The organism is Polaribacter sp. L3A8 (genome assembly GCF_009796785.1).
GTDB lineage: Bacteria > Bacteroidota > Bacteroidia > Flavobacteriales > Flavobacteriaceae > Polaribacter.
The window spans coordinates 1,315,343-1,430,685 of record NZ_CP047026.1; the positions used below are offsets into that span (position 1 = coordinate 1,315,343).

Sequence of the window (115,343 nt, forward strand, 5' to 3'; positions counted from 1 at the left end):
TATTAAGGAAGGTGAAAATTATAAAATCAGTAATAAAAAATACTTAACTCTTTTTAATCTTTCTGATGATTGCACTGTAAAAGAGGTTTGGAAATATCTTTTTGAATTGGTAAAAGAAGATATTTCTGAAAACTACCAAGAAGCTTTAACGATAATTTTTAAACACGGAACACTTGCAACAAGAATTGAAAATGCACTTGGTACTGATACTTCGGATAAAAATATTATAAACGTTTATACGCAATTAGCAAATTGCCTAGAAACCAACACGTCATTTACCCCAAGTAAATAGACATGAAACTGGTAATAACCTGCGAACATGGAGGGAATGAAATTCCGGATAAGTTTAATTTTCTATTTAATGATAAAGAAATTTTAAATACACATAGAGGTTATGACTTAGGTGCTTTAGATGTTTTTAATACGCTAAAGCACTTAGCCATTTATACTAATTACAGCACAACAAGTAGATTGTTCATAGAGTTAAACAGATCGCTTTGGCATAAAAACTTGTTTTCAGATTTCACAAAAAAACTATCGGATTTAGAGAAAAAAGACATCATTAAAACACACTATAACGTCTATAGAAATGCCGTAGAAAATCAGATTGAAATACTTATTACCAACCAGAATACTGTTGTACATCTTTCTATACATTCGTTTACACCCATTTTAAATGGCAGCGTTAGAAATTGTGATATTGGTCTTTTATACGATTCATCTCATCAACAAGAAAAAAAAGTTGCTGTACAACTTAAAAAAGCATTGCATGCCATAAACCCATTATGGAATGTTCGTTTTAACTATCCGTATTTAGGAAAAGCAGATGGATTTACAACGTATTTAAGAAAGCATTTTAATGAAAAATATATCGGAATTGAGATTGAACTCAATCAGAAATTTTCTAAAAACAACATTATGAATCTTCAATTAAAAGAAGATTTACAAAAAGCGATTGCTTTGTTATAAAACTAAAATATGTTAAAAAAACGCCAAATACTTAAAAAGCATTTGGCGTTTTTATTTCATATATAAAATTCTATCCACATTTAGAAGAACCACAATCTTTACAAGTTAAACAACCTTCTTGATAAATTAAATTAGTAGAATTACAATTATCACACGTATGTCCTTTTACCGCTGTACCATCTTCTACATAACGTTTTAAAGCACGTTGCACGCCGTTTTTCCAGGTACTAATCGACTCAGAATCTAACTGTAAACTTTGTATTAATTCTACAATTTTATCAATTGGCATTCCATGACGCATGGTACCAGAAATTAGTTTTGCATAGTTCCAAAATTCTGGATTAAACTTGTGAGACAAGCCTTCTATCGTTGTTTTGTATCCTCTTTTATTTTGATATTGAAAATCGTATCTTGTAAGTCCTTCTTCGTTTTTATTTTTAATGATCAATCCTTTGTCTACCCAACGCGGAATTAAAATTCCGTCTTCATCATCTGTTAATCCTGTAAAAATTTCATAAGGTCTGTTATCTACCAAACCAACAAAAGCAATCCATTTTTCTTTTTGATTTTGAAAACGAACCACATCTGCTTCTAAAGTTTGAGGACGTTTCTTAGAAAAAGTAGTCGCTATTATTTTGCTTTCTTTTTTATCATCCGCAGCAATTAATACACCAGAACGAGATCCATCTCTATAAACGGTTACCCCTTTACAACCAACTTCCCAAGCTTTTAAATACAATTCCCCTACTAATTCTTCGGTGGCATCATTTGGTAAATTAACCGTAACACTAATAGAATGATCTACCCATTTTTGAATTGCACCTTGCATTTCTACTTTACTATTCCAGTCAATATCATTCGAAGTCGCTTTATAATACGGCGATTGCTTTACCAACTCGTCTATTTCTTCTTGCGTAAAATTCTTAGAAGAGTCAATATTGTTTACATCCATCCATTGTTTAAAACGATGATGAAAAACTACATATTCTTCCCAAGAATCTCCCACCTCATCTACAAAATCTATACGTGCCTCTTTATCATTCGGATTCACCTTTTTTCTACGCTTATACACAGGCATAAACACAGGCTCTATTCCAGACGAAGTTTGCGTCATTAAACTTGTAGTACCTGTTGGTGCAATGGTTAACAAGGCAATATTTCTACGCCCATGTTCTAACATTTCATAATACAGTTTACTATCTGCTTCTTTTAATCTTAAAATAAACGGGTTTTCTTTTTCTCTATCGGCATCAAAAATAGAAAAAGCACCTCTTTCTTTTGCTAAATTTACAGAAGCTCTGTAGGTTTCAACTCCCAATACTTTGTGCACTTCGGTAGAAAACGTATTTCCTTCTTTACTTCCGTAACGAATACCTAAAGCAGCCAACATATCTCCTTCTGCAGTAATACCAATACCGGTTCTTCTACCTTCAAAAGCTTTTTGTTTAATGTTTAACCATAAATTTCTTTCGGTAGCTTTTACTGTATCTTCTTCCGGATCTGCTTCTATTTTTGCTAAAATTCCGTCTATTTTTTCTAACTCTAAATCAATGATGTCATCCATCATTCTTTGCGCAATCACAATATGTTTTTTGAACAATTCAAAATTGAATTCTGCCTTTTTTGTAAACGGGTTTTCTACGTAAGAAAACAAGTTCATCGCTAATAAACGACAAGAATCATACGGACATAAAGGAATCTCGCCACAAGGATTTGTAGAAACCGTTTTATACCCTAAATCTGCATAACAATCTGGCACAGACTCATTGATAATCGTGTCCCAGAATAAAATTCCTGGTTCTGCAGATTTCCAAGCATTGTGTACAATTTTATTCCAAATATTGGTTGCTTTTATTTCTTTGGTATACAAAGGATTTTCACTAAACGTAGGATATTTTTGCAAATACTTTCCGTCCGCTTTTACAGCCTTCATAAATATATCGTCAATTCTTACAGAAACATTGGCACCTGTAACTTTTCCCTGTTCTAATTTTGCATCAATAAAATCTTCTGCATCTGGATGATTGATAGAAACAGACAACATTAACGCGCCTCTTCTACCATCTTGCGCTACTTCTCTTGTTGAGTTAGAGTAACGCTCCATAAACGGAACAATACCTGTTGATGTTAATGCTGAATTTTTTACAGGAGATCCTTTAGGGCGAATGTGAGATAAATCGTGCCCAACACCACCTCTACGTTTCATTAATTGTACTTGCTCTTGGTCTATTTTCATGATGCCACCATAAGAATCAGACTCTCCTTTGTTACCAATTACAAAACAATTAGACAAAGATGCAATTTGAAAAGGATTCCCAATTCCTGCCATTGGGCTTCCTTGCGGCACAATGTATTTAAAGTTTTTTATAGCCTCAAAAACTTCTGATTCCGTTAATGGATTGGTATATTTTTGTTCTACTCTAGCTATTTCTGAAGCAATTCTTTGATGCATTTCATCAGGAGTACTTTCATAAATATTATCGGCAGAATCTTTTAAAGCATATTTATTTAGCCACACAGATGCAGCTAATTCATCTCCCTTAAAATAGTTAAGTGCAGCTTTTAAAGCTTCGTCTCTAGAATATATTTTTCGAGGAGTGATTACGGTTTCAGGTTTCATAGTAATTAAGGAGTTTTTAAGGAATAAATATCCCGCAAATATACAACCTAAAAGATGACAATTATCATAAAGTTTCAAGAAAAAACAACCAAAACACTAATAATCAACAATATAAAAAGTTATAAACACCAAAAAGTTAACAAATAATTTAATTTTTATTAAATTAATAGTGTATAAAATAAAGCTTCTAAATATCAGCATTTTAAAGTTGATTTTAGATTATTTATGTAAAAACGTAGTGTTTCTAAAATGAAGGAAATACCTTTAAATTAGACAGTTTTTTGACTCTTATTCAAAACAAATTTTTCTAACTACGGAAACCCGTAAAATAAATCTTTTTTTTTATTGCAATTTTATACGAGCTATGAATTGGGATGATTTTTTTTCTAGTATATAAAGTTGATAATCATTACAAAAAATAAAAAACATAATAATTATATAAAAAAATAAACTATGGAAATACAAAATAAACTAAAATCATTAGCCGACAAAATTGTCCAAATGAAAGAAAAAATTGGAACTGAAGAAGCTACAAAAAATGCTTTCATAATGCCATTTATAAATATTTTAGGATATGATATTTTTGACCCAACAGAAGTTATTCCTGAATTTACAGCAGACCTAGGTCTTAAAAAAGGGGAAAAAGTTGATTATGCGATTTTTCAAAATAGCGAACCCATTTTAATAATAGAATGCAAAAACTGGAAAGAAGATTTAAACATTCATAATTCACAATTATTTAGATATTTTCATGTAACTAAAACAAGATTTGCACTTCTAACAAATGGAATTGAATATAAATTTTATTCAGATTTAGAAGAATCAAATAAAATGGATGAAAAACCATTTCTTGAATTCAACGTTTGCAAAATTAAAGAATCAACAATTAATGAAATTGCAAAATTCCATAAATCAAATTTTGACATAAACAAAATTGTTGACAACGCTAGTTCGTTAAAATATACTAAAGAAATCAAAAAAATTCTTGACAAAGAATTACAAGACCCATCATTTGAATTTGTGAGACATTTTGCAAACCCTGTTTATTCTGGTAGATTAACAGAAAAAGTTATGGAGCAATTTAAGGAATTAGTTCTAAAAGCAACAAATCAATACATCAGTGAAAAAGTAAATGACAGGTTAACTTCTGCCCTAAATAAAGAAACAGAAAAACAACAAGAACAAGTTATAGAAGAAGACCCTAAAAGCAACATAATAACAACAGAAGAAGAATTAGAAGCTTTTCAAATTGTTGTTGCTATTTTAAGACGTAATCTTTTAAAAGAAAGAATTGTTCATCGAGATACACAATCATATTTCGGAATATTATTAGATAATAACAATAGAAAACCAATTTGCAGACTTCATTTAAATGGAGGTAAAAAATATATAAGTTTATTTGACGAAAATAAAAAAGAAATTAAAGAATCAATTGAGTCAATAGATGAAATATACAAATTTGAAAAAGCGCTTTTAAAAACAATTGAAAATTATGAGTCTGAATAAAAAAAGGTTGACAACTTCTTGTATAAAAAATTACTACATTTAGCTAAATTTAAAATCAGTTACATTTTTGTAAACTTCTATTTTCCTACAGAAAATTGTCGTTCACTTTAAACGCAACTTTCAACATACAACAACGTTACCTGCAAGCTGAAAAAAAAAAACCAACTGCACCAAAAACATGAATAGCTCAATTGAAAATAATCTTCTTGAATATATTAGAAAAATAGACAACGAAGGTGTTTTTAATAAGCACGATGAAAAATTAATCGCAGAAGATTTTTTTATGCGACTTTTTGAATTAATCTACGGTTGGAAAAGTTTAGTTAACTTAAACTACACGGAAAAGAATGCAGAAGGAATTGACTTGTATGATTTCAAAAAAGGTATTGCTATCCAAGTCACAGCAATTCAGAGTAACGAGAAAAAAAAGATTGAAAAAGATACTGTTGAAAAAATACTTAAATATCACAGTTCAAAAAAAATAAATCAAATAATCTGCTTCTTTATTAGAGATAACAAAGCACTAGAAAAGATAAGTGAGACTGAACTTTCTAAAAAATATGGTAGAAGAATTTCAATAAAAACAACAAGACAAATAATTGGCGATTTTCAAAAAATAATATCTCCTGAAAAGAGAAAAAGAATTGAAGAAATTGTCAAACAAGAATTATCTTCTGAATTTAATGGATTAAGTAATCTTTGTTCGTTTATACCATTTGACAAACTCATAACATCAACGGATTATATTACTCCAGAAAATGCCATTTACTTTTCCGAATTTGAAAAGAGGAAAATCAAGGAAATTGCCTCTCTTTTTAATAAAAACAAAGCCAAAGAGTACGCTATTCTAGGAAACCCTTGTAGCGGAAAATCAACTTTTACAAAAGCAATTGTTAGAAATTTAATTCCTTACTACAAAACATATATTTTAGACCTTTCAAATCCCGATTTAAATCACTCGAAAAGAGATTTAATGATGGAGATAAATCAACTTTCATTTTACCATTCAATTATAATTCTTGAAAATGTCCACGATAACGTAAACATATTTAAAGAACTACGTCAAAAAATTGCCAGTTTTGAATGGATAAAAGGAATCTATATTTCGAGATATTATAACTCATTTAGAGAAGAAGACAAAAACTCAATTCTAAATGTCTTCAAAGACATATATCAATTTAGATATAATCCGGATTTTGAATTTGAAGAAAAAGTTTCAGGAATTATCGACAATAGAGTATATCATTTAAAAAAAGAATTTCCTGATTTTTCTTGGTACAAAGGAGATTTTAAAACCGTCTTAAAAAACACAAATAGTAATCTATTAAAACTAAATATTGCAATTGAAACTTGGATTTCATCAAACAAAAAAGGTAAGAATCTTAAACTTGACCAAGTTAACAATGACAATATTTATTCCTACTTTTTTGATGCTCATAAGTTAAATGAATTCAATACGGAACTTCTATTTCTGTATTCTTATTTGTTTAGCCACGATATTTCTTTTTTAAGAGTTAAAGGAAAAAATGAAGAGTTTGCAAAACTTAAAGAAAAGGGAATTATAATAAACTACACTACTAGTGATTATTACTATTTTCCACATAAAGATTATGCAAGTTTAATTCATCTAACCTTAATTAAAGAAAAAGATTTAGAAACAAAAGATTTAATAGGATTACTCATTAATTATCTTGAGAATTATAAAACTGAATCAGAGTTAAATATTACTGAAGTAGTAATAAAATTGTTTGTGTCAAGACAATTCGAAATTGTGAAACCACTATTAAATGAAGCTAAAGTTCTTGAGTTAATTTCAATTAAATTCGATAGTAACATTCGAAATTATGAAGTATTCGAATTGCAAAAAATATTTTTCCATTCATTTCATATGCTGAATAACAAAAATCAATCAGCTTATTACTCTCTTTTTATAAAGTATTACTCAAAATACAAACTTGAACTTTATATATCAAAAGATTATTCTGTTTATAGCAATTTGCTTCAAATTGCTAATCAATTAAATATAGAGTTAGGAAATATTATTAAAACACTCCGAACAAACGAGCAGGCAAATACAAATGCCATTTCGGAATTAACAATGCGAATTAGCAAAAAGAAAGCAACTCCAGAAACTGTAAATAGAATTCTTAATTCTTTTCACTTTCCTGAATGGCTATCTATGATAGAAAAATTGCCTACTCTTTCAAGAATCACAAATTCATTATCTGAATTAAATACTTCGCCTTTATCAAAAAAATTATTGCTCGGAATTATTAGACATTTAAATATTGAAGAACTTGTCAAAAAAGGAAATAAATTAAAAACTGTTCAAATTGGTAAGTCAATCAGAGAGTTAGAAAAAATTGATATTGCTCTTGGTACAAGCATTGCGAAAAAACTTCTTGACCAATTATCATTGAATCTTAATACATCTAATACAAATCTATCAGATTTTGCAAAAAGTTTATCAGATTTATCATCAATTGCACCAGATTTAGTGAATTTAGAATTGAAAAAGGGTTTTGACAATGGAATATTTTACAATTTACTTGAAAATGAACAAAGCTTAAGTAATATTTCAGCTAGATTACTAGAATTAAACACTACCATTGTTTCTGATAAAGAAAGTTTTTACGAAATAATAAATCGATTTTTAATATCTTCAAGTTTCAACAAGTTACTACAAAGTGAGCGAAATATAAACAGTTTACTAATATTCTATGAATTACTAAAAAAGAATGAAATCGAGATTAAAGGAATTACACAAAATGAACTTTTAGCTGTAACAAAAAAACAAATATTAAATATTGATTTTGACGTTTCAATATTATCAAATCCTAAAGTATTAAACATTCAAGAATTAAAGGAGAAAGTAAAAAATGAAATATCAGCTGAATTACTAAACAAGGTTTTAGATGGTTCAAAGTTTACTGTTATGGAATCTTTATTCCTTGTTTTAACAAGGGGTGACAAAGAAAAAACTATAAACGCATTGAATATGGCAGATTTAAATATCCTTTGTAATTCAATGTGTCACAAAGAACTTAATATAAGTCAATCAACGGAAGTTCTAAATAAAACAAAGAATAAAACATTTGTAAATGATAACTTGAATGCAAATTTATTTTGCAGTAATCTTTTAGATAAATACTTAACAATACAACGAGCAGACGAATATCAATATGGAAGATTGAATTTTGGAGATTATTTAAAGGCTTTTGACTATTCTCTAAAAATTGATTTTAAAATAGCAATAAAGCATTTTGAAAATGATTTTCTTAAAAAATTAAAAATATCGAATAACAAAAATCTTACTATTTCATCTTTGTTCCAATCTTTGAGAAGAATAGAAGAATTGACAGATAGTAAGTATAATAAAGAAATCAGAGCGTTTCTAAAACTTTACAAACCAAAATTCTTAAATGGAATTAAAAACGAGAATTTAGCAAAAACAACATCAGGACTTGTTGAATTAAGTAAATGTGATTTAAAGGATTTCGCAGACGAATTACTTTATGACTCAAAGAATGTTATTTTATTAAAGATTAAACAATTGAATGGAGACAAAATTTTAAATGCAAAAATATTTCCTGACATTGAAAAGATAGCAATTGGAAAAGCAAAAATTCTATTGACGGAAATAAAAGCCAGCAGGTAACACCGTGTATAATTAATGGCTAATTCTAGCTTACTTACGAAAATCCTCGCGGATTTTCTGTTCGGTTTATATTCTCTAAATTAGTTGCTTGAAACACGCCAACAATCATACACAAAACAAGGTTAGCCACAAGCAAAAAAAACACGTAAATGAACGAAATCAGAAAGTTTATTGATAATATCTCTCCAATGACAAATTCTGATTGGGAATTTTTCTCTTCAAAACTACAAGAAGTAAAATTGAAAAAAAATACTCCGATATTAAAAATTGGTAAAACTGAAAATTATTTGTCATTTATTACCAAAGGAATAATCCGACTTTATATTCCTAGAGAAGAGTCTGATTTAACTTTCGGTTTTTTATTTGACAATGAATTTGTTACTGCTTATGATTCTTTTTTAACACAAAATCCCTCGGAATATCAAATAGAAACGTTAACAGAAACAACCTTGTGGAAAATTTCGAACAAAGATTTACAAGAAGTCTATGAAAAAACAAATAATGGAAATATTATTGGACGGAAAATGGCTGAAAATATGTTTTTACTAAAATCAAAAAGAGAGCTTGCCTTATTAAGTAAAACTGCTGAAGAACGTTATTTAGACTTATTCTCTGAAAGACCAAAATTATTACAACAAATTCCTTTAAAATATATTGCCTCATATATTGGAGTTACTCCACAAGCCTTGAGTAGAATAAGAAAACGCATTAATTAACTTGGGTTCATTCTTTTTTTCTATACTTTTCTAACCTTTGTATTTCAATAATTTAGAAAAATATGAAACCATTAATTGTACTTTTATTAACTTTTACAATTTCTCTTTTTGCGATTAAGCTCATAAAGAAAGAATATCACTTTGCCTTATCTGCTAGGGTTGCAATGTCTACTATGCTCGTGTTCACAGCGATTGGACATTTTATATTTACAAAAGGAATGTCAATGATGATACCTGAGTATATTCCTTTTAGAGAAAATTTTGTTTACTTAACAGGAATCTTTGAGATTTTACTTGCAATAGGTCTTTTAATTCCTGGTTTAAAAGTTATATCTAGATGGACACTTATTATTTTCTTTTTACTAATGTTACCTGCAAATATTTATGCTTCTATAAATAATGTGAACTACCAAAAAGGAACATTTGATGGGAATGGTCTTGCCTATTTATGGTTTCGAATCCCATTACAAACCCTGTTTATTATTTGGGTCTATATTAGCACAATCCGAATTTAATGAAGAATGCCAGTGGCTAACACCATACAAAATTAATTGCTTGCTCCTAGCTTACTTACGAAAATCCTCGCGAATTTTCTTTGTCAGTAATTATTCACTAAATTAGTTGCTTTATTCACGCAACAAACCTAGTCCAAACCCATTAACTAGAAATCAATGAAAAACACGCTTATTGACATAAACGACTCGACAATAAAAAAGTATATAGAATCTTTAAGACCTGAAGATCTAGAGATCCGTGAAAAAGTTGATATTGGATATTCTTATGAAAAAAACATAGTAATCCTATTTGAAATTCGCCCTAAATGGGATACCCCCAAAAAAAAGGAGCACATTGAATTTGCTAAAATTCGATATTACAAATCGAGAAAAGAATGGAATTTATATTGGATGAGAGCAAATTTAAAATGGGAACTTTATGAGCCTTTTCCTTTGTCTACACACTTATCTAAAATAATAGAAATCATAAAAGAAGACAAACATGGGTGTTTTTATGGATAATTTAAAACAAAATTTAATTAAAGAAATTGCTCAAGAATTAGATTGCGGAAATGATTGTTATTACAATGAAAAAAACAATGAAATTATTACAATACCAAGTTTTCTTGAAACATTAGATGAAGCTGAATTTAAAGAAATATTTCAATTAGAATTAACTAAAATAGAAAAAAAAACTTAACAAAATTCCAACCTTTAGATAGTTTTCAATCATTTAAAATTATGAAGGAATTTGTAAAGCAATTGCCTAACAAAAAGCTTCAATCGGAATTAGAAAATATTTTAACAAATAAAAAGCCATTCCAGAATTTTAAGTTTGTAATCGAAAAAGCCGAAAATAGCGGATTTACGAATTTAAGTAAAGAACAAATATTAGCGGAATCTAAGGAGTTAATTTAATGGACGGTTATAAACTAAGCAATTTAGCCAAAGAAGATTTTAAAAATATTTTCTGATTTGAAAAACAACTGTAGTTAACAAAAATAATTCTTGGAATTTTAACAGTATCACTTTCAAGCTAAAAAGACATACTTAGATCTTAGAAAACAAAAAAACTCCAAACACTTTTAAAAGTATTTGGAGTTTTTTTATATCCTTATGGTTTGATCTTTTTTAATATTCAAAGACACCAAACTCACTTGTAATCGTCAGTTTTTTAGTTGGTGAAGCTTCTACTCTACCCACAATTTTAGCATCTACATTAAACGATTTTGAAATGGCAATAATATCTGCTGCTATTTCTGGAGAAACATAAATTTCCATTCTATGCCCGCAATTAAAAACTTGATACATTTCTTTCCAATCTGTTTTAGATTGCTCTTGTATCAACCTAAATAATGGTGGAATTGGAAACATATTATCTTTTACAATATGTAAATTATCTATAAAGTGTAATATTTTTGTTTGCGCACCTCCAGAACAATGAATCATTCCGTGTACTGTATTCGAAGAAAAATTAGATAGTATTTTTTTAATTATTGGCGCGTAGGTTCTTGTTGGCGATAATACCAATTTACCTGCATCAATAGGAGAGTTTTCTACTGTATCCGTCAATTTTGTATTACCAGAATACACTAAATCTTCAGGTACAGCAGCATCAAAACTTTCTGGGTATTTTTCTGCTAAATATTTATGAAAAACATCGTGTCTTGCAGATGTTAATCCGTTAGACCCCATTCCTCCATTGTATTCCGTTTCGTAACTTGCTTGTCCAAAAGATTCTAAACCAACAATTACATCCCCTGCTTTTATGTTTGCATTATCTACAACATCGGTACGTTTCATACGTGCAGTTACGGTAGAATCTACAATAATTGTGCGTACTAAATCGCCAACATCTGCCGTTTCTCCTCCGGTTGAGTGAATCGTTACTCCAAAACCTTTTAAATCTTCGATTAACTCTTCTGTTCCGTTTATAATTGCAGATAAAACTTCTCCAGGAATTTTACTTTTATTTCTACCAATAGTAGAAGACAACATAATGTTATCTGTTGCACCAACACATAAAAGATCATCAATATTCATGATTAAAGCATCTTGCGCAATGCCTTTCCAAACAGAAATATCGCCAGTTTCTTTCCAATACATATATGCTAAAGAAGATTTTGTACCCGCTCCATCTGCATGCATTATTAGACAATAATCATCATCATTGGTTAAATAATCTGGTACAATTTTACAAAATGCTTTCGGAAACAAACCTTTGTCTATATTCTTAATTGCATTGTGTACATCTTCTTTTGATGCAGATACCCCTCTTTGCGCGTATCTTTTAGAAACTTCTTGACTCATTTTGTTGTGTTGTAGTTGCTGCAAATTTAGTTTTTCTAAACTTTATATCCATAAAAAAAGCGAACGTTTTTTACCGTTCGCTTTTAAATTTAAAACTAAGTATTATTCCCAATCTGGCATTGTTGCGTTTGCAAACAAAACCACTCTTTCAATATTTCCTGACAAATTAGTTTTAGAAATATTTTTTTGAGAAATACCGTCATTAGATGTATTTACAAAAATAACATCTGCTTCGCTTGGTGAAAAACGAGCATCTAAATCATTAGTGCCACTATTTTTTTCACCTTCAGAAACATCTTTAAAAGACCCATCTGTAAAGTTATATAAAAATATTCTTGTATCTAATTGCCTATAACTTGTTGCTTGATGGTTAGAAACGTCTCTTGTAAATAATAACAAATTACCAGATGCAGAAAAATTTAAACCACCTAATGCGCCTTTAACATTAGAAATTACAGTATTTAAAACGACTCCATTTATATCTAAAATTAAAATAGCACCATTATAACCGTTTGCATTATTGGTTTTTATGGCAATTTTACTACCATCGCTACTCCAATCACATTCGGTTATTAAGCTGCCATCTGTGGTTTCATATATTTTTTGCAAACCAGTACCATCTTTATTTATAGCATACAAACTACCAAAAGAGGGATATAATAATTTATTACCATCTGCTGACCAAGCAAAATCCATTTCATTTAAATTAAAACCTGCAACAGGAATTGTAGATGTTACTTTTTTAACCGCATCTCCATTGGTTTTCATTGTGTAAATATGAGCTTTATTATTATCTATCCTTAAAAACGCTATTAAATTAGATACATTATTTTTTCTAGGTCTCCAAGAGTTTAAACCAGCATTGGTTAATTGCACCGTATTAAAAACCTCTAAATTAGCGGGGTTAAAAGAAGAAGAATAGATTACATTATTACCACCTTCATTTTTAACATAAAAATACCGGTTTGCAGGATCTTCTTGTATTGTAAAAGATCTAATACTACTTATAACTTCTGTATGTATAGCATCAGTTACAGCTACAGTCCAAAAATATTTTGCACCATATTTAAAACCAGAAACGGTGTACGATTTTTCTTTTATATCTGTAATACTGATTATATCATTATTAAAATCGTTTCTAATTTCAATAGTATATGTTAGCTCGTCTTCATCTACATCAATAGATTCCCAAGAAAACTCAACTTCATTTAACAAACCCTCTAGCCTATCTTCTGGCGCAATAAGATTTGGTTTTGATGGAGGTTTGTTTAAAGCTGTTGAAATTTCCATTTCTAACACAACATTTACCTCAACATCTTTACTTACCGTTACGCCCTCATACTGGTCTAAATAACCTTCTTTGGCGGCTTGTACAGAATATTCTTTAGCTTCTACTCCCTGAAAGATAAAGTTACCTTCTGCATCTGTAAACACCGTATTATTTGTAGGCGATAATATTACTTTTACATTTTCTAAAGGCACAAAGCCATCTTTTGCCACAACTTTACCTTTTAAATCACCATACGCTACCAACCCAATAGTTCCGTCTTCTCCACAACTTATAAAAAAGAGTGTAATTAGTAGTATTTTTATTACTTTTTTCATTTGAATTCTGCTTAAAAATATACATTAATACCTGCTCCGAAACGCCAAACTAAATCGTTTTTATTACCTACTACCTGCCTATCTAAATTATCTGTTATCGTCATATTGTATTCTCCGTTTACAAAAAGCCCAATTTTATTTGAAAGTAAATACTCTAGCCCTAAACCTCCTTGAAACTTAAAGAAGCTATCTTCTAAATTCTTTCTAGAAATAGTACCAATACCAGCATACATATATGGCGTCAATTTCTCGTAGGGTAAAAAAGTGTATTCAAAATTAATTGCAGATGTTAAAAAAGATTCATGAAAAGTACTTTTATTATCTAACTCATACTTACCTAAAGTTACCCAAAAATTAAACTTAGGATCGTCTAATCTATATTTAAACTTAAAATCATAACCAAACTGAAAGGTTGGATTTATATAATCGCCAACAATTTTAGACATTCCCATACTTGTGCCTACCCCAAACTTACCTCTTCTTTCTTCTTGTTTTCTACTATAAAGCTTAATTTTACTAGACTCTAATTGCTCTTTGTAATATGCTTTTTTAACATAGTATTTTGCTGTATCACCTCCTTTAGGTTCCCAAATACCATCTACAATACCTTCTACAATTAAAACATCAACAGCTTTATCTATTGCTTCTTTTACTGCTAATTGTGCTGGTTCATTTTTAGTTACTCCAGTTTCTACCTCTAACAATCTTCTTAAAGATACATAACGAAATAAATTAGCAGAAATACCCTGAGATAAAATAGTTTTTGAAACATATACATTCTTTAAAATTTCTCCTGTAGAGGTAGATACTACCCGCAAGTAAACTGTAATTCTATCTTCTCTGTATTGATTAGAAACACCTGCACCAAAATACCGTAAGCCAGAACCTCCTGTTATAATGTTAGAATCGTAAGAAACAACCCCTCCCTCTATAATTGTACCTGCAAAAAGCAAAGGTGGCATTGTTATCTTTTTACCATTTGCATATTCTTGACGTGTATTTCTGATAATTTGCCTTTCATTTAAAAGATTACCAATATTTTCTCTTTCTACTGGTCTAAACCAACCAGACTCTTCGAGTGATTTTAATAATATTGTGGTACCGCCTTGGGTAACAGCAGTGCTAAATGTAGATCCATTTAACACAGGTTTGTATTGCCCTGTTTGATCTCTAAACTTATAAACACCAACAATAATTTTCTCTGCAGGAAGAAATTTTTTCGCTAAAAACTCTGGCGATGTATTTTCTCCTATTCTTGCTTTTTTTTGAGTAAATGGTTGATTAAAATAAGCCCCACAACTGGTAAATACACTAATTGTTACCAAATAAATTATACCAACAGCTTTTCTCATAATAATTTTAGTTGCCGTTAGGAATTGTTATTTGGGTTTGCTCGCCTGTTGTTACATTAAGTATGCTAACATTTAAACCATTGGTACCTGGCGTTATTTCTACTACCAGATCTCCAAAATTATAAGTTCCAACGGTTAAATTGGTATCACCTAACTGTTGCTGAAACAAACTTTGAGACAACGAACTCAATAATCTATTATTTAAACTATTGGTAAAGTTTTCTAAATCTGTTGTAACACTCCTTACCTCTTCTTCTTCTGTAAAATCATTTTGAGCGGCTGCAGAAGCCATAATTTGCTGATAATTAAATGTGGTACCACCAAAAAACGGACTTATAGGCGTATATACCAAATCTTGTGAGTAAACAAAACCCGATATTAAAATAAAAATAAATAATAATCTTTGTTTCATAACCAATAGCTTTTAGGTTTTTATATTTTATTAGAAAAAGTAGTTTTTCTTTGTTGGCTATAAACTCTTAGTTTTCTCATAGCCATTAAAACATTATTTTTTAAATATTCTTCTTCTGGTCTTGCAAAAAATTCATGAATTTTTTTTCTATCAACTTCTACAGATAATATACTACTTCTGCCCATTGCTGGTTTTTCTACCACCTTTATTATAAAAGGATAATTTTTACCTGTTACTAGGTATTCTTTATAAAAAAAATCATGAAAATCTCTACCAATTTTAGTCATAGCTTCATCTATCACTATTCCTTTAATTAAATACTGCTCTTCATTTACTTCTTTTGCAATTGTTTTTTTTTCATTAGAGAACAGAAATAATGTATCTCTGTCTATTAATTTGTCTTTGTATTTTACAAATAGATAAACTTTTAATTCTTCCTCTTTTTTTAAGTTGATTTGAAATACAGATAATTGTTTCTCCTCATTTGGTTTTAATGAAAAATCGTTAGATTGATTATTTTTAGACAAATTGCCTAAACTTCCTTTTTTTAGCAAAACAAAATTATAGTTAAGATCATCTATAAAAAAAGATTCTTCGTTTAACACTTGAGCTCTTAATGTTAAAAATTCATCTCCTCTAGTTAAATTAATACTTCCCTTAACTTTATAATCACCAAATTCTTGAGCAGAAAGAAAAGACATAAAAAAAACATTTAAAATACAGAAATTTAAAAGTTTACTTTTCATATCAATAGCTTTAACTAGTAGTTAATTACACTCATTTTAGCCCCTCCAAATTGTACTATTTTTAGATTTTGAAACACAGAATTTATTCCTTGTATTTCTAATGAATTATCATTTCCAGACTGCAAAACACCTAAATTAATTGGCTGATTACTATTGTAATTTAAAAATTGATAATTATTTCCATTTCCTATTTGATATACCCTGTGATCTCCATTAGAAAACCGATCATCAATATTTGTAACATTTGCATTACCAATTTGTTTTAATGAAATAGTGCTAACCATTTCTTTAGAATTTATTTGAAAATTATTGATAGTACTTATTGGTAATTGGTAATTATCAAATTGCAATTGATCTGAAAAATAACTAGGTAATTTTTCGTCTTGTGCACTTGCTAAAAAAGATAATAAGAAAAGACAAACAATTGATATTTTTTTTATTGATTCCATCTTTTTATTTTTTAAAATTAAAAAAAGGTGTGAGGGGTTTCCTCACACCTTTTAAAGATGTTAATTTGGCCCAAATTGAGTTACTTGAGCTGTATTCATATTACCTAATTGTAATACGTTAGCATTATTGTTACCTCCTACTGCTGCAGTTTGGTTTACTAAAGCAGAGTTTTGGTCACCAATTTGGTTTACTAAACTACAGTTAATAGCCATGTCTGCATCTTGTGTAACACATGATGTATTGCTATCTCCTACCTGATTTACAGTAGATAAATTAAAGTTTGCAGCATCATCTCCAACCATTGTTTGAGTTTCTACAGAAACATTATTATCTCCTGTTTGATAAGCAGATGCAAAATTATTAGAACCAACTTGATTTTGTTGCGCACCATTACCGTCTCCTATTTGATTTGCAAAAGCTACACTTCCGCTAGAATGATTTGGCCCACTAGATTGGTCTTGAACTACAGAGTTTCCATTACCCCAAGATAATACTGTTGCTTCATTACTATCAAAACGTTGTTTTTGAGAAGATTTATTGCCATTACCTTGTTGGTTAGCATAAGCCATATTATCTTCTGATTGCATAGCTGTAGTGCTTCCTACATCTTGTTTAGCATAATTGTCATCTCCTATTTGGTAAACACGACCTTTGTTATTGTCTCCAAATTGTTTAATGTCCGATCCATTTGCATCACCAGATTGAAAAGAAGAAGCTAAATTACCTGCTTGTCCTGGTATAAAATTAGAATTGTTTTGTCTTATTAAAGACATATTACTGTTTCCATTTTGCGTACCATTAGCTTGATTGCTGTTACCTACTTGTTGAATATCAACCTGATTGACTCCTGTAGTTATAAAACCAGCTGGAACATTTATTTGATCTACCACACAATTAGCTGTTGCAGGTGCTCCGTTAGTCACATTATTGATTGCCTCAAGAGGTGTTCCGGAGGTTTTTGCAATTACTCCTGTTTGACCACCTGGAATTGCAAATTCATTTGGATTTTGAGCAAATGTTACTCCTGTAGCTATACACATAGCCATAATTAATAATTTTTTCATGATAAATAATTTAAATACGTTAGTTAAAAATTTAGCACAACAAATTCTATTCGATATAAATTGAATAAGAAGTACTATTAAAATTTTTAGGGGTAATTAAAATTATTAGGGATAAAATGTTTTGTTATTAGTATAACTTTACATTTTCAACCAACTCAAAAGAAAGAGTTGTAGTAAACTATATAGTTTGATCAATTTGTGTTTAAACATGTCAAATATAGTTTTTTTTTTACAAAATCCTATCTTATTATATTTTTTAAATAAGTAAAAGTCATACAGAAAAAACACAACTAACTGAAATATAGTTATTTAAATAAAAATTAAATACATCTATAAAGTAAAAAAAGGTGTTTTACCTATAAAAAATAAGATAAAAACACCTGAGTAATTCTTAATTTAACGACCATTATTTTAGTAATTAAATAATTTTTTAGCTATTTATTTAGTAAACAACAACTCTCTATACTTTGTAAGTGGCCATAAATTATCATCTACCATGGTTTCTAACGCATCGCAATGAAATCTAATTTCTTTAAGAAATGGTTTTACCTTAAGGCTGTAACATTCTGCACTTTTTAACCCAGAATACTTATTCGCTTTCGATTTTTCTACTTCCATTTTAATAACCAAAGCATTTATTTGAGTAATATGTTTAGAGATAAGCATAATTAACTCTATTTGTTCTTTGGCGATGTTTTTATACTCCTCTCCAAAAATTTCTTTTAAATTTCTGGTATTTTCTAATAAAGTATTTTGATAAATTATAGCTGTAGGTACTACTTGATTTCTAGCAATATCTGCTAATACACGCCCTTCTATTTGCACCTTTTTAGTATAGGATTCTAGATCAATTTCATAACGAGCTTCTAGCTCTACTTTACTCATTACCTCCATTTCTTCAAATAAAGAAATTGCTTTGTCAGAAACCTTTACTTTTAAGGCTTCTGGTGTTGTTTTATAATTACTTAAACCCCGTTTTTTTGCTTCTTTTTCCCAAGCTTTACCATAACTATCTCCATCGAAACGAATCGCCTTTGAGTCTTTGATATATTCTCTTAAAATATTAAAAACTGCTTCGTCTTTTTTTAGACCTTTTTCTTCTATGATTGCATCTACTTCAATCTTAAACTCTTTTAATTGTTTTGCTACAATGGTGTTTAAAACAGTCATTGGTATGGCACAATTTGCCAAAGAACCCACCGCTCTAAATTCGAATTTATTTCCTGTAAACGCAAAAGGAGATGTTCTATTTCTGTCTGTATTATCTAATAAAATTTCTGGAATTTTACCGATAATATTTAGCTTTAAATCCGTTTTTTCTTGTGGAGATAACTTCCCTTTTGTTACGTTTTCTAACTCATCTAAAACCGCAGATAATTGGCTACCGATAAAGACAGATATAATTGCCGGAGGCGCTTCATCAGCACCTAAACGATACTCATTACTTGCAGAAGCTATGGAAGCTCTTAACAACTCCTCGTAATTAAAAACCGCTTTAATGGTGTTTATAAAAAAGGTTAGAAATTGTAAATTTTTCATGGGTGTTTTACCAGGACTCAGTAAATTAGTTCCGGTACCTGTAGCTAAAGACCAATTGTTATGTTTACCAGAACCATTGATGCCTGCAAATGGTTTTTCATGAAACAACACTTTAAATTTATGTCTTCTAGAAATTTTTTGCATTACATCCATTAACAACGAGTTGTGATCTACCGCTAAATTTGCCTCCTCAAAAATAGGTGCAATCTCAAACTGATTCGGCGCAACCTCATTATGTCTTGTTTTTACAGGGATACCCAACAACATACATTCTTGCTCTAAATCTTGCATAAAACTCATAGCTCTTGCAGGAATGGTACCAAAATAATGATCGTCTAATTGCTGCCCTTTTGCTGGAGAATGCCCCAATAGGGTTCTACCAGTTAATTGTAAATCTGGTCTAGCCATTACCAAAGCATCATCAATTAAAAAAAATTCTTGCTCCCAACCAAGTGTTGCTTTTACACTACTTGCATTTTTATCAAAATATTTACAAACTGCCGTAGCATGTGTATCTATGGCTTGTAATGCTCTTAATAAAGGTGTTTTATTATCTAAAGCTTCGCCTGTATAGGCTACAAAAATAGTAGGAATACAAAGTGTGGTTTCGTAAATAAAGGCAGGCGATGTAGGGTCCCAAGCGGTATACCCTCTTGCTTCGAACATATTTCTAATACCTCCATTAGGAAAACTTGATGCATCTGGCTCTTGTTGCACAAGTTGCTCTCCATCAAACTTTTCCATCGCCAAACTACCATTAATAGATTCAAAAAAAGCATCGTGCTTTTCTGCAGTTGCACCTGTAAGTGGCTGAAACCAATGTGTATAATGAGTCGCTCCTTTAGACATTGCCCAATCTTTCATGCTTACCGCAACCTGATCTGCAATCTTTCTATCAATCTTGGTTCCATGGTCTATTGCATTCATTACACTTTCATAAGCAGCTCGTGTAAGATACTGTTGCATAGCATGTTTATTAAAGACATTTTGACCAAAAAGTGTTGACCTTTTTTCATTCTGAATCACTTTTACAGGACTTCTCTGTAGTGTTTCTTGCAAAGCTCTAAATCTAATCCTTGACATATTACTAATATTTTCTACTTATTTTTAACTTTAAACAAATATACCCTTTAGAAATTAGGGATAAAATTATTTTTTAAGCTTTTTAAATATTTACCCCCTCTTTTTTTTGATATCTAGCTAAATTATTTGATTTTTGTAGAACGAACATCACATAAACAATTATAAATTATGGCAAAAATTAAATTAGAATACATTTGGTTAGATGGATATTTTCCAACTCAGAATATGAGAAGTAAAACCAAAGTTGAAGAGCACGAAAACTTTCAAGGAACAGTTGAAGAATTAGGCCTTTGGTCTTTTGACGGTTCTTCTACGAAACAAGCTTCTGGAGGAGCGTCTGATTGTATTTTGAAACCAGTTGCTATTTATCCAGATCCTAGTCGTATCAATGGATGGTTAGTAATGAATGAAGTTATGAATGCTGATGGAACACCGCATGAATCTAATGCACGTGCAACTATTGAAGATGATGATAACGATTTTTGGTTCGGTTTTGAACAAGAATACTTTATAATGAATACTAATACAGGATTACCTTTAGGTTTTCCAAGAGGTGGTTACCCAGCTCCACAAGGACAATACTACTGTTCTGTAGGAGGTTTATATACTCATGGTCGTGATATAGTTGAAGAGCATGCAGATTTATGTATTGATGCAGGTTTAAACTTTGAAGGAATTAACCAAGAGGTTGCTTCTGGACAATGGGAATACCAATTATTTGCAAAAGGTGCAAAGAAAGCAGGAGATGAAATTTGGATATCTAGATATTTATTAGATCGTTTAACTGAAGGAAAAGGAATGTACATTGAGTACCACCCAAAACCATTAGGAGATACTGATTGGAATGGATCTGGAATGCACGCTAACTTCTCTAACTCTATTTTAAGAGAATGTGGTTCTAAAGATAAATATATTGAAATCTGTGAAGCTTTCCGTCCATTGGTTAAAGAACACATTGAAATTTATGGTGAATTTAACGACCAACGTTTAACTGGTAAGCATGAAACTGCTTCAATCAACGATTTCTCTTGGGGAATTTCAGATAGAGGCGCGTCAATTCGTATTCCAATTATCGTTGTAGAAAAAGGATACAAAGGATGGTTAGAAGACCGTCGTCCTTCTTCAAACGCAGATCCATATAAAGTTGCTTCAAGAATTATTAAAACTGTAAAACCAGTTAAATAATTTTACATCTATACTATATAAAAACGCTAACATTAATTTGTTAGCGTTTTTTTATGCGCTTTTCTACGTAAAAAAAAAGAAATACTTTTGTTAGAAAAAACAGCTAAACTTACAGAATTCTCCTTAATAGAATTGACTATTTTTATTTATAATATATTTGCCCAATAAGCCTACATTAATTATTTTGTTGTTCGTATGAAAGTAAAAAAATGGATTTTATTAATAATGAACACGCTGGTAATTTTTGTGGTTACAGCTGTGTCATTAAGCTTTTATTTTGAGTTTTCTAAAGTTTTAGATCAGCGTATTTTGCTTCATCTAAATTCGATTAAAACCTTAAAAAAAATACAACTAGAACGTTTAATTGATAAAGAATGGAACACCTTTAATTACATTGACAACAAAGACAGAACCTCACAAATAAAATTACCTAAAAATACGTTTTTAACTCCTGGAATTTACGATTTAACACATTTACACCCAACAAAAAAAACGTCAATTGGATTAATTAAGGTTAAAGACAGTGTTAGATATTTAAAGATTATTTCTTATCAAAAAATAAAACAAATATTACTAGAACGAACAGGAATGGGGGCTAGTGGAGAGTCTTACTTAGTAGGAGCTGATTATAGGTTGCGCTCTCAATCACGTTTTTCTCCGAAGAAAACCCCTTACAAAATAGAAGCAAAAACTAAAAATGTTATCAATGCATTTGAAAAAGGAAATGGAGACGGCATTTTTTTAGACTACAGAAACACCAAAGTATACAGCGTTTACAATCCTTTAAAATTAGGCAATTTAAACTGGGTAATTCTCTCTGAAATTGATGTAGCAGAAGTGAATATTCCGTTGCAAAAGATGCGATTAAAACTGGCAATCTTAACTTTAATTATTATTACAATCTCCATAATACTTTCGCTGTTTTTAACAAAAATAATTACAGAACCTATCAAAAAAATACAGAATAGCATCCTTTTAATGGTTAAAGGAGACTACAAGAACAATTTATCTCTAAAAAAGAGTCCTACAGAAATTATAGAAATAGCCAATGCGTTAAACAATCTAAAAGCGATGTTATCTGGAGCCGTAGCTTTTTCTATGGATATAGGAGAAATGAATTTAACATCGGAATACCAACCTAAAAGTAATTCTGATCTATTAGGACATAGTTTATTAAAAATGCGAGAAAAACTAACTTCTTATAGAAACATAGAAAAAGAGATAAACTTATCTACAAAACGCTATTTGGTTGAAGGTCTAGAAAACGAACGAGCAAGACTAGCAAGAGAATTACATGATGGTATTGGCCCCTTGTTAATAACACTTAAACTTTATATTCAGAATAATATTTATGATAAAACTCATAAAGAAACCATGAAGAATATGATTGATACCACAATTACAGAAGTTAGGCAAATGACAAATGTGTTAATGCCCACAAGCTTAGACAATTTTGGCATTGGTGTTACCTTAATTAACTATGTAGATACAATTAGAAATTCTATAAAAGCATCAATTTTCTTTGAAGATTTTACAAAAAAAGGAAAATCTAACATTAATAAAAACCAAGAAATAAATCTTTTTAGAATAACACAAGAATTAATAAACAATTCCATTAAACACGCTCAGGCAACGGAAATAAGAATAACATTAACGGAGTTTAATGATTTTTTATCTTTATATTATTTTGATAACGGTATTGGTTTCGATATCAAAAAGGTAACCATGGGCGCTGGTATCTCTAACATTAAAGAACGTGTAGAAATTTCTGAAGGTACTTTTCTAATAGAATCGACAACCAATAGCACTGTTTTTGAAATTGAAATGCCTATAAAAAACACAAAACATGATTAAAATTGTAATTACCGACGACCATAATTTGTTTAGAATGGGACTAGCAGAACTCCTAAAAAAACAAAAAGACATTGATGTGGTTGCAGAATTATCTAATGGAGCTGAATTTTTAGATTTTTTATCAGAAAAAAATGATATTGATATTGTTTTGCTTGACATTAATATGCCAGAACTAGATGGTTTTGAAGTTTTACGAAAATTAAATAAACAAAAAAGTTTCGTAAAACCCATCATCTTATCCATGCACGATGACGGGAACTATATTGCAAAATGTGCCAAAAATGGAGCTTTTAGTTATTTATTAAAAAACACCGATGAAGATGAACTCCTTAAAGCAATAAGAATCGTTGCTAAAGGCAAAAAATACTTTGGTCATTTGATCTCAGAAAAGATGATTAATTTTATGTCTGAACAACATACAAGTCAAAAAAAATTATCAAATAAAGAGTCTGAAGTTTTAACCTTAATAAGCGAAGGGTTAACGACTAAAGAAATTGCATCAAAATTATTTGTTAGCTCAAGAACTATAGAAACCCATCGTGCTAATATTCTTAAAAAATTAGAAGTTAAAAATACTGCTTCACTCATAAAAAAGGCTACAGAAAACAAGCTTTTATAAATTTCTTATCCGTATAAATACGGATATAAAATACCAATATTCTTATAACAGTAAAACACCTCTTTCTAAAGTATTTTTACCAAAGCTAAATAATAGTATTTAGTATAATATAAAAACTTTTATTATGAAGAGCACTCGTTTAATTGTAGTCCTTTTATTTGTTTCTGCATCTGTATTTGCACAAAAAAGAAATGAATTAATAGGACCAGAACACAAAAATTATAAACCTTGGATGCACAAAACTGAAAACACAGTTGTATTTAAAAATACAAGTAAAAAAGCATTAAAAGGATCAGAAATAAAAAACCATAAAGTTTGGGACACTAGTAATAAAGATTTAAAATTAATCTCTTTTACCAAATCTAATAAAACCAAACTAACAGGTCCTGCGTATAAAAACTATAAACCCTGGAAAAAGGATTAAACTTACTTTAATTTCATCTTTAAAAAAACTCTTGTACATTTAATATACAAGAGTTTTTTTTTGCAACGTAACTTAAAAACAGTTACACTGTTACATATAAAAAGGCCAAATATGCTATTAATAAAAGCACACCATCTTTCCAATTTAAACGATATCCTTTCGGTATAAAAACCAAAGGCAATACGATAAAAGAAATTCCTAACATCCAAAAAATATCGTTTGTTAATAATCCTAGATCCTTTACGGCTACAGGTGTAATTATTGATGTGATTCCTAAAACGGCTAAAATATTAAATATGTTAGAACCAATAAGGTTACCTAAAGAAATTGCTTTTTCCTTCTTTAAAACCGCTATAATAGATGCTGCAAGCTCAGGAATACTGGTTCCTATAGATACTACTGTAACAGCAATTACCCTTTCACTTACCCCAAACTCTAACGCTAAAGAAGTAGCCCCTTTTATTAACAACTCAGAACCACCCCAAAGACCTAATCCTCCAAGAGCTAAAAAAAGCACAATTTTATACACTGGCAAAGGCACATCATCTTCTGGTATCTCATCTATAACTGCTGTTTTTTGATAACGTAATAAATAAATTAAAAAAATTATAAGAAGTGAAAACATAATAATTCCTTCATTTCTAGTAATCACATTATCTCCACTTAAAAAAAAGTACAATAAAACAGACGCAATCATCATAACAGGCCAATCCGTTTTGTAAAAACTTTTTTGAACATCCATAGTTCCAAACAACAAGGTAATCCCTAAAACCAACCCTAAATTGGCAATATTAGAACCAATAACATTCCCCAACGCTAAGTCTGAAGCTCCACTTAGAGCTGCATTAATACTTACAATAAGCTCTGGAGCAGAAGTTGCAAAAGAAACAACCGTCATACCAATAACAATTTTAGGAATATCTAACTTTAAAGATAAAGCAACCGCCGATTTTAACAACCAGTTACCCCCTAAAATCAACAATACCAAACCACCTATTATTAATAAAAAATTCATGCGTTATAATTTTGAGCGAAGATACATTTTTATCACTTTAAGAAGAAAATAAAAAAGGAAAAGCCCTAAAATAAGCATCTAAAACATCCTTTTTCCTTTACATTAAAAAAACACAGACCCCCTACCCTTTATTTACTAACATATTTTTACAATAACTAACATTTATAATTACACTATAAAACAAATAACAAGTAAATAATATTACATATTAAAACAAATAAAACCATATTAGTTATAAATTACAAATCAATTTAATTAATAAGTAATAGTTCTGTTGGTTACAAGGGTTTAATGGTTATATATTGATAAAACAATTTCGAAATTAACCCAAATTACTAACTTAAAAACCCAAATTACTATGTTTATTATCTTAATTAAATTTACCGAAACTATCTCTGACATTATATTTCAAATTTTATTTTAACAAAAAAAATAAGGAAACAAAAGTGAAAAAGTAGAAAAAGTAACTTATCTTTAAACAGCTCAATATTTAAAGCCTGAGCTGTTTATTTTAGTAAATTTGATAACAAATTTACAACCTATGAAAAAACAAGTTTTTAAAACACTTTCAAAAATTAATAAATTGATCTTACCATCCTTTACAAAAAAAAGGATTGGATATTTCTAAAGCGTCTAAAATTCAACTCGCTATTGTTGGATGTAGAGCTTATATCACTAAAAACTCATTAAACTAAAAAACAATATTATGGCAACAGAACACATAAAAATTTTTACCGGTACCTCTATTATTGTTAGAGGCTTACAAAACAGACTAGACAACAGCAATATTAACTCATTAATTAAAGACCCTGTAAACTCAGGACAACTTGCTGGTTTTGGTGCATTAGGTAATTCTATCGAATTATTTATCTTAGAATCTGACGTTAAAAAAGCACAATTAATAGTAGATACATACAAAGAAGAAATAAATTTATAAAAAAACAACAATTATCTTTCCATAATCAAAAAATGATACTATATTTGCACCCGCTTAACGGCCATGTGGCGCAACTGAATAGCGCACTTGATTACGGCTCAAGAGGTTGCTGGTTTGAATCCAGCCATGGTCACCAATAAAACCAGTACTTTCCAACGATTTGGAAATTACTGGTTTTTTCATTTTCACACTATTTTTATACTACTCCACAACTTTTTGTGTTGATCTAAAAAAACCTTAATAAAAAGATAAGTATATCGTCTTTCTAAAAAGGTTTATTAAAATATATTTTACTTTTTAAGACCTACTTAAATAGTTAAAGTATTAAACCAATTTTGCACCAAATTACCTTCCATAGGTTTTATGGTATTATGTATGTAATCATTTTTAATTATATCATAATGATAATCTTTAGACCATTCTTTAATATGAGTAGATAGTTCTAATAAAGATTCGCAAATAAAACCCACTTCTTGGTTTGTCATTGTTGGGTGTATAGACAAACGAACCCAACCCGGTTTTTCTGTATTACAACCTTCGTGAATTTGAAGTCCTATATTTCTTGAGGTTTGCTGATCTACATTTAGCAAAAAGTGCCCATAAGTACCCGCACAAGAACATCCGCCGCGTGTTTGAATACCAAAATGATCATTTAGCAATTTAACCACCAAATTGAAATGGTAATTTTCAAAATAAAATGAGAAAATTCCTAATCTGTCTTTTTGATCTGGAGCTAAAATATTAACACTGGGTAAAGCTTCTAATGTTTCAAAAATACGAGCATTGATTTCATCTTCTCTAAGCTTTATCATCGCTACACTCATCTCTTCTTTTAACTGAATGGCAAGTGCTATTTTGATGGTTTGTAAAAATGCAGGTGTACCTCCATCTTCCCTCGTTTCTACATCGTCAAAATAATCGTGCTGCCCCCAAGGATTTGTGTAACTGACCGTTCCTCCACCAGGATTATCTGGCACGGTGTTTTTATATAATTTTTTATTAAAAATTAAAACTCCAGAACTACCAGGGCCTCCAAGAAATTTATGTGGTGAAAAGAAAATAGCATCTAGATATTCTTCTTCATTTTCTGGGTGCATATCAATATCTACGTAAGGTGCAGAACAAGCAAAATCTACAAAACAAAGTCCAGTGTATTTATGTGTAATTGCTGCAATTTTATGATAGGGTAATTTAATACCCGTTACATTAGAACATGCGGTTACAGAAACCATCTTTATAGGATGCGCTTTATAGGTTATTAAAAGCTTTTCTAGACTCTCTAAACAAATAAGTCCCTCATTATTACTAGGAATTACTTGAACATTTGCAATGGTTTCTAACCAAGAGGTTTGATTTGAGTGATGCTCCATATGCGATACAAAAACAATAGGTCTTAACGCTTCTGGAATTGCAGTATAATCTTTTAAGTTTTCTAAAACTTTTAACCCAAGAATTCTTTGAAACTTATTTACAACACCAGTCATACCAGAACCTTCTGTAATTAGCACATCATTTTTAGATGCATTTACATGTTGTTTTATTCTGGTTCTTGCTTCATGATAAGCAAGCGTCATTGCTGCACCACAAGTAGATGTTTCTGTATGTGTATTGGCCACAAAAGGGCCAAAACTATGTAACAGTCTCTCTTCAATAGGACGGTAAAGCCTACCACTAGCCGTCCAATCTGTGTAAATAAGTTTTTTTTCTCCGGATAGAAACATAAAAGTTTGATCTACACCAACTATATTTTTTCTAAATTTATTAAAATACAGCTCTAATTCTGTTTCTTTTTTATGAAGTAATATTTTCATTTTTTTTAGTTTTTAAAAGAATCGATTTAAAATAAAAAATTACTTTTTAAAGTTTGAAACACCATTTTTTAACCAGTTTTTATAGGTTTCTACATCTGGTGTATAAGCAACAGGATCTATTAAATTATTTTCATTATGATCCATCAATACATACATTGGCTGTGTATTGGTTTTGTATTTAATTGTTTGCAATTCGCTCCATTTTTGTCCGATGTATTTTAACTTCTTACCTGGTTTTAGTTTTGAGTCTACAACCTCATTATCTGGTAAAGGTCTTTTATCATCTACATACAATGAAATTAAAATTACATCATTCTTAAGCATCCTTAAAACATTTGGTTTTACCCAAACATTCTGCTCCATCTTTCTACAATTTACACACGCCTTTCCTGTAAAATCTATCAATACGGGTTTTCCTACTTTTTTTGCATAGGCTAAGCCTTTATCATAATCATTAAAAGCTAAAATATCATGTGGCGCCATTAAATGAGCTCCCTCTGGAATATCAGACTGTATAGCTTCTCCACCTCCTAACTTAGAAAACCCAACTCCGTAAGGCGATTCACTGTAATGTTGTGGTGGTGGAAATGCACTAATTAAATTTAAAGGTGCTCCCCACAATCCCGGAATCATATAAATAGTAAACGACATAACTATTAACCCTAAACTTAATCGACCTACAGAAATGTGTGCAAGCGGACTATCATGTGGCAATTGTATTTTTCCGAATAAGTAAAATGCAAGAGCTCCAAAAATGGCTATCCAAATGGCTAAGAACATTTCTCTTTCTAACAAATGTAAATCTAAAACCAAATCTGCATTAGACAAGAATTTAAAAGCCAAGGCTAATTCTAAAAATCCTAAAACAACCTTTACGGTATTTAACCATCCTCCAGATTTTGGCAAAGAATTTAACCATCCAGGAAAAGCTGCAAATAATGCAAATGGCAATGCAATTGCTAAAGAAAAACCTAACATCCCTACAATTGGACCTAGCTGGCTACCACCAGATGCGGCTTCTACTAATAAAGTACCTACAATTGGACCTGTACATGAAAAAGAGACAATTGCTAATGCTAAGGCCATAAAAAAGATACCGATTAGTCCTCCTTTATCTGCTTGGGCATCTACTTTATTTGCCCAAGAATTAGGTAGCATTATTTCAAAAGCACCTAAAAACGAAGCTGCAAAAACTAATAATAATAAAAAGAAAATTAAGTTAAACCAAACGTTGGTAGACAATGCATTTAAGGCATCAGCTCCAAAAACTAAACTTACAAATACCCCTAGTAATACATAGATTACAATAATAGAAATTCCGTAAATAAGTGCATTCTTAATTCCGGCTGCTTTTGTTTTACTTTGCTTTGTAAAAAAACTTACCGTCATAGGAATCATCGGAAACACACATGGGGTTAGTAAAGCTGTAAAACCAGATAAAAAAGCTATAAAGAAAATAGCTATTAAATCTTTGTTTTCAGACTTTTTTTGTTCTTTTTTTATTTCCGAAACTATTTTGTAATCACTTTTTGTATTCTCTACCGTTTCGGTTGTTTTTATTTGAGCTTCTTTTACATTAAATTCTAAATCGATATATGAAGGTGGTAAACATTTTGTATCATCACAGATCATAAACTCAACCTCTCCTTTTATCAACAATAATTCTTTGTTTAATACTTTTATGCGCTGTCTAAACTCTGCTTCATTTTTAAAAAACTTAATTTTTAATCCAAAAACAGGATCATCAATCGTATAACCAATATCTTCAGATACTGTATCTACCAATTCGAAATCTGAATTGGTTTCAAACGTAAAACTAGTGGCTATCGGACCATCTTCTGGCACATTTTGAGAATAAAGATGCCAACCTTCATCAATCGCTGCATTAACAATTAGGATAAACTCTGTTTCTGATTTTTTTTCAACTGAAGTTGTCCAACTCACAGGTTCAAAAATTTGCGCATGGGCACTTAGTACAAAAAAAAATATGAACACAAAGTTCTTAAATTTATTTTTCATTTCTGTATTTTTTAGGATTGTTGATGATTATCAATCTCTTACACCACCTTATCTTCTATTTTTTTTTAAAAGCTATTTAATAAACTAAAAACTAAGATGATGTATTTTGATTTAAATATTTAAAGAATCGAAAAGTGTTTTTAACTCTTCTTCTGAAGGTCTTGGTGCATTTGTATTTACAATTTTACCTTCGGGATCTAAAAGAATGAATTTAGGAATGCCTTTAATAACATAATCTTTGATAAATTCTGAATCAAAATTTTTATCTGCCAATAACTGAACACCACCAAGCTCTTTATCCTTAATCATAAGCTTCCATTTTTTATAATCTTTTGGCTTATCAACAGAAATACTTACAAATTGAATGTTTTTACCATGGTAGGCTTTTTCCATTTCCTTTAGGGCAGGAATTTGAGCTAAACACGGGCCGCACCAGGTTGCCCAAACATCAATATAAATATATTTGCCTTTAAGATCATCTAAAGAGGTTGTTCCGCCTGCAAAATTCTCGTATCCCTCAAACTTTGGAGAAGGCTCTCCAACTTGTATCAATTTCAATTTACTATAATAATCTTCTACCTTTTTTAGTTGGTCTTGGTCTGTAGCACCTGTTTTAAATGCATTATAGTAATCATTTAAATCTTTTGTAATAGTGATTCCAAAAATAGCACTGTTTAATAAATCTGTTTTCATGGTATTACTAGCTACAGCAGCGTAGGTTTGTACACGTGCCACGTCTTCTGGAATATTTTCTGCATCGCTTAATTGTTTTGCTTTTTCTCTGTAATACTTTGCAACCAATACTTTATACGCTTTAAAAGATGAATAATCTTCTTCGTGGTTATAATTAACATTTTTAAGAGGATCTAAAAATTCTTTAGAGACATTGAAATCTGGTTCTTTTGCATAATAGCGATGATAATTTTCATAATTGGCCAACGCTGATAAATGATTATATTCAATATCGCGTTGTTGCGCAGATTTAAAATTAGCAGAAATGGTTTTGTTACTTGCAAGAAGTTTATTCTGTATTTCTTTTTCTTCGTTAAGCTTTTGCGTAAAGTTTATTTCATCGAGCATATAGAAGTTTTCACTACCATTAAATGCTTTTACTTTATTTTTTCTTTCTTTTAGAAAATGATTTTCGGCAGATCCATTACCAGTAATTGTTAATGTACTGTCTAAAAACTTGGCATTGGCAGTTATATTTAGGTTGTACCCTGTTTCTAAATACATTGGTACTTTACCTCTACCATACTTTAAGTTATAATACCCCTTTTTTAATTTAATTGTATCATTAAAAGTACCATCAACATTTACAGATATGGTATCTAAAACTTTTCTAGACAAACTGTTAGACACAATAATTTGTTTAGAACTTCCTTCTTCAATTTTTCCAGAAATAATTGCGTAATCTATAACGTGTACTTCATTTTTACAAGAGAGCACTACTATCGTTATAAGTAAAATATAAATTGCTTTTTTCATTTTATTTATTTTTAATGTTTTTATTTAGAAAGTTTTCTACCTCATGTTCTGAGATATTTTTCATTATTATTTTACCAGATTTATCCAAAAGAAAGTTACTTGGAAAGGCTTGAATACCAAATTCATTACAAACAGCATTGTCTACATCTAATACTTGCGTCCATGTGGTATTAAATTTATCTAAAACACGTAACCATTTATTTCTATGGCGTTCACCATCATGAGAAACACCTACAATTTCAAAAACTTCTTTATTGGCCTGATGCAATTCTTTAAGTTTAGGAAACTGAGCAATACATGGCGGACAGCCACTATACCAAAAATCGACTAATACATATTTACCTTTAAAATCTTCTAAAGAAACCTTGTTTCCGTTTCTGTCTGGCAATGTAAAGTTTGGTAGATTTCTACCTACAGTTACTTTTTTAGTTAATTCTTTATAATTATATAGTTCTTTTCCTAACCACTTAGATTTCATACTGCTGCCCAATAAACCATATACATATTCTAAATCTTCTACTTTAGGGTCGTAAGTGTAAAGTGATCTTGCAAATGCTAACGATAAATAAGAGTCTGGATGTTTCATGATATAATCTAGTTTCTTAATTTCATCTATTTCACCAATCTGAGCATATAAATTTTGTCTTTTTGTTTCTTGTTCTTGGGCCTTATCTTTAAGCATAGTTAATGGTTTTGCCATTGCATATAAAGAATCTGATGCCTGTTTTAAATCTGTCCTTGATTTTCTGAAACGTATATACTCGTCATGAACTGTAGAGCCTTTTACCGCTTTTAAGAATGGATAATTTGAATTTAATTTTACACTAATTTCTCCTGGTTCTAAAAAGAATGATCCATTTGCTTTAGATTTTTTACCATAGAAACGCGCCCAACTAGGATGTAGAATCTCTCCTTTAAAAACAACCTGTCCTTTATTAGCTTGTTGTTCTATCTTTTTCTTTTTGCCATCCATATCTAAATATGTTATTGATAACAACTCGTCATCAGCGCCTTCTATATGAACTAATACTTTAAAATCATGTGATTTGTTTTGTGCTTTTTCTTTGCAATTAAGCAAAATCAATGAAAATATTATAAAAATTAAGTTTATTACCTTAGGGTGTATTTGGACTTGTATTATTTTTTTTTTCATGTTTTCTATTTCTTAATTATAACTTAAGCACAAGCTTCACTATATCGAACTTAAACTGATAAATTGACTTTCTAAATCTTTAAAGAGAGGCCTTGCTTCTTATTAAATTTGATAACTTAAGCCTACCTCTTTTTTTGAAGTCACATGATTTTTCAGCATTTATTTATACATACTTCTTCGTATCATTGTAAAAAAAACATCAGAATTCTTTACAAAATTGCTTATACTTATCTAGTTTTTTGTAATGTTTATACAGGTTGTATCCTTTGTAGCTAATTACTACAAACTGCTGTATTTATTTTAAACATCCACCTTAAAACCTTCTCTAAATTAATCTTTAACGTTGCTATAATTTTCTTTAGTCATTGGGTCTTTAGGAAATGGCAAGCCTGATTCTTCTAAAAGTTTATCAATTTTTTCTGCCTCAAGATATGGCGCATGATAAGGACGTAACATGTTATAACGTACAACTCCCTTAGGGTCTATGATTGCAACATGTGGAATTCCGGTAACACCAAAATCAGGATTAAACTCTTCTTGCTCAGTAAATGCTACTTTCCAAGTCATGCCTAAAAACTTCATAAAAGAAGGCATTCCTTCATATTCTATTTCAGGTTGATCTTTAGCAGGAATTCTTTTTTTATTTTCTTTATCTAAATGATACCCTTGTAAACTTGTTACCCCAATAATTTCTACAGGATAATTTTTGTAGCGTTCTTCTAATTTTCTGATATTTGGAAAACTTGCAATACAAGGACTGCACCAAGTAGCCCAAAAATCTAGAATAACAACTTTTCCTTTAAAATCTGATAATTCGGTTTCATTTCCTTTGCTAATCCAGTTTATGTTAAGTTCTGGAGCAGGGTTGTTTAACAATATATGTTTTGCATAAGCTCCACTTAAGAATTTTTTTCTAGAAACAATATTCGTATTCTTTTTAATATCTTCTTCTGTAATAGCATTTGTAGTTACTTTAAGACATTTTTTTCTAATATACTGTATGTCATTTTCGGAAAGCTTTACCTCGGTTTCATTTGCTGTTTTAAATAGTATAAATGCGGTATGTGCTGCTCTTTTAGACATAGGCATATCGAGTAATTTTACAATTTCTTGTAAAAGGTTAGAATCGCCAATGGCTTTAGGGTTTAAAAATTGTAAACGCCCAAATGGTGAGGTTGACATGTTATCTTCTAGCAATAATAATTGCCCAATAGCAGGGTGGTTAACAAAGTTTTTATAGGTTTCTGCCCATTTTATATTTTGATCATAATCTTTTTGATCTCCATTTTCTGCAATAGGAAAATTAACTGTTGCTATAGATGCTGCTTTAGCTCCTTCTATATCGGGAGATTTAGCTAGTTCTGCCAATCGTGTTTGCAGAGCTTTTCTAAGCGCATTACTTTTATATAATATTCCATCATCATTAAAAGTTTTAATCTGAGACAAACTAAGTTTGTTAAATGAAAAAACTTCAGAAAAGCTATCGATTACTTTTTTTGAAGCAGCTGTTTTAGTGCTATCGGCGGTCTTGCTTTTTATAATATCTAATAAGTTATTATGTAACGCTGTTAACTGCTCTACTGTTGCTGTAGATTTATCTTTAGAAGTACAAAAACTAAACATTAATAATGTGAAGAAACATACTACTATAATATTTAAATAATTACTTGTTATTTTCATAATTAAAATTATAAATTATCTTTATTTAAGTTACGTAAGTTCAAAAAAAGCTCTCACGTAACTTAATAAAGATTTTGAAACTTTTTTTTAAAATTAAAACCTTAAGTTTTGTGTTATTTTCTATGGAATTGTTATCTCACCAAACGAATACCATCCAAACAAAAATAAGGAGGAGTTAATAACTCACCCGTTACAGAATCTACATCAGATCCTTCTAAATTAAACACGAGTTTATCAACTTCACCTAATTCGGTTAAATCCCATCTCATCCACTCTCTAACTACAAATGTTCTCGTAGGAAAAAGTGGGTCTACTCTAGAAGAGGCCAAGTAAAATTCTAGTTCACCAGTAAAAGTATCTCCATTGTAACCTTTTACAATAGCTTTTAAATAATCACCTTCCTCATTAAGTCTTTTTGCTCCACCTGTATTTAATTCCCAAACACCTATTGCACTAGCTTTAATGTTTGGATTTTGTCTAGGAGAATCTTCTGTTCCGTAAGGATCTCCATACTGCATAGATAAGTAGTTATAACTTGTATTTGCAATTAAAACATGTTCAACTACAGAAGGGTTTTCAAACGTAATAAAGGCATCGTCATCTTTAACATGAGCTACAGCAAAGGTTTTTGTTTTATTTAAATAAGTATGTGTATAAACACTATAAATAACAGAGTCTAAAGCCGTTTGTGTTGTAGTCCAAGTATATGAAGCGTAGTTTCTATTAGAATATGCAAACCCACTATAAGAACCGTCTGAATTATTAACGGTGTTAAAAGTAGCCACATCGGATGTAAAGCTACTAGTAGGAATAACATGATTAAAGACACCTACACTTTCATCTAATTCATTTAATGTAATATCATTTGGAATAGGAAGTGGATCATTGAACTTTGTTTCACATCCTAAAAGCGTAATTATTGATAAAACAAGTATATATATAAAATTATTTTTCATTTGTTATTTTTTAATTTAATAATATTCAGTTTTAAAATTTATTCCCAACCAAAATTTTGCTTACATTCTAGGTTGGCTGTAATTTCTACTTCTGGAATAGGCCAACAGCGCATAAACTCACTAATATTAGGGTTTAATTCTTCAATCCAATCACGTCCATCTTCCATTTGAAAACGCAATGTTGCAAAATATTCGCTACCGTTTTCAAACCCAAGTTCTAGAAAATATTCTTTAAATAAAATATCCATAGCTTGTTGAGAAGTTAAACCATTAGTATCCACATCTGGTAAAAATCGAGTTTCAACTCCATCAACCATTATTGTACCTCTGTTTTGGCGCATTAGGTTAAGCGGAGCCATACTATTAACAACGTCAGCTGGATTTAATCTCATACGTAATTCTGATTGCATTAAATACAATTCAGGAACACGTAAGTAGTAGGTTGCCCATTTCTGATTAGGAAATTCATACCTGTCTTTTCTACATAATTTTTCTACACACCAATAAGCACCTCTTGTTCCATAATCACTCCACCCCATAAATACTTCTTTACGGTATTTATTAAAATCTTCATCCATCATATTTAAGGCTAAGGTTTTAAGCCCTCCAGTTAGTGTTGTAGAAGTATACCTTGTACCATCTCCTAGTAAATAATAGGTAAAACCAGAAACAGGGCTATATCTTTTTCCATCATCTTCTAAATAACTAACAAATATATTTTCTGATGAATCCCAAGAGTTTTCATACAATGCACCCATTAAGCTTTTATTGTCTTCAAAACTAGTAATGTTATATGTATCTCCTGTAGAAGATTCTAATACTTCAGGAAAAACCCCAGCACTGGTCTCCATATGCACATTTGCCGGTAAGTTTAATAAAACATCATCAACCAAAGTTAGAGCAGATTGGTAATCTCCATCTCTACCACGATATAGAAAAAGTTTTGCTTTTAAAGATTTTGCTAAAATTTGAGACATATGAAATTGATCTGTAAAAGCAGGAAGATGTTCAATTGCAAAATCAATATCTTCAAAAAGTTTTGCATAGCTTTCTCCAACAGTTAACCTTGCTTGTTGTTCATTATCAATAGAAGACACTTCTCCTTTATACAATAAACCATAGATACTATCATCATCATCCCAATACCTGTTATATGACCAAAATATTTGAGTATGCATCCAAGCCCTTAACAAACGTGCTTCTGCAATTAAAGCATTTTTAGCCTCTATAGAAGGGTATTTTTCATCTTCTAATTGGTTTAACGCAAAAATGGCAATATTGGTACTATTTAAAACCTTATAAAGATTAATCCAAATATTTTTTTGACTATATCCGTCTGGATCAAAAGTACCAGCTGCATTAGCAGCATAATATTGATGAAAACCACCATTAGAGGTTAATGAGGGATACAGCTCACTAGCCACCCATCTATGTTGCATCGTTTTATAAATACCACTAACAATGGCTTGTGCATTTGTATAATTGGTAACGGCTGCATCATAAGTATAATCATATTTAGGTTCTACATCTAAATATTTTTCACAAGATTGAAAAGAGACTATACATAAAAAAGTAAGTAAAGAATATAATATTTTTTTCATCTTTTTTTTATTTAAAAGTTAATTTCATATTAAAATTGTATGCTCTTGCAGGAGGATAAATACCTCTGTCTATTCCCATCCCAAAAAATGAGCCATTCCACTCAGAATCCCAATTTCCTTGAGGATCCATACCTGGGTATTTAGTTATCGTAAACACATTTGTAGCTTGTAAAGAAAATACCAATTTAGAAATCATACCTTTTTTAAGAAAATCTTTAGGTACATTATAATTTACAGATAAATTATTTAGTTTTATATAAGAAGCATCAAATATGTAGTTTTCATTAAATTGATAGTTATAGTTTACTGGATTACTTGGAAATTGAGAATACGGATCTCCTGTATAAGAATACCCATTTTCTATAATAGCAAATTTGTTATCCCAATGATTAGAATTAATTAAACTTTGCATAGCATACCAATATTTCTTATTTCCATAAGAATAGGTAAATTGGCTATTTAAACTAAATGCCTTATATCTAAATTGCATACTAAACCCACCAAAAGCAACAGGATTAAAAGTGCTATTAAGTTTTACACGGTCTTCTATATCAATTTTACCATCTCCATTTTGATCTATCGGATACAAACCTCCAGGTACATCTCCGGTATGAAGATATTTATTATTAGAGTATCCTGTGGTTGCTCTTTCCCTTAAAGCAATTATTTCTTCTGCTGTAGCAAACCAACGACCAGCTGTTTGAAAACCATACCAATTACCTAAAGACTCTCCTGGTGTAGCTGTAATTGCCTGACTTGTAGCACCCCAACCAGTAGGGAAATTTAAAGATTCTAGTACACCATCTAGTTTATTAAGTTTACCCCAATTTCTTGCAATGTTTGCACTAACTTTTAAAGAGATATCATCTTTACGAATAATATTGTATGTTAAATCAAATTCTAACCCATTATTAGTAATGGAAGCAACATTATATGGCGTAGTAGCGTAGCCAGAAGAAGGCGCTAACCTTTTGGTGAAAATCATATTATCAATGGTTCTTTCATAATAACCTAGTGTACCGCTTAGCTTATTATTTAATAATGCAAAATCTAACCCAATATCTAATTGTTTGGTTTCTTCCCATTGCAGGTTAGAGTTACCAATATTACTACCAGGAACTAAGGCTCCTTCTTCAAAAGAGTTCGTTGCTTGTAGTAATTTTCTCCATCCGTAGGCACTTACGTTTTGCGAACCAGATTTACCTAAAGAGGTTCTTAATTTTAAGTATGGAATGGTTTTTTGAAGAGATTTCATAAAAGGCTCTTCACTTATTAACCAAGCAATTCCTCCAGAAGGAAAATACCCCCAACTATTTCCGTCTCCAAATCTAGAAGAACCATCGGCACGTAAAGTAAAAGTTGCTAAATAACGTTTTTTAAAATCATACCTTATACGACCTAAAGCAGATACTATGTGTGTTTCTGAAAAAGATTCTGTAGGACGGTTAAAATTAGTCCCATAATTTAAACTAATTAATTTTTCTTCATCAAAATAATCATAAGCAGAGCCAGTTAATCTATCGCTTTTTGATTGTTCCATTGAATATACACCTGTAAAATCAATTTTATGATCATTAATTTCTTCAAAATAAGTAACCATGTTTTCCCACACCATAGTATTACCATTACCTTTAGAAAGGGATCTATAAGCACCTCTATTAGATGCATATGAAGTACCTGAATGATTAAACGTATTATAAGTACTATTACTAAGACTAATATTAGCACTTGTTTTAAGCGTTAAATTTGATAGTGGTTTATAGATAAAAGAATTATTTATTCTCATATTATTTGACACGCCTTTGTTAGTATTATTTATACTAACTAATGGATTTTCTTTAAAATAACTATCCGGATTATAAAAAGTACCATCTTCATTATATGCTGGTAAATCTGGTCTAAATGATGTAATCTTTTCTAGCACCCCATTTTTTCCTTGACTTTCTCGAGATGTTGCACTCATATTTAAACGGTAAGTAAACTTATCAGAAACATCGGTATCTAAATTAAGGGTTAGTCCATAATTTTTAGAATAAGAATTAACTACAACACCATCATTTTTTCCATAAGTTAATGATGCTCGGTACCTAGTAGCCTCTGAACCCCCACTTACTGCCAAATTATATCTTTGACTTGTTGATTGTTGAACTATTTCATCCCACCAGTTTGTATCTCCATCACCAAAAGCATCTGGTAATACAGTTAACATATCTCTATTATACTGGGTTGAAGTATTTAAGGCTAAAAATGCATCATAATCAAAAATCATTTTAGCATTAGTACTCCAGCTACTAGAGTTTAAAATTTCATCAGCTGTTTTACTTATTATATGATCTTTGTACTCCTCGCTATTAAACAAGCGATATTTTCCACTATTAGGTGTTATAATAGAAGTTGTTATAGAAAGATCTATTTGAGGCTTAGAACCTTTTTTACCTCTTTTAGTTGTAACAAGCACAACCCCATTTGCTGCACGCGAACCATAAATTGCTGCAGATGCAGCATCTTTTAAAATGTTTATACTTTCTACATCATCTAAGTTTAGATTATATAGTGTATTACTAATATCACCACTTGTTCCTGCTCCATATTCTGGAACTCCGTCAATTACCCATAATGGTTGGCTATCACCAGATAATGATGAAGACCCTCTAATAATTACACTTATAGGAGAATCTGGAGCAGAGGATTGTACCATTACATTTACACCAGCAGCACGACCTTGAATAACACTCTGAACCGTATTTTGTACAGGAGCAGAACTAAGTTCTTTAGCGCTTATATAGTTAATGGCTCCTGTAGCTTCCTTTATTTTTGTTGTTCCATATCCAATTACCACAACCTCATCTAAAGATGATACGTCCTCAATTAAACGAACTTTTAATTTCGTTTTATCTATGACAACTTCTTTTGTTTCATAACCAACATAAGAGAATTTTAAAACATCTCCAATATTAGCTTTTATTTCAAAATTACCATTAAAATCTGTAGCAACTCCTATGTTTGTTTTTTTAAGAAGAACCGTTACACCTGGTAGAGGTGTTTTATATGAATCGGAAACATTTCCTGTGATAATTTGTTGTGTTTTAACTGAAATCGGTTTTTCTTCAATAACAATAGTAGATTTATTAATCAGCTTAAAATTTAAACCTGCAAATAATAAGCTTTTATCTAATAAATCATTGGCTTTAATATTTCCTTTATTTAAGGTTACATCTGGAAAATCTTTAAACAGATCTACTTTATAAATAAAAGTATAATCAGTTTGCTCCATGATGATATCAAAAACTTCATCAACAGTAACAGTTTGATTCTTATCTATTTTAATTTTGGCGTTTTGAGACAAAACGTTATTTGGCGTGAAACTGAAAACCGTAGCACAAAATAATAGAATGAAGGTTTTCATAATAATTAGCAATAGTTTTCTTCTTAATAAAAAAAGAATATTAGTTAATTTAATTTCCATAAATTTGTACGTTTTTAGTTAGTTAATCTTTTTGGTTTAATTAATTAATAATTACAAAAGGGGATAAAGTTTTTTCTTTGAACGGTCTAATACTTTGTTCCCTTTACTTTTTTAAAATCGGTGTATTTTTTTTATTTCATAGGCATTTATATATTTTGGTTTTTTTAATTAATAAAAGTATATTCTTAAGGTTTTGACTTTTACTTATCACTCCTTAAAATTTATTTTTTTTTGAGTTATCATCTTCAAAAAACAACATCATAGCATCTAGAAAAGATGTTTATTATTTCTTTTAGAGTTCTGTTTTTAAAACCAAACAAACTACGTTTCTAAACTACTTTAAATAATTATCTATTTATAAAGCAGTCAATTGGTTAAAAGAAAAAAATAGAAACCTTACTTAAAACAGCTATTGTTTCTTTTTACTTATCCCATTAGTTATGTATAAAACATTAACTAAAATTACACACACCATTTGTACATGCCTTTGTTTTAGGATACAATTTTTAAGTTTTAAGTTAAACAGGTATTTTTGCGTACCTATTTAACTTAAAAACTATTTTGAATAAACTTTAATATCCTGGGTTCTGCTCTACAACGTTATTACTAGTAGTAACCGAATTAAAAGGGATAGGCAGTATATATTGGTTTTTACTAGTTACTAGAGGTTTTATGGTAGAAATATCAAAACCATCAAGATCTGCATACCTTACAAGATCAAACCAAGGTTCTTGCTCTTCTGCTACTAATTCTAAAAATTTCTCAACACGTATCGCTTCAATCAATTCCTCTCTTGTGCTTGCTGTAGTATTAAGCAAACCTGCTCTATTTCTTACAGTATTAACAGCAGCAGCCACATCTATTAGACTTCCGTTAGATCTTGCCAAAGCTTCTGCATAGATAAGATATACTTCTGGCAGTCTTAAATAATAATTAGTGGCACCATCAAAGAAAAAAGGCGCTTTACCATTTAAATACCCTCTAGTTGGGTGCTCGAAATTAACAATATCTAATCTGGTATCTCCTTGAGAAGTAGCAAAATTTACATAATATTCTGATAAACTTAGGTACAACCACCAACCTACGCTGGTACCATTATATTCCGTATCGCTATGAATGTTTGAAAATAAAACTTCACTAGAATTAAATTCGTTCTCAAAAACCTCTGCAAAGGTATTTTCTAATGTAAAACCACTATTCAGTATAACATCGTTAGCCAAAGTAGCAGCCTCAGAAAATTTCCCCATATATAATAACACTCTAGATTTTAGTCCTTTTGCTGCAAATTTATTAGCATGATAACTAACGTTAGAAGCTGGTAAATTTTCTATAGCATAATCTAAATCACTTAAAATAAAATCATAAGATGCCTGCACGCTACTTCTTGGTAAAACCTCTAATGTAGACGCTTGTTTTTCTCTTAAAACAATACCATAAGGAGACTCTAAATCCCAAAATTGCCCAAACCTTCTTAAAAGATAAAGACTCATTACACTTCTTAAAAATCTAGCCTCTGCAACAATATGATTTTTTTTACCTGGTTCAAATAAGTTATCCTCTAGTTCTGGCACTATATTAATAACGTAATTTGCTCTGTTAATTAGATTATAGTAAGATGAATATACCAGTGCAATTGTTCCATTCTCTGAATCAACATTATTGGTTGAATACCCATTAGAAGATCCTTTAGGATCTGTATCTATATAAAAGGGATATATATTAATACCTGTTACGGCTAAATTACCATCATTTAAGGTACTGTAAGTACCTGCTAACGCTAACTCAGCTCCTATTTGGTCTGTAATTGCTGTTTCTTCTGTTAATACATCTTGCGCCTCAATATCTGTAACATTAACTAGCTCACAAGAATAAATAGAAAAAGTTAATATAAATACTATGATGATATTCTGATAATTTTTCATGTGATTTTTTTTTAAAGTTGTACGTTAATTCCAAAAACAAAACTTTTAGACAAAGGATATTCATCAGCATCAGTATAATTAAAGAAACTTTGTCTACCATCATCTCTACTTGTTTCTGGATCTAACCCTGGGTATTTAGTAAATGTTAATAAATTACTTAATGACATGTATATGTTAATATTATTAGCGTTTATCTTTTTAATTATGCCCTTTGGCAAGGTGTAACCTAATCTAACATTTTTTAAACGGACAAAGGATGCATCATGTACAAATGCGTCTGACCTTCTATCGTTATTATTTGGATCATTTAATACTAATCTTGGTCTTGTACCATCTGTATTTGTTGGAGACCAAGCATCTTGAACATTATCTTTAATAACATTTCTAATATCTTTTAAAACACCTGCAGCCTCCCAAACTTTTGAGTTTCCGTAAGAGTATTGCCATAGTGTGGATAGACTAAAACTTTTATATTGAAAAGTTGTTGTAAGCCCTCCAAAAAAATCTGGTTGAATAGATCCTAATACTTCTGTATCTGTACTAGTTATAACGCCATCTTCATTAAGATCTTTAAATATGTAATCTCCAGGAGCGGTTCCGGAGGATTGATACCTGCCAGTAGGTGAAGCGTTATTAAGAGTAGTTATTTCTTCTTGAGTTTGAAAAATACCTTCTACTCTATAACCTCTAATTGTTCCTAAGGGTTGACCTTCTTCAACTAAAGAAGTTCCTCCTGTAGAAAAAGGAAAACCACCTTCTAAATCGATAATTTTGTTCTGTATAGATGTAAAATTAAAACTGGTGTTAAAAGTAAAATCTTGTGTTCTAATAATATCTGCATCTATCTGAAACTCAATACCCTTATTATCCATAATACCTACATTGGCACTTTGGCTATTATAACCTAATTCTAACTGAACGGGTCTATTCATTAATAAATCCTCTACTCTTTTAGTAAAATACCCAACTGTTCCATTTAAGCGAGCATCAAAAAAACTAAAATCAATTGCTACATCTAATTGTTTTGTTTTTTGCCATCTAATATCAGGATTAGGCAAACCAAGAGGAGCAATACCATTTAAGCCATCATAACTATATCCTGCTCCAAAAAAAGTATCATACAAAAAATCAGAAACATTTGCTAAACCTGTTAACCCATAACTAGTTCTTAATTTTAAATTATCAACCCAGGTTATGCTTTTCATAAAAGATTCATTACTAATATTCCACGCTAAAGCTCCTGAAGGGAATTTTCCCCATCTATTATTAGGCCCAAATTTAGAAGACTCGTCTGCTCTAAATGTAAAAGTTGCATAATAGCGACTATCAAAATTATAATTGAGTCGTGTAAAATATGACACCAAACCACTAGAAGCATTTCCTCCACCGGCACTAGTAATATCATTTGCTGAACCTATGTTATTAATTTGTTCATAATTAGCAAATCCCTCAACACCAATATTAGAGTAGTGATCCTCTGTTTTGTAAAAAGAAGCACCTACAAGTGCATTAATAGCATGTTTATCATTAAAAAGTTTCTTATAAGTCAGTGTATTATCAAACGTAGTGTTAAATGTACGTCCATTTCGTTCAGATCGAGTTGCCTCATCATTGCCCGATGCCGTTGGTGGGTTAAAGAAATTGCTTTCTGTTAAATATAAACTCGCATTAAGCTGTGTTCTAAAAGTTAGTTCTGGTATAAAGTCTACTTCGGCAAATATATTACCCAACAAGCTATTAGAATGTCTTTTGCTATCTTTACCAGAAGTAGCTACTGGATTAGGATCTCCATTATAATTATTAAAACTGCCATTGTCTTGGTAGATGCTATAATCTGGTCTATACCTAATAGCATCTTGTATAGCAAACAATCCAGAACTGCCGTAATTAAGTGAATTAGTAAAATTTAAATTGGTACCTACTTTAAAATTTTTAGTAAAGTTAGTTTCAATATTGGTTCGAATATTATAGCGTTTAAATCCGGTTTTATCAATAATTCCTTCCTGATCAGATAAATTAATATTAAAAGAATAGATACTTTTTTCACTTCCTCCAGAAATACCTAAACCAAAATTTTTAGTCATCGCAGAACGGGTTATTTGCTTTTGCCAATTAGTGTTTCCGTTTTGAAAAAAATTAGGATCATTTAAAATACTTGTTTTTAAAGAGTTATTCCCAGAAAAATTTTGAGCTGCAATTGTTAAATTAGATTTGTATTCATCTGCACTTAATACATCATACAACTCCAAAGGTTTATCTATTGTTAGTGAAGAATTTATAGAAATAGTTGGTTTTTGATTTTTACGACCTCTTTTAGTAGTTACAATAACTACTCCATTGGCAGCTCTAGAACCATAAATTGCTGCAGAAGATGCATCTTTTAAAATATCGATACTTTGGATGTCATCTGGATCAATAGATGCTAATGGATTTCCTCTACTTCCAATCCCAGCATCAAACGAATAACCACTTACATAGTTAGGATGCGTATCAATAGGGATACCATCGATTACGTATAATGGTTGATTATATCCTAAAACAGAAGAAACACCACGTATGTTTATAACAATGCCCTCTCCTGGACGACCTGTTGTTTGCTTAACAAATACACCTGGTGCTTTGGCTGCAATAGCTTGCTCAAAAGTAGTTGGTGTTATATTTGCAATTTCTGAACTAGAGATTGATGATACCGAACCTGTAACATCCTTTTTACGAACCGATCCATAACCAACAACCACAACTTCTTCTAATGATTCATCATCTGGTTTTAATACAATGTTAATAGGTGCATCTTTAGATGTTACTTCTACTTCTTTATTTTTTTTTCCTAAATATTGAAATACTAAAACATCGCCAATATTTGCTGCAATTTTATAATTTCCATCAATATCAGTAGTTGTTCCTCTTTTGTTTCTCTTTATTAAAATAGTAACTCCTGGTAAAGGACCTCCGTTTTCTTCAGTAACCTGACCTTTAATAGGTTCTTGAACTATAGATTTACTAGGTTTGTTTGTAATAACTATAGTGTTTTTATTTGTTAATTCGAAATTGAACTTATCTCTTGCTAAGGACTTTAATAACAAGTCATTAGCCCTAATTTTTCCTTTATTTAAGGTTACGCTTGGAAAACCCTTAAACATATCTACTTGATATATAAAAGTATAATCAGTTTGTTTCATGATGATATCAAAAACCTCATCAACAGTAATGGTTTGATTCTTATCAATTTTAATTTTGGCGTTTTGCGACAAAACGTTATTTGGTGTAAAACCAAAAACCGTAGCACAAAATAATAAAATGAAGGTTTTCATGATGATTAGTAATAGTTTTCTTCCTTGTGAAAAAAGAATATTAGTTAATTTAATTTCCATAAATTTATACGTTTTTAGTTATTTAATCATTTTGGTTTAATTAATTAATAATTACAAAAGGAGATAAAGTTTCTTCTTTGAACGGTCTAATACTTTGCTCCCTTTACTTTTTTAAAATTAGTGTGTTTTCTTTTATTTCATAATTCTTTATATATTTAGTTTTTTTAATTAGTAATAGTATATCTGCAAGGTTTTGATTTTTACTTATAACCCCTTTAAATTTAACATCTTCTAAGCTTTTATCTTCAAAAACAACATCAACATCATACCATCTAGAAAGAACTTTCATTATTTCTTTTAGAGTTTTGTCTTTAAAACTAAACAAACCACGTTTCCAAACTACTTCAGAGTAAGCATCAACTTGTGTAGAAATAATTAAACTATTTTTTTTAGTATCAAGTACTGCCTGCTCGCTAGGTTTTAGAATATTTTTTTTATTAAAATTATACAACGCAATACTTCCTTTAAGAAGGGTGGTATAAATTAAATCTTCATCAGAATATGCTTTAATATTAAACTCTGTACCTAAAACTTCTATTTCTTGTAAATTAGATAATACCTTAAATTTAGATCCATTGTGGTTTATGCTTGATGACACCTCAAAATAAGCTTCTCCATACACCAATTCTACAATTCGAGTTTCCCCTTCAATAAAATTAACTGGATATTTTAATTTTGATGCTGAATTTAGCCAAACTTTTGTTCCGTCGGACAAACTAACAAAAAACTGACCTCCTCTTGGTATTGTTAAATAATTGTAAACTATCTCTTTTGTTTTTTGTTCTTTATACTTGTAAATAATTTTTTCTCCGTTGCTTTTTACGTTATCCTTTGTGTATTTAGTTCCTTTTTCTAAGGCTACACTTGTGCCATCTTCTAAAGTTAAAACAGCTTTATCAGTCCCCGTTTTTATTTTATTGATAACCCCCACATTTTTATTTAAGATGTTATAAACAATAGTGTCCTTAAAAAAATAAGTCCCTATAAAAAGCCCTATAACTAATACAGCAGCTACAATTCTTCTAATGCGATAATAAGATTTCATTCTAAAAACCTTTTTATCTTTATTAATTTTTTCTAATAACTGTTTTTTTGTATTATGTTTACTAAACTCTTTTGTACTATAGTCAATTGCAAAATTTACTTTAACATAACTTTTAAACACCTCTTCATTATTACCTTCTTTAATCCAAAGCTCTAATTTTTCTAATTCTGCTATAGATATTTGATTGGTAAGATATTTTATAATTAAGTTTTCGTCTTCCGAAATAATCATTTTATTTTTATTATTTTTATATATAACGCACAAAATTAACAATACCCTAACTTTTTTTTAATTTATTTTTATACTTTGCGCAAATAACAACAATAATCCTCAATCTATTTAACAATAAATGCACTCTTATACGAACAATAATCTATTTATTGAAGCTCTTAAAAAAGGCGCCCCCAAAGCTTATACATTTTTGGTAGATACTTATCATCAGAAATTATGTGTTTATGCATATGGACTAATCCACGACCATGATACGGCAGAAGACATTGTACAAAATGTCTTTTTAAAAACATGGACAAATCGTGAAAAACTAAAAACAGATTTATCCATCAACAGCTATCTATACAAATCTGTTTACAATGAATTTATAGATCAATATCGCAAACAAAAAAAGATATTCCCTTTGGATAAAAAATATATTGACACCATTTTAACATTCGTTGAAGACGACGATACTTCATTTGATAAATTAATAGCCGATGTTAAACAAGAGATTCAGAACCTCCCAAAGAAATGTAAAGAAACATTTCTCTTAAGCAAAGAAGAAGGTTTAACAAATATTGAAATTGCAGAATATAAAAATGTCTCCCTTAAAACAGTAGAAGCTCACATGACAAAGGCTTTTTCTATTTTAAGATTAAAAGTAGGACTTAAAATGAATAGTATTTTATTTTTATTATACGGTGGTAATAATGGAGCCTTACGCAAATCTTAGTAATTCTTTACAGTACTAAATAATTAGGGTAATTACTGTAAAAAACTTCTTTCTAAATTAATAATTACCAATACGGCAAACTTTTATTGCCCTGTAATCTTTTTATTGATATTCCTTCATACAAAGTGATAACAGAAACACCAATTCTTTATCTTATTTTTTTATTTAGTTTGATATAAATTTTATAAGCTCATAAAAAAAAATTACAATACAAGGCAAACAGTCCATTATTTATTAAACGTAAAATTGGGGTATTTTTTTAAGAACCTTTTCCAGTTAATATGTGCTATCAGCTATATTATATAGTTCGAATGCACTTAAAAAATGAGCGATAATTTCACCTTTTATAGCTCAAAAAAATTAAAATATCAGAACAATATTAAAGAACGCTTCTAACAGCCAAAATTCAACTTAACAACTAACTTTATAAATATTATGCTAATCCTATTAATAACATCAGAAAACGCCCTAGGATCATCAAATTTTAATCCCCACAACATTCTGCTTCTATTTAAATCTATAAGTTTCTTTACATCCTAACATCTTGAGCTCTAAAACTAGTACTTTTGAGTGATTTGGAAATTACTTTTTTTTATTTACCTTCTTTTTTTAATGTAAGACTATTAGGCAATCAAGCCAATAATCGTGACACTTCTAATTTTACAAATAAAAAAGACCTTGAATAAAATTCAAGGCCTTTTCGTCTAACCAAACTTAGTATAAAAACTAACTACTACTATCTTTAAAGATCTTTACAAATCCATATATTAATCCTATTAAAAACAACACTCCTGTTATACCATCTATAGGTAAACCTGGAGGCGATGGAGGTCCTATAGAAGGAGGTCCGCCTGCTTGTGCAAATCCTATTGTTGGGAGAACAAAAAATAATACTACAAATAATACTACAATTTTTTTAACCATCTTTATAACATCTCTTATCTATATGACCCCTATTAGTTTTAAAAGTCACTGCAAATAAAAAATAAAATAGCTTTTTTTACAAATCTATTCGATGAATGGTACTTTAGTGAAGGTATTGCTTGATCATTAGGCGATGAGCAGGAATGCTCTTATCGTAGTTTTCTACTAATAATTCTAGTATTTCTGGAGATTTTGTACCAACATCTTTTTTATGCTGATATCTTGATACGTATAAATTATAAGAAACACCATCTTTTTCAAAGATTAAAAAATGAGTTGCATTTAATTCTGTAAAACAAATTTCATTACCAGAAAAGGTATCTGAAGTATCTAAAAAGAAAGGTGAAAACTCGTAATATTTAAAAACATTTTCCATACTTATACCAATTCTGCAGATAAACCAAGTTGTAATAACTTAGAGCATCTTGGTTCTAAATCTTTATATTCACCAGATTTAACGGTGCATTTTCCTTTATAATGTACCAAAGTAGCACATTGCTCTGCTTGTACTAACGTATGATCGCAGACATCAATTAAAGAATCAATTACATGATCAAACGTGTTTACATCATCATTATGCAACACTATTTCGTGCTGATGCGTTTCTTGCTCTAAAACATCAACATCTTCTTGTATTTTTTCTTTAGTACTCATATTTACAAAATTACAATTTATTGTATTTTAATGCAACCCAATTATTTCTTTCAATAAAAGTTTCTAATATTAAATCATATTTAGAAACTTCTGCGTCTATAACAGGGATGTCTTCTTGATAAAATCCACTTAATAAAAGAACACCTTTATCATTTAAACAGTTCGCATACACTTTCATATCCATCAATAAAATATTTCTATTGATGTTCGCGATAATAACATCATATTTCTTATTGATTAAAAGAGATGCATCACCTTCATAAACTGAAATATTGTTACAATTATTTCTTTCTACGTTTTCTATTGAATTCTCATAACACCAATTATCAATATCGATAGCATCTAAAGGATTTGCCCCTTTCATTTCAGCAAAAATTGCTAAAATTCCGGTTCCACATCCCATATCTAATACTTTTTTATTTTCTAAATCTAATTGTAATAAGTGTTGCACCATCATGTGTGTAGTTTCATGATGACCTGTACCAAAACTCATTTTTGGTTCTATTACAATATCATATTTTAAATTTGGATTCTCATGAAATGGAGCACGAATACTTACCACATCTTCTACCTGAATAGGAGAAAAATTCTTTTCCCACTCTGCATTCCAGTTTGTTTGCTCAATCTCTTTTTGATAGTATTCTATAGAAAACTCATCAGAATTTAAAACAAAAATATCCTCTAAAACGGTAGCGCTCCAATCATCTTTCTGAATGTAGGCTGTTACTCCGTTTTCGTTTTCAACAAAACTCTCAAAACCAACCTCTCCTAATTCTGCAATTAAAATTTCTGTTCCAGGTTCTTTTGGCGTTACTGTAAAATTGTATTCTATATAAATATTGTCCATAAATTTTCTTGTAAAAAAAATGCATCAAGATTTTTAAAATCCTGATGCAAATTTATTGTAAATATCTTTAAATACGATGCTTAAATAGCTTTAATAATTCCTGTAAAATCATCTACGTTTAAAGCAGCTCCACCAATTAATCCTCCATCTACATCTGGTTTAGAAAAAATTTCTTCTGCGTTAGCTGGTTTTACACTTCCTCCGTATAAGATAGACACTTCATCAGCAACTTCTTTATTGTATTTTTTGGCTACAATACTTCTAATAAAAGCATGCATTTCTTGTGCTTGTTCTGCACTTGCAGTTTCTCCTGTACCAATTGCCCAAACTGGTTCATACGCTAAAATAATACTTTTCCAAGCATCTGCTTCTAAGTGAAACAATGCGTTAGATATTTGGCTTTCTACTACTGCAAAATGGTTATCAGATTTTCTATCTTCTAACAATTCTCCAAAACAGAAAATAGTTTCTAAATCATTTGCTAAAATAGCATCTACTTTTGCTGCTAAAGACGCATCTGTTTCATTAAAATAAGTTCTTCTTTCAGAATGCCCTAAAATAACCGTTTTAATTCCGATTGCTTTTAACATATCTGCAGAAATTTCTCCTGTATACGCTCCGTTTTTAGCTTGGTGCATATTTTGCGCAACCACTTCTATTTTAGAATCTTTAGCCGCTTTTAAAGAAGCAGATAAATTTACAAAAGTAGGAGCAACAATTACACGAGTATTTTTTAACTTCTCTTTTTTAATTGCTTTTTTTAAATCTTTGATAAGTTTTTTACTTTCCGACTTATCATTATTCATTTTCCAGTTACCTGCTACTATTTTTGTTCTCATAATTGTTATTTTATCACCTAAAAGGTTCTTATTAATGTTTTTTTTAATTTGGATGTAAATTTAAGAAATGGAAAGACAAAAAACACTTAGAAAAGTAAATAGTTACGATAACGTTTTATATAGATTTTTTTAATGCCTCAATAACGTCTTTATCCGCAGCATCTGTGGCATTAAATAAAGAAATCCCTCCGTTTTCATCTACAACAACATATCTCGGAATCCAACTAACATTTAAAAAATCGACTAAATCTCCTTTTTTCATTCCTTTTGGCAAATTATAATGCTCTCCAATAACATTGTAACGCTCCACTCCTCTCTTCCAAGATCCTTTTTTTTCATCAACAGATAAAAATAAATAAACCACCTCCGGAAATTCTTTTTGCAATGCTTTTACTTTTGGCATTCCTGCAATACAATCTCTACACCAAGAAGCCCAAACATCAATTAAAATCTTTTTTCCTTTATGTTGTACTATTACTTCTTTAAAGGTTGCAACCTCATCATTTAAATTATATACTTTTTCATTTAAAGCTTTTTCTGAAAACTCCGTAGGTTTTTCTGAATTACAACTCACAAAAATGGTTAGTAAAACTAAAATGTATATTTTTTTAAACATAAATTTATTTTTAATTTTGGACTTGTAATATATCTATTACTTACAACTTAGCCTTTATTTAAAAACAAAAATAACTACTTTTGCGTAACTATTAAAAAACCAATGACTACACAAGAACTTATTGCCCAAATTAAAAAGAAAAATTCATTTTTATGCATCGGATTAGATGTGGATTTAAACAAAATTCCATCGCATCTTTTAAAAGAAGAAGATCCTATTTTTGCATTTAACAAAGCAATTATTGATGCTACACATCATTTATGTGTTGCCTACAAACCAAATACTGCTTTTTATGAAGCGTATGGAATTAAAGGTTGGCAATCTCTAGAAAAAACCATTCAGTATTTAAATAGTAATTACCCAGAAATCTACACCATTGCAGATGCAAAACGTGGCGATATTGGCAACACATCTACCATGTATGCAAAAGCTTTCTTTGAAGATTTAGCATTCGATTCGGTTACTGTTGCGCCTTATATGGGTAAGGATTCTGTAGAACCTTTTTTAGCTTTTAAAAACAAACACACTATTATGTTAGCCTTAACTTCTAATGAAGGTGCTTTCGATTTTCAAACAAAAGAAGTAAATGGTAGAGAGTTATATAAAGAGGTTTTAGAAACTTCTAAAGGATGGGAAAACTCAGAGAACTTAATGTATGTTGTTGGTGCTACAAAAGCAGAATACTTTAAAGAAATTAGAAAAATTGTACCAAATTCTTTTTTATTAGTTCCAGGTGTTGGTGCGCAAGGTGGTAATTTACAAGATGTTTGTAAATATGGTTTATCAGAAAATATAGGTTTACTAATTAACTCTTCTAGAGGAATTATTTACGCTTCTAAAAATGAAGATTTTGCAACTAAAGCGGCTACAAAAGCAGCAGAATTACAACAAGAAATGTCAGCTATTTTAAATCAATAATTAAATGCAGGTTCAAGATCAGATAGGCAGAATATTGGAGTTAGAAAAAACACCAAAACGGATTATTTCTCTTGTACCTAGTTTAACGGAATTATTGGTAGATTTAGGTTTAGAAGATGCAATTGTTGGTATTACCAAGTTTTGTATACATCCTGCACATTTAAAACAGACCAAAACAATTGTTGGTGGTACAAAAAATATTCATATTGATAAAATAAAGGCTTTACAGCCTGATATCATTCTTTGCAACAAGGAAGAAAACAGCAAAGAAATTGTAGCAATTTGCGAAAAAATTGCACCTACTCATGTTTCTGATATTTTTACTATTAATGATAATCTATCACTTATAAAACAATACGGAAATCTATTTTCTGTAGAAAGTAACGCTTTAGAAATGATTACCGAAATCAGTCTTAAACTAACTGATTTTAAGCAATTCATCAAAAACAAAGCAATAAAAAAAGTAGTTTATTTTATTTGGAAAGATCCTTGGATGGCTGTTGGTAATACAACTTTTATCAATCATTTACTAGAATTAAACAAGTTTGATAATATCTATCAGCATAAAGAACGCTATCCTGAAGTGGATTTGGAAGAAATGAAATTAAATACGCAGCTTGATTTAGTTTTATTGTCTTCAGAACCTTTTCCTTTTAAGGAAGAACATCTCTTAGAAGCAGAAAAAAACACCTCTAAAGCAAAAGCGATACTTGTAGATGGAGAAATGTTTTCTTGGACCGGAAGTAGATTGCTAAAAGCCTTCGATTACTTTAAAACCCTACATTAAAAAAATACTCGTTTATAAAACCTTGCTAAATAAAAAAATCTCTTTGTTTTAAAATAAAGAGATTTTTTTATACCTATTATTCAGTAAAAGTTAGTCTTGCAACGCAAATACTTGTTTCAATAAAGCAGAAGTTCTTAAACCTGCTTTTTCTCTAATTCCTTTTTCTTCAACTTCAATCATTGTAAAAACACCTTTTAAAGCTTGGTTTGTTACATATTGAGTTAAATCTGGATCTACCTTATTTACAAAAGGAATAGAATTGTATTTACTTATTAAGTTACTCCAAACCTTATCTGCACCTACTTTAGAGAAAGAGTTGTTAATAACAGGACTAAAACTAGCTGTTAAGCTCTCTGTAGTTTTACCTTGCAAATACGTTGTTGCTGCATTTTGATCTCCTAAAAGAATGTTTTTAGCATCTGCAAAAGACATATCTTTTACTGCATTTACAAAAATAGGAGTCGCTGTTTTTACCGCATCTTCTGCCGCTCTGTTTAAAACTTTAATTCCTTCATCAGCTAAATTACCCAAACCAATTTTACGCAAACCATTATCTACTGCTTGTAATTCTTCTGGTAACATAATTTTTACCAAATCATTACCATAAAACCCATTGGTTGCTGTTAACTTAGAAACTTGGTTTTTTATTCCATTATCTAAAGCTTCACGTAAACCATTCCCTATTTGTTCTTGACTTAAACCAGTACTTTGTGTAACTTGATTTGCTACTTTTTGTAATTCAGCACATCCCACAAGCTGAACTGCCATTACTAAAATTAAAATTCTTTTTATCATCTTATTATTATTTATCTACTCTTTGGAAACTATTTCCCTTTAAAAGTCACTTTCTTATTTAAAAGAATCTGTTTTTTTATCGTACCCATAAGGACAATGTTTACATCCACTTTTACAGCAATATCCTCTTTTTAGGTGAAACTTTTCTGTAAACACTTTATAACCTTGTTCGTTTACATAAAAATCACCTTCCTCTAACTCTACTCTTTTATTATACACGTTGCAAAAATATCATTTTAATCCATAAAAAAAGCGTTCCTAAGAACGCTTTTTTAACTTTTATTTTTCTTGTCCTGGAGGAAACCTAGAAACAATCTCTTTTACAAATTCATTAATTCTTGCTTCCTTTTTTTCTCTATTCTGAAGTTTTAAAGCTCCAGTTCCTATTCCTTGCCAAACTAATTCTTTTTTCTGTTTATCAATAAAATCTATAAACAACGTACCTTCTGTATATTGAGAAACGTTTATATTATTATTTCTATTTCCCATCATCCAAGGATTCCAACCCCAACCATAACCGTAGCCAAAATTATTATTTTGTTGTACGTTTACTTTTTCTCTAGACTTGGTAAAAATACTTACCAACATATCTGGGTTCTCCGATTTAGAAAAACCTTGTGCTAACAATTGTGATTCTATAGCACGTAAAATTCGTTTTTTATCAATATCAGAAATTTCTGCTTTATCGATTCCTGGTTTGTAAAAAGCAAATGTTTTGTATTGATTAAAATCAACTTTATTATCATAATCTGTTGTAACTTTTATAGCATTACAAGAGGTTAATAGCACTGTACTAAACAGAAATAGGAATATTTTTTTCATGATATCTATTTTAAATTATTGAATCAGTTAACAAATCTACAATAAAACGTAAGCTAAAACAGTATTCTATCTTTCTAAAAAAGAGTAGTTAATAAGGTTTTAACACTTAAAACAAAGAGCAATAATTATGCCATTTAAAAACTAAATTTGTGATACTAAACAAATCTATTTATTTTAGACTAAACTTTTAGCCTACTATTATCTATGATTTTAATTTCTAAACACATTGTTCCGAATGGTTTTGTAGGCATCACCTTATTCCCTTTTATTTTCTTGAAAAACAAAAAATTAAAAGAAGATAAAACACTTATCAATCATGAAAGAATTCATTTAAAACAGCAAGCAGAATTATTAATAATCTTCTTCTACCTTTTTTACGGACTAGAATGGATCTTTAAATTTTTTAAGCACAAAAATGGATATATTGCCTACAAAAATATAAGTTTCGAACGGGAGGCTTATCAACATGAAAAAGATTTTAATTACATAAAAAATAGAAAGTTTTGGGCGTTTATAAATTATTTTTAAAATTAAGTATGCTTCTTTTTTTCTTCGGATGCATTACTAGCTGTAAAAAAGAGCAAAAAAAAGTTGCTGTAAAAACAAGTATTGTTGCCAAGAAAAAGGATTCTCTTGCGATGCTTCCTAAATATCTAACCAAAAATTATGTGTTAGGAAAGTTTGATTACACCAAAAACCCCGATTTTGTAATCGTTCCCAAAGAAAATTCATCAAAAAAAATATATCTAAGAAAAGAAGTATTGACTGCTTTTCTTAAAATGAAAAATGCTGCACAAAAAGAAGGGGTTACTTTAAAAGTGATTTCTGGAACGAGAAATTTTGAACATCAAAAAAATATATGGAATTACAAATGGAATGTAAAATTCAAAAATTTACCACCTTTAAAAAGAGCTCAAAAAATTCTTGAATACAGTTCAATGCCCTCTACATCTAGACATCATTGGGGAACCGATTTAGATCTTAATAGTTTATCTAATACTCATTTTTTACATGGCCAAGGAAAAAAAACATACGATTGGTTATTAAAAAATGCTGCTACGTTTGGGTTTCATCAAGTCTATACATCTAAAGAAAACGGAAGAACGGGGTATCATGAAGAAAAATGGCATTGGTCTTACACACCACTTTCTACCGTTTATTTAAAATTTTATAACGACAACGTTATCCTAAAAGATATAAACGGGTTTAAAGGACACACTTTTGCCAAAGATTTAAACGTTATTCAGGCTTATGTAAATGGAATCAATCCAACAATTTTTAAATTAAATATTTAAGATTACGTTAAAATTAGTTGATACTTTTATTAAATCCGTAAATTACACCCATAAAAACAAACATCTATTACGAATGAAACAAATAAAAACATACAAACCGACATATAAAGTACGAATTGTAACTGCTGCTGCACTTTTTGACGGTCATGATGCTTCCATTAATATTATGCGTAGAATTATTCAATCTACCGGAGTGGAAGTTATTCACTTAGGTCACGATAGATCTGTGGAAGAAGTAGTTAATTGTGCCATTCAAGAAGATGTAAATGCCATAGCAATTACCTCTTATCAAGGTGGTCATAATGAGTATTTTAAATATATGTACGATTTATTGCAAGAAAAAGGTGCAGGACACATTAAGATTTTTGGTGGTGGAGGCGGCGTAATTCTTCCAAAAGAAATTAAGGAGTTAATGGAGTATGGAATTACCCGAATTTATTCTCCAGATGATGGAAGAGAATTTGGATTGCAAGGAATGATTAATGACCTGGTACAAACTTCTGATTTTGCTATTGGAGACAAATTAAATGTAGATTTAAAAGAATTAGCAAATAAAGAAATTGGTAAGATTGCAAGAGTAATTTCTTCTGCAGAAAATTTCCCTGAAATTGCAAAAGCAACTTTAGATAAAATTCACACTAAAAATAAAACTTCTAAAACACCCGTTTTAGGAATTACAGGAACCGGTGGTGCTGGTAAATCTTCTTTGGTTGATGAATTGGTTCGTCGTTTTTTAATTGATTTTCCAGAAAAAACAGTCGGTATTATTTCTGTTGATCCATCAAAAAGAAAAACAGGTGGCGCACTTTTAGGCGATAGAATTAGAATGAATGCCATTAATAATGATCGTGTTTATATGCGCTCATTAGCTACGCGTCAATCTAATTTAGCATTGTCTAAATATGTTAACGAAGCTGTTCAGGTTTTAAAAGCGGCTGAGTTTGATTTAATCATTTTAGAAACTTCGGGTATCGGACAATCAGACACCGAAATTATAGAACACTCTGATACTTCTTTATACGTGATGACCCCAGAATTTGGTGCTGCAACTCAGTTAGAAAAGATTGACATGCTAGATTATGCAGATTTAGTTGCTATTAATAAGTTTGATAAACGTGGTGCTTTAGATGCCGTTAGAGATGTAAAAAAACAATATATACGTAACAATAATTTGTGGCATATTCATCAAGATGATTTACCTGTTTATGGTACCATTGCATCTCAATTTAATGATCCAGGAATGAATACTTTGTACAAAAGTATTATGGACAAGTTGGTAGAGAAAACCGGAGTAGATTTAAAATCTAAAATGGAAATTACCAAAGAAATGTCTGAAAAAATCTTTGTAATTCCGCCTGCAAGAGTTCGTTATTTATCTGAAATTGCAGAAAGCAACAGAGCGTATGATAGTAAAGTAGATGACCAAGTTGTGGTTGCTCAAAAACTATATGGAATTTATCAAACGATTCTTTCTATTACAGAAATCGATACGTCATTGCGAGGAACAAAGCAATCTCTAATTATTAAATCTGGATTAAATTCTGATGAGATTCTGTCTCTCGACTGTGCTCGAGATGACAAAGAGTTTTTAAAATTACTTCTTGCTCAATTCGAAAAAGTAAAATTAAATCTAAACCCTTATAATTGGGAAGTCATTTTAAATTGGCAAGAAAAAGTACAGAAATATAAAGACCCAATTTACACGTTTAAAGTGCGTGATAAAGAAATAAAGATAGCAACACACAGTGAATCGTTATCTCATTCTCAAATACCTAAAGTTGCTTTACCAAAATATAAAGCTTGGGGAGATTTATTACGTTGGAATTTACAAGAAAATGTTCCGGGAGAATTCCCTTATACAGCAGGATTGTATCCTTTTAAAAGAACCGGAGAAGACCCAACAAGAATGTTTGCCGGTGAAGGCGGACCAGAAAGAACAAATAGAAGGTTTCATTATGTAAGTTTAGGAATGGACGCAAAACGCCTTTCTACAGCGTTCGATTCTGTTACTTTATATGGAAATGACCCTGAAAGAAGACCTGATATTTACGGAAAAATAGGAAACGCAGGGGTTTCAATTTGTTGTTTAGATGATGCCAAGAAATTATATTCTGGTTTCGATTTAAGTCACGCAATGACTTCTGTTTCTATGACTATAAATGGACCCGCACCTATGTTGTTAGGTTTTTTTATGAATGCAGCTATTGATCAGAATTGTGAGAAATACATCATCCAAAACAAATTAGAAAAACAAGTTGAAGCTAAGTTTTATGAAATTTATGAATCTAAAGCTTTAGAAAGACCTGTTTATCAAGGTACTTTACCCGAAGGAAATAATGGTTTAGGATTACTTTTATTAGGTTTAACGGGAGATTTAGTTTTACCTTCTGATGTTTATCAACAAATAAAAAAAGACACTTTAGCGCAAGTTAGAGGAACCGTACAAGCAGATATTTTAAAAGAAGATCAGGCACAAAATACCTGTATATTTTCTACGGAATTTGCGTTGCGTTTAATGGGTGATGTACAAGAGTATTTTATCGAAAAACAAGTTAGAAACTTTTATTCGGTTTCTATTTCTGGATATCATATTGCAGAAGCTGGTGCAAACCCAATTACGCAATTGGCGTTAACATTGTCTAACGGATTTACGTATGTAGAATATTATTTGAGTCGTGGAATGGACATCAATAAATTCGGACCAAATTTATCTTTCTTTTTCTCTAACGGAATTGATCCTGAATATTCTGTAATTGGTAGAGTTGCTCGTAAAATTTGGGCAAAAGCCATGAAAAATAAATACGGTGCAAACCCAAGAGCACAAATGTTAAAGTATCATATTCAGACTTCTGGACGCTCTTTACACGCGCAAGAAATCGACTTTAATGATATAAGAACTACACTGCAAGCCTTGTACGCAATTAACGATAATTGTAATTCTTTACATACCAATGCGTATGATGAAGCTATTACAACGCCAACGGAAGAATCTGTAAGAAGAGCTATGGCGATTCAGTTAATTATCAATAAAGAATTAGGTTTAACTAAAAATGAAAACCCAATTCAAGGTGCATTTATTATTGAAGAATTAACCGACTTGGTAGAAGCTGCCGTTTTAGAAGAATTTGACAGAATTACAGAACGTGGTGGTGTTTTAGGAGCGATGGAAACCATGTATCAACGTTCTAAAATACAAGAAGAGAGTTTATATTATGAAACATTAAAACACAATGGAGAATTCCCAATTATTGGGGTAAATACTTTTTTAAGTTCTAAAGGTTCTCCAACGGTACAACCTGCAGAAATTATCCGTGCAACGGAAGAAGAAAAACAATATCAAATTCAGACTAAAGAATTGCTAAACAAAGCGAATCCGAAGAAAGTAGAAGCCCAAATTGCAATTTTACAAGAAGCAGCAATTCAGAATGAAAATTTATTTGAGAAGTTAATGGAAGCAACCAAAGTTTGTTCTTTAGGGCAAATTACAGAAGCATTGTTTAAAGTTGGCGGACAGTATAGAAGGAATATGTAAGCAGAGAACCACTTTTCATTTTTATAAAAAGTGTGTGAATCGCTTATCCCGCTTTTGGGCGGGATCTTATAGTAGTATAATAATTTTAAAATTAGCTTATTCCTGTGAAAACAGGAATCTATATGCTTTCTAATAATATTTCATAAAAATAAAAATCCGCACTAATTGTGCGGATTTTTATTTTACTAAAGTTTAAAAGCGTCAAAATTATCAGTTGAAAATACAAATCCTTTTTCTAAAAGTTTCTCTGGAAACACTTTTCTACTTTTTAAAATTAATTCTGACTCTGTTCCTATGAGTATTCCTCCTAATTTTAATAAAAATTTTGGAGTTGGTAATCCTATAAAACAGTTTAATTTTTCTCTTAATTTCTTTTGAAAATCTTTATTTCTAATTGGGTTTGGAACACACAAGTTATAAATACCTGCTTCTTTATCAATTAAAAATTCAATAGCTCTTACAAAATCTTCTTCCGTTATAAAACTTACAAACTGCTTTCCAGAACCTTGTTTACCTCCAAACCCAAACTTTGTTAACCTCTTCATAATAGGGAAAGCACCACCATTATTACCTATAACAATAGAAGTTCTAGTAATTATTTTCTTAGTTTTTGGTAGATTGAATGAATTAAAAACAGTTTCCCATTTCTTACATACATCCATAGAAAAATCTGCACCAATCTCACCTTTTTTTTCTGTCATTAATACATCTTCTGAATACCTATAAATAGTTGCTGATGAAGATTGAATGAATACTTTAGGTGGAAATTTTAATTTCTGAACCACACTACAAAGCAAATTTGTACTCTCTAATCTACTACTATAAATTACAGATTTATTAGCCTCTGTGTATCTACAATTAACAGATTTACCCGTTAAATTGATTAAAACATCTGTTCCTTCTAAGAAATTAACCCAATAATTAGTTGTTTTACCATTCCATTTTAAATAAAAAACACGTTCAGTATTTATTAATTGTTTTCTACTTAAAATATAAATTGAGTTCTTTTTGTCTTTTAAAAAATGGCTTGTTAAAAGTTCTCCTAAATACCCCGTTCCTCCAGCAATTACTATTTTCATAATTTCTATTAATTATTTTTTAATCTATTCTCTTTACTTGCTTTTCTACCTTTTAAAAAAAACAGAATAAAAGCAATCATAACAATTCCTAAATAGATAGAAAAACCACCAATTTTACTACTTAAAGTTTCTACCAAATCTGTATAATCTACCAAACCATAAATTTTGATAATTCTTAAGGCAAAGCCAATATTTAGCAAGTAAAATCCTATTTTAAAAAGTTTGTTAGTTGCCATGGCTATTTCTACTTTCTGATGAAAAATATCTAACATAAAAATTTTACTGTTTTTAAATAAATGTTGAGATACTAATGTTGTTAACCCAATACTTATTGGTAAATAAATGATGTACGCGATTAATTCTAATGAAGTGTTCATAATTATTGATTTTTAGTATTTATTTTAATTTTCTTTGGTCATTGTTCCTAAATTGATTTTCTCCCCTTTTGTAAACTTAATTTCTCTTACCATATTCATATCTTCCCATAAGTATTTGCTTCCTTTCAATCTTTTTGTCTTTCGAACTCTTCGTTGAAAAGCTCGATATTCTTTCTCTGTCGCTTGTCTTTTAGCACCTAATTCTCCATATAATTTTACCGCAGGATACTCAGAAAAACTCATTTTAAACAAAGATTTTAACCAAAACCATTTGCTGCTATTCACCGCTAAAACACAAATATTTTTATTCGTTTTTGAGTTGACCTTTAATTTTGATGCAAATTTTTCAAAATAGAATCCCGTCTGATCTTTATTTAGAAACAAAGAACCAATTGGTGTAATTGTTGGTTGATTCTCTTCATTTACAGATGCAATAGAAACATGCATATTTGCCCTAAAACATTTACTAAAATGTATTCTTATTTTTTGCCAATTTTCTATTAAGTTGACATTCATTTTTCTTCCTTTTTAAAATGTTTATGAATTAAATACACAGTGTAAATATTGATAAAATGAAGCCCAGCAATAATCAATAAAATAAAACTCATTCGGCTACTGATTTCAAGAAGAACCTCAACAGCATTATCAATTTCTTTCATGGAATGTAAACTCCAAATTGCCAAACCAAGGTTTAATAAATAATAGGCAATTCTTAGTAATTTATTAATACTGTTTCCAAAATTCAGATCATCGGGAAAGTAACTTAGTATGTAGACTTTTCCGTTTTTGTAACACCAATTACCAACTAGAATCACAATAGTACTTGATAATAAAATATATAATATGTATGTGAGTTGGTTCATGTTTTTTTGTGTATTGATTCTAAAATATAAGTCCAGAAAACTGAAAGCAGAATTGGAACCGCAACTACTAAAAATAGAAAAAGAGATTTTAAGTTACTATCACTATAATTTTCTGCTATGAGATAGCTTGTCAGAAAATAAAATAGTACAATTAATAAATACATAACTATTTCTTTTACTTTTTGACTTCCTACTTTTTTAATAAAAAACAACGTTACTAAAAAGGAAATTATTTGATAAATGCCTAACACAAAAGCTATATACATTGAATATATAAACATCTCATTTTCAAATACTGATACTAGCAAGGTTAACAAAAAAGGAAACATTAAAATTCTGTTAATCCAAGTCATTATTGAGTTTGTTATTTTCATAATATTTATTTTAGAACTTTCAGAAATATTTGAAAGTTTATTTGCAAATTTTTTTACTTTTTTATCATTTTTGTAAAATTAGACAACAACCAGTGTTCATCAGCTTTTATTGCTGTTTCTAACATACCATTTACTTTTGTGGTTACAGAAGATAAATCGCTTAATACTTTTTTAAATTGCATTCCATCTTCTGTAGCATCATCTACTTTTTGTAAATCTTCTAACACCTTTAAAACAGGTTCAATTTCTCTTTTCTTACGTTCTTTTGTAATTTGTTTAAACAATTCCCAAATATCTTTATCTGCCACAAAAAACTCCTTGCGCTCCCCTACTACAAACTCTTTGGTTACAATTCCCCAATCTATTAAAGCACGAACATTCATATTTACGTTTCCACGAGAAATTTGTAAAGTATCCATAATTTCTTCAGCAGAAAGTGGTTTTGTAGAAATTAATAACAAAGCATGTACTTGTGCCATTGTTTTATTAATTCCCCAAGAAGTTGCTAAACTTCCCCAAGTCTGAATGTATTTATTTTTTGCTTCTTCTAATTCCATACATCAAATGTACAACTATTTTCTAAACTTTCAATAATATTTGAAAATTAAATAACTTTATAATTTAGAGATTAATTATTATCTTTCATTTAAAATAGAATTACATGAAATTATTAGGAGTTGGCTCTAGAATAGAGCATTCAGAATTTGGTTTAGGTGTTGTAACAAACGTAACGAGTAAGCATTATTGGGTAACTTTTATAAAAGACGGATTAGAAACCATAGCTATAGACAGCGATTTTGAAGTAATTGAAGCTGTTGAAGATGAAGTTGATACCGTAAGTTTTTATGAAGTAGAAAAATCTTTAAAAGCAATTTTACAAAAATGGTCTGATGTTACAGAGATTTCACCTATTGCAGACAAATGGAAAAAAGGAACTTTAATTTTTCAGCCAGAAGACACAAGCCAATCAAGTAAAGAAATACCTATTGATACCTTTTTTCATAAAATTGTAATGGTTAGAGATCGAATTAGAGTCATGGAGCAAAAGATAAATGCCAGTAAAACTTTAGACGACCAAGATAAAATAGATTTACAACAATACATTACTAGAATTTATGGCAGTTTAACTACATTTAATGTACTTTTTAAAGTAAAATCTGATCATTTTGTGGGAGAAAGATCTAAATAATGCATCTTTTTAAGTTAAAAATTGTCCATTATAAAAACAAAAATGGACAATCATCTTTTAAAAATAGCTTTTTATCATCAATTAAAATCAGGAAGAAAAGCTTTAAAGAAGAACTCTTTCAAAATTGCTTTTTATCATTTTGAAAACGCACACATTCTTGGGCAAAATCATATAATTAGATACACTGTTTGTCATTATTGGATGTTTCTTTTTGGAATAAAAAATAGAAATCTAAAAGAAATAATTGGACAAGCTCTAAGAATAATTGCTTCTCTTCTGTTTACTTATATTTGGATTCCTAAGGGAAATACAGGAGGATCAAACATTTCTGCTATCAAAAAAATGCCTATTAGAAAAGAATTAAAAAAATACTTTTATTTTAATGCATCTTTTTAAATATTTTAAGGTCTATTAAGTGAATATTAAAAAGAATATCATGAAAAATAATAATTGTAGTTGTAATTGTGAAGGTTGTAAAACCGGAGATTGTAAAAATTGTACTTGCCAAAATTGTTCTTGTAACAATTGTAATTGCTAACATATAATGTCATTTCGAATGAGGTACAATTGAAAAATATTTTTTTATGATTCTTCCAAATTCTTCGTTCGAAATGACATTTTGAAACCAAAAATTATAATGATAACAACAAATAAAGTTTGGCAAACATATTCTGAAGATTTAAAAAATTTTATCATTAGCAAGGTAAAAAATACAACAATTGCCGATGATATTTTACAGGATACTTTTATCAAAATCCACACTAAACTGCATACCTTAAAAGACATTACTAAATTAAAACCATGGTGCTTTACAATTGCTAGAAATTCTATCTTAGATTATTGGAAATCTACAAATCAGACTTTTGAAATTGCAAATTTTGAAGCAGCAACAGAATTAATAGAACACCAGCACACAGAAAAAGATTGCCTTAAAGGTATCTTAAAAACTTTGCCTAAAAAATATAGAGACCCATTATTTTTATCAGATATTAAAGGATTAAAACAGCAAGAAGTTGCTACTCAATTACATCAAACATTATCAACAACAAAATCTCAAATACAACGTGCAAGAAAATTAATTGCACAAGGTTTTATGGATTGTTGTGGATTTGTAATTAACAAAAACGGAAACTTGGTTGGCGAAATTAAAGCAAAAGAAGACTGTAAAGTTTGTAATTAAAATTAACAAATACTTCCTTTTTTTATTAACTTAGCTGAAACAACAAAATTAACAGAATGTCTGCACTTAAAAAAGAAGATATTAGTCAAGAAGTATTTGATTTATACGATGACTACGCACATAACAAAATAGATAGAAAAGTTTTTTTACAAAAACTTTCTTTATTTGCGGTAGGTGCTATTACACTACCTGCTTTATTAAGTTTTATTTCTCCTAATTATCTAGACTCTATTGTTGTAAAACCTACAGACCCCAGATTAATCACAGAAACCATACATTACGCTTCGCCAAAAGGAGGTTTAAAAATGACAGGATTACTCGCAACGCCAAAAGAAGCTACAAGTAAATTACCGGGTATTATTGTGGTTCATGAAAACAGAGGATTGAATCCATATATTAAAGATGTTACGAGAAGAGTCGCTTTAGAAGGTTTTATTGCTTTGGCGCCTGATGCACTTTCTCCTATGGGAGGATATCCCGGAGATGATGATAAAGGGAGAGCATTGCAAAATAAAAGAGACCAAAATGAAATGTTAGAAGACTTTATTGCAGGTTACAATTATCTAAAAGATCATAAAGATTGCAACGGTAAAGTAGCTGTTGTTGGTTTTTGCTTTGGCGGATGGATTTCTAATATGATGGCGGTTAGATTACCCCAATTAGCTGCTGCCGTTCCTTATTACGGTAGACAACCAGAAAAGGAGAATGCTGCAAAAATTAAAGCACCTTTATTATTACAATATGCTGGTTTAGACAAAAGAGTAAATGAAGGTTGGCCTGCATTTGATAAAGTTTTAACAGAAAATAATATTGAACACGAAGCTCATTTTTATCCGGATGTTAACCACGGGTTTCATAACAACACAACACCTAGATATGATGAAGCTGCTGCAGATTTGTCTTGGGAAAGAACCATTGCTTTTTTTAATAAACATTTAAAAGAATAGTTTATAATTTTATCATTACTACAAAAGCAGGAAACTATTTCACTATATTTTAATTACTTTTATCCTTTAAATATTAAAGGTGAAGAAGAAAACTCTTATTAGTAAAGAATTAGACGACTTTTACAACAAAGCTTCAGAAGAAACCAGACTAGAAAAAGGTATGGGTATTTTTGAATTTGAACGTATTAAAGAACTGATACAACAACACATATCTAAACCAAACAACACCATTATAGATGTTGGTGGCGGAACAGGAAAATATGCTGAATGGTTAGCAAAAAACAACCATACAGTTCACTTAGTAGAACCTGTTTTAAAGCATATTAAACTTGCCGAAAAGAGAGCTAAAAAGTTAAAGAAACCTTTTACAGTTACTATTGGTGAAGCTAAAAAACTACCTTTTAAAGATAATTCTGCCGATTTGGTAATTTTACACGGACCTTTGTACCATTTGCAACAAAGAGAAGATAGAGTTGCTGCAATTATAGAAGCTAAAAGAGTGTTGAAAAAAGGTGGAATTATTTTAGGTTTTGCCATTAATGCCACTGCTTCTACAGTTGTTGGCTTAATGAATGGAATGATACACGCCAACTCGTTTTTTGATATGTGTAAAGCAGAATTAACAACAGGCGTACATGATGCACCAAAAGATTTTCCTTTTTTATTGGCAGACGCATTTTATCATAAACCTGCAGGTTTAAAAGCAGAGTTTTTAGAACAAAACCTCAACTTTATAAACCTTTTTGCTGTAGAAGGAATGATTTGGCTAGACAATGAATATTTTGCAAACATGTTAGATAAGAAAAAATCGAAAACCTTAAAAGCATTACAAACCCTTACTCAAAACGATGAGTATTTGTTACCTTTTAGTCCGCATATGATGATTGCTGTTAAAAAATAATTTGCTTTCCTTTGATAAAAAAAAAGTCCTTTTATGAATAAATTACAAATAATCGGAATCGTAATTATAATCATTGGAATTATTTCGGGATGTATTTTTGTAGAAAACAACATTATTAGTACAGTATCAGGAGTTTTATCAGCTATAGGTTTAACCTTAATATTAAAATGGTTTCCTTTAAAAAAAAGATTAAACTAAATTAAGTGTCAGAGAAAGAGGTGCATTGGGGAGTTTGTATAAACTGTAAAGGAAGAGGAAAGAAAAGAAAAAGTCTTCCTAAAAAAATACGCTTCAATTATAAAATAGCCTTAGAACAATTTAACAATTCTAAAGAAAAAGAGCCTGCTCCTATTCGCCCGGAGGGACAATTACAAACCTGCTCTAATTGTAAAGGAACTGGATTATCACGTTCTAATACAAAACCTTTTGTAAACAAAAAAGACTATCCGCACGTTGCTATAATTGGTGCCGGAATCGGTGGCGTTGCACTTGCTGTTGCTTGTTTGCATCGTGGAATTCCTTTTACGCTTTACGAACGAGATAATAGTTTTAATACACGCTCTCAAGGCTATGGACTTACTTTACAACAAGCTAGTAAAGCAATGGCATCTTTAGGTATACTATCTTTAGAGAAAGGTATAACATCAACCAAGCACATCGTACACACTGCCGAAGGTAAAATCGTAGGCGAATGGGGAATTAGAAAATGGGGACGATCAGACACAAAAGCATCTCCAAAACGAACAAACATTCACATTGCAAGACAGTCTTTGCGTTTAGCGTTACTTGAGCAACTAAATGGAAGTGAGCATGTAAAATGGGGACATCAATTATTAAATTTTAATGAAACCGAAGAAGGTATAACGCTAAATTTTCAAGTAAACAACCAAATAAAAAGCGCCAAGGCGGATCTTGTTGTTGGTGCAGACGGAATTCGAAGTACCGTTAGAAAACTACTTATTGGTGATGACATAACTCCTTTACACTATTTAGGTTGTATTGTTATTTTAGGTATTTGTCCGCTAGAAAACTTAGAAAACATTGATAGCTCTCTATTAGATGCTGCAACCGTTTTTCAAACCGCAAATGGTAACGAAAGAATTTACATGATGCCTTATGATTCAGAAACCATTATGTGGCAACTTAGTTTTCCCATATCAGAAAAAGAAGCTAAAAAACTGAATTTACAAGGCGCAAAAGCACTTAAAGAAGAAGCTTGTAAAAGAACGCTGTGGCACAGTCCTATTCCTCAAATTGTAGCAGCAACCAACGAGAATTTAATTTCTGGCTATCCGGTATATGATCGAGAATTACTAAAACCTGAATTCTTAAAAAATGCAAACGCAGTTACTATAATAGGAGATGCAGCGCACCCAATGAGTCCTTTTAAAGGCCAAGGAGCTAACCAAGCTTTACTTGACGCATTGTCACTTGCTAGAGAAATATCAAAAGGCTGTACCCCTTTATCAGAATGGAAAGAAAAAGGAATTAGAAAAATGGTACTAACAACATTTGAAGCAGAAATGATAGAACGGAGTGCTACCAAAGTAAAGAGTTCTGCTAAAGCTGCTGAATTATTGCACTCTGAAATTGTTTTGTATAAAGGTGATGGTCCTAGAGGGAAACACCGAAAAACAGAAAACTAATAATCATCACCATTTTAGAATCAAAATTAAGACACCTCTCCCTTTGTTTAAAGTCTAAAAAAAGACAAATATCTATTTCAACCACTTTTCTATTCCTCTCAATCAACTAATTTTCAGCAGGGTTCTAAACATTAGAAAAAAATAATACATTTATTTGTATTTTTCATGTCACTTTTTATCAAATTATGTGTCTAATAGATTAGAACAATAAACATATAATGATGAAAAAAACACAATTCCTATTCACTTTAATATTCATTTTTTTAGTTACTATTTCTTACGCACAAAACGTGGTGTATAAAGACACAACTTATACTGTTAAAAGGAAATCAATTTATTTAGCCAAAGTAGATGTAACAAAAACTTTAAAGCCAGAAAAGGTCAATGAAATTTTTGCTATTCATAAAATAAATGAAGAAAGAATAGAAGCTGCAAAAAAAGCTAAAAAAGAAAAAAAAGCTTCTGAAAAGAAAGTAAAAAAAGCCGAAAAAGCTTTAAAAAAGAAAGTGAAAGCTCAGAAAAATTTAAGCAAAGCAAACGACAAATTAAAAAGTGGGATTAAAAAATATAATAACCTTAAAGAAAATGGTGATTTATCTCCTAACGACAACAAAAAATGGTTAGGTAAAATAGAAAAGCTAAAAAAGAATGTAACAAAAGCTGAAAAGAATTTTAAAAAATCATAAACTTTTATAGTTACACAACAATTATCATAAGACAAGGTCTGGTTTAAATAAAACCAGACCTTGTCTTATATCTATCAATTTGTAAAAGTTAAAGAATTACCTTCTCCTTTTAGGTGCTCTACTTGCTTTTTTCTTTTAAAAGTAACAACATAGAATATACATAAATCTTAGTAAAGAATATCAAATTATTGAAATAGATAAACGTGTAATAAAAAATGGTATTTTAAACTCAGACAATTCGATGAACACCAATTTATTAAAAGAGTCATTTATATATTAAAAATAAAGCAATACAATAATACTAACTGCACCTCTAAATTTATGGTTATATAAGAATTATCAGAGAAATATTATTCATCTAATTTTATTAAAAAACTGATAAAAGAATTTAAAATGGTGCTTTTTTTACTGAGAGCTCAAATAACATTATATTATTTATCATTTGTAAAATTTTTCTTCAATCTAATTTATGACCTTTGCAAAAAATAAAAATTATGAATTGGATTATTTTAGTAATCGCAGGTTTATTTGAAGTAGCATTTGCATTCTGTTTAGGAAAAGCAAAAGAAGCCACAGGTAATGAAATGTATTTTTGGTATTTAGGTTTCCTTATCACTTGTGGTATTAGCATGGTCCTTTTAATCAAAGCAACTCAGACATTGCCTATCGGAACTGCATATGCAGTATGGACAGGGATTGGTGCTGTTGGAACTGTTTTAGTAGGAATCATTGTTTTTAAAGAACCTGCAACATTTTTAAGATTATTTTTCATAACCACATTAGTAATCTCTATTGTTGGGTTAAAAGTCGTTTCGCAATAAAAAAGTAAACTTATAAAAAGCTTACATAAAGGATTCCTTTATAATAATTTTAGAGGAACTGAACAGAAACCAATTTATAAATTATTCCTTTTAGTCTTAAAATAACAACAAAAAAAAGGTCTGGTTTAAATAAAACCAGACCTTTTTTTATATCTATCAATTTGTAAAAGTTAAAGAATTATCTTCTTCTTTTAGGTGCTCTACTTGCTTTTTTCTTTCTCTTATTAAAAGGAACAGGCACTGCATCATCAAAAGTATTCTTTACTTCTTTTGCATTTTTATTCTTTTTCCAAGAATTATTTTCAGGTAATAATTTCTGTAATAAATCTTGTCTTCCAACTTTGTTCAACGTGTTTTTAATCCAATCTTTATTTTCTTTCTTATACCAAAAGAAAAATTTATGTTGGTCTTCACGCTCCTTTTTAGTCTTCGGTGTTTTAGTCGGTTTTAAAGTATACGGGTGATATCCTGAATAATAAATAACCGTTGCAACCGTCATAGGTGTTGGTGTAAAACCTTGCACTTGTTCTAACTGAAAGCCCATATCTTTGGTTTCTGCAGCTAAATTTGCCATGTCTTCCACTTCACTTGCTGGATGACTAGAAATAAAATACGGAATCAATTGTAAGTTCAATTTCTTCTTAATATTTATTTTATCGAAACGCTCTTTAAACATGTGAAAATATTTAAAAGAAGGTTTACGCATCAGCTTTAAAACAGGATCAGACGTATGCTCTGGCGCTACTTTTAAACGACCAGAAACATGTTTTGTCATTACCTCTTCTGTATACGCATCTAATTCTTTTGGATCTGCATTTTTATTGAATTCCGGCACCAACATATCATGTCTAATTCCACTTCCTATAAAAGATTTTTTAATCTTCGGATGTTTATCAACTGCTTGGTATAATTCCGTTAAAGGTTTATGAGACGTATCTAAATTAGAACAAATTACAGGCGATATACAACTAGGTGCCACACATTTGTCGCAAATAGATTGTACTTTCCCTTTCATCTGATACATATTAGCAGAAGGTCCACCAATATCAGATAAATACCCTTTAAAATCTGGCATATTTGCCACTTTATCTATTTCTCTTAAAACAGATTCCTGACTTCTACTTGCTATAAACTTTCCTTGATGCGCAGAAATTGTACAAAAACTACAACCACCAAAACACCCTCTGTGAATGTTAATAGAAAATTTTATCATTTCAAACGCAGGTATTGGTCCACGTTTGTTATATTTTGGATGCGGTAAACGCGTAAAAGGCAAATCGAAAGAACCATCAATTTCCTTTTCTGTCATGGTAGGAAACGGCGGATTAATCACCAACGTATTCTCTCCTACTCGTTGTAAAACTCTACGTGCTTTTAACTTATTAGACTCTTGTTCTATCACTTTAAAGTTAGAAGCAAACGTTTTCTTATCCTTTAAACAAGCCTCATGAGAATTAATGGTAACATCTTCCCAATCATTTACAACAGGTAATTTCTCTTTCTTTTCATTAACGTAAATAGCCGTTTGTTTAATGTTTTTTAAACTAGAAAACGGAACCCCTTTTTGCATCAATTCTACAATTTCTCGCAAAGGCTGTTCCCCCATTCCGTAAACTAACATATCTGCTTTAGACGTCTCTAAAATACCAGGTAACAACTTATCAGACCAATAATCATAATGCGTTACACGTCTTAATGAAGCTTCAATTCCTCCAATTAAGACAGGAATATCCGGAAACTTATCTTTTAAAATCTTAGAATACACAGAAGTTGCATAATCTGGTCTAAACCCTTTATCACCATTTGGTGTATACGCATCTTTATCTCTACTACGCTTACTTGCCGTGTAATTAGAAACCATCGGATCCATACAACCACCAGTAACCCCAAAAAACAAACGAGGCTTTCCTAGTTTTTCAAAATCTTGTAAATTATCGTTTACACTTGGTTGCGGCACAATGGCCACACGCAAGCCGTAACTTTCTAAAATACGACCGATTACTGCAGGTCCAAATGATGGATGATCTACATACGCGTCTCCGCTAAATAAAATAACGTCTAATTCTTCCCAACCACGAATTTTCACTTCCTTGTTTGTGGTTGGTAACCAGTCGGTTAATTGATGTCTTTTAGGTTCTTGCATAGTTTGCAAAAATACAAGAATTTTAATAGAAAAAACACTTATTTTTAGAATGTCTTTTTTTTGCTCTATTAGAAGCTATTTCCTGCTTTCACTACTCGCTTTTTTTATTCAGAAAAGAATAAAAAAGAGCTCAAACAGACCGTTCAATCAGGGCTAGACTTGTTTACTAGCTTTTTGAAAACTGAAAACGTATCTATTAAATAAATATTTTGGCTAAAGCCCTTTTCTTTATCCTTTCTAATACCCTATGGATAAATCCATAGGCAATTGATGTATTGCCAGAGATTAATCTAGAATTTTTTATTTTAAAACGAATCAATAGCAATAGGCTTCAGCCTATTGTTACATTAAAAAGTAAATTATTGGCTTTAGCCAAAACCCTAAAAAATATTAATCCTCCTCATTAAAAATATTGTTAAAAGGCAAATTATCATCTATATCGTAATCATCATAATTTACACCTGCGGATTAAAAAGTTTCTATCTGTTAATACTATAATTTCTTTCATTAAAAGATTTTTACCCATTCTGCAAATAAAACTCAAACTTGTCATTTCCAAATTTGGAGAAATCCCATAACAGTGATACCGCATCGCTAACCAAACTTTATGTAATTTCTCTCTTTTGTAAAAATGACAATTGTCTAAAAAAAATACACTTTTTTCTAGCAGACAAATTAATTACTCTACAATTAAATGCGGCACCTCATCTACATTCCAATCAATTACCAAACCACCAGCTAAAGATTTTGCTACTTCTTTTCCGTATAAAAACTCACATAAATACAACGCAGCTTCAAAAGATTTTGCACCACCGGCAGAAGTAATATATTTTCCATCGTGTACAAACAACACTTCTTTTCTAATATCTAAACCCGGAAACGTTGCTCTCATTTTATCAATATCACTCGGAAAAGTGGTAGAAACTCTATCATTTAACAAGCCTGCTTTTGCCAATACAAAAGCACCATCGCAATGAGATGTAATATAAGTAGCCTCTTTATCAACTCTTTTTACAAAACTAATCATTTCAACATCCTCTAAATCTGTATCTAAATGATGTTCTGCAGAAGGAACCACTAAAATATCTATTTTTGGTAACGAATCTTTTAGATAATTAAAATCTGGCAAAATTCTCATTCCTTCAAAAGTAGTAATTGGTTTGTCTGTATTTGCAACGGTAAAAACATTCATTGCTTTTATGTTTTCTCTAAAAATGGTGTGCTGAAAAATATCAAACGGAGCTGTTAGTTCTGTATTAAAAGTGCCTTCCATAATTAAAAAAGCAACATTATATCTGTCTTTTTCTAACTTAGGAAACGTTTTTTCTTGCTTATTTTGTTTTAGCTGCTCATCCCTTTTTTTATCTTTATTTTCAGGAACACAACTAACAAGTACTAGCAAACAAATTATATAAAGGTATTTATGCATCTTCTATTTTTTTTCAAAATTAGTGTTTCCATTTTAAAATAGCTATAATCTTTAATTTTACAATTTTCAGACTCTTTAAAAGGTACTATAACTTCTAAAAAACACAAAAACTCACAAATAGTTTAGCCCAGATTGAAGTGACATCCTTTTTGTTTTTCACAAAAAGATATAACGGAAAGCTGGAAATTGCTTCAAAAAAAATCGAAATCATTTTAACAAAAGAATTTTCATCAACTCTTTTATGTTTTGTAGTTTTAACAAAAACTAATTTACCTTTATATGAAGAAACTTTTACTCTTAACAATTTTAAGCCTTTTTTTAATAAGTTCTTGTAATTCTACCATAGAAAAAGCTCAAAAAAAAGACACTTTTGTTGCAGACAACTACACAAAAAAAGAAGTTGATATTGCAATGAGAGATGGCGTAAAGCTACACACAACCATCTACACTCCAAAAGACAATTCTAAAAAACACCCAATCTTAATGCAAAGAACTCCTTATAGTTCTGCGCCTTATGGAGAAGGAAAGATGAAAACCAAAATTGGTCCTAATGTTCATTTAATGAAAGAATTGAATATTGTGGTTTATCAAGATGTTCGTGGTCGTTGGATGAGTGAAGGCGTCTATGATAATATGCGTGCTTATCTTCCTAATAAAACAGCAAAACAATCTGATGAAGTTTCTGATACTTATGACACCATTGATTGGTTGGTGAAAAATGTAGAGAACAATAACGGAAATGTGGGGACTTGGGGAATTTCATATCCTGGGCATTATGCAACTATTTCTACTATTGATGCGCATCCGGCCTTAAAAGCAGCTTCTCCACAAGCCTGTATTGGCGATTTTTTCTTTGATGATTTTCATCATAATGGTGCTTTTATGTTAAGTTATTTTAGAGCTATTTCATTATTTGGTACTTACAAAGACACACCTACAGATTCTGCTTGGTATTCGTTTCCAAAAATGGATTCTCAAGATCAGTATCAATTTTTCTTAGACAAAGGTCCTTTAAAGAACTTGAATGAATATTTTCAGTATGATAAATTAGATGTCGCAAATACCGAAAAAGATAAAAATAGAATCGATGATTTTTTCTGGAAAGAAATTACAGAACATCCTAATTACGATTCTGTATGGCAAAGTAAAGGCATCATTAAGCATTTAGACAAAGTTCCGTCTACAGTTGCAACCATGATTGTTGGTGGAGAATTTGATGCAGAAGATTTATACGGACCATTAGAAACCTATAAAGCCATCGAAAAACATGGAAAAGAGAATTACAACACTTTGGTTTTCGGTCCTTGGGATCATGGAAAATGGGCAAGAAGTACTGTAGAAAATTATGTAGGTAATTATTATTTTGGAGATTCTATTTCTTTAAAATTTCAATCTGATATTGAAACAAAATTCTTTAACCATTTCTTAAAAGGAAATGGCGATAAAAATTCTGGTTTACCAGAAGCCTATGTTTTTGATTCTGGTAAAAAAGAATGGAAATCTTATGATGTATGGCCTCCTAAAAATACAGTAAAAGAAAATTGGTTTTTGTCTGCTAATCAAGAATTAACTTCAGATAAAAAATCAACAGAAAAAATTAATTTTATTAGTGATATAAAACATCCTGTTCCATATTCCGAAGACATTAAAACAGTTTTTACACCACGTAAATACATGACAGACGATCAGCGTTTTGCGGCAAGAAGACCCGATGTTTTGGTTTTTGAAACTGAAGTTTTAACGGAAAATTTTACTTTGGCTGGAGATATTTTAGCAAAACTAAAAGTAGCAACTACAGGTTCTGCTGCAGATTGGATTGTAAAAGTGATTGATGTTCATCCTGCGGATTCAGAAGAGAATAACCAGAAATTACAAGATCACTTAAAAATGAGTAATTATCATTTAATGGTTAGAAGCGAAGTTTTACGTGGTCGTTTTAGAAATAGTTTTGAACATCCAGAGCCTTTTATCCCTAATAAAAAAACAGACGTAAATATAAAATTACAAGACGTTTTTCATACGTTTAAAAAAGGTCATAAAGTACAAATTCAGGTGCAAAGTACGTGGTTTCCTTTAATCGATTTAAATCCACAAACCTATGTAGACAACATTTATAAAGCAGACGAAAAAGATTTTAAAACACAAACACACAGCGTTTTTACAGATTCTTGTATTGAATTTTCTGTGTTAAAATAATTCTCAAAAATGACAAATAAAATTCAAATTTTAATAGTATTTCTTTTTGCCCTAGCAATGAAGGCACAAGAAAAAGCAACACCTATTTTTAAAAATGGTGAAGCACAAATAGTAGAAGCTTTTAACGATTCTAGTAAATGGATTCGTACAGATTTATGGGTAGAAACTACGTTTGATAGCGACGGAGACGGAAAACTAGATAGAATGCATGTTGATGTTACAAGACCTGAGCAAACAGAAACTGAAGGTTTAAAACTACCTGTTGTTTATGAATCTAGCCCATATTATTCTGGTACTGCCAAAGGAGGCACAGAATTATTTTGGAATGTAAAACATGAATTAGGTGAAAAAGTAGCAAAACCTGTTTATGTAGAAGTTGAAAGAACCGGAAAAAGACCAATTATTTCAAATTCACAAATTAAAACTTGGGTTCCAAGAGGCTATATCGTTATTCATTCTTCATCACCAGGAACTGGTTTATCTGATGGTGCACCAACAGTTGGTGGAGATAATGAATCTTTAGCACCAAAAGCAGTTATAGACTGGTTAAACGGACGAGCAAAAGGCTTTACAGAAAGAGAAGGAAATGAAGAAGTTACTGCTTTTTGGTCTACCGGAAAAGTAGGTATGACAGGAACTTCTTATAACGGAACAATTCCGTTAGCAGCAGCTACAACCGGCGTAAATGGATTAGAGGCAATTATACCAGTTGCCCCAAATACTTCTTATTATCATTATTACAGATCTAATGGATTGGTGCGGTCTCCTGGCGGATATCTTGGTGAAGACATTGATGTTTTATATGATTATATTCATAGCGGAAAAGAAGAAAATAGAGCTCGTAATAATAAAGTTATTAGAGATACAGAAATGGCGAATGGCATGGACAGAGAAAGTGGTGATTATAACGATTTTTGGGCTGGAAGAGATTATTTAAATGATATGAAACCTATGACAGCTGCTTTATTAATGTCTCATGGATTTAATGATTGGAATGTGATGCCAGAGCATAGTTATAGAATTTACAATAAAGCTAAAGAAATGGGGATTCCTTCTCAAATATTTTATCATCAAAATGGCCACGGTGGACCACCTCCAATAAAAATGATGAATCGTTGGTTTACTCGTTATTTACACGGAGTTAAAAACAACGTAGAGAATGATGCAAAAGCTTGGATTGTTAGAGAAAATGACAAAAAAGACGAACCAACTCCTTATAAAAACTACCCAAACCCAGCTGCAAAACCTGTAACATTATACTTAACTCCAGGTGCCCCTAAAGCAGGTAAATTATTAACTACCAAAACCTCTAAAGCAAAAGAAACTTTAGTAGATAATTATTCTTTTTCTGGCGAAGCTTTAGCCCAAGCAGATTATACAAATCATCGATTAATTTATGTTTCTCCTACCTTAAAAGAAGATCTTCATATATCTGGCTTAAGTTCTATAAAAATAAACGCAGCAAGTAGTAAACCTGCGGTAAACTTATCTGTTTGGTTGGTTTCATTACCTTGGAATAAAGGAAAAAGAACAAAAATTACCGACAACATTATTACACGTGGTTGGGCAGATTTACAAAATCATGCATCATTAACAAAAAGCAGTCCTTTAAAAAAGGGGCAATTCTATGAAATGACTTTTAACCTACAGCCAGATGATCAAATTATAAAAAAAGGACAACAAATTGGTTTAATGATTTTTTCTAGTGATTCTAATTTTACATTATTACCAAAACCTGGTACAGAATTAACAGTCGACTTAAACAAAACCTCTATTACACTTCCTGTTGTTGGCGGTAAAGAAGCATTTGCAAAAGCTACAGAATAAATAAATTATCATACTTAAAAAAAGCAGCGATTAAATCGTTGCTTTTTCTTTTTTTAACATTCTTAAAAGGAGCAACAATACAAAAACCCCAAATAATGCAAAAATTGTAATTGCAGTCCACGTAGTTTCAAAACCATATTTTGACACCATTTGCATACCAACATTGTGGCTAAAAATATGCGCTAAAGAAAATGCAATGCTATACAAAGCCATATATTCTCCCTGATTTCCTTTTTTAGCTCTTTCTACGGCAAACGCATTCGAAAACGGAAACGCAATCATTTCTCCTACTGTCATTAAAAACATGGCTATAATTAAAATTCCAATCCAACCGGTTAGGTTTAAAATGATAAAACTTAACGCAGTTAAAAATAAGCCAAGGGCAATTAACTTTACTTTAGATTTTTTAGAATCTTCTAACCATTTTATCAAAGGCATTTCAAAAAGGAATATAAAAAAGCCATTAAAGCCCATTAACAACCCTATTTCAAATTCTGATAAAAAACGGTTTTTACTATAATACAATGGCATGGTAGAAAAATACTGCATAAAAACAAACCCAAAAATAAACATGGCGATAAAGAATATCCAAAAAGCATTGTCTTTATAAGCAGAAATAGGGTTAGCTACTTTTACCTCATCTTGTACTTTAGCTTTCTTAGGATGCAATACTTGCAGCAATAAAAAAGCTGCTAAAACACACGTTACTCCATCTGCCCAAAACAATCCTTTATAACCAATTCCTGTAATTATTAAACCTCCAACTGCAGGTCCTGCAGAAAAACCTAAATTAATAGCCAAACGAATTAAAGTTACAGAACGTGTTTTATTTTCTGGTTTGCTATATGCACTTAAAGCAACAAACATAGCAGGTCTAAAAGCATCTGCCACTATCATTACTAAAAAAATACCCGCACAAAACTCATGAAATGTTGTTGCATATTGTAGTAAAACAAATAAAACCCCTGTCCCAAATAAACTTACAAGCATTACTTTGTAATAACCTATTTTATCAGTTAATTTTCCGCCAATCCACGTTCCCAATACAGAACCTAAACCAAAGAAAGACATAATCCATCCAACATCTGTTAAAGAAAAATGCAGACTTTTAGTAAGGTACAAAGACAAAAAAGGAATTACCATTGTACCAGATCTATTGATAAATGTAATTAAAGAAAGCCACCAAACCTCTGTAGAGAGCCCTCTAAAAGTATTGATATAATTGTTGTATAACTTTTTCATGGTTAAGTTGGTTGTTGCACTAAAAACAAAAAAGTCCGACTTGTGAAGTCGGACTTTTATAATTACTTGATTTTATATTGATATCATCAAAACATATAAACAGACCGATTTTTTCGATTTTTACGCGATAATTTGGTTAAATATGTATTGACTTTATTCATTTTTATTTTATTAACAAATCAAAACTACATAAAATAATTGAATATTGTATTTTTGTTAAAAATTATTTTTAAAATAAAAATTACGTAGCGCAGTTTTTTTTTTCAATTAGCAAATAGCGTTATTTTAAATTATAAAAAAAACCTACAACCCTTATTTTTAATACTAACTTAAATGAAAAAACTATTATTTATATGTTCTGTTTTTCTAATGATGATGTCTTGTAATTCGCAAGGTAAACGTCCTTTAATGGGTAAAACTGTTTATCAACAAGAATTAAATGCTAGTTATAAAGATGGCTCAAAATCACCTTTAAAAAAGAAAGATTTAAGAAATTTTAATGGTTTAGATTTTTTTACTGTTGATGCTACTTTTATTGTAAATGCAAAATTTACTAAAATAGAAAACGCTCCTACTTTTGAAATGGCAACCACTACAGACAGAAAACCATTGTATAAAAAATATGGTTTGTTAAACTTTACACTAAATGGAGAAAAATGTGAATTAACCATTTATCAAAGTCAAGATGATTTGCGTGATGAAAAATACAAAGACTATTTATTTTTGCCTTTTACAGATGATACTTCTGGCAATGAATCTTATGGAGGCGGACGTTATATGGACGTAATGAGCACAGACATTACAGCAAACAACACTGTAATGTTAAATTTTAACAACACCTACAACCCTTATTGTGCGTATAACGACAAGTATTCTTGTCCTTTAACACCTAGAAAAAATCATTTAAATGTAGAAGTAAAAGCGGGAATAAAAGCTTTTAAAAAACACTAAAATAACAACACTACATTTTTTTGTTGGTTATATAAAAACCATAAACAGCACTAAAAACAACCTTAAAACCAAAAAAGTTTTTCCATTTTCCATTTAAAAAATTGGTTTCTGCAACTTTAGTAAAGTCTCCTGAAAAAATATCGCTAAAACTAGCCATCAATAAAGAGACTATAGTAACGATTATAAAGAAAGGAATTGCAACTTTAGCAAAATTAACCCAAAAAAGAGGTTGCTTTATTTTTTCTAATACACTCATTATTTTAATTTTTGATTGTTGTGATGACGATCGTGATCACGTTTTGTTTTAATATCTAATTTCTTTTCGAAAGCATCTTGCAAATTGATTCCTGTTTGGTTTGCCAAACATAAAACGACAAATAGTACATCTGCCAATTCTTCTCCTAAATCCTTGTTTTTATCAGATTCCTTTTCGCTTTGCTCCCCATAACGTCTTGCAATAATACGGGCAACCTCACCAACTTCTTCCGTTAATTGCGCCATGTTTGTTAGTTCATTAAAATAACGAACTCCATGAGCTTTAATCCAATCGTCTACTTGTTTTTGTGCGTTTTCTATATTCATTTTACTAGTATTAATAGATTCAAAAAATTAAGATTTCAAAGATAAACGTTCTAAAGTAATTTAGTTTGTTTCTAATCATAAATTCTAATAACTTCGTAGGGATCAATAAAATTTACAAATCTAATAAATCTATCGATGAATTAGTTTTAATCAATTTTATTTATACCAAAATAAAATATGAAAATCAAATAAAGAAATACACAAGTAACAATTATATTAATTTTGACAGCAAGAAAACATAAAACCTAATTTATAATGGAAAACGACCAACACACAAACTCATCTAACGATGAAAGTAAATGCCCATATCATCAAGAACAAAATAAAGCTGAAGAAAACAAAGTAGAGGCAACTGCAGGAAAATGCCCAGTAATGCATGGCGCAAATACGTCTACCAAATCTAACGTTATGGATTGGTGGCCAAATGCATTAAACCTTGATATTTTACATCAACATGATACAAAAACAAATCCTTTAGGAGAAGATTTTAATTATCATGAAGAATTAAAAAAATTAGATACTGAAGCTTTAAAAAAAGATATGCATGCCCTTATGACGGATAGTCAAGATTGGTGGCCTGCAGATTGGGGACATTACGGAGGGTTAATGATTCGTTTATCATGGCATTCTGCTGGATCTTACCGTACGTCTGACGGTCGTGGTGGCGCAGGCTCTGGTAGTCAGCGATTTGCTCCATTAAACTCTTGGCCAGACAATGCTAGTTTAGACAAGGCAAGACGTTTATTATGGCCTATCAAGAAAAAATATGGAAATAAAGTAAGTTGGGCAGATTTAATTGTGCTGGCAGGTACTATTGCTTATGAAAATATGGGATTAAAAACGTTTGGTTTTGCTTTTGGTCGTCCAGATATTTGGCATCCAGAAAAAGACACCTATTGGGGAGCCGAAAAAGAATGGTTAGCTCCAAGTGATGAACGTTATGCTAATGTAGACAAGCCAGATACTATGGAAAACCCATTGGCTGCAGTACAAATGGGACTTATTTACGTAAACCCAGAAGGCGTTAATGGAAAACCAGATCCTTTAAAAACAGCTGCTCAAATACGTGAAACATTTGCACGTATGGCAATGAATGATGAAGAAACCGTTGCTTTAACAGCAGGTGGACATACCGTTGGAAAAACACATGGTAATGGAGATGCTAGTATTTTAGGTGCAGAACCTGAAGCTGCAAACATAGAAGAACAAGGTTTAGGTTGGCACAACCCTAACAAATCTGGAAAAGGAAAATATACTGTAACAAGTGGGCTGGAAGGCGCATGGACAACGAACCCAACCAAATGGGATGGTGGTTTTTTTGAAATGTTATTTAACCATGAATGGGAATTAGTTAAAAGTCCGGCAGGTGCTTTGCAATGGGAACCTTTAGCAATTAAAGATGAAGACAAACCTGTAGATGTAGAAGATGCTAGTATCCGTCATAACCCAATGATGACCGATGCTGATATGGCCATGAAAATGGATCCTATTTACAAGGATATCTCTTTAAAATTCATGAACGATCAAGACTATTTTTCAGATACTTTTGCACGTGCTTGGTTTAAATTAACACACAGAGATTTAGGACCAAAAGCAAACTACTTTGGTGCAGATGTACCTAAAGAAGATTTAATTTGGCAAGATCCAATTCCTGCAGGAACTACAGATTATGATGTAACGGCTGTAAAAGAAAAAATTGCAATATCAGGTTTATCAAATTCAGAAATGATTGCTACCGCTTGGGATAGTGCACGTACATATCGTGGATCGGACATGCGTGGTGGTGCCAATGGTGCAAGAATTCGTTTAGCTCCTCAAAAAGATTGGGAAGGAAACGAGCCAAAACGTTTAGCACATGTTTTATCAATCTTAGAAACAATTGCTGCTCAATTTAAAATTAGTATTGCAGATGTAATTGTTTTAGCAGGTAATGTTGGTTTAGAACAAGCAATAAAAGCTGCTGGTTTAGAAACAATAGTTCCTTTTACACCAGGTCGTGGAGATGCTACGGATGAAATGACAGATGCTGAATCTTTTGATCCTTTAGAGCCTTTGGCTGATGGATATAGAAATTATAGCAAAAAAGATTACGTGGTAAGTACAGAGGAATTACTGTTAGACAGAACACAATTAATGGGATTAACAGCCCCAGAAATGACCGTACTTATTGGTGGTATGAGAATGTTAGACACTAACTACAACCATACAAAACATGGTGTTTTTACAGACAGACCTGGAGTATTAACTAACGATTTCTTTGTAAACTTAACGGACATGGATAATACTTGGAAACCAACAGAAAACGGACTTTACAATATTTGTGATCGTAAAACAGGTACTGTAAAATGGACTGCAACACGTGTAGATCTTGTGTTTGGTTCTAACTCTATTTTACGTTCGTATGCAGAAGTTTATGCACAAGATGACAACAAAGAAAAATTTGTAAAAGATTTTGTAAAAGCGTGGACTAAAGTAATGAATGCTGATCGATTTGATGTAAAATAAGCAAACACAACTTACAATTATATAAAATAAAAACGGTTTTGATAGTAGCTATCAAAATCGTTTTTTATGATGGTAAGTCAATTAAAATAAGATTAATTAACTTCTAAAAGTTCATTACAATACCAAAACTTTGTGGTGTAAATTGTATATCCCAAGCAATTTTTTTCTTTTGACCTTTGTCGTTATACTTCTGATCGTATTTTGTATCTAAATATCTATCGATTGCTTCTACAATAAAAATACTTAAAGCGGTAGAGAAAACAACATCAGAAACCCAGTGAAAACGATCTACAATTCTAGCAAAACCAGGTATTGAACCTACAGTATATAATCCTGCCTTTATCCAAGGGCTATCAAAATGTTTTGCAAGAATATATGCATTTGTAAAACCTAACATTACGTGACCAGAAGGAAAAGAATCATAATTAAAAACCCTGTCAAAATGTAAAGGATCAAAAGTTCCTTTACCAACATCTGCTTTCGGTCTTGCACGACCAACAATTCTTTTAGAAATCTGTTGTAACAATCCAGATGCAGATGCAGAAGAAATTAAAAGTACACCTGTTCTTCTTAATTTTGGATTATCAGAAATTAAACCTGTTAAATAAACAGCTCCGGTTATCATAAAATTATTATTCGGACTTCCGTATTCATTACCGTAATCGACCAACCAACGCGGTACATCTCCTCGCCAATTATTTGCCCAATTATCAATATGATCATCCACCAAATACAAAGCAGAAGTTCCTGCTGCCACATAGGCTAAATTGTTTAATTGTTTTCCTTTCCAATGTAAAGGTCTGCTGTAAGCATACCCCATTCCGCCAGCCATATTACCTAAATCGTAGGTAAGTTTTTGCCATAAATCTCTATCCTTTTTAAGGTTTAGATTGATGGGTTTATTTTGAGAATACGTAAAACTATAAAAAAATAGTAATAGTGCAAATAATAATAGTTTCTTCATTTTTCTTAAAATTAAAGCGCCAAAGATACTATTATCTTACATAAAATAATTTATTTATAAACCCAAAAAATAAAAACAGCGTTTAATAAATTTTAAAAACAAACAGACATTCGTGTAGGTAATACGTTCGTGTTTCAAAAAAACATCAAAAGAAATAATACAACTATTATCTTTTTTTTAATTAAGAATATCATAAATAACTAGCGTTATTATAATGCAAAAAAGAGATTGAAAACTAACTTTAGCTTTCAATCTCTTTATATTTTATTCAATAAATCCTTTATTTTACTTTAAAAAAGTAGAAACTTCATTGTAAAATTGTTTTGGATTTTCTGCATGTAACCAATGACCTGCTTTTTTAATTTCTACAATTTTAGAATTCGGAAAATGCGCTTCTATAATTGCTTCTTCATCTTGGGTAATGTAATTAGAGTTTTCTCCTTTTAAAAACAAGGTATCTTTTTCAAAAACAGTAAAAGAAGGCAACGCCTCTCCTATTTCTATATTATTATCGGTTAAAGATTCTAAATTGAATCTAAAAGCTAATTGTCCTTTTTCTTTCCAATACACATTTTTTAATAAAAACTGACGTACACCTAATTCTGGAATTAACGTTGCTAGTTTTTTATCAACCTTACTTCTAGAATTTTCTACAGAAAAATCAATAGAATTTAAACCTGCTAAAATTGCATTATGATGTGGCTGATATTGTCTTGGAGAAATATCTACAATAATTAATTTATCAACCAAATTAGGATACGTAACAGCAAACAACATTGCTGTTTTTCCGCCCATAGAATGCCCTATAATATGTACTTGCTCTAATTGGTAATGTTGTATGTAAGCGTATAGATCTTCAACTAAAACTTCATAATTAAATTCGTCTTCATGAAAACTACGTCCGTGATTTCTTTGATCAATTAAATGAACTTGATAATCTTCAGAAAACTGATTTCCTAAAGTTTTCCAGTTATCAGACATTCCAAAATAACCATGTAAAATTAACAACGGTTTTCCTTCTCCTTTTATGGTTGAATGTAATATTAAGTTATTTGACATTTTAGATTATTGGGTTTTGTCAGGTCGAGCGCAGTCGAAACCTAAATGAACCTCTCGACTGCGCTCGAGGAGACATTTCTACTAAATATTGCCTACTATTTTAGTCGATGTAAATACATATTTACAACATTTTCTAAACCTAAGTATAAGCTCTCTGCAATTAGCGCATGCCCAATAGAAACTTCAGCTAAATTAGGAATATTCTCCTTAAAAAACTTAATATTATCTAAGCTTAAATCGTGCCCAGCATTAATTCCCAATCCTAATTTATCTGCTAAAACAGCAGCTTCTGTATAAGGTTTTATAGCATCAAAATTTCCTAAATCGAATTGTGTTGCAAAATCTTCTGTATACAATTCAACTCTATCAGCGCCTGTCTTAGCGGCAGCTTCAATTAACTTAGCATCCGTATCAATAAAAATTGACGTTCTAATTCCGTTTTGTTGAAACTCTTTAATTACCTCTTGTAAAAAAGATTGATGTGTAATTGTATCCCAACCTGCATTAGAGGTAATTGCATCTAAAGCATCTGGTACCAAAGTAACTTGCGTTGGCTTAACCTCTAACACCAAATCCATAAAAGATTTTATAGGATTTCCTTCAATATTATACTCTGTAGTAACAATATTTTTTAAATCTCTAGCATCTTGATAACGGATATGTCTTTCATCTGGTCTTGGGTGAATTGTAATTCCCTGAGCACCAAACCCTTCAATATCGCTGGCAACTGTTAATAAATTAGGTACGTTTCCGCCACGAGAATTTCTTAAAGTTGCTATTTTATTAATATTTACACTTAACTTTGTCATTGTCTAAAATTAGGCTGCAAATATAATTTATTAAATCATTTTATCCTATATTCGTAAAGCATGAATATGAACGACTATATATTAAAAGAAATAACACCACTTCGCTTAAAAGATGCCGTAAAAAAGGCTCAAAAAGTGTTTAAAAACTACCCTATCACACATTTTCCTGTTATTGAGGACAACAAATTATTAGGTTCTTTTGCAGAAGATGACATACAAACCATAGAAAACAATGAAGAGGAATTAGTTAAATCATCTCATTTATTAAATTCTTTTTTTGCGGATGATAAAGCAACTATTTTAGAATTGTTAAAGATTTTTGCTGATAATGACACCAATATTATCCCTGTTTTAAATGAACAAAAAGAGTATGTTGGCTATTTTGATTTGCGTGATGTTTTAGACGTTTTTTCTACAAGTCCTTTTATGATTGAAGAAAGCGAGACTATAATCATAGAAAAACTTAATAATGATTATTCTATGAGTCAGGTGGTTCAAATTATTGAAGCAAGTGGCGGCAAATTATTAGGCTTGTATATTTCAGAAAAAAAAGCAGATACAATTCAAATTACAGTGAAAGTAATTTCTGATGAAATAAACGAAATAATGCAAACTCTTAGAAGATATGATTATAAAATTATATCTATGCACGAAAATGATATTTATCTAGAAGATTTAAAGAGTAGGTCTGAATATTTACAAAAATATCTAGAAATGTAATCCTTTAAAAGGAGCATATACTTAAAAAACAAAAAAGTGAAAAAAGCAGCAATTTACGGTCAATCTTATGCCATTTCATCAGATAAAGAAATTAAAACTTTATTACACGTTTTAGAAAAAAATAAGGTTGATTTCTATATTGAACAGGAGTTTTATACTCTTTTAACAGAAAGTAATGTTTTAGAAGATGTTTATAAATCTTTTGCATGTTTTAACGATTTAGACAGTTCTTTCGATATTATGTTTACCCTTGGTGGTGATGGAACCTTTTTACGATCTGTTACACACATTAGAAATTTAGACATCCCTATTTTAGGAATAAATACGGGGAGACTAGGTTTTTTAGCGATTGTGTCTAAAGATCTTATTGAAGAAAGTATTAAATTAGTAATTAAGGGTGACTATACAATTCAAGAAAGAACCCTTGTTTCTATAAGAACAGAGCCAAAAACTAAAGATTTTACAGAGCTTAACTTTGCCTTAAACGAAGTTACCATTGCTAAGAAAAACACCACTTCTATGATTGGTGTAAAAACATATTTAAATGGCGAATATCTTACAAACTATTGGGCAGATGGCTTAATAATTTCTACTCCAACAGGCTCTACAGGCTATTCTTTAAGTTGTAACGGCCCCGTAATTTTACCCGATTCTAAAAATTTAGTGATTACTCCTATTGCCCCGCATAATTTAAATGCAAGACCCATGGTAATATCTGACGAAACTAAAGTAGAGTTAAAAGTAGATTCTAGAGAAAAGAGCTTTTTAATATCATTAGATTCTAGAGTTTCTAGTGTACCAAATAACACTAAAATTTTTATAGAAAAAACAGACTTCACTATAAAAAGTATTTTACCAAAAAATCAATCTTTTTTAAAGACATTAAGAAGTAAACTATTGTGGGGAGAAGACATTAGAAACAAAACAAATGTTTAACGTACTGCTTACAATATTTCTTTAAAAAAGTAGTTATTCAAAAAAGACTATATATAAACTTTATAAAGCAATTTGAAATCTCTATATTTGCCCACTATTTTTAGAATGAAAAAAAGAATCTTATTTTTTGTATTTGTGAGTTTCACCTCTATATTCTTGGGGCAGCTTCACGAAGTAGGCCTCTCTTTAGGAGGAACAAACTATGTTGGAGACATTGGTAAAAACTACTATTTCTCGCCAAATAAACCTGCTGGAGCCTTGTTTTACAAATACAATTGGAACCCTAGAATTGCATTAAGAGCAACATACAGCTACTTACCTATCTCTGGAGATGATGCAAATGCAGATATTGGATATAGAAAAGACAGAGACTTACATTTCTCTAACACGATTAATGAACTAGCTGTTGGTTTAGAATTTAATTTTTATGAATATGAATTATCCTCAGATGATAAAACATGGACACCTTACCTACTTCTAGAATTAGCTTCATTTAATTACAACTCAGCAGAAGAGAACCCTGCAACCCCTGGTGAATATAGAAACACAAACAAAACTTCGTATGCAATACCTTTTGGTATTGGATATAAGTCTAAATTATACGGTACTTTAGCATTTGCTATAGAAGCAAAATTTAGATACACCTTTAAAGATGATTTAGATGGTGAGTTTTACGATTCTACAAACAACATGCCAACAGGTTTAAGCGATATTGACAGAAGAAATTTAAAAGGAGACGGAAATGACTGGTATATGTTTACTGGAGTTTCTTTAATTTATACTTTTGGAAGACCAGCTTGTTATACTAACGGATTATAAAAAACTATGGATAAAAAATTACTTATCGACTTACAAAGAACGCCTAAACATGTTGCCATTATAATGGATGGTAATGGTCGTTGGGCCAAAGGTAAAGGGATGAATAGAATTTTTGGTCATAGAAACGCCTTAACAGCTGTAAGAGAATCTGTAAGTGCAGCTTCTCAAATAAATGTTGAAGCAATTACTTTATATGCTTTTTCTACAGAAAACTGGAACCGTCCTAAATTAGAAGTAGATGCTTTAATGAGTTTACTTATTAATTCATTAAAAAAAGAATTACCTGGTTTTCTAAAAAACGGAGTAAGAGTAAATGCGATAGGTCTAATTAGTAGCTTACCAAAAAAAGCACAAAGTGTTTTGGCCGATGTTATTTCTCAAACAAAAAACAATACAGATATCGTTTTAACTTTTGCTTTAAGCTACGGTTCTAGAGAAGAAATTGTTAACACTATTAAAAACATATCCAAAAAAGTTGTTAATAATGAGCTAAATATTGAAGAAATTGATGAAAATACTATAAATAACCATTTATATACGTTTAATTTGCCCGACGTTGACTTAATGATAAGAACTAGTGGAGAACAACGCATTAGTAATTTCTTATTATGGCAAATGGCATATGCCGAATTATATTTTACAGATATACTTTGGCCAGATTTTAGAGAAGAGCATTTTTACGATGCAATCATAGATTATCAGAATAGAGAACGAAGATTTGGAAAAACAAGCGAACAAATTACAGAATAAATTTTTTATGAAATTATTTTCTGCTACAATAATGCTAATAGCATTATTTTTTACTTTTAGTGCCAACGCACAAACTGAGATAGATAGTTTATCAATTGTAAAAAAAGATACAACTTCTACTAAAAACACTTCCTTTGAAAAAGGGAAAGAATATATTCTAGGAAGCATTAGTGTTACTGGTTTAAAAAAGTTTAGTGAAGAAACTGTTAGGGTTTTTACGGGGTTAAGAAATGGGCAACCCATTAAACTACCAGGAGACAAACTTACAAGTGCCATAAAGAAACTATACGAAAGTAAACAGTTTAGTAATGTAGACGTTTATCTTGCAAGACTAGATGGAAATACAGTATATCTTCAGTTTGATGTTTTAGAATTACCTCAATTAAATAATATTACTATTACAGGTATTAAAAAAGGGAAAGCAAAAGAACTTAAAAAAGATGCTGAGCTTAAAAAAGGTGCCATGGTTACAGATAACCTTATTGTAACCTCTAAAAATTACTTCACAAAAAAATATACAGATAAAGGTTTTCTAAAAACTAAAGTTAATTTAGATGTTAAAAAAGATACCTCTGACGTTAACATCGTTAACATGGCTATTTTTATTGATAAAGGGAAAAAAATTAAAATTAAAGACATTCTATTTACAGGTAATAAAGCGCTTTCTAATAAAAAATTAAAAAAAGCGATGAAAAATACCAAAGAAAAATTCTTTGGTCGTTTTTGGAAAGGTTCTAAATATATTGAAGAAGATTATCAAGAAGATTTAGAAAGCATCTTAGACAAGTACAGTAGATTAGGTTATAGAGATGCACGTATTCTTAGCGATAAAATTAGCTGGAATGATGACAATACAATCAACATTAATCTAGAGCTTGAAGAAGGTAGACAATACAGATTTGCAGAAATATTATTTGTTGGTAATAAAGAGTATACCGCAGAACAACTTCAAAGATATTTAAAAATTGAAAAAGGAGATGTGTATAACGGTGCCGTTTTAGAAGAGCGTATTAAAGGTGATGGTAGCCCAACTTCTCAAGATATTTCTACATTATACCAAGATAACGGTTTTTTATTCTCTTCTGTTAATGCAGTAGAAACAAGAGTAAAAAACGATTCTATTACCGTAGAAATTAGAATTAGAGAAGATGAGAAGGCACGTATTAAAAAAGTAACTGTTTCTGGAAACGATAAAACAAATGATCACGTTTTATTTAGAGAATTACGTGTAAAACCAGGAGATTTATTTAGCAGAAGTGCTATTATTAGATCTATTAGAGAAATTGGTCAATTAGGTTTCTTTGACGCTAATGTTACTCCTGATGTTGTTCCTGATTACCAAAATAAAACAGCAGATATAGACTTTACTGTTGTAGAAAAAGGAGGAAGTCAAATAGAACTACAGGGTGGTTATGGTGGTGGTTCTTTTATAGGAACTTTAGGTTTATCTTTTAACAACTTCTCTATTAAAAATATCTTTAACAAAGAGGCTTACAAACCTTTACCTATGGGAGATGGGCAAACATTAGCATTAAGACTACAAACCAGTAGAACTTATAGTACCTATAGTTTTTCATTTACAGAACCATGGTTAGGCGGTAAAAAACCAAAATCTTTATCTTTTTCTGTATATTCATCAAATCAATATCAATTAGATTTTACAACTTTTGACGTAGATAAAAGTAAAAGTTTATCTATCATTGGACTTTCTTTAGGACTAGGACAACGTTTAAAATGGCCAGATGACTATTTTCAATTATCACAAACCATAAGCTACCAAGCATTAAAATCTAACGATTATAATTTTGGATTAGCAGGAATAAACCTTAATAATGGAACTTTAAATAACTTATCTTATAATTTAAATTTATCAAGAAACTCAGCAGGTCCAAGTTTAATTTTCCCAACCTATGGTTCTGAATTTTCAGTTGGCTTTAAAGCAACTTTTCCATATTCTTTAGTTGACAAAAAAGACTATACTGACCCTAATTTATCAGATTTAGAAAGGTACAAATGGTTAGAATATTATAAATTTAATGCTAAAGGTAAATGGTATACCTCTTTTACCGATAAATTAGTATTAATGACCAATGCAGAAATGGGGTATTTAGGATCTTACAATGAAGACCTTGGTGCAACACCTGTAGAACGCTACTTTGTTGGTGGAGATGGTATTGCAGCTTATCAATTAGATGGTAGGGAAACAGTAGGCTTAAGAGGTTACGAAAACAGTGGTCTTTCATCAAATTTTGGAGGAACAATTTATAATAAATTTCAGCTAGAACTACGTTATTCTATAACCGACGCTCCGTCTGCATCTATATACACTCTAGGATTCTTAGAAGCAGGAAACTCTTATGACAATTTTCAAGAATTTAATCCGTTTGAATTAAAACGTTCAGCAGGAGTTGGTGTAAGAATTTTTATGCCTGCATTTGGTCTATTGGGAATTGACTTTGCACATGGTTTTGACCCATTACCTGGACAAACGGTAAAATCTGGTTGGCAAACACACTTTATAATTGGAAAACAATTCTAAGAAAACGGTAACTTTGTAATGAAAAAGTTTTTTTGGCACGGTTTTTTCTAAATACATTATACAAATGAAAAAAATATTTTTATTAGTCGTTCTTATACTTAGTGCTAGTATTTCTTGGTCTCAAAGAAATCAATTAATTGCTTATATAGATATGGAGTATATTCTAGAAAATGTTCCAGAATATTTAGAAGCTCAAAACACTCTTGAAGCAAAAATTGCAAAATGGAGAAAAAAATTAGATGATCAAGAGAGACATATTGAAGTTTTAAAAACAGATTTAGCTAACGAAAAAGCAATTCTAACTAAAGATCTAATTGAAGAAAAAGAAGAAGAAATTAGTTTAAAACAAGTAGAATTACGAAGATTAGAATCTTTATACTTTGGTCCTAAGGGAGATATGTTTTCTGTGAGGAAACAATTGGTTAAACCAATTCAAGACCAAGTTTACAACGCTATTCAAAGTATTTCTAAAAGAAAAAAATATGACTTCGTTTTTGATAAATCTACCGACTTGGTTATGCTATATTCAAATAAAAAATACGATATTAGCGACCTTGTTTTAGCAACTATAGACCGAAGTAGATTAATCGATGAAAAAGATAGAAAAAGACAAGAGAAACTTTTAGCTCCCGAAAAAGGTTTAACGGATAGACAAAAAGAAGCTATTAGTAAAAAAGAAGCCGCAAATGCAAAGAAGATTGCAGATATTGAAGCTAAAAAGAAACTAATTGCAGAAAAGAGAGAAAAGCTCTTACAACAAAGAGAAGAAAAAAGACAATTGCTTAGAGATAAGAAAGAAGCATTGAGAAAGAAAAAAGAACAAGAAAAAAAAGAACAAGAATAATAATTAAATTAAAACAAGAATGAAAAATTTAAAAACGTTACTATTAATTGCTGTATTTACTTTAGGATTAGCTGGTGTTGCAAATGCACAAAAGATAGGTCACATAGACTTTGAAAAATTAGTAGCAGAAATGCCACAGACAAAAACTCTTAAATTAGACATGGAAAAGCTTGGTAAAACTTATCAAGACGAGATTACTGGTATGGAAAAAAAGATTGAAGCGACTAGACAAAAATATGTTGCAGAATCTAAAGGACAAACCAATGAGACTAATGATAAAAGAGCTCAAGAATTACAACAAGAAGCTGCAAAAATTGAACAAGCAAGAAGATTTGCTTATCAAGACATGCAGAAAAAACAAAATGAAGGTTTACAGCCAATTATAGAAAAAGCTCAAAATGCTATTGATGCTGTAGCTGCTTCTAAAAGTGTTTTATATGTATTAGATGCTTCTGTAGGTAAAGGTTTACTTGTTAAAAAAGGACAAGATTTATACAATGATGTAAAAGCTAAATTAGGTTTCTAATTAAAAGCTTTTAATATTACAAACTAAAACCTACTGATATTCAGTAGGTTTTTTTATTTTTACAAACATGGTAAATAACAACAAATTTCCTATTGGTATATTCGATTCTGGTGTTGGGGGAACTTCTATATGGAAAGAAATTAACACACTCTTACCACAAGAGAATACTATTTATCTTTCGGACAGTAAAAATGCCCCATACGGTGAAAAAAGCAAACAAGATATTATTAATTTATCTATTAAAAATACCGAATTCTTATTAGCACAAAATTGTAAAATAATAATTGTTGCTTGCAATACTGCAACTACAAATGCCATTAAAGTATTAAGAAAAAAATATAACATTCCGTTTATAGGCATAGAACCCGCAATAAAAACAGCTGCTTTACATACCAAAACAAATAAAATTGGCATACTTGCAACAAAAGGAACTTTAAACAGTGAATTGTTTGAAAAAACAGCACATACTATCAATCAAAAAATAATCCGTAAAGAAATTATTGGCAAAGGTTTGGTTGAGCTAATTGAAGGCGGAAAGTTACATTCTAAAGAGATGACATCCTTATTATCAACCTACATTAATCCTTTAATAGAAGATAACGTAGATTGCTTAGTTTTGGGTTGTACACACTACCCTTACCTTATTCCACAAATAAGAAAACTTGTTGGTAACAAAATTCAGATTATAGATTCTGGAGAAGCAGTTGCTAAACAAACAAAAAATATTCTAGAAAAACATAAATTAATAAACTCATGTAAAGAGAAAAGTTTTCATCAATTTTTTATCAATAAAGAAAAAAATGTCTTAGAAATATTAATGACCAGCAAAGACGAAAACCTAAAAATTACTGAAAAAGAATTTTAGAAACCGATAAATGAATTATTAATATTAGGCATACTACGCCATGTTTTTTCTTTTGTCCATAAATTAATACCTAAAGTAATTTGATGAAACCCTGTATCTTGGATTCAATGTTGTAACGCAACAAAACGTTTATGTTTTTTGATGTTACTAAGCTACAAATTTAAGTTCTAAATCCATCATTTCTTTAGGTGTTTTATAACCAATAATTTTTCGAGGTCTGTTGTTCAATTTTTCTTGAATAATTAGGAGTTGATTAATGTCAATTTCATTAAAATTAGTTCCCTTTGGCAGATACCTTCTAATGAGTCCGTTCGTATTTTCATTTGTTCCTCTTTCCCAGGAAGAATAGGGGTGAGCAAAGTATATTTTCATTCCCGTATTTTGAGTAATTTTTTCGTGTCTAGCCATTTCAATTCCGTTGTCGTAAGTCATTGTTTTTTTATAAATAGGATTTAATTTGTTTAATATTTTAGAAAACTCATTGGCTACTTCACCTGCTTTTTTGGACTCTAATTTTACAATTAAAGTAAATCTAGTTTTGCGTTCTACTATAGTTCCAATAGCGCTTTTATGGTTCTTTCCAATGACTAAATCACCTTCCCAATGTCCGACTTCATTTCTAAGTTCAATATGCTGTGGTCTATTGTCAATACTTACTTGGTTTATTATTTTAGATCCGCCACCACGTCTTTTTTTAGGGGTTCTACGTCTTGTTTTTTTACGTACTAATAGTTTGATTAATTTTTTGTTTAAACGTGCTTGTGGTCTTGTGTAAATATGTCTATAAATAGCTTCGTGAGAAATAGACATTATTGGATCATTAGGATACAGCTCTTTGAGTCTTCCTGAAATTTGTTCAGGTGTCCAGTTTGACAAAAGGCCTCTATAGACAAAAAATTTAAGTAGAGAATATGTACTTATTTTATCTAAGTTTCTTTTGTTTAAATAATCTTCTTTAACACACCAATGAGCAAGTTCAGCATCGTAATTATCTTCCTTTTTCTGCACCCATTTATTCACTTCTCTTGTAATTGTTGAGGGTGCTCTTTTTAGTTTTTTAGCGATGTATGATTTTGACTTTTTTTCTATTAAAAGTGTCTGAATAATCACTCTTTCTTTTAAAGTTAATCTTCTATGTTTTTTTAATTCCATTTTACAAATCTATTAATTTAGATTTGTTGCGTTAAGTTATTGAATGGAGGTATTGGTTAAAACAACACTTTCTAACTGGTTTGTATACGTATATGAAAATAGTAGGTTCTTATAATTTAAACCAATTATTGGCGATATAAATTGAGCATTATTAATAGCATTTGAATCGAAACTTCTTCTATAAGATAATGCTACCCACATCTGAGTTTTTTTAAATGTCTTGTAGGCTTTTATATTAAAATCTGCTATACGTTGTCCGGTACTTTCCTTTAACTGCAACATAAATGATGGTTCTAATTGAAAATGATAAAACTTATCATAATAATATCCTGCAGAAAAAACATAGTTTCTTAAGTCTAAAGATTCTTGAATATTCAAATTATTTTTAGCTGTTAAAAATAAATTTTTAACCGTAAAATAAGATGAAAAACCACCTCTATGGTAGGCAGCTCCAAAATCTGAATTGTAATAACTTGTACTTTGAACAATAGCAGCTACATCATCACTTTCAAAAGACCTTTGGTCTGATTGATTTTGAACAAAAGTAAATGATAAACCAAACGAAAGTTGCTCAAAAAAATGACCATCACTTAATTGTAAGTGATAGGCATATGTTCCTTGAATTCCTTTTTGAGAATGATATCCATTTTTATCATTAAATAGCACAACCCCAAATGCAGCATTCGTTTCCTCTCCAAACCTAGTATGATAACTTAACGTTTGTAAAGAAGGAGCATCTGGTATACCCGCCCATTGTTGCCTTGCCGTAAAACGTAATTTACTAGAGTTACCAATACCTGCTGCAGATGGATGAACCAAATACACATTATCCGATAAATAATCTTGATAAATCGGTAAGGTCTCTTGTGCGTAATTTTTAACAGAAAAAAAGAAAACACATAGAAGGCAAAATCGTACGTAATTTAATTTCATTGGAGGGAGATTAGTCTTAAGTTACCAAATATATACTTTTTTTCTTATAATAAATAATTTGCTACTCAAAGATTTAAGAGTGTTCCTACTCTCTTTTTTAAGAAATAAAATACTGTTGATATTCAATTTTAAAAAGAAAAACTAATGACAAGAACTGTTAGATGTAACTAAATCTACCATTGGAGCAGGAGAAATATATGGAATTCCTAACCCTAAACCTCGTAAAACAAATAAGACACCTATAAAAACAACCACAACTGGTATTGCTTTTTTTATTCTTTTTCTAAAAGCGCCTTTGGTAAAATTACCTAAATATACAACCGAAGTCATTAGCGGAATTGTGCCTAGACCAAATAAAAACATATATAAGCTACCAGAAAAAGCATTTGTTGTTGCTAAAGCACCAAAAACAGCCATATACACTAAACCACAAGGTAAAAATCCATTTAAAAAACCAATGGTAAAAAAAGTATCGTTTCTTTTTTTCTTCAACTCTTTTCCTAAGGCATTTTTTACTTTCAAAATGACTTTACTAATTCCTTTTGAAAAATTTACTTTTGAGAAAAACTTTGGAAAAATGATAACCAAAATCATGCTAACACCAACTATTATTGAGAGTTGTTGTTGAAACCCAAAGAAATAAAACCCTTTTCCTAGAAAACCAAATAACAATCCTATTAAACTATAGCTAAATAATCTTCCTAAATGATAAATTAAAATTTGAAAAAAGCCTTTTGTTTTGTTTTTTCTATCAATAGGTAACATAAAAGCAATTGGTCCACACATGCCAACGCAATGGAAACTGCCTAATAAACCAAATATAATTGCTGATAGAAACATTAATATTCTATTTCTTTTTTTATTAAGTACTCTTTATTATTATATTTGAAAAATACATTAATGTTCCAACGACCATCTAATAAACGTTTCTCAGGCACGAGCAAATATGTATTAGAGATTGAAATAGGTATTTCAAAATCTAATTGTTTATTAGATGGTCTATATAGGAACACTTTTCCTTTTATTTCCTTCGGAGAAAACTCTGCAGGAAATTCTATTTTTAAACCTTCTTCTGTTCTTTGAATGAATACTCTTTCTTTTAATTCTAGCGCATTTTTTTCGGCATTAATTTCATCTTGAAAACCTAATTCTTGTTCATAATATTTTTCTGTAACCAAATCATAACTAAACGATTTACTTGTACTCATGGTAACTACCATGTATAAAATAAAACTCATAAAAGCTACAATTGCAATAACAATACCTGTTCCCCAATTAAATTTCATAATCCTATAGTTTTGTCTTGTACAAAATATTCAAAATCTTAATTTATGTATACCTACACTACTTTTAAATACGTGTAGATTAACTGCCAACTGAGACAGAACACTGCACACTTATTTTATTTATAACTTCTTGGTCCTAAAAAGTTGGTTATTGTTGTTTCTATTAGTTTATCTCCACTAAAAACACCAATTTCTAATTTAATTTTATCTTTTTCTAAAGCAGCTGAATTTATTTCTATAAACAAAGTTCCTTCTGCCAAACCTTGTTTAGGAACAATAAAATTATGATTAGAAACTAATTTAATTTCACCTTTATGAGAAAGAATTTTATAACTAACATCTTTAATCTCTTTAGAAGTTTTATTAATTACTTTAAAAGTATAAACATTACTTATAATATTGTTTTCTTTATGCTGATACAACTGTCCTGGTAATCTTAAAATAGTAGCCTCCACATCATTCCTTAAAAACAACATTCCAATTAAAATACCTACTAAAATAAATAAAACCGCAGAATACCCTTTAATTCTTGCGTTTAGTTTAAATGGTTTCTTTTTCTCTATATTTTCTTCGCTTTCATATCTGATTAAACCTTTTGGCAAGCCAACACTTTCCATGATGTGATCGCATTCATCTATACAAGCTGTACAGTTTACGCATTCTAACTGTGTACCATTTCTAATATCTATTCCGGTTGGACAAACAACTACACATTGTTTACAATCGATACAATCTCCTTTTCCGATAGCTTCTCTATCTTCATTTTTCTTAAATTTAGATCTCCCCTCTTCTCTTTCTCCTCGTTTATAATCATAAGCAACATTTATCGTTTTATTATCTAATAAAACTCCTTGTAACCTACCATAAGGACAAGCAATAATACATACTTGCTCTCTAAACCAAGCAAAAATAAAATAGAAAACACATGTAAAAATTGTTAATGAAATAAGGGTACTAACATTATCAAAAGGATTACCTGTTATGTAACTTATAAGTGTATCGCCTCCTATTAAATAGGCTAAAAATACGTTTGCAATAATAAAAGAGATCACAAAGAAAATAAACCACTTTAAGAGTCTTTTTTTAATCTTTTCTGCATTCCAAGGTTGTTTATCTAAACGAATTTGTTTCCCCCTATCTCCATCAATCAAATACTCAATTTTTCTAAAAACCATTTCTAAAAAAATGGTTTGCGGACAAATCCATCCACAGAAAATACGTCCGAAAATTACTGTAAATAAAATGATAAAAACAACACCAATTATCATTGAAATTACCAATAAGTAAAAATCTTGTGGCCAAAACGGAAATCCGAAAATATTAAATTTACGTTCTATAACATTAAATAGTAAAAATTGATTTCCATTAATTTTTATAAACGGAGCAGATAATAAAAAAACTAATAAAAAGTAACTAACATACGTTCTGTACTTATAAAATATACCGCTAGGCTTTTTAGGAAAAACCCAAGAACGATTACCAGATTCATCAATTGTACCAATACTATCTCTAAATTGTTCGTTTCCGGGAGTTTCCATAATTACCTAAATAATTTTATACTACTTAATTAATTTACTCTGCTGCTACCCATTTTTCTCCTTGAGCTGCTTTTGGGTTAGCAGGCGTAGTTCCTTGTAAGGAAAGCACATAACTACTAACTTTAGCAATATCTTCTGCTTTTAAGGTTTTATTCCAAGCAATCATCCCTTTACCATCTCTACCTCCATTAGAAATAGTTGTAAAAACATTTTTGATTCCTCCTCCTAAAATCCAGAATTCATCTGTTAAGTTAGGTCCAATAGAACCTCCACCATCTGCTATATGACAAGATGCACAGTTTAATTTAAAGATTGCTTTACCTCTACCTAAGTCTTTAGCATCGGTTAATAAAGTAACACTTTCTGCGGTAATTAAATCTGTTGCTGTAGATTTATATTTTCTAAGTTCAACCTTTGCTTCTGCAACCGCTTTTTCATACTCTACAATTTGATCATCTCCATCTAAAACCTCAAACCTCACCATATACACAACTGCAAAAACAATAGAAGCGTAGAATAAATACACCCACCAAGGTGGCAACGTATTATCTAATTCTTTTATTCCATCATAATTATGGTCTAAAATAATTTCCTCTTCACTATCTATATCTTTAGATCTTGTCCAAGATTTTAATAACTTTTTAATCCAAGCATCACTTTCTTCTGGTACAATACCTAGTTTTTCATTTTGTAATTCAGTTGCTTTATTAATGGCTATTACATTTACTGCTTCTTTTAAAACAACAACAAAGACAAAACCAATTAGAGCAATCCAAACTAATGGATTCTCATACACGCTAAATGGGTTTTCGTACACCATAAACGACTTTGCAAGCGCTAAAAACGTAACAATTACAAAGATTACATATACTGTAGATTGAAAATACTTTTTCATTTTTTTCAGTTTTAATTTTCTAATGGCAAATTACTTACCGTTTTTATATATTCTTTTTTCGCAGTAAATACCCACCAAAATAAGACCACAAAAAAAGTAAAGAATATGATTAATGATATTAAAGGGTATATTTCTACACCAGCAATAGTTACCATATAATTTTTTACAAATTTTAACATCGCTTAATTTTTAGTGATTTTTTGTTCGTCTTTTACTTTTATATCTGTTCCTAAACGTTGTATGTAAGCAATAACCGCTACAATTTCTCTGTTTCTCATCTCTATAAAAGGTTCTCCGTTTTCTTTTGCATACTTTTTATCAGCTTCATAGTTTTTAGCAAAATCTGGATCTGAATATAAGTTTTCTTCAATTTTAGTACCTTGTTCTAACATGTGCTGTTGTGCATTTGCTATTTCGTCATCAGAATAAGGAACCCCTAGCGTAACCATTACTTTTAATTTCCCTTCAGTATCAGATTTATCAAGCTCGTTTTTAATTAACCATTTATAAGATGGCATAATAGAACCTGGTGATGTACTTTGTGGATCGTACATGTGGTTTAAGTGCCAACTATCTGAATATTTAGCTCCAATTCTATGTAAATCTGGTCCTGTACGTTTAGATCCCCATAAAAATGGATGATCATACACAAACTCTCCAGCTTTAGAGTATTCTCCATAACGTTCTACCTCACTTCTAAAAGGTCTTATCATTTGAGAGTGACAACCTACACAACCTTCTCTAATATAAAGATCTCTACCTTCTAACTCTAAAGGTGTATATGGTTTTACACTACTAATAGTAGGGATGGTTCGATTTTACTAATAATGTTGGAATAATCTGAACAGCTCCACCTATTAAAATAGCAATCGTTGCATAAATTGTTAATTTAATTGGTTTTCTTTCTAACCAAGTATGCCATCCTTCTCCTTTAGTTCTATATTTAGAAACCTTAGTTAATGCAGGTGCTTCTGCCAACTCATCGGTTACATCGCTACCAGCTCTTACAGTTCTAATTACATTGTACAACATTACAAATGCACCAAGAATATACATACTACCACCAATAGCACGCATCCAGTACATTGGTATAATTTCGTTTACAGTTTCTAAAAAGTTACCGTATGTTAAAGATCCATCAGGATTAAATTGTTTCCACATAGATGCTTGTACAAAACCTGCTACATACATTGGTAATGTATATAAGATAATACCTAAAGTACCAATCCAGAAATGCACATTTGCTAATGCTACTGAATATAATTTTGTTTTAAACATTCTTGGTATCATCCAGTATAACATACCAAATGTTAAGAAACCATTCCATGCTAATGCACCAACGTGTACGTGCGCTATAATCCAATCACTATAATGGGCAATTGCGTTTACATTTTTTAAAGATAATAAAGGTCCTTCAAAAGTTGCCATACCATAACCTGTAATTGCAACTACCATAAATTTTAAAACAGGATCTGTTCTTACTTTATCCCAAGCTCCTCTTAAGGTTAACAAACCGTTTATCATACCTCCCCAAGAAGGTGCTAATAACATTATAGAAAATGCAACTCCTAAATTTTGTGCCCAAGATGGCAATGCTGTATATAATAAATGGTGAGGTCCTGCCCAGATATAAATAAAAATTAGAGACCAAAAGTGAACAATAGATAATCTATAAGAATATACTGGTCTGTTTGCTGCTTTAGGAACAAAATAATACATTAATCCTAAAAAAGGTGTGGTTAAGAAAAATGCTACAGCATTATGTCCGTACCACCATTGTACCAATGCGTCTTGTACACCTGCGTATACAGAATATGATTTTAAAAAGGTAACTGGTAATGCCAAACTATTAAAAATATGCAATACAGCAACGGTAACAAAAGTTCCTAAATAGAACCAAATTGCTACATATAAATGACGTTGTCTTCTTTGTAAGATTGTCCAAATCATATTTACACCAAAAGCAACCCAAACCAATGCAATTGCAACATCTATGGGCCATTCTAATTCGGCATATTCTTTAGAGGTTGAGTAACCTAATGGTAATGTAATAGCAGCTGCAACAATTATTGCTTGCCATCCCCAGAAGTTAAAATTACTTAAAAAATTACTTGCCATTCTTGCTTTTAATAAACGCTGAAGCGAATAATAAACACCTGCATAAATAGCGTTACCAACAAAGGCAAAAATTACAGCATTTGTGTGTAATGGTCTTAAACGTCCAAAACTTAACCAAGATATTCCTTCTGTAAGTCCGGGAAATAAGAACATAAAAGCCAAAAGTAAACCTACAGAAAACCCAACTATTCCCCATAGTAAGGTTGCGTAAATAAACTTTTTAACGATTTTATTGTCGTAATAAAACTGTTGCATCTCCATAATATAAAATTTAGTCTAAAGTTGATTTTTCTTGTTTCTCTTTTACTAATTCATCATCAAACAGCATACGAACTGAAGGCGTATATGAATCATCATACTGCCCAGTTTTCACTGAATAAATAAATGCTATAAAAAATACAATTGCTACTATAATACTTATAGTTAGTAGTAGGTATATTACGCTCATATCTTGCCTGATAATTGATTTTTCAAAAATACTATTGGTCACATATTTAAAATATGATATTTATCATACTTCTTAATTCTTTGTTAAATTGTCATCGAAAACAACTGTGTTTTGGGCTTGTTCTTTAATAAATGCACGTCAAAAGCCATACAAATGTTACGTACATAAGGTCTTGCTTCTTCCGGAATTGATAATGATTTTGCTTTTTTATCAATTATAACCAGTCCATCTTGCTCCATTTCTTGTAGCAAATCTAAATGCATTTCAATATTATTGATGCTCATTGGTTTTTCATCCCACGAAGTGGAAAAATGACACATAATATTTAAAATATGTTTTCTAATAATTCTATCTTCTTCGGATAAAAGGTGTCCCCTAAAAATTGGAATTTCGCCTTCATTTACAATCTTCTGATATTCCTTTACCGTCTTTACATTTTGTGCAAATGCATACCAAGAATCAGAAATTGCAGACATCCCTAAACCAATCATTAATTGCGTTTTATTGGCGGTATAACCCATAAAATTTCTATGCAATGTTTTGTTGATGGTTGCCTCATATAAAGTATCTGTTTTTAACGCAAAATGATCCATACCAATTTCTACATAACCTAATTCTGCAAAAAGTTCTTTCCCTATTTCGTAGAGTTCTCTTTTCTCATCATTTTTAGGTAAATCATCTTCATTAAAACCTCTTTGCCCTACTCCTTTTACCCAAGGAACGTGTGCATAACTGTAAAATGAAATTCTATCTGGTTGTAATTCTTTTGTTTTATTGATGGTATAAATGACGTTTTCTTTGGTTTGAAATGGTAAACCGAAAATTAAATCGTGACTTACAGATGTGTACCCAATTTCTCTAGACCATTTTGTTACCTGTTCTACTTCTGTAAAAGGTTGAATTCTATGAATTGCTTTTTGTACTTTTTCGTTATAATCTTGTACACCAAAACTGACTCTTGTAAACCCTTCATTAAACAAGGTTTGCAATTGTTCTTTGGTGGTATTACTTGGATGCCCTTCGAAACTAAACTCTGAGTCAGGATGTTTTTTGGCTATTTCAAAAATACCATCCATTAAATATTTTAGGTTTTCTTTAGAGAAAAATGTAGGTGTTCCGCCACCTAAATGCAATTCTTTAACAACCGGAATTTCATCTACCAAAGCAACATATAATTTCCATTCTTTTAAAACCGTTTCTATATATTCCTCTTCTACTTCGTGACGTTTAGTAATGTGTTTATGGCATGCACAAAAGGTACACAAACTCTCACAAAAAGGCAAATGGATGTATATACTTATCCCTTCGGATGCATTACTTTCTTTAAAAGACGTTTTAAAAGATTGTATCCAATCTTGTTTGTCAATTCCTGCTTTGTCCCAATACGGTACGGTTGGATAACTGGTGTATCTTGGTCCTGGAATATTGTATTTTTGTACTAGTGATTGTGTCATTTTTACTATTTTTAAGTAAGCTCTAAAGCAATTTCTATCATCTCTTTAAAAGTATGTTCTCTTTCTTCTGCAGTTGTCTTTTCTTTGGTAACCAAACTATCGGATATTGTTAAAATAGACAACGCATTTACATTATGTTTTGCTGCTACTGTGTACAAACCAGAGGTTTCCATTTCTACACATAAAACACCATAATCTGCCCATTTTTTATAGCTATCAAACTCATCCGCATAAAACTCATCAGAACTTAAAATTCCGCCAGCTTTTACCACTATATTTTTTTCTTTTGCAACTTCAACTGCTTTTTGAAACAACTTAAAACTAGCGGTTGGCGCATAATTTGCTCCGTTAAAACGCATGGTATTTAAACCCGAATTTGTAGATGCCGACATTGCTAAAACAATATCTCTAATTTTTACATCTTTCTGATATGAACCTGCAGAACCCACTCTAATTAAGTTTTTAACTCCGTATTCTGTAATTAACTCTGTTGCGTAAATTAAGGTAGACGGAATGCCCATTCCGGTGCCTTGTACAGATATTATTTTACCATTATATGTCCCCGTAAATCCCAACATTCCACGAACATTATTATATTGAATAGGGGCTTTTAAAAAAGTATCTGCAATCCATTTTGCTCTCATAGGATCTCCAGGCAACAATACTGTTTCTGCTATTTCTCCTTTTTTTACTTCGATATGAATACTCATAATTATTTAATTTTATTCCCCAATAAATTGGTAGAAATTGTTGTAAAAACCACAATACTAATAGAACTTAAAGGCATTAAAATTGCCGCCATTACAGGTACTAATTGTCCTGTTACTGCAAAATATAAGCCTACTACATTGTAACATAAAGACAGTATAAAACTATATTTAATGATTTTTATCGCTTTTTTTGATGCATTTATATAAGAACCAATTTCATTAAATTTTGATGCATCTAAAATTCCGTCACAAGCAGGAGAAAACACATTAATATTTTCTGATAAAGCAATACCAACATCACTTTGTGCCAAGGCGCCAGCATCATTTAAGCCATCACCAATCATCAACACTTTTTTATGGTCGTTCTGAAGATTTGCAACAACAGTTAATTTATCTTCTGGTTTTTGGTTGAATAACAAATTAGTCCCTTTTGGTAAACTCTCTTCTAAATAAATTCTTTCTCCTTCATTATCACCAGAAACAACAGCTAACTTAAAATTGCTTTTTAGAGCATTAAATAATGTTTTTACTCCTTTTCTATACGAATTCTTAAAGGTGTATTTCCCTTTATAAACATTATTAATACTGATGTAAACAGCCGTATCTACACTTGATTTGTCTTCATTATTTATCACAAAAGAGGACGACCCTAATTTTAATTGGAAGTCTTTATAAGTAACCTCAATTCCTTTACCAACAATTTCTTTATAATCTGTTATAGCTAACGTTTCTAAATCTTCTAAAGAGTTGTACAAGGTTCTACTTAATGGGTGATTAGAAGCTCTTAACGAGCTTTTTAAAACACTTTTTTCTTGTTGATTTAATTCGGCTCCTTCATAAGAAATTGTATTTTCTTTATGTGTTGTAAGCGTACCTGTTTTATCGAAAATAATAGTATCTATGGCTGCCAATTGCTCTACAACTGTTGCATTTTTTAAGTAAAATTTTTGCTTTCCAAAAATGCGTAACATATTCCCTAACGTAAACGGGGCTGCCAATGCAATTGCACAAGGACACGCAATTATAAGAACCGCGGTAAAGACATTTAATGCTTTGCTAGCATCAAAAAACAACCAATATGCGGTTGATAAAAAAGCAACAGACAAAACAACGATGGTAAAGTTTTTACTAATGGTATCTGTTATGGTTTTAAAGTGCGACTTGTTGTTTTTATTAAAAACATCATTACTCCATAATTGGGTTAAATAACTTTGCGATACCGAAGATAAAACTTCCATTTCTATAACTCCAGAAAGTTGTTTTCCGCCTGCAAATAATTTATCTCCAGATTTTTTAGCAACAGCTTCTGCTTCTCCAGTTACAAAACTGTAATCTATTTCTGCTTTTCCGTTAATTAGAATTCCATCTACGGGTATTAATTCTTGGTTTCTAATTAATAATCGATCTCCTTTTACGATATCATAAATAGGTACGTTTTCTTCTTTATTATTGGCTGATATTCGGGTAACGGCAATAGGGAAATAAGATTTATAATCTCGTTCGAAGGACAAGAAATTATATGTTTTCTGTTGAAAAAATCGCCCTAATAAAAGGAAGAAAACCAAACCGGTTAAACTATCAAAAAAACCAGTTCCTAAATCGAAAATAATTTCAGCAGAGCTCCTAATAAATAACACAGAAATACCAAGTGCAATAGGCACATCTATATTTAATATTTTAGATCGCAAACCTTTAAAAGCGGATATAAAATAGTCTTGACCCGCATAGAAAACTACAGGAAGCGAAAAGAAAAACATTAACCATCTAAAGATATTTTTATATTTTTCTATCCAAAAACCATCTACCTCAAAATATTCTGGAAACGAAAGAAACATGACGTTACCAAATGCAAAACCTGCAATTCCTAATTTATAAATTAAGCTTCTGTCTACATTTTTTTTACCTGCTTCATAGTCTTCTAAACTAATATAAGGTTCGTACCCGATGGAACTTAATAGAAGTACAATCTCTTTTAATGAAGTTGTATCTGAATTATACGTAACTCTTACTTTTTTCTTAGGAAAATCTACTTGAGATGAAGAAACTTTAGGGTTTAATTTGTGTAAGTTTTCTAATACCCAAACACAAGAACTACAATGAATATGAGGAATATACAACGTTGCTATTTGCATATTCCCATCATTAAAGTCCAATAATTTTTCTGCTATTTCACAATTATCCAAGAAATCGTACTTCCCTTGAATTTCAGTCGGAATTGCTCCTGGATTGTCCTGAAAATTGTAATAACAAGTTAAATCATTCTCAGAAAAAATTTCATATACCGTTTTACAACCGTTACAACAGAAGTTTTTTTCATCAAAAATAATTAAATCATCATCACAAGAATCACCACAGTGATAACATTGTGTAGATTTCATATTTACTCATTTGCCTACTGCAAATTTCTTATAAGAATACATTTTATAATATGATATATGTCAGCTTTTCACTATTTTTGAAAGACAAAAATTCCTTAATTATGAGTAAATGTGAGCAATGTATTATTCGCCAATTTAATTCTTTAAACCACTTAAGTAGAGAAGAATTAACTAGAGTGTCTAATTGTAAAACCACAAAAACAATAAAAAAAGGAGAAGCTATTTTTGAGGAAGGAGAACGTCTAAAAGGAGTTTTTTGCATTAAAGATGGCGTTTGCAAGGTTTCTAAAATGAGTGAAAATGGTAGAAACCAAATTATCAGTTTAGTAACCAAGGGAGATTTATTAGGAGAAAGAAGCTTAATTTCTGATGAAGTTTCTAACCTTAAAGCAGTTGCTTTAAATGATATGCAAGTTTGTTTTATTCCGAAAGAAGAAATTATAAAGGATTTATCTAAAAACCCAAACTTTACAATGAGCGTGCTTAAAGACATGGCTCAAACCTTAAAACAAGCAGATAATGTTATTGTAGATATGGCGCAAAAGACAGTTAAACAGCGTTTAGCCGAAACACTTTTAAACCTGCTTGATAAATTTGGTACAAATACAGAAAACACTATTAACATTCATCTTTCTAGAGAAGATATTGCTAATATTATAGGTACAGCAACAGAATCTGCAATTCGCTTATTATCTGATTTTAAAAAGAAAAAAATTATTGAGTTTAAAGGTAAAGATATTTCGATACTTGATAGAAATGAGTTAGATAAAATTGCACAAGGCTTTTAAATCCTTTTATTTTACAATTAAATTTTAGCATGGTTTGTGTGCTTCTTTGATATCAAAATATTCTTTTAAAGTAATTTTAAATCATCTATGTTCAATTTTCGTTTAAAAGTTTTTTATACTATCGCCAAAAGTAGTATAAAACTTATACTAGTATTTACGAAGTTAAATTAATCACTTAGTAATCGATAAAGTAAGCCAATACCAAAAAAAACACAAAAAAGTCAATACTGAATTTCTATTTCACTTATATCATTAATCAGATACTCCCTTTAATATTCAGAAAATTTTATTTTACTTAATATTTTTCCATTTAGCGCTGTTGTTTGGCGATAATTTTGTGACTACTTCGGTTAATCTATCTTGATTTCTTGTAACAACATCATCAGAATACATATTTACAATTTCATCTGATTTAGCATCAAAAAACACACGTATTAAATAATTACCAACTGTTTTGTTATAAATACTCTCTAAAGAGATTATAGCCTCTTCCATATTTTGTTTAGCAATTCCACTATTTAAAGAAAACTCATCTAATCCTGTTCTATGGTAATTATAAATGGCCGTTCTGTATGCGGTAAGTTTTGGTGATAAAAAACTATCAATCAAAAGAAAACGATTTTGTTTTCCTACCACATTTTGCCAAGAGCCTAAACCACTTTGTTGTGCTTGCAACATTACATTCTCTGCTTCTTTAAAATAAGCTTCTCCACCATTTCTTTTAAAAGTATCTGCATCTGCACCTAAAACAATATTTGCATAAAAAACAATGGTAGAAATTAAATTGCTATCGTAAGAATTCTGGTTATAAATTAATGGATCGAACTCATTGTATTTAAAGTTGAATTCGTTGTCTTTTAAATTTAATATTGGTGATGCATACGTAGAACCAAAAACAGGTCTTGTAGATTGCACTTGTAACGTTGCTGTAAAGTTATTAGCGTCTCTAGAGCTTATAATAATTGTAAATGCACAATCTATTCTTTCTTCTGGTTTTACCTCGTTATTTGTCCATTTAGTTTGATTGATAAATTCTGACAACGATTTTTCTAGTGTTTTAAAAACCTGGGTATTTGAACCTTGTACTTGGTTATAATTAACAGTAACCAAGCAATTCAATTCTTGAGCTTTTAGCACAGAAACTGAAAATATTAACAGAAAAAAGAATATAAGTTTACGCATTTATTTTGTTGTTTACTGTCCGGTCGAGCGCAGTCGAGACCTTCTTTTAAACCTCTCGACTGCGCTCGAGGAGACCAAAAATATTAAGATATTTTACGTATAATTTCGTTAATAATATCTTTAGCTACTTCTACTTTCGATTTTAATTCGAACGTTTTTTCATTCAAATCTTTATCAATAATAGTAATTTTATTTGTGTCTGTTGCAAAACCAGCGCCTTTATCTTGTAAAGAATTTAAAACAATAGCATCTAAATTCTTACGCTTTAATTTTCCTTTTGCATTTTCTAACTCATTATTGGTTTCTAAAGCAAAACCAACTAAAAATTGATTTTCTTTAATTTCACCTAAAGATGCTAAAATATCTTTTGTTGGTTCTAACTCAATTTCTAACGCAGAAGTTGTCTTCTTTATTTTCTGAGTTGCTATATTTTTTGGTCTATAATCTGCAACAGCCGCAGAAAGTATTGCAATATCTACTTCTTTAAAATAGGCATGTGCTGCTTTGTACATTTCTTCTGCAGAAATAACATCTATTCTATGTACTAGAGAATGCTGTATTTTTTGATGACTTGGACCTGAAATTAAATAAACCTCAGCACCTAAATTAGCTGCAGCTTTTGCAATTGCAAATCCCATTTTACCAGAAGAATGATTTCCTATAAAACGAACAGGGTCTATGGCTTCATAGGTTGGACCTGCTGTAAGCAACACCTTTTTACCTTTTAAAGGTAATTTTGATAAAATATCATTTTCTATAAATGACACAATATCTTCTGGCTCTGCCATTCTACCTTCACCAACCAATCCGCTCGCTAACTCACCAGAAGTTGCAGGTATAATTGTATTACCAAAAGATTTTAATTTCTGTAAAATTTCTTTGGTTGATGGATGGATATACATATCCAAATCCATTGCAGGCGCAAAATATATAGGACATTTAGCAGATAAATAGACCGCCAATAATAAATTATCGCAAGTTCCATTTGCCATTTTAGACATCGTATTTGCAGTTGCAGGAGCAACTACCATATAATCTGCCCAAAGCCCCAAATCTACATGGTTATTCCACATTTCATTTTCTGCATCTTCTTTGTCGTAAAACGTAGAATGAACAGGGTTTTTAGAAAGCGTGGAAAGTGTAAGAGGTGTTATAAAATCTTTAGACGCAGGAGTCATAATAACTTTGACCTCTGCGTCTAATTTTATAAATAAACGAACTAAACTAGCCGTTTTGTATGCAGCAATTCCAGCAGTAATTCCTAACAGAATTTTTTTACCACTTAAAACAGACATTATTCTGTTTCTGGAGTTCTAAAATATACTTTTCCGTTTAACCATTCTTCAACAGCCATTGCAGTTGGTTTTGGCAATCTTTCGTAAAATTTAGAAACTTCTATTTGTTCTTTGTTTTCAAAAACTTCTTCTAAACTATCATTATAAGTAGCAAATTCTTCTAATTTATCAACTAATTCTTTCTTTAAATCTCCATTAATTTGATTTGCTCTTTTAGCAATAATAGAAATAGCCTCATAAATATTTTGCGTAGGAGCTTCTATTTCAACCTTATTATAAGTAATCGTACTTAAAGGTGCCTTTGTATCTTTATAATCCATAATTAGTTATTATTTCTTTTTTGATTTTTGAACATTCGCTTTCACTTGTTTTGCAATTATAGCGTCAATTCTTACTTGTTCTTGTTGTAAGGTTGCTAGCATTTTATCTGAATCTTCCATATATTGAGATTCTGGATAATTTCTTTTTAGCTTATCATAAGCTTCTATAGCATCTTTTATACGTTCAGATTTTCTTCTATCATAACTTTTTAAAACAAAGTCATGAGCTGCTTTTAACCTGTAATACAATGCTTCTTCTTTAAATTCAGAACCTAAATAATCTGACAATAAATTATCAAAAGCTTGTATTGCTGCTTTGTAATTTCTTAAATCATATTCTGCTGTTCTATAATACGTTTTAGCTATTTCGAAAGATTTTTTCTGAAGCTTATATCTTAATTCTTTATAATGCTGATTCGCTTCTTCTATTTTGTCTGAATCTGGATAGGTATTTATAAAACCCTGAAAAGCTTCTAGTGCTTTATTAGTATCCGTAGGATCTAAACTAAATCTTGGTGATGCCAACTTATAACTATACGCAGATAAAAAGGCTGCTTCTTCTTTCTTAGAACTTTTAGGATAATTTTTTGCAAATCGATCAAAATAATAACCAGAAATACTATAGTTTTTCTCGTTAAAATTAGATTGCGCTACCATAAATTGGATACGCTCCATTTGTGGTTTCCCTCTATATGTTGGTGTAATTTTCTCAAACAAACGTAAAGCTTTCCCGTACTTTTTACCTTCGTACATTTTTACAGCCATTTTATATTGCTCTTCAGATGTACCTTTGTTTAATACTTTTTGATATTCTCCACAAGAAATTAATACAAGTGAGAACATTAACAAACACGCTAAATTTTTAATTTTTTGCATCGTGCAAAATTAGTGATTAAATATGGATTAATAAAACGTTTTTTTAGACAGTAAATTATGTCATATAATAATGACACAAAAAACGTGAAAAAAGATTTTATATGCTGCTAAAAGTTTGTTAATGTTATAGCTGAGGAGGAGCCGTTACAGTAATTAATTGTTTAATATCATTATCAAACAAGTAGAAACCTCCTTTATCGTCTCCAATTAATTTAATTTTATCTAAGATATTTCTAGCCAATGCTTCTTCTTCAATCTGCTCAGAAACATACCATTGTAAAAAGTTATGGGTTGCATAATCTTTTTCTTGTAGGCAAATATCAATTAAATCGTTAATACAAGCAGACACATGTACCTCATGATTAAATAATTCTTGAAACATTTCTTTAAAAGCACCAAATTCTACCGGAGGTGCATCTAATGCAGATACTTTTGCATGCCCACCACGTTCATTTACAAATTTTACCAATTTTAACATGTGCATTCTTTCTTCGTCTGAATGTGCATACATAAACTGTGCAACTCCTTCAAAACCTAAAACTTCTGCCCAAGAAGCCATTGCCAAATATATTTGAGAAGATTGTGCTTCTACTCTTATCTGTTCGTTTAATGCTTTTTCAATAATTGGTGATAACATATTGTTTTGTTTTTAAGTTGTTTGTAAATCTAAAAATTCTTTACAAATTTAGCAATTTTAGATTGAAGTTCTGCACTTGTTTTTACTAAAGGTAAGCGAACATCGTTTTTACAAAAACCTAATTCTTGTAAAACTGTTTTAATTCCTGAAGGATTATTCTCTTCGAAGATGTAATCTACAACATCCATCATTTTATAATGAATTGCATAACCTTCTTTGTTATTCCCTTTTAAACCATGATTTATCATGGTAGAAAATGCTTTAGGAAAAGCCTGTCCTATTACAGAAATCACTCCAGAACCACCTGCTAAGGCAACACCTAAAGCCAAATCATCATCACCAGAAATAATTAAAAAGTCTGCAGGCTTGTCTCTTAATAAGGTATAATATTGTTGTTGGTTATTCCCTGCTTCTTTAACACCTACTATATTACTAAAATCATTTGCCAAACGCAAAGTAGTTGCAGGCTCCATGTTTTTTGCGGTTCTACCAGGAACATTGTACAAAATAATAGGTAAATCTGTAGCTGCTGCTATTGCTTTAAAATGCTGATAAAAACCTTCTTGCGTTGGTTTACTATAATAAGGTGCAACAGAAAGAATACCATCTAATCCTGTAAAATCTCTTGTTTGTAGTTCTTCTATAACTAAAGCAGTATTATTACCACCCACACCTAAAACTAAAGGTAATCTTTTATTATTTGTATTAATAATAACGTTAATGATCTCTTGTTTTTCTTCTTTGGTAATGGTTGCACTTTCTGCAGTAGTACCATTGATTACTAAGTAATCTGTTCCGTTTTCGATGTTAAAATTCACCAATTTGATAAGTGCATCAAAATCTACACTTAAATCTTCTTTAAAAGGTGTTATCAACGCAACTCCAGTTCCAATAAATTTTTGCATTATTCTGTATTTTATAAGAGGTAAAATTACAATTTTAAGCTGAATTCCATCACTAAAAAAACAATTCTTACTAAGAATAAACAACTTTATTGTTAAAGTTTAATTTTTTAGCTTTTTAAGTATTGTAAGATACTTTTTTAGCTCTGCAGTAAATTGATCTACGTGTTCTATGTTTTCTAAAATTTCTAATTCGTATAATTTAGAATTTACGCCAGAAAAACCTGCTTTAAAAGTTGCCTGAGATTCTAAAACGGCATTTTGTAAATACAAATTAGGTTCTTTAAAATAACCAATTAACAAATCGAATGGTTGTTCTAAAAAACTTTTAAAATTAGGTTGTATAAAATGACCTTTCCAATTGATATCTTTTTCAGAAAAATGTTTAAAAGAAACTGCATCTGATTTATCGTATTTCTTAAAATTATAAATTTTGATATTTCTTACGCCAAGTACCTTTTCTATTTTCGATTGCAAATCTAACTTTAAAGAAATACTATCTGTTGTTAAAATACCTACAGTTTTAATTTCGTTTTGAGAAACTGTTCTGTTTTTTGCTAATTGTAAGATTTTTTTATCAAACTTTTTTCTTAATCTAGCTTCTTTTATTTTAGACAAACTCATTACTTACACGCTCTTAAATTAGTACTCGTAGAAATTATTGATTGTTAATTTCTAATAAAATAAATTGATTTAATTGTTTTCCATACAATTGAAAATTATCATCAGAAACTAAAATTAAAGATTGATTTCCGTTTGCTAATTTTGGACCAAAAGTAAGCCCTTCTATGTTATCTACAATTCCGTCTGTTAATTGATTTTTTTCATCTTCAAAATTTAATAACAATCGCTTTTTAAGCGGAATAAATTTTGTTTCCTTTAATGAAGCTACCTCTAAAACATTGGTAGTTTGCTCATCTAAAACTGCATCAAAAATTCTTACAATATTTCCATGCGCTCCATAACCACTTTGGTAGGTTCGTTCTATGATAAAAAAATGATTTTCTTTATATTCTAAAATAGACGTAACACCGTTTAAATTGATATTTCCTTTTGATGGTTTTGTAATATGTTCTAATTGATACGCAAACTGTTTGGTCGCTTTTTTTGATGTTTTATCAAAATAAGTAATTCTTACAGGAGATGATGTTTTTGTAAAAGTAGGCTCTTCTCCGTCTGTTTTTAATGGCGCTTCCATAGCCACCCAAAACCCTTTACCATCTAAACTTTTAGAAGATCCTTCAAAAACAGCATTGTGTTTTATCTCTTTATTATTGCTTAAACTTTTAGGTAACTCATAAGCTTCTAAAAACTTACCGTTTAAATCGGTTTTAAATATCGTTGGGCTTTTACCATCATTAATAGAGCCCTCTCCTACAAAATTAACTTCTTGTTTTTCTTCATCTACAAAAATAGATTCTAGATCTAAGGCATTATCCTTATAATAAGAAGTTACAGTATCATTTAAAAAAACTACATTTTTAAAATCTACAGCTTGTATCTTATTTTTTTGAATGCTAATTGCGGCTTTTACAAAACGAGGATTGTGCGCGTCATCTACAACAAAATAATAGTCTCCGTTTGCATAATCTAAGCCCGATAAACCACCAATAATTAAATGCTGAAAAGAGATTGAATCTGCTAAAACAAATTCATCTAAAAATGTTAAACTTGTTTTTTTATCCTTTGTACAAGATACCAAAACACTAATTACAAAAAGAATTAAAAATAGATTTTTCATTAAAAAAAATATTAAATTTTTTATTTAGGCTTTTACACTCTTAGCAATCATTGCTTTGCAAATAAGATACTGTGCCAAAATATAAGTAGTTATCATAGTAATTCTATACACTTCATTGATATCATAAAACTTATGAATTACAAACAAACTATCCGACAATATAAAAAATACGGCTCCTAATATTAACCATAAGTTTTCTGTGCTTTTTTCTTGAAAATAATTTAATAAAGTAATTGTACCAAAAGAACAAATAACAATTCCGTATACAATTATCGGAAATAACATTTCTCCTAGACTTTTATTTACTACATAAACGACACCTCCAAAAATAATTAAAAAAGGTATGGAAGATAACACTGTTTTAGTAAAACTTTTTTTTATTAAAAAACTAAAGGAAACTTTTATAAATAAAGCTTGAGCAATTAAAAAGAAAACTAGTCCGAACAATAAAAAGTCTGCTTTAAAAAGTAAAAAAAGATCTCCCCAAAAAGAAAAAAACAATGCAGCGGTATAGCCTAAATTAACTTTATTTACTGAGGTTAAATAAACAATTGCCAATGAAATAGTTATAAACGGACTCGTTACAAAAGCCAGAGTATCGTTAAACAAAAGTCCCAAAATTTGCAATACTGCAATAATTAAAAAAAATGCAGAAGCAGATAATATATTGCTTTTATGTTTCATCTCTTATAATTTTCTTCTGTTATCGTCAGATTTTGTGTCTATTAATTTATTATAAGGATCTACCCCTACCTCAACGGGTTTTTCATCAACAATAATGGTTATTTTATTATTAATTTGCGTAATCTTATGTTTTTGTAAATACAGTTCTTTTTCTTTCTTTTTTCCATCAACCTCTTGTTCTGTAAAAATACC

The 115,343-nt window shown here is 30.4% G+C and carries 107 protein-coding genes, 1 tRNA gene and 2 pseudogenes (2 of these 110 running past the window's edge); 44 read left to right on the top strand and 66 right to left on the bottom strand.

Annotated elements, in window-relative coordinates; translation table 11 throughout:
* Both GQR92_RS05230 and GQR92_RS05235 read left to right on the top strand, forming a co-directional pair.
* On the top strand, positions 1-292 hold the final stretch of the coding sequence (locus tag GQR92_RS05230) for a glutamate-cysteine ligase family protein (protein ID WP_158838125.1). It extends 968 nt beyond the left edge of the window; the window shows 292 of its 1,260 coding nt (coding positions 969-1,260); its start codon lies off the left edge, out of view; its stop codon occupies positions 290-292.
* Between the two features lie 2 nt (positions 293-294).
* Positions 295-969, top strand: a complete 675-nt coding sequence (locus GQR92_RS05235; protein ID WP_158838126.1) for an N-formylglutamate amidohydrolase — start codon at positions 295-297, stop codon at positions 967-969.
* Positions 970-1,039: 70 nt separating this feature from the next.
* Here the strand turns inward: GQR92_RS05235 and GQR92_RS05240 are convergent, their stop codons facing one another.
* Positions 1,040-3,589, bottom strand: coding sequence for an adenosylcobalamin-dependent ribonucleoside-diphosphate reductase (locus tag GQR92_RS05240; RefSeq protein WP_158838127.1), 2,550 nt, complete (start codon positions 3,587-3,589; stop codon positions 1,040-1,042).
* Positions 3,590-4,042: 453 nt separating this feature from the next.
* Here GQR92_RS05240 and GQR92_RS05245 point away from each other — a divergent pair, with 453 nt between their 5' ends.
* The 7 genes from GQR92_RS05245 (at position 4,043) to GQR92_RS05275 (ending at position 10,881) form a co-directional block, all read left to right on the top strand.
* A complete protein-coding gene (locus tag GQR92_RS05245) occupies positions 4,043-5,095 on the top strand; it encodes a type I restriction endonuclease (RefSeq protein ID WP_158838128.1) in 1,053 nt (350 codons plus the stop codon).
* 178 nt (positions 5,096-5,273) lie between these two features.
* Complete coding sequence (locus tag GQR92_RS05250) at positions 5,274-8,753, top strand: SMEK domain-containing protein (protein WP_158838129.1); 3,480 nt, start codon at positions 5,274-5,276, stop codon at positions 8,751-8,753.
* 149 nt (positions 8,754-8,902) lie between these two features.
* Entirely contained in the window at positions 8,903-9,469 is a 567-nt protein-coding gene (locus tag GQR92_RS05255) for a Crp/Fnr family transcriptional regulator (RefSeq protein WP_158838130.1), read from the top strand.
* Between the two features lie 62 nt (positions 9,470-9,531).
* Positions 9,532-9,984 carry a DoxX family protein gene (locus GQR92_RS05260; RefSeq protein ID WP_158838131.1) on the top strand — a complete coding sequence of 151 codons (453 nt, stop codon included), beginning with the start codon at positions 9,532-9,534 and terminating at the stop codon, positions 9,982-9,984.
* A 156-nt stretch (positions 9,985-10,140) separates the two neighbouring features.
* Positions 10,141-10,485 carry a DUF3024 domain-containing protein gene (locus GQR92_RS05265; protein WP_158838132.1) on the top strand — a complete coding sequence of 115 codons (345 nt, stop codon included), beginning with the start codon at positions 10,141-10,143 and terminating at the stop codon, positions 10,483-10,485.
* A complete protein-coding gene (locus tag GQR92_RS05270; protein WP_158838133.1) occupies positions 10,478-10,663 on the top strand; it encodes a hypothetical protein in 186 nt (61 codons plus the stop codon). Before GQR92_RS05265 ends, GQR92_RS05270 begins: the two co-directional genes overlap by 8 nt.
* A gap of 41 nt (positions 10,664-10,704) precedes the next feature.
* On the top strand, positions 10,705-10,881 hold the full coding sequence (locus GQR92_RS05275; RefSeq protein WP_158841996.1) for a hypothetical protein: 177 nt from the start codon (positions 10,705-10,707) through the stop codon (positions 10,879-10,881).
* A 213-nt stretch (positions 10,882-11,094) separates the two neighbouring features.
* Here GQR92_RS05275 and GQR92_RS05280 read toward each other — a convergent pair whose 3' ends face one another.
* From GQR92_RS05280 to GQR92_RS05315, 8 genes are all read right to left on the bottom strand, one after another.
* Positions 11,095-12,273, bottom strand: coding sequence for an AIR synthase related protein (locus GQR92_RS05280; RefSeq protein WP_158838134.1), 1,179 nt, complete (start codon positions 12,271-12,273; stop codon positions 11,095-11,097).
* Between the two features lie 102 nt (positions 12,274-12,375).
* Positions 12,376-13,878, bottom strand: coding sequence for a carboxypeptidase regulatory-like domain-containing protein (locus tag GQR92_RS05285; protein WP_158838135.1), 1,503 nt, complete (start codon positions 13,876-13,878; stop codon positions 12,376-12,378).
* An 11-nt stretch (positions 13,879-13,889) separates the two neighbouring features.
* Positions 13,890-15,230 (bottom strand): CsgG/HfaB family protein, encoded by a 1,341-nt coding sequence (locus GQR92_RS05290; RefSeq protein ID WP_158838136.1) that lies wholly within the window; start codon positions 15,228-15,230, stop codon positions 13,890-13,892.
* 7 nt (positions 15,231-15,237) lie between these two features.
* Entirely contained in the window at positions 15,238-15,642 is a 405-nt protein-coding gene (locus GQR92_RS05295; protein WP_105047859.1) for a curli assembly protein CsgF, read from the bottom strand.
* 20 nt (positions 15,643-15,662) lie between these two features.
* Positions 15,663-16,388, bottom strand: a complete 726-nt coding sequence (locus GQR92_RS05300) for a CsgE family curli-type amyloid fiber assembly protein (protein WP_158838137.1) — start codon at positions 16,386-16,388, stop codon at positions 15,663-15,665.
* A gap of 14 nt (positions 16,389-16,402) precedes the next feature.
* On the bottom strand, positions 16,403-16,837 hold the full coding sequence (locus GQR92_RS05305; RefSeq protein WP_158838138.1) for a hypothetical protein: 435 nt from the start codon (positions 16,835-16,837) through the stop codon (positions 16,403-16,405).
* A 60-nt stretch (positions 16,838-16,897) separates the two neighbouring features.
* Positions 16,898-17,902 (bottom strand): hypothetical protein, encoded by a 1,005-nt coding sequence (locus GQR92_RS05310; protein WP_158838139.1) that lies wholly within the window; start codon positions 17,900-17,902, stop codon positions 16,898-16,900.
* A 438-nt stretch (positions 17,903-18,340) separates the two neighbouring features.
* Entirely contained in the window at positions 18,341-20,524 is a 2,184-nt protein-coding gene (locus GQR92_RS05315; protein ID WP_158838140.1) for a glutamine synthetase III family protein, read from the bottom strand.
* A gap of 168 nt (positions 20,525-20,692) precedes the next feature.
* On the opposite strand from GQR92_RS05315, the gene GQR92_RS05320 reads away from it, so the two are divergent.
* The 4 genes from GQR92_RS05320 to GQR92_RS05335 all read left to right on the top strand — a co-directional run bounded on the left by GQR92_RS05320 (position 20,693) and on the right by GQR92_RS05335 (position 24,606).
* Entirely contained in the window at positions 20,693-21,709 is a 1,017-nt protein-coding gene (locus GQR92_RS05320; protein WP_158838141.1) for a glutamine synthetase beta-grasp domain-containing protein, read from the top strand.
* A gap of 225 nt (positions 21,710-21,934) precedes the next feature.
* Entirely contained in the window at positions 21,935-23,563 is a 1,629-nt protein-coding gene (locus GQR92_RS05325) for a sensor histidine kinase (protein WP_233270015.1), read from the top strand.
* Positions 23,556-24,182, top strand: a complete 627-nt coding sequence (locus GQR92_RS05330) for a response regulator transcription factor (RefSeq protein WP_158838143.1) — start codon at positions 23,556-23,558, stop codon at positions 24,180-24,182. The genes GQR92_RS05325 and GQR92_RS05330 overlap by 8 nt, the downstream gene beginning before the upstream one ends.
* Positions 24,183-24,306: 124 nt before the next feature.
* Positions 24,307-24,606 (top strand): hypothetical protein, encoded by a 300-nt coding sequence (locus GQR92_RS05335; RefSeq protein ID WP_158838144.1) that lies wholly within the window; start codon positions 24,307-24,309, stop codon positions 24,604-24,606.
* 82 nt (positions 24,607-24,688) lie between these two features.
* Here GQR92_RS05335 and GQR92_RS05340 read toward each other — a convergent pair whose 3' ends face one another.
* A complete protein-coding gene (locus tag GQR92_RS05340) occupies positions 24,689-25,621 on the bottom strand; it encodes a calcium/sodium antiporter (RefSeq protein WP_158838145.1) in 933 nt (310 codons plus the stop codon).
* Between the two features lie 541 nt (positions 25,622-26,162).
* Here GQR92_RS05340 and GQR92_RS17925 point away from each other — a divergent pair.
* The 3 genes and pseudogenes from GQR92_RS17925 to GQR92_RS05350 all read left to right on the top strand — a co-directional run bounded on the left by GQR92_RS17925 (position 26,163) and on the right by GQR92_RS05350 (position 26,694).
* Positions 26,163-26,316 (top strand): annotated as a pseudogene (locus GQR92_RS17925) (SsrA-binding protein).
* Positions 26,317-26,327: 11 nt separating this feature from the next.
* Positions 26,328-26,558 (top strand): putative signal transducing protein, encoded by a 231-nt coding sequence (locus GQR92_RS05345; RefSeq protein ID WP_158838146.1) that lies wholly within the window; start codon positions 26,328-26,330, stop codon positions 26,556-26,558.
* Between the two features lie 59 nt (positions 26,559-26,617).
* A tRNA-Arg gene (locus tag GQR92_RS05350) sits at positions 26,618-26,694 on the top strand.
* Between the two features lie 172 nt (positions 26,695-26,866).
* Here GQR92_RS05350 and GQR92_RS05355 read toward each other — a convergent pair.
* The 11 genes from GQR92_RS05355 to GQR92_RS05405 form a co-directional block, all read right to left on the bottom strand.
* Positions 26,867-28,369: an aminotransferase class V-fold PLP-dependent enzyme gene (locus GQR92_RS05355; protein ID WP_158838147.1), complete on the bottom strand. Its 1,503-nt coding sequence runs from the start codon at positions 28,367-28,369 to the stop codon at positions 26,867-26,869.
* A gap of 39 nt (positions 28,370-28,408) precedes the next feature.
* Positions 28,409-30,388 carry a protein-disulfide reductase DsbD family protein gene (locus GQR92_RS05360; protein ID WP_158838148.1) on the bottom strand — a complete coding sequence of 660 codons (1,980 nt, stop codon included), beginning with the start codon at positions 30,386-30,388 and terminating at the stop codon, positions 28,409-28,411.
* A gap of 111 nt (positions 30,389-30,499) precedes the next feature.
* Entirely contained in the window at positions 30,500-31,876 is a 1,377-nt protein-coding gene (locus GQR92_RS05365; RefSeq protein WP_158838149.1) for a TlpA family protein disulfide reductase, read from the bottom strand.
* A 1-nt stretch (position 31,877) separates the two neighbouring features.
* Positions 31,878-32,954 (bottom strand): TlpA disulfide reductase family protein, encoded by a 1,077-nt coding sequence (locus tag GQR92_RS05370; RefSeq protein ID WP_158838150.1) that lies wholly within the window; start codon positions 32,952-32,954, stop codon positions 31,878-31,880.
* Between the two features lie 405 nt (positions 32,955-33,359).
* A complete protein-coding gene (locus tag GQR92_RS05375; protein WP_158838151.1) occupies positions 33,360-34,709 on the bottom strand; it encodes a TlpA family protein disulfide reductase in 1,350 nt (449 codons plus the stop codon).
* A gap of 131 nt (positions 34,710-34,840) precedes the next feature.
* On the bottom strand, positions 34,841-35,665 hold the full coding sequence (locus GQR92_RS05380; protein ID WP_158838152.1) for a DUF4465 domain-containing protein: 825 nt from the start codon (positions 35,663-35,665) through the stop codon (positions 34,841-34,843).
* Positions 35,666-35,703: 38 nt separating this feature from the next.
* Positions 35,704-37,266, bottom strand: coding sequence for a RagB/SusD family nutrient uptake outer membrane protein (locus GQR92_RS05385; RefSeq protein ID WP_158838153.1), 1,563 nt, complete (start codon positions 37,264-37,266; stop codon positions 35,704-35,706).
* A gap of 7 nt (positions 37,267-37,273) precedes the next feature.
* Positions 37,274-40,732: a SusC/RagA family TonB-linked outer membrane protein gene (locus GQR92_RS05390; RefSeq protein ID WP_158838154.1), complete on the bottom strand. Its 3,459-nt coding sequence runs from the start codon at positions 40,730-40,732 to the stop codon at positions 37,274-37,276.
* 572 nt (positions 40,733-41,304) lie between these two features.
* Complete coding sequence (locus GQR92_RS05395; RefSeq protein ID WP_158838155.1) at positions 41,305-42,654, bottom strand: RagB/SusD family nutrient uptake outer membrane protein; 1,350 nt, start codon at positions 42,652-42,654, stop codon at positions 41,305-41,307.
* Between the two features lie 11 nt (positions 42,655-42,665).
* Positions 42,666-46,025: a SusC/RagA family TonB-linked outer membrane protein gene (locus GQR92_RS05400; protein WP_158838156.1), complete on the bottom strand. Its 3,360-nt coding sequence runs from the start codon at positions 46,023-46,025 to the stop codon at positions 42,666-42,668.
* A gap of 103 nt (positions 46,026-46,128) precedes the next feature.
* Positions 46,129-47,301 carry a FecR family protein gene (locus GQR92_RS05405; protein ID WP_158838157.1) on the bottom strand — a complete coding sequence of 391 codons (1,173 nt, stop codon included), beginning with the start codon at positions 47,299-47,301 and terminating at the stop codon, positions 46,129-46,131.
* Between the two features lie 118 nt (positions 47,302-47,419).
* Between GQR92_RS05405 and GQR92_RS05410 the strand changes: the two genes are divergently transcribed.
* The gene (locus GQR92_RS05410; protein WP_158838158.1) at positions 47,420-48,016 is read left to right on the top strand and encodes an RNA polymerase sigma factor; all 597 of its coding nucleotides are present in this window, start codon (positions 47,420-47,422) and stop codon (positions 48,014-48,016) included.
* A 726-nt stretch (positions 48,017-48,742) separates the two neighbouring features.
* Here GQR92_RS05410 and GQR92_RS05415 read toward each other — a convergent pair.
* The 6 genes from GQR92_RS05415 to GQR92_RS05440 form a co-directional block, all read right to left on the bottom strand.
* Complete coding sequence (locus tag GQR92_RS05415) at positions 48,743-48,940, bottom strand: hypothetical protein (protein ID WP_158838159.1); 198 nt, start codon at positions 48,938-48,940, stop codon at positions 48,743-48,745.
* A gap of 103 nt (positions 48,941-49,043) precedes the next feature.
* Positions 49,044-49,316, bottom strand: a complete 273-nt coding sequence (locus GQR92_RS05420) for a hypothetical protein (protein ID WP_158838160.1) — start codon at positions 49,314-49,316, stop codon at positions 49,044-49,046.
* A 2-nt stretch (positions 49,317-49,318) separates the two neighbouring features.
* Complete coding sequence (locus tag GQR92_RS05425) at positions 49,319-49,594, bottom strand: ATP-dependent Clp protease adaptor ClpS (protein WP_158838161.1); 276 nt, start codon at positions 49,592-49,594, stop codon at positions 49,319-49,321.
* 10 nt (positions 49,595-49,604) lie between these two features.
* Positions 49,605-50,441: a 50S ribosomal protein L11 methyltransferase gene (gene prmA, locus GQR92_RS05430; RefSeq protein ID WP_158838162.1), complete on the bottom strand. Its 837-nt coding sequence runs from the start codon at positions 50,439-50,441 to the stop codon at positions 49,605-49,607.
* An 80-nt stretch (positions 50,442-50,521) separates the two neighbouring features.
* Entirely contained in the window at positions 50,522-51,280 is a 759-nt protein-coding gene (tpiA, locus tag GQR92_RS05435; protein WP_158838163.1) for a triose-phosphate isomerase, read from the bottom strand.
* Between the two features lie 115 nt (positions 51,281-51,395).
* The gene (locus tag GQR92_RS05440) at positions 51,396-51,896 is read right to left on the bottom strand and encodes a TlpA family protein disulfide reductase (protein WP_158838164.1); all 501 of its coding nucleotides are present in this window, start codon (positions 51,894-51,896) and stop codon (positions 51,396-51,398) included.
* Positions 51,897-51,998: 102 nt separating this feature from the next.
* Here GQR92_RS05440 and pyrF point away from each other — a divergent pair, with 102 nt between their 5' ends.
* Positions 51,999-52,814 carry an orotidine-5'-phosphate decarboxylase gene (gene pyrF, locus GQR92_RS05445; protein WP_158838165.1) on the top strand — a complete coding sequence of 272 codons (816 nt, stop codon included), beginning with the start codon at positions 51,999-52,001 and terminating at the stop codon, positions 52,812-52,814.
* Positions 52,815-52,818: 4 nt separating this feature from the next.
* Positions 52,819-53,601, top strand: a complete 783-nt coding sequence (locus GQR92_RS05450) for an ABC transporter substrate-binding protein (protein WP_158838166.1) — start codon at positions 52,819-52,821, stop codon at positions 53,599-53,601.
* Between the two features lie 90 nt (positions 53,602-53,691).
* On the opposite strand, the gene GQR92_RS05455 is transcribed toward GQR92_RS05450, so the two are convergent.
* Genes GQR92_RS05455 through GQR92_RS05465 form a run of 3 tightly spaced genes read right to left on the bottom strand, consistent with a single transcriptional unit; the run spans position 53,692 to position 55,218 of the window.
* Entirely contained in the window at positions 53,692-54,396 is a 705-nt protein-coding gene (locus GQR92_RS05455) for a DUF4197 domain-containing protein (RefSeq protein ID WP_158838167.1), read from the bottom strand.
* Between the two features lie 54 nt (positions 54,397-54,450).
* Positions 54,451-54,615, bottom strand: coding sequence for a DUF5522 domain-containing protein (locus GQR92_RS05460; RefSeq protein WP_158838168.1), 165 nt, complete (start codon positions 54,613-54,615; stop codon positions 54,451-54,453).
* Positions 54,616-54,675: 60 nt separating this feature from the next.
* Positions 54,676-55,218, bottom strand: coding sequence for a DUF4136 domain-containing protein (locus GQR92_RS05465; RefSeq protein WP_158838169.1), 543 nt, complete (start codon positions 55,216-55,218; stop codon positions 54,676-54,678).
* Positions 55,219-55,422: 204 nt separating this feature from the next.
* Here GQR92_RS05465 and GQR92_RS05470 point away from each other — a divergent pair, with 204 nt between their 5' ends.
* The 3 genes from GQR92_RS05470 to GQR92_RS05480 all read left to right on the top strand — a co-directional run bounded on the left by GQR92_RS05470 (position 55,423) and on the right by GQR92_RS05480 (position 60,045).
* Positions 55,423-55,746 (top strand): hypothetical protein, encoded by a 324-nt coding sequence (locus tag GQR92_RS05470; protein ID WP_158838170.1) that lies wholly within the window; start codon positions 55,423-55,425, stop codon positions 55,744-55,746.
* 8 nt (positions 55,747-55,754) lie between these two features.
* Positions 55,755-56,513, top strand: a complete 759-nt coding sequence (locus GQR92_RS05475; protein WP_158838171.1) for a M15 family metallopeptidase — start codon at positions 55,755-55,757, stop codon at positions 56,511-56,513.
* A 73-nt stretch (positions 56,514-56,586) separates the two neighbouring features.
* The gene (locus GQR92_RS05480; RefSeq protein WP_158838172.1) at positions 56,587-60,045 is read left to right on the top strand and encodes a methylmalonyl-CoA mutase family protein; all 3,459 of its coding nucleotides are present in this window, start codon (positions 56,587-56,589) and stop codon (positions 60,043-60,045) included.
* A 185-nt stretch (positions 60,046-60,230) separates the two neighbouring features.
* Here GQR92_RS05480 and GQR92_RS05485 read toward each other — a convergent pair whose 3' ends face one another.
* Genes GQR92_RS05485 through GQR92_RS05510 form a run of 6 tightly spaced genes read right to left on the bottom strand, consistent with a single transcriptional unit; the run spans position 60,231 to position 63,295 of the window.
* A complete protein-coding gene (locus tag GQR92_RS05485) occupies positions 60,231-61,124 on the bottom strand; it encodes a TIGR01777 family oxidoreductase (RefSeq protein ID WP_368074171.1) in 894 nt (297 codons plus the stop codon).
* 8 nt (positions 61,125-61,132) lie between these two features.
* A complete protein-coding gene (locus tag GQR92_RS05490) occupies positions 61,133-61,501 on the bottom strand; it encodes a hypothetical protein (protein WP_158838173.1) in 369 nt (122 codons plus the stop codon).
* 24 nt (positions 61,502-61,525) lie between these two features.
* A complete protein-coding gene (locus GQR92_RS05495) occupies positions 61,526-62,017 on the bottom strand; it encodes a pyridoxamine 5'-phosphate oxidase family protein (protein ID WP_158838174.1) in 492 nt (163 codons plus the stop codon).
* Complete coding sequence (locus tag GQR92_RS05500) at positions 62,014-62,364, bottom strand: hypothetical protein (protein WP_158838175.1); 351 nt, start codon at positions 62,362-62,364, stop codon at positions 62,014-62,016. The genes GQR92_RS05495 and GQR92_RS05500 overlap by 4 nt, the downstream gene beginning before the upstream one ends.
* Positions 62,361-62,738, bottom strand: a complete 378-nt coding sequence (locus GQR92_RS05505) for a hypothetical protein (protein ID WP_158838176.1) — start codon at positions 62,736-62,738, stop codon at positions 62,361-62,363. The genes GQR92_RS05500 and GQR92_RS05505 overlap by 4 nt, the downstream gene beginning before the upstream one ends.
* Before the next feature lie 53 nt (positions 62,739-62,791).
* Entirely contained in the window at positions 62,792-63,295 is a 504-nt protein-coding gene (locus GQR92_RS05510; RefSeq protein WP_158838177.1) for a GbsR/MarR family transcriptional regulator, read from the bottom strand.
* A gap of 104 nt (positions 63,296-63,399) precedes the next feature.
* Between GQR92_RS05510 and GQR92_RS05515 the strand changes: the two genes are divergently transcribed.
* The 9 genes from GQR92_RS05515 (at position 63,400) to GQR92_RS05555 (ending at position 70,108) form a co-directional block, all read left to right on the top strand.
* Positions 63,400-63,927, top strand: coding sequence for a hypothetical protein (locus GQR92_RS05515; RefSeq protein WP_158838178.1), 528 nt, complete (start codon positions 63,400-63,402; stop codon positions 63,925-63,927).
* A 42-nt stretch (positions 63,928-63,969) separates the two neighbouring features.
* Positions 63,970-64,323: a DUF3703 domain-containing protein gene (locus GQR92_RS05520; RefSeq protein WP_158838179.1), complete on the top strand. Its 354-nt coding sequence runs from the start codon at positions 63,970-63,972 to the stop codon at positions 64,321-64,323.
* A gap of 241 nt (positions 64,324-64,564) precedes the next feature.
* The gene (locus tag GQR92_RS05525; RefSeq protein ID WP_368074172.1) at positions 64,565-65,107 is read left to right on the top strand and encodes a sigma-70 family RNA polymerase sigma factor; all 543 of its coding nucleotides are present in this window, start codon (positions 64,565-64,567) and stop codon (positions 65,105-65,107) included.
* A gap of 56 nt (positions 65,108-65,163) precedes the next feature.
* Positions 65,164-66,054: a dienelactone hydrolase family protein gene (locus GQR92_RS05530; protein ID WP_158838180.1), complete on the top strand. Its 891-nt coding sequence runs from the start codon at positions 65,164-65,166 to the stop codon at positions 66,052-66,054.
* Between the two features lie 79 nt (positions 66,055-66,133).
* Positions 66,134-66,955 carry a class I SAM-dependent methyltransferase gene (locus GQR92_RS05535; RefSeq protein ID WP_158838181.1) on the top strand — a complete coding sequence of 274 codons (822 nt, stop codon included), beginning with the start codon at positions 66,134-66,136 and terminating at the stop codon, positions 66,953-66,955.
* Positions 66,956-66,988: 33 nt separating this feature from the next.
* Positions 66,989-67,153 carry a hypothetical protein gene (locus GQR92_RS05540; RefSeq protein WP_158838182.1) on the top strand — a complete coding sequence of 55 codons (165 nt, stop codon included), beginning with the start codon at positions 66,989-66,991 and terminating at the stop codon, positions 67,151-67,153.
* A gap of 5 nt (positions 67,154-67,158) precedes the next feature.
* On the top strand, positions 67,159-68,601 hold the full coding sequence (locus tag GQR92_RS05545) for an FAD-dependent oxidoreductase (protein WP_158838183.1): 1,443 nt from the start codon (positions 67,159-67,161) through the stop codon (positions 68,599-68,601).
* A gap of 218 nt (positions 68,602-68,819) precedes the next feature.
* The gene (locus GQR92_RS05550) at positions 68,820-69,287 is read left to right on the top strand and encodes a glycine--tRNA ligase subunit alpha (RefSeq protein ID WP_233270017.1); all 468 of its coding nucleotides are present in this window, start codon (positions 68,820-68,822) and stop codon (positions 69,285-69,287) included.
* 494 nt (positions 69,288-69,781) lie between these two features.
* On the top strand, positions 69,782-70,108 hold the full coding sequence (locus GQR92_RS05555) for a DMT family transporter (RefSeq protein ID WP_158838185.1): 327 nt from the start codon (positions 69,782-69,784) through the stop codon (positions 70,106-70,108).
* 178 nt (positions 70,109-70,286) lie between these two features.
* Here the strand turns inward: GQR92_RS05555 and GQR92_RS05560 are convergent, their stop codons facing one another.
* Together GQR92_RS05560 and GQR92_RS05565 are read right to left on the bottom strand one after the other, a co-directional pair.
* Positions 70,287-72,251 carry a YgiQ family radical SAM protein gene (locus tag GQR92_RS05560; protein WP_158838186.1) on the bottom strand — a complete coding sequence of 655 codons (1,965 nt, stop codon included), beginning with the start codon at positions 72,249-72,251 and terminating at the stop codon, positions 70,287-70,289.
* 679 nt (positions 72,252-72,930) lie between these two features.
* Positions 72,931-73,680, bottom strand: coding sequence for a DJ-1/PfpI family protein (locus GQR92_RS05565; protein WP_158838187.1), 750 nt, complete (start codon positions 73,678-73,680; stop codon positions 72,931-72,933).
* A 279-nt stretch (positions 73,681-73,959) separates the two neighbouring features.
* Between GQR92_RS05565 and GQR92_RS05570 the strand changes: the two genes are divergently transcribed.
* Both GQR92_RS05570 and GQR92_RS05575 read left to right on the top strand, forming a co-directional pair.
* Positions 73,960-75,876, top strand: a complete 1,917-nt coding sequence (locus GQR92_RS05570; RefSeq protein WP_158838188.1) for a CocE/NonD family hydrolase — start codon at positions 73,960-73,962, stop codon at positions 75,874-75,876.
* Between the two features lie 9 nt (positions 75,877-75,885).
* On the top strand, positions 75,886-77,703 hold the full coding sequence (locus GQR92_RS05575; protein ID WP_158838189.1) for a Xaa-Pro dipeptidyl-peptidase: 1,818 nt from the start codon (positions 75,886-75,888) through the stop codon (positions 77,701-77,703).
* A gap of 30 nt (positions 77,704-77,733) precedes the next feature.
* Here GQR92_RS05575 and GQR92_RS05580 read toward each other — a convergent pair whose 3' ends face one another.
* Positions 77,734-78,945 (bottom strand): MDR family MFS transporter, encoded by a 1,212-nt coding sequence (locus GQR92_RS05580; RefSeq protein ID WP_158838190.1) that lies wholly within the window; start codon positions 78,943-78,945, stop codon positions 77,734-77,736.
* Between the two features lie 333 nt (positions 78,946-79,278).
* Here GQR92_RS05580 and GQR92_RS05585 point away from each other — a divergent pair, with 333 nt between their 5' ends.
* Positions 79,279-79,896, top strand: coding sequence for a DUF1684 domain-containing protein (locus tag GQR92_RS05585; protein ID WP_158838191.1), 618 nt, complete (start codon positions 79,279-79,281; stop codon positions 79,894-79,896).
* Positions 79,897-79,906: 10 nt separating this feature from the next.
* Here GQR92_RS05585 and GQR92_RS05590 read toward each other — a convergent pair whose 3' ends face one another.
* On the bottom strand, positions 79,907-80,152 hold the full coding sequence (locus GQR92_RS05590) for a hypothetical protein (RefSeq protein WP_158838192.1): 246 nt from the start codon (positions 80,150-80,152) through the stop codon (positions 79,907-79,909).
* A complete protein-coding gene (locus tag GQR92_RS05595; protein ID WP_158838193.1) occupies positions 80,152-80,478 on the bottom strand; it encodes a nucleotide pyrophosphohydrolase in 327 nt (108 codons plus the stop codon). The genes GQR92_RS05590 and GQR92_RS05595 overlap by 1 nt, the downstream gene beginning before the upstream one ends.
* 255 nt (positions 80,479-80,733) lie before the next feature.
* Between GQR92_RS05595 and katG the strand changes: the two genes are divergently transcribed.
* Positions 80,734-82,983, top strand: coding sequence for a catalase/peroxidase HPI (gene katG, locus GQR92_RS05600; protein WP_158838194.1), 2,250 nt, complete (start codon positions 80,734-80,736; stop codon positions 82,981-82,983).
* A gap of 103 nt (positions 82,984-83,086) precedes the next feature.
* On the opposite strand, the gene GQR92_RS05605 is transcribed toward katG, so the two are convergent.
* From GQR92_RS05605 to GQR92_RS05615, 3 genes are all read right to left on the bottom strand, one after another.
* The gene (locus GQR92_RS05605) at positions 83,087-83,947 is read right to left on the bottom strand and encodes a phosphatase PAP2 family protein (protein WP_158838195.1); all 861 of its coding nucleotides are present in this window, start codon (positions 83,945-83,947) and stop codon (positions 83,087-83,089) included.
* 285 nt (positions 83,948-84,232) lie between these two features.
* A complete protein-coding gene (locus GQR92_RS05610; protein WP_158838196.1) occupies positions 84,233-85,006 on the bottom strand; it encodes an alpha/beta fold hydrolase in 774 nt (257 codons plus the stop codon).
* A gap of 95 nt (positions 85,007-85,101) precedes the next feature.
* Complete coding sequence (locus tag GQR92_RS05615; RefSeq protein ID WP_158838197.1) at positions 85,102-85,815, bottom strand: pyridoxine 5'-phosphate synthase; 714 nt, start codon at positions 85,813-85,815, stop codon at positions 85,102-85,104.
* A gap of 66 nt (positions 85,816-85,881) precedes the next feature.
* Between GQR92_RS05615 and GQR92_RS05620 the strand changes: the two genes are divergently transcribed.
* From GQR92_RS05620 to murI, 8 genes are all read left to right on the top strand, one after another.
* Positions 85,882-86,535 (top strand): CBS domain-containing protein, encoded by a 654-nt coding sequence (locus GQR92_RS05620; protein ID WP_233270019.1) that lies wholly within the window; start codon positions 85,882-85,884, stop codon positions 86,533-86,535.
* Between the two features lie 36 nt (positions 86,536-86,571).
* Positions 86,572-87,471, top strand: coding sequence for an NAD kinase (locus GQR92_RS05625; RefSeq protein ID WP_158838199.1), 900 nt, complete (start codon positions 86,572-86,574; stop codon positions 87,469-87,471).
* 105 nt (positions 87,472-87,576) lie between these two features.
* On the top strand, positions 87,577-88,290 hold the full coding sequence (locus GQR92_RS05630) for a DUF6089 family protein (protein WP_199269187.1): 714 nt from the start codon (positions 87,577-87,579) through the stop codon (positions 88,288-88,290).
* A 6-nt stretch (positions 88,291-88,296) separates the two neighbouring features.
* Complete coding sequence (locus GQR92_RS05635) at positions 88,297-89,040, top strand: isoprenyl transferase (RefSeq protein ID WP_158838200.1); 744 nt, start codon at positions 88,297-88,299, stop codon at positions 89,038-89,040.
* Positions 89,041-89,047: 7 nt separating this feature from the next.
* Positions 89,048-91,579, top strand: coding sequence for an outer membrane protein assembly factor BamA (gene bamA / locus GQR92_RS05640; protein ID WP_158838201.1), 2,532 nt, complete (start codon positions 89,048-89,050; stop codon positions 91,577-91,579).
* Between the two features lie 64 nt (positions 91,580-91,643).
* Positions 91,644-92,423: an OmpH family outer membrane protein gene (locus GQR92_RS05645; RefSeq protein WP_158838202.1), complete on the top strand. Its 780-nt coding sequence runs from the start codon at positions 91,644-91,646 to the stop codon at positions 92,421-92,423.
* Between the two features lie 19 nt (positions 92,424-92,442).
* Positions 92,443-92,949: an OmpH family outer membrane protein gene (locus GQR92_RS05650; RefSeq protein WP_158838203.1), complete on the top strand. Its 507-nt coding sequence runs from the start codon at positions 92,443-92,445 to the stop codon at positions 92,947-92,949.
* 67 nt (positions 92,950-93,016) lie between these two features.
* Positions 93,017-93,814, top strand: coding sequence for a glutamate racemase (murI, locus tag GQR92_RS05655; protein ID WP_158838204.1), 798 nt, complete (start codon positions 93,017-93,019; stop codon positions 93,812-93,814).
* 147 nt (positions 93,815-93,961) lie between these two features.
* Here murI and GQR92_RS05660 read toward each other — a convergent pair whose 3' ends face one another.
* The 12 genes and pseudogenes from GQR92_RS05660 to GQR92_RS05715 all read right to left on the bottom strand — a co-directional run bounded on the left by GQR92_RS05660 (position 93,962) and on the right by GQR92_RS05715 (position 106,726).
* Positions 93,962-94,966: an IS30 family transposase gene (locus tag GQR92_RS05660; RefSeq protein WP_158838205.1), complete on the bottom strand. Its 1,005-nt coding sequence runs from the start codon at positions 94,964-94,966 to the stop codon at positions 93,962-93,964.
* 36 nt (positions 94,967-95,002) lie between these two features.
* A complete protein-coding gene (locus tag GQR92_RS05665) occupies positions 95,003-95,899 on the bottom strand; it encodes a PorP/SprF family type IX secretion system membrane protein (protein ID WP_158838206.1) in 897 nt (298 codons plus the stop codon).
* 141 nt (positions 95,900-96,040) lie between these two features.
* Complete coding sequence (locus GQR92_RS05670) at positions 96,041-96,739, bottom strand: sulfite exporter TauE/SafE family protein (protein WP_158838207.1); 699 nt, start codon at positions 96,737-96,739, stop codon at positions 96,041-96,043.
* Complete coding sequence (locus GQR92_RS05675; RefSeq protein WP_158838208.1) at positions 96,739-97,185, bottom strand: FixH family protein; 447 nt, start codon at positions 97,183-97,185, stop codon at positions 96,739-96,741. Before GQR92_RS05675 ends, GQR92_RS05670 begins: the two co-directional genes overlap by 1 nt.
* Before the next feature lie 116 nt (positions 97,186-97,301).
* On the bottom strand, positions 97,302-98,723 hold the full coding sequence (ccoG, locus tag GQR92_RS05680) for a cytochrome c oxidase accessory protein CcoG (protein WP_158838209.1): 1,422 nt from the start codon (positions 98,721-98,723) through the stop codon (positions 97,302-97,304).
* A gap of 34 nt (positions 98,724-98,757) precedes the next feature.
* The gene (locus GQR92_RS05685) at positions 98,758-99,618 is read right to left on the bottom strand and encodes a cbb3-type cytochrome c oxidase N-terminal domain-containing protein (protein WP_158838210.1); all 861 of its coding nucleotides are present in this window, start codon (positions 99,616-99,618) and stop codon (positions 98,758-98,760) included.
* 11 nt (positions 99,619-99,629) lie between these two features.
* On the bottom strand, positions 99,630-99,797 hold the full coding sequence (locus GQR92_RS05690; RefSeq protein ID WP_158838211.1) for a CcoQ/FixQ family Cbb3-type cytochrome c oxidase assembly chaperone: 168 nt from the start codon (positions 99,795-99,797) through the stop codon (positions 99,630-99,632).
* Between the two features lie 3 nt (positions 99,798-99,800).
* Positions 99,801-101,997, bottom strand: a pseudogene (gene ccoN / locus GQR92_RS05695) (cytochrome-c oxidase, cbb3-type subunit I).
* A 10-nt stretch (positions 101,998-102,007) separates the two neighbouring features.
* A complete protein-coding gene (gene ccoS / locus GQR92_RS05700; RefSeq protein ID WP_158838212.1) occupies positions 102,008-102,184 on the bottom strand; it encodes a cbb3-type cytochrome oxidase assembly protein CcoS in 177 nt (58 codons plus the stop codon).
* Between the two features lie 83 nt (positions 102,185-102,267).
* Positions 102,268-103,638, bottom strand: a complete 1,371-nt coding sequence (hemN, locus tag GQR92_RS05705; protein ID WP_158838213.1) for an oxygen-independent coproporphyrinogen III oxidase — start codon at positions 103,636-103,638, stop codon at positions 102,268-102,270.
* A gap of 11 nt (positions 103,639-103,649) precedes the next feature.
* A complete protein-coding gene (deoD, locus tag GQR92_RS05710; RefSeq protein WP_158838214.1) occupies positions 103,650-104,348 on the bottom strand; it encodes a purine-nucleoside phosphorylase in 699 nt (232 codons plus the stop codon).
* Between the two features lie 2 nt (positions 104,349-104,350).
* Positions 104,351-106,726, bottom strand: a complete 2,376-nt coding sequence (locus GQR92_RS05715) for a heavy metal translocating P-type ATPase (protein ID WP_158838215.1) — start codon at positions 106,724-106,726, stop codon at positions 104,351-104,353.
* A 101-nt stretch (positions 106,727-106,827) separates the two neighbouring features.
* On the opposite strand from GQR92_RS05715, the gene GQR92_RS05720 reads away from it, so the two are divergent.
* Complete coding sequence (locus tag GQR92_RS05720; protein WP_158838216.1) at positions 106,828-107,514, top strand: Crp/Fnr family transcriptional regulator; 687 nt, start codon at positions 106,828-106,830, stop codon at positions 107,512-107,514.
* 291 nt (positions 107,515-107,805) lie between these two features.
* On the opposite strand, the gene GQR92_RS05725 is transcribed toward GQR92_RS05720, so the two are convergent.
* The 10 genes from GQR92_RS05725 to GQR92_RS05770 all read right to left on the bottom strand — a co-directional run.
* A complete protein-coding gene (locus GQR92_RS05725) occupies positions 107,806-108,696 on the bottom strand; it encodes a DUF4835 family protein (protein WP_158838217.1) in 891 nt (296 codons plus the stop codon).
* A gap of 83 nt (positions 108,697-108,779) precedes the next feature.
* Positions 108,780-109,991 carry a bifunctional phosphopantothenoylcysteine decarboxylase/phosphopantothenate--cysteine ligase CoaBC gene (coaBC, locus tag GQR92_RS05730; protein WP_158838218.1) on the bottom strand — a complete coding sequence of 404 codons (1,212 nt, stop codon included), beginning with the start codon at positions 109,989-109,991 and terminating at the stop codon, positions 108,780-108,782.
* On the bottom strand, positions 109,991-110,311 hold the full coding sequence (locus tag GQR92_RS05735; RefSeq protein ID WP_158838219.1) for a DNA-directed RNA polymerase subunit omega: 321 nt from the start codon (positions 110,309-110,311) through the stop codon (positions 109,991-109,993). Before GQR92_RS05735 ends, coaBC begins: the two co-directional genes overlap by 1 nt.
* 9 nt (positions 110,312-110,320) lie before the next feature.
* A complete protein-coding gene (locus GQR92_RS05740) occupies positions 110,321-111,187 on the bottom strand; it encodes an outer membrane protein assembly factor BamD (protein ID WP_158838220.1) in 867 nt (288 codons plus the stop codon).
* Positions 111,188-111,311: 124 nt separating this feature from the next.
* Entirely contained in the window at positions 111,312-111,824 is a 513-nt protein-coding gene (locus GQR92_RS05745) for a ferritin (protein WP_158838221.1), read from the bottom strand.
* A gap of 29 nt (positions 111,825-111,853) precedes the next feature.
* Complete coding sequence (dapA, locus tag GQR92_RS05750; protein ID WP_158838222.1) at positions 111,854-112,729, bottom strand: 4-hydroxy-tetrahydrodipicolinate synthase; 876 nt, start codon at positions 112,727-112,729, stop codon at positions 111,854-111,856.
* 99 nt (positions 112,730-112,828) lie between these two features.
* Positions 112,829-113,344, bottom strand: coding sequence for a DUF6913 domain-containing protein (locus tag GQR92_RS05755; protein ID WP_441339133.1), 516 nt, complete (start codon positions 113,342-113,344; stop codon positions 112,829-112,831).
* Positions 113,345-113,384: 40 nt separating this feature from the next.
* A complete protein-coding gene (locus GQR92_RS05760; protein WP_158838224.1) occupies positions 113,385-114,467 on the bottom strand; it encodes an esterase-like activity of phytase family protein in 1,083 nt (360 codons plus the stop codon).
* A 24-nt stretch (positions 114,468-114,491) separates the two neighbouring features.
* A complete protein-coding gene (locus GQR92_RS05765) occupies positions 114,492-115,151 on the bottom strand; it encodes a lysoplasmalogenase (RefSeq protein ID WP_158838225.1) in 660 nt (219 codons plus the stop codon).
* 3 nt (positions 115,152-115,154) lie between these two features.
* Positions 115,155-115,343, bottom strand: partial view of an ABC transporter permease/M1 family aminopeptidase gene (locus GQR92_RS05770; protein WP_158838226.1) — the 3' portion only. Its footprint extends 3,468 nt past the window's final position; the window shows 189 of its 3,657 coding nt (coding positions 3,469-3,657); its start codon lies beyond the right edge, outside the window — the gene reads right to left on this strand; its stop codon occupies positions 115,155-115,157.

What these genes read in the sequence shown, in the direction of transcription:
- GQR92_RS05235 (WP_158838126.1), top strand. Translation starts at nt 295, where the DNA reads ATGAAACTGGTAATAACCTGCGAACATGGAGGGAATGAAATTCCGGAT.
- GQR92_RS05240 (WP_158838127.1), bottom strand. Translation starts at nt 3,589, where the DNA reads ATGAAACCTGAAACCGTAATCACTCCTCGAAAAATATATTCTAGAGAC.
- GQR92_RS05245 (WP_158838128.1), top strand. Translation starts at nt 4,043, where the DNA reads ATGGAAATACAAAATAAACTAAAATCATTAGCCGACAAAATTGTCCAA.
- GQR92_RS05250 (WP_158838129.1), top strand. Translation starts at nt 5,274, where the DNA reads ATGAATAGCTCAATTGAAAATAATCTTCTTGAATATATTAGAAAAATA.
- GQR92_RS05255 (WP_158838130.1), top strand. Translation starts at nt 8,903, where the DNA reads ATGAACGAAATCAGAAAGTTTATTGATAATATCTCTCCAATGACAAAT.
- GQR92_RS05260 (WP_158838131.1), top strand. Translation starts at nt 9,532, where the DNA reads ATGAAACCATTAATTGTACTTTTATTAACTTTTACAATTTCTCTTTTT.
- GQR92_RS05265 (WP_158838132.1), top strand. Translation starts at nt 10,141, where the DNA reads ATGAAAAACACGCTTATTGACATAAACGACTCGACAATAAAAAAGTAT.
- GQR92_RS05270 (WP_158838133.1), top strand. Translation starts at nt 10,478, where the DNA reads ATGGATAATTTAAAACAAAATTTAATTAAAGAAATTGCTCAAGAATTA.
- GQR92_RS05275 (WP_158841996.1), top strand. Translation starts at nt 10,705, where the DNA reads ATGAAGGAATTTGTAAAGCAATTGCCTAACAAAAAGCTTCAATCGGAA.
- GQR92_RS05280 (WP_158838134.1), bottom strand. Translation starts at nt 12,273, where the DNA reads ATGAGTCAAGAAGTTTCTAAAAGATACGCGCAAAGAGGGGTATCTGCA.
- GQR92_RS05285 (WP_158838135.1), bottom strand. Translation starts at nt 13,878, where the DNA reads ATGAAAAAAGTAATAAAAATACTACTAATTACACTCTTTTTTATAAGT.
- GQR92_RS05290 (WP_158838136.1), bottom strand. Translation starts at nt 15,230, where the DNA reads ATGAGAAAAGCTGTTGGTATAATTTATTTGGTAACAATTAGTGTATTT.
- GQR92_RS05295 (WP_105047859.1), bottom strand. Translation starts at nt 15,642, where the DNA reads ATGAAACAAAGATTATTATTTATTTTTATTTTAATATCGGGTTTTGTT.
- GQR92_RS05300 (WP_158838137.1), bottom strand. Translation starts at nt 16,388, where the DNA reads ATGAAAAGTAAACTTTTAAATTTCTGTATTTTAAATGTTTTTTTTATG.
- GQR92_RS05305 (WP_158838138.1), bottom strand. Translation starts at nt 16,837, where the DNA reads ATGGAATCAATAAAAAAAATATCAATTGTTTGTCTTTTCTTATTATCT.
- GQR92_RS05310 (WP_158838139.1), bottom strand. Translation starts at nt 17,902, where the DNA reads ATGAAAAAATTATTAATTATGGCTATGTGTATAGCTACAGGAGTAACA.
- GQR92_RS05315 (WP_158838140.1), bottom strand. Translation starts at nt 20,524, where the DNA reads ATGTCAAGGATTAGATTTAGAGCTTTGCAAGAAACACTACAGAGAAGT.
- GQR92_RS05320 (WP_158838141.1), top strand. Translation starts at nt 20,693, where the DNA reads ATGGCAAAAATTAAATTAGAATACATTTGGTTAGATGGATATTTTCCA.
- GQR92_RS05325 (WP_233270015.1), top strand. Translation starts at nt 21,935, where the DNA reads ATGAACACGCTGGTAATTTTTGTGGTTACAGCTGTGTCATTAAGCTTT.
- GQR92_RS05330 (WP_158838143.1), top strand. Translation starts at nt 23,556, where the DNA reads ATGATTAAAATTGTAATTACCGACGACCATAATTTGTTTAGAATGGGA.
- GQR92_RS05335 (WP_158838144.1), top strand. Translation starts at nt 24,307, where the DNA reads ATGAAGAGCACTCGTTTAATTGTAGTCCTTTTATTTGTTTCTGCATCT.
- GQR92_RS05340 (WP_158838145.1), bottom strand. Translation starts at nt 25,621, where the DNA reads ATGAATTTTTTATTAATAATAGGTGGTTTGGTATTGTTGATTTTAGGG.
- GQR92_RS05345 (WP_158838146.1), top strand. Translation starts at nt 26,328, where the DNA reads ATGGCAACAGAACACATAAAAATTTTTACCGGTACCTCTATTATTGTT.
- GQR92_RS05355 (WP_158838147.1), bottom strand. Translation starts at nt 28,369, where the DNA reads ATGAAAATATTACTTCATAAAAAAGAAACAGAATTAGAGCTGTATTTT.
- GQR92_RS05360 (WP_158838148.1), bottom strand. Translation starts at nt 30,388, where the DNA reads ATGAAAAATAAATTTAAGAACTTTGTGTTCATATTTTTTTTTGTACTA.
- GQR92_RS05365 (WP_158838149.1), bottom strand. Translation starts at nt 31,876, where the DNA reads ATGAAAAAAGCAATTTATATTTTACTTATAACGATAGTAGTGCTCTCT.
- GQR92_RS05375 (WP_158838151.1), bottom strand. Translation starts at nt 34,709, where the DNA reads ATGAAAATAACAAGTAATTATTTAAATATTATAGTAGTATGTTTCTTC.
- GQR92_RS05380 (WP_158838152.1), bottom strand. Translation starts at nt 35,665, where the DNA reads ATGAAAAATAATTTTATATATATACTTGTTTTATCAATAATTACGCTT.
- GQR92_RS05385 (WP_158838153.1), bottom strand. Translation starts at nt 37,266, where the DNA reads ATGAAAAAAATATTATATTCTTTACTTACTTTTTTATGTATAGTCTCT.
- GQR92_RS05390 (WP_158838154.1), bottom strand. Translation starts at nt 40,732, where the DNA reads ATGGAAATTAAATTAACTAATATTCTTTTTTTATTAAGAAGAAAACTA.
- GQR92_RS05395 (WP_158838155.1), bottom strand. Translation starts at nt 42,654, where the DNA reads ATGAAAAATTATCAGAATATCATCATAGTATTTATATTAACTTTTTCT.
- GQR92_RS05400 (WP_158838156.1), bottom strand. Translation starts at nt 46,025, where the DNA reads ATGGAAATTAAATTAACTAATATTCTTTTTTCACAAGGAAGAAAACTA.
- GQR92_RS05405 (WP_158838157.1), bottom strand. Translation starts at nt 47,301, where the DNA reads ATGATTATTTCGGAAGACGAAAACTTAATTATAAAATATCTTACCAAT.
- GQR92_RS05410 (WP_158838158.1), top strand. Translation starts at nt 47,420, where the DNA reads ATGCACTCTTATACGAACAATAATCTATTTATTGAAGCTCTTAAAAAA.
- GQR92_RS05415 (WP_158838159.1), bottom strand. Translation starts at nt 48,940, where the DNA reads ATGGTTAAAAAAATTGTAGTATTATTTGTAGTATTATTTTTTGTTCTC.
- GQR92_RS05420 (WP_158838160.1), bottom strand. Translation starts at nt 49,316, where the DNA reads ATGGAAAATGTTTTTAAATATTACGAGTTTTCACCTTTCTTTTTAGAT.
- GQR92_RS05425 (WP_158838161.1), bottom strand. Translation starts at nt 49,594, where the DNA reads ATGAGTACTAAAGAAAAAATACAAGAAGATGTTGATGTTTTAGAGCAA.
- prmA (WP_158838162.1), bottom strand. Translation starts at nt 50,441, where the DNA reads ATGGACAATATTTATATAGAATACAATTTTACAGTAACGCCAAAAGAA.
- tpiA (WP_158838163.1), bottom strand. Translation starts at nt 51,280, where the DNA reads ATGAGAACAAAAATAGTAGCAGGTAACTGGAAAATGAATAATGATAAG.
- GQR92_RS05440 (WP_158838164.1), bottom strand. Translation starts at nt 51,896, where the DNA reads ATGTTTAAAAAAATATACATTTTAGTTTTACTAACCATTTTTGTGAGT.
- pyrF (WP_158838165.1), top strand. Translation starts at nt 51,999, where the DNA reads ATGACTACACAAGAACTTATTGCCCAAATTAAAAAGAAAAATTCATTT.
- GQR92_RS05450 (WP_158838166.1), top strand. Translation starts at nt 52,819, where the DNA reads ATGCAGGTTCAAGATCAGATAGGCAGAATATTGGAGTTAGAAAAAACA.
- GQR92_RS05455 (WP_158838167.1), bottom strand. Translation starts at nt 54,396, where the DNA reads ATGATAAAAAGAATTTTAATTTTAGTAATGGCAGTTCAGCTTGTGGGA.
- GQR92_RS05465 (WP_158838169.1), bottom strand. Translation starts at nt 55,218, where the DNA reads ATGAAAAAAATATTCCTATTTCTGTTTAGTACAGTGCTATTAACCTCT.
- GQR92_RS05470 (WP_158838170.1), top strand. Translation starts at nt 55,423, where the DNA reads ATGATTTTAATTTCTAAACACATTGTTCCGAATGGTTTTGTAGGCATC.
- GQR92_RS05475 (WP_158838171.1), top strand. Translation starts at nt 55,755, where the DNA reads ATGCTTCTTTTTTTCTTCGGATGCATTACTAGCTGTAAAAAAGAGCAA.
- GQR92_RS05480 (WP_158838172.1), top strand. Translation starts at nt 56,587, where the DNA reads ATGAAACAAATAAAAACATACAAACCGACATATAAAGTACGAATTGTA.
- GQR92_RS05485 (WP_368074171.1), bottom strand. Translation starts at nt 61,124, where the DNA reads ATGAAAATAGTAATTGCTGGAGGAACGGGGTATTTAGGAGAACTTTTA.
- GQR92_RS05490 (WP_158838173.1), bottom strand. Translation starts at nt 61,501, where the DNA reads ATGAACACTTCATTAGAATTAATCGCGTACATCATTTATTTACCAATA.
- GQR92_RS05495 (WP_158838174.1), bottom strand. Translation starts at nt 62,017, where the DNA reads ATGAATGTCAACTTAATAGAAAATTGGCAAAAAATAAGAATACATTTT.
- GQR92_RS05500 (WP_158838175.1), bottom strand. Translation starts at nt 62,364, where the DNA reads ATGAACCAACTCACATACATATTATATATTTTATTATCAAGTACTATT.
- GQR92_RS05505 (WP_158838176.1), bottom strand. Translation starts at nt 62,738, where the DNA reads ATGAAAATAACAAACTCAATAATGACTTGGATTAACAGAATTTTAATG.
- GQR92_RS05510 (WP_158838177.1), bottom strand. Translation starts at nt 63,295, where the DNA reads ATGGAATTAGAAGAAGCAAAAAATAAATACATTCAGACTTGGGGAAGT.
- GQR92_RS05515 (WP_158838178.1), top strand. Translation starts at nt 63,400, where the DNA reads ATGAAATTATTAGGAGTTGGCTCTAGAATAGAGCATTCAGAATTTGGT.
- GQR92_RS05520 (WP_158838179.1), top strand. Translation starts at nt 63,970, where the DNA reads ATGGACAATCATCTTTTAAAAATAGCTTTTTATCATCAATTAAAATCA.
- GQR92_RS05525 (WP_368074172.1), top strand. Translation starts at nt 64,565, where the DNA reads ATGATAACAACAAATAAAGTTTGGCAAACATATTCTGAAGATTTAAAA.
- GQR92_RS05530 (WP_158838180.1), top strand. Translation starts at nt 65,164, where the DNA reads ATGTCTGCACTTAAAAAAGAAGATATTAGTCAAGAAGTATTTGATTTA.
- GQR92_RS05540 (WP_158838182.1), top strand. Translation starts at nt 66,989, where the DNA reads ATGAATAAATTACAAATAATCGGAATCGTAATTATAATCATTGGAATT.
- GQR92_RS05550 (WP_233270017.1), top strand. Translation starts at nt 68,820, where the DNA reads ATGATGAAAAAAACACAATTCCTATTCACTTTAATATTCATTTTTTTA.
- GQR92_RS05555 (WP_158838185.1), top strand. Translation starts at nt 69,782, where the DNA reads ATGAATTGGATTATTTTAGTAATCGCAGGTTTATTTGAAGTAGCATTT.
- GQR92_RS05560 (WP_158838186.1), bottom strand. Translation starts at nt 72,251, where the DNA reads ATGCAAGAACCTAAAAGACATCAATTAACCGACTGGTTACCAACCACA.
- GQR92_RS05565 (WP_158838187.1), bottom strand. Translation starts at nt 73,680, where the DNA reads ATGCATAAATACCTTTATATAATTTGTTTGCTAGTACTTGTTAGTTGT.
- GQR92_RS05570 (WP_158838188.1), top strand. Translation starts at nt 73,960, where the DNA reads ATGAAGAAACTTTTACTCTTAACAATTTTAAGCCTTTTTTTAATAAGT.
- GQR92_RS05575 (WP_158838189.1), top strand. Translation starts at nt 75,886, where the DNA reads ATGACAAATAAAATTCAAATTTTAATAGTATTTCTTTTTGCCCTAGCA.
- GQR92_RS05580 (WP_158838190.1), bottom strand. Translation starts at nt 78,945, where the DNA reads ATGAAAAAGTTATACAACAATTATATCAATACTTTTAGAGGGCTCTCT.
- GQR92_RS05585 (WP_158838191.1), top strand. Translation starts at nt 79,279, where the DNA reads ATGAAAAAACTATTATTTATATGTTCTGTTTTTCTAATGATGATGTCT.
- GQR92_RS05590 (WP_158838192.1), bottom strand. Translation starts at nt 80,152, where the DNA reads ATGAGTGTATTAGAAAAAATAAAGCAACCTCTTTTTTGGGTTAATTTT.
- GQR92_RS05595 (WP_158838193.1), bottom strand. Translation starts at nt 80,478, where the DNA reads ATGAATATAGAAAACGCACAAAAACAAGTAGACGATTGGATTAAAGCT.
- katG (WP_158838194.1), top strand. Translation starts at nt 80,734, where the DNA reads ATGGAAAACGACCAACACACAAACTCATCTAACGATGAAAGTAAATGC.
- GQR92_RS05605 (WP_158838195.1), bottom strand. Translation starts at nt 83,947, where the DNA reads ATGAAGAAACTATTATTATTTGCACTATTACTATTTTTTTATAGTTTT.
- GQR92_RS05610 (WP_158838196.1), bottom strand. Translation starts at nt 85,006, where the DNA reads ATGTCAAATAACTTAATATTACATTCAACCATAAAAGGAGAAGGAAAA.
- GQR92_RS05615 (WP_158838197.1), bottom strand. Translation starts at nt 85,815, where the DNA reads ATGACAAAGTTAAGTGTAAATATTAATAAAATAGCAACTTTAAGAAAT.
- GQR92_RS05620 (WP_233270019.1), top strand. Translation starts at nt 85,882, where the DNA reads ATGAACGACTATATATTAAAAGAAATAACACCACTTCGCTTAAAAGAT.
- GQR92_RS05630 (WP_199269187.1), top strand. Translation starts at nt 87,577, where the DNA reads ATGAAAAAAAGAATCTTATTTTTTGTATTTGTGAGTTTCACCTCTATA.
- GQR92_RS05635 (WP_158838200.1), top strand. Translation starts at nt 88,297, where the DNA reads ATGGATAAAAAATTACTTATCGACTTACAAAGAACGCCTAAACATGTT.
- bamA (WP_158838201.1), top strand. Translation starts at nt 89,048, where the DNA reads ATGAAATTATTTTCTGCTACAATAATGCTAATAGCATTATTTTTTACT.
- GQR92_RS05645 (WP_158838202.1), top strand. Translation starts at nt 91,644, where the DNA reads ATGAAAAAAATATTTTTATTAGTCGTTCTTATACTTAGTGCTAGTATT.
- GQR92_RS05650 (WP_158838203.1), top strand. Translation starts at nt 92,443, where the DNA reads ATGAAAAATTTAAAAACGTTACTATTAATTGCTGTATTTACTTTAGGA.
- murI (WP_158838204.1), top strand. Translation starts at nt 93,017, where the DNA reads ATGGTAAATAACAACAAATTTCCTATTGGTATATTCGATTCTGGTGTT.
- GQR92_RS05660 (WP_158838205.1), bottom strand. Translation starts at nt 94,966, where the DNA reads ATGGAATTAAAAAAACATAGAAGATTAACTTTAAAAGAAAGAGTGATT.
- GQR92_RS05665 (WP_158838206.1), bottom strand. Translation starts at nt 95,899, where the DNA reads ATGAAATTAAATTACGTACGATTTTGCCTTCTATGTGTTTTCTTTTTT.
- GQR92_RS05670 (WP_158838207.1), bottom strand. Translation starts at nt 96,739, where the DNA reads ATGTTTCTATCAGCAATTATATTTGGTTTATTAGGCAGTTTCCATTGC.
- GQR92_RS05675 (WP_158838208.1), bottom strand. Translation starts at nt 97,185, where the DNA reads ATGAAATTTAATTGGGGAACAGGTATTGTTATTGCAATTGTAGCTTTT.
- ccoG (WP_158838209.1), bottom strand. Translation starts at nt 98,723, where the DNA reads ATGGAAACTCCCGGAAACGAACAATTTAGAGATAGTATTGGTACAATT.
- GQR92_RS05685 (WP_158838210.1), bottom strand. Translation starts at nt 99,618, where the DNA reads ATGAAAAAGTATTTTCAATCTACAGTATATGTAATCTTTGTAATTGTT.
- GQR92_RS05690 (WP_158838211.1), bottom strand. Translation starts at nt 99,797, where the DNA reads ATGTTAAAATTTGTAAAAAATTATATGGTAACTATTGCTGGTGTAGAA.
- ccoS (WP_158838212.1), bottom strand. Translation starts at nt 102,184, where the DNA reads ATGAGCGTAATATACCTACTACTAACTATAAGTATTATAGTAGCAATT.
- hemN (WP_158838213.1), bottom strand. Translation starts at nt 103,638, where the DNA reads ATGACACAATCACTAGTACAAAAATACAATATTCCAGGACCAAGATAC.
- deoD (WP_158838214.1), bottom strand. Translation starts at nt 104,348, where the DNA reads ATGAGTATTCATATCGAAGTAAAAAAAGGAGAAATAGCAGAAACAGTA.
- GQR92_RS05715 (WP_158838215.1), bottom strand. Translation starts at nt 106,726, where the DNA reads ATGAAATCTACACAATGTTATCACTGTGGTGATTCTTGTGATGATGAT.
- GQR92_RS05720 (WP_158838216.1), top strand. Translation starts at nt 106,828, where the DNA reads ATGAGTAAATGTGAGCAATGTATTATTCGCCAATTTAATTCTTTAAAC.
- GQR92_RS05725 (WP_158838217.1), bottom strand. Translation starts at nt 108,696, where the DNA reads ATGCGTAAACTTATATTCTTTTTTCTGTTAATATTTTCAGTTTCTGTG.
- coaBC (WP_158838218.1), bottom strand. Translation starts at nt 109,991, where the DNA reads ATGTCTGTTTTAAGTGGTAAAAAAATTCTGTTAGGAATTACTGCTGGA.
- GQR92_RS05735 (WP_158838219.1), bottom strand. Translation starts at nt 110,311, where the DNA reads ATGGATTATAAAGATACAAAGGCACCTTTAAGTACGATTACTTATAAT.
- GQR92_RS05740 (WP_158838220.1), bottom strand. Translation starts at nt 111,187, where the DNA reads ATGCAAAAAATTAAAAATTTAGCGTGTTTGTTAATGTTCTCACTTGTA.
- GQR92_RS05745 (WP_158838221.1), bottom strand. Translation starts at nt 111,824, where the DNA reads ATGTTATCACCAATTATTGAAAAAGCATTAAACGAACAGATAAGAGTA.
- dapA (WP_158838222.1), bottom strand. Translation starts at nt 112,729, where the DNA reads ATGCAAAAATTTATTGGAACTGGAGTTGCGTTGATAACACCTTTTAAA.
- GQR92_RS05760 (WP_158838224.1), bottom strand. Translation starts at nt 114,467, where the DNA reads ATGAAAAATCTATTTTTAATTCTTTTTGTAATTAGTGTTTTGGTATCT.
- GQR92_RS05765 (WP_158838225.1), bottom strand. Translation starts at nt 115,151, where the DNA reads ATGAAACATAAAAGCAATATATTATCTGCTTCTGCATTTTTTTTAATT.